The following is a 112,241-nucleotide window of genomic DNA, read 5'->3' on the forward strand; positions in this document are numbered from 1 at the left end:
GGCTCGCGGGGTACTCGGCTCCCTTGAGCGCCTTCTGCAGGTCGATCGGGCTGATGTCCGCCACAGTGCTCTCCTTGCTGGTCCGTGTGGTGTGGTGTGGTGATCCGTCCGGGCGGCCGGGAAACGGACACCTCTCGGGCGTCGGCTCTCTCCCCGGCCCGCGAGCGGGACCGGAAGGCCGGCCCGCGGTTCCGCAGGCGCCCTCGTGCTCACGCCCTCGGGCCCGGCGTTTCGGTACGGACGCCGGTCCGCCGCCGTCAGCGAGGGGCACGGTACGTCCGTTGTACGGGCCGCGGCGCTCGTACCCCCGCCCGCTGCGTACGTGCGGATATCGGAGCGCCCTCTCCAGTCTGCGCATCGCTCCGCCCCGCCGCCACCGGGTCCGGCCCGGAGTCCCGCGCGGAGCCACGCCCCTGCGGACGACGGTGCGTCAGGGCGTCAGGTCGCCCTGGTCGGGGTCGCCCCACTCGGCCAGCAGTACCGTGGCGTCGTCGTCGAGCCGTCCCCCGTGATGGGTCAGGATCGCGTGCGTGAGGCGGCGCAAGGTCTCATGGAGCGTGAGTCGGCCGGCGTGATGACGCATGACGAAGTCGACGAAGCGTTCGAGTCCGAATTGTTCGCCCTTCCCGTTGCGGGCCTCGACCACCCCGTCGGTGTAGAACAGCACCCGGTCACCGGGCTGGAGCTGCTCCTGGCAAACGGTCACCGGCAGTCGCAGTCCGACGCCCATGGGGCCGGCCGGCGGGCACCGGAGCTCGCTCGACCACCGTCCGTCGCGGATGAGCACCGGCAGGTGGTGGCCGCGGTTGATCCACCGCAGCCGGCCGGTTCCCATGTCGAGGTGGGCGAGGATGCCGGTCACGTAGCGGCTGACGCCGAACTGTTCGATGAGAACGTCTTCCACCGCCTGACCGGTCTCCACCAGGTCGGCACCCTGGCGGCGGGCGTTGCGGCAGGCGGCCACCGCGATGTTGGCGGTCAGACCGGCGGTGGCGTCGTGCCCCATGGCGTCGAACACGGACAGGTGCAGGGTGTCGCCGGAGACGGCGTAGTCGTAAGCGTCCCCGCCGACCTCGTACGCCGGTTCCGACACGGCTCCCACGGTGCAGTTGCGGCCGGCGAACGCGGAGGGCGGGGTGAGGTGCCACTGCATCTCCGCGGCCACGTTCATCGGTGCGGTACGGATCAAGCGGGCGTAGGAGTCGCTGTGGGACCGTTTGCTGAGCAACAGCAGGGCCACCAGCGAGGCGAGATTCCGCAGCGCGTCGTGAACCGCCTCGTCGTCGTCCGCCGTGTCCACACGCAGCACGCCGAGCCGCTCCACACCGTCCACGATCGGTACCCACCACCGGAGGAGACCCCAATCGGCCGTCCGTCGTGGCTCCAGGACGAGGTCCACCCGCTGGAAGGCCAGACCCGCGACGGTTCCGTCGGCCGCCAGCCGCAACCCGCCTTCACCGGCATCGGGCCCTCGGCCGGTCACCTGGCGCAGGACCTTGCCCTGCAGGTCCACCAGGAAGAACGTCGCCCCGTGCAGGCCCACCGCGTCGGCGTGCGAAGCCACCATCTCCGGCAAGTCCCCCAGGACCGCGATGTGACTGGCCGCCAGGAGATCGGTGAGTGCGCCCGCCACCTTCGCGGTGTCCGTCATGAGGGCGTACCTCCTTCTGATCGGGTAGCTTCGCCGTCCGTCGCCCCGGGGGCCACCGGCGCCGCAGCCGTCGCCTCGCCCGAGGCGACGGCTTCCGCCTACCCCCGTTTGAGGCCGTAGCCGCGTCCACCGGGATGCTGGGGTGCCCGCGGTCCCCCTTCACCCGCCCGGACGGGAAGCCTCGTGCCGGTGCCCTCCCGCTCGTGGGGGCGGCTTTCCCCACCTGGCCGACCGGTGGGTGAACCACGCGGTGGGGTGGGCGTCGGACAGCAGGAGTGCCTGGGCGTCGTCCACCGTGACCGGCAGGGGGACGCGACCGGCATGGGGAGGGGCACCCGGACGCACTCGGCCCGCAGTACGTCCAGTCCCCCGGCGGCTTCCGGACCACCGAAGAACACGGTGCCCGCCCCGGCAGCCCCGTGAGGTGGCGTCGTCGCACTGCGCGTAGGGGCGTGCGAGGCAGTAGCCGCAGGTTCCGCCCCCACCGTGGACCGCATCACTACTCGCCGTCGGGGTCGCCGAGTAAGTCGGCTCCGGATCACGTCGTGCGGGTCCCTGATCTTCGGTCGCGGGACATCACCCAGGGGTCCGTCCCCCCACGCGTGCCACACCACGGCCTTCACGGTCTTCTCCCTCCTCTCCGCTCCGTCCACCGGAAGCGGGAGAACCGGACAGCGGGCGGGGTGACGCCGACCGGGTCGGCAGGTGACCGGGCGGCCAGCATGGCCGCCCACTCGGCACGGGTGGGACTCGGCACCGTTGCCTCGGGGGCCACGGGGAGGGAACGAAAGGCACCCCGACGGCGGCGACCGGCCGGGACAGCGAGCGGGCAACTCGATTCCAGCCTGCGCGCTGATCGACAGGCGTACAAGCCGACCCGTCCACGCCGCCGGGCAGTGGCCACGACTGTCACGGACGTCGGCCCCGGACGGCAGGGTCGTGCGGGCCGGATCACCGGACGGGGCTCTTGCCCTCGTCCGCTTCGGAGGGGCAACGGCTCGTCCGGTCGCTTCCACGACGGCCCCACCCGGGCGTGCCCGAACCTGCCCGGGCGAGCAGGGAGGGAGAGGAGCAGCGGGCACGGAGCCGCCGGCCCGTCGGTGGATGCGACGGGGCGAACGCCACACCGGCGTGCCGCCTTCGTGCGACTCCTGCCCGGATGAATCCGAAGGCCTCTCGCCGCGTCGCGTCAGCGTCCCGACGGACCTGACCGCCGCACGGACCTGACAAGCTGCACGGACCTGACAAGCTGCACGGGCCTGACGAGCTGCACGGGCCTGACCGGCTGCCCCGGGTGGCCCGCGTCCTCTTCCGTACGCCGGCTCGGAGGACGCCGTCCCTGAGCGCCGAATCCCGCCGGGGCTCCCACCGGCACTCTCGTCCAGCGTCCGGGCGGTCTTTCGATCCTGGGCGTCGCGCGCCCTCGGTTCCGACTGCCTCGCGTACCAGAAGCACGTGCGCGGGCCCCGTCGGCCGTGATCGGTCAGGGAGCCTGCATCCCCGGGTTCTCGTCCACCCGGCACCTGACCGTGTACCGGCCCCGGGAAGAGCGGCCCGCCGACGGGCAAATAGAATCTGTCCCATGTCGAAGCCTGACGCCCTGCTTGTCGATGTTGTCGCCCTGGTGGAGTCCGGGCACAGCAACCAGTTGCCTCTGACCGTGGTCGCCGGTGGTGCGGTCATCACGGGCCGGCTGGCTCCCGAAGCCGTCTGGAGGCAACGGGTGTCGGAGGTCCTGGCGGACTCGGCCCACTTGACCGACTTCGCCGCCATGTTCACCACTGCGGCGCACGAGGACGGACCGCCCACGCATCTCCACTTCCACGTGGCACGGATCCTCCAGGGCACGGTGGGCATCCCGGAGACCGGCGGAATGTACCGGGTCGCGATCGAAGACGTCAGCTCATGGACGATGGGCGACTTCAGCTACTCCGACCACTGACCCACCCACTACCGGCCCCCTGGCCACGAGCTTCACATCACGGAGGGTCCGACCGGCTGCGCCGGTCGGACCCTCCGTGATGCCGGTGACCGACGGCTCGCGCTCGGCCGTCGGTCAGGCGGCCTCGGTGGCGCCGAGCATCGCGGACGCGTGCTCCACCGGGTCGAGAACGCGGGTGGGCGCGGGGGCCTGGGGAAGGCCGCGGCAGGTGAAGCCGAGCTGGGTCATGGCCCGGACGACTTCGCCGGCGCTGAAATCGCGGCGGTCCTGGCGCGTGACGACCTGGCCGACCTGCTTGACGGGGTAGGTGCGTCGGCCGATGATCACGGACTCGCCCGTCACCGGCTCGGGCGCGATGCCCTTCATCGACTCCAGGACTCCGCTCTTGGTGAGGTCGAACGGGAAGCGGGCGATGACGAAGCGCATGGTGCCTCACAGGGAGAGGAACGGAAAAAGGAAGTAGTGCTGCGGCGGTGGAACGGCTCCGGAAAGACCCGGGCGAGGACACCCGGGGCACTGCCGTGTACGTCGACCACCGGCAAGACGTCGAGGTGGCCGTGGCGCCTCATGTGCCCGACCTCGGCCATGGTGGTCACCGGCGAGGCGAACTGCCCTCGTCCATCGAGGATATCGCGCAACCGGAGACTGTCCGAGTACGCGGAGCCGTCTCGCTCCGCCGCGGGCCGAGCCCGGGCGGCAGGTACGCCAGGAAGGCCGCTGTCGTCGCGAACGGGCAGATGCTCACTGCGGGCGCTCAACACCGGAATCCGACCGCGACCGCTCGGCCGACAGCACCCTCCGGGCGGTCCTGGGCGGCCGGACCACCCCATGAGCCGTGCCGCACACCGACTGCGTCGGAGCCCGCTGCGGGACCGTCGGTCACGTTGCGGTGGACGATGGGCCTCCTGGCACCAGCGGCATCCTTCGATACCCCTTTTCCGCATTTTCCGCACACCGCATCCGGCACGGAATTTCGGTAAGGGAATAGCAGTGCCGGGTACCAAGATCGAATGGCGCACACGGCCCGACCGGAATCTTGAGGCGAATGCGGCGCGAAATGTTCGACCGCGACATGTTCGACCGCGACACGTTCGACCGCGACACGGAGACGACGGAACGAATGATCTCGCACGACGTGACATACCGGACGTCGGTCCGTAGCACAAATTTCGAAAAAGGTTCCGACGCGAAGAAGTGCCGGGCCGCGTGCTGTGTGCTGGGTGCTGTGTGCGGTCGATAGCACTGCGGGAAGACGATTGCGGCCGGGGCCGCGCCCGTGGGGTGACGAGCCCCGACCACGACGTGGCACCAAAATGATCAGGCGGGGGCGATGTTCTCGGCCAAGGGGCCCTTGTGGCTCGGCACGATGTCGAAGATGACCTTCTGACCTTCGAGCAGCTCACGGAAGCCCTGGGCGGCGATGTTCGAGAAGTGGGCGAACACGTCCTCGCCGCCACCGTCCTGCTCGATGAACCCGAAACCCTTGGCCGCGTTGAACCACTTCACGGTGCCTGATGCCATGTCATGTCTCCTTTGGGGCAGTACGCCGAGATCCGTGATGTCACGTATCCGGGTCGCCACGATGGGTCGCCCTGACCGGGAAATAACCGGAAATCCACAGCTCTTCCCGTGTCCGATGATTCCGGCGCAGGCGCGTGAAGCGTCGGGAACCACGAATGCAACTGATACCGACAGTAGCATGCGGCAACAGTGCGGGTACGCCAGATGATTTCGCTCTGCTGCCCGTGGTAAACACACTCCGCGCAAGGCACACCAAACCCTGACCTCACGGCCACAGATATTGCCCCACCAGGAACATACGGTTCCTGGCGTAAAGCCTTCGCCGTACCTGCGCCGCAGGGAGAAGACATTCTCGACGATGCTGCTTTCCCCGCGCGGTGCCGCCGACCGGGTCAGCCGCACAGGATGGCGCGAGAACCGTCCCCGCGAGGACCGCCACGCGCGAACGCCCGCTGCCCCGGTCGCCTCGGCAGGGCGCCGGCCCTCCCTTACCCGGCTCGTACGCACACAGGCCGGTGGCACCGGGAGAGCCCGGCGCCCTCCCGGCGCAAGCCTCAGTTCTCGGGGGTACCGGACGAGCCGGCGGCGCGGTGGTGTTCGGCGTTGATGCGCCGGGCCTCTTCGAGCTGGTCCTCGAGGATGACGATGCGGCAGGCGGCTTCGACGGGTGTTCCCTGATCGACGAGTTCGCGGGCGCGAGCGGCGATGCGCAGCTGGTAACGCGAGTAGCGGCGGTGGCCGCCCGCGGAGCGCAGCGGGGTGATCAGGCGGGCCTCGCCGATGGCGCGCAGGAAGCCCTGGGTGGTACCGAGCATCTCGGCGGCCCGGCCCATGGTGTAGGCGGGGTAGTCGTCGTCGTCGAGACGTCCGAAGGATTCGCCTGCTGTCACTTGCACCTCTCTGGAGAACGCGTGGAGGGGCCCTGGTGCTTTCACACCAGGGCCCCGAAGGAACTGCTACACCATCTGCCGACCTCGTTACCGCGTCGGCCTTCTGTGTCCGCAAGCCCGACCGGAGTACTGCCGGGGGTGCGGGGATCGCGATTGCTTGACCGGAGACCACCTCACTATCGATGTCCTGCGGTACCCGGGTTCCAGATTTCCACCCGGGCGATCCTGATGGCGCTCAACTCCTCCGTTCTTTCCCTCTGGTTGAACCACTGATCAATGAACTGCCGATCGAGCGGGAACTGCGTTGTTGCTGGTACTGCGAATGGCTGGTGTTGCCGATCCTGCGAACTGCTGGTGGCCTTCGTCAGCGCCACTCTTCGGCAGCCAGCCCCGTCGCCCGTCCTGCACATGCTCCGGCTTGGAACCCCACTGCCGAACTTCCCGGTACGCGCGCCCGCAGCCGACGCCTTTACCGGGGGACCTCTGAACCTGCACTGCTGGTACTGCGCACTGCACTTCTGTACTGCTGACGGCGGCCCCTGATCACTGCGAGCCACCCGGTCCGGTCGCCAGCTCCGTCGCCCTCATGCAACTGCTCCGGCTTCGGAACTCCACCACCGCACCGTCCTGCGAACCGCTCTCGCGGGTACTGCGGCCCAGCAGTTCATCTCTGCGGGGCTTGCTCGATCTCGACTACAAGAGAAACCCTAGCGACAGCACCACCCAATGTCTACTCCGGCCGCTATAGATTTTCGCGCGCCGAACCCGCAGAGAGTCGACACCGGCAGGTGGGGAGGGGCAGGCCGACGCTCCGCCTCCTGACCGATCCGACGGAACGGGAGACCGGCCCGTTCGCCTACTCCACCCCGGCACGCATGTCCCAGCCCGACCGGCGCCGCTCGGAGTGGACGGCCAACGAGTCATCCCGGCGTCGACGACGGCGAGCCGGTCGCATGGATCCACCTGGCCGAGGTGGTGGAGCGCGCCGAGCGAGATGACGCGCCCACCGTGATCACCCGACGGGGCAAGCAGGTCGCGGCCGTCGTCTCCGTCGAGGTGCTGCGCGAGTACCAGAATGGGAAGAGCGCGAGATCAACCGGATCGTCGACGACCGCATGGCCAAGGCGGCACCCGGCATACCGATCGAGGACATCATCACGAGGGAGACGCCGGCACGCGGTGAGTGAGTACCGAACCGTCTTCTGGTCAGAGGCACAGGCCGAGCTCCGGAAGATCCCTTGCGACATGACCCTGCGCACCCTGGCCAAACCGACCGAGCTGGAGAGCGACCCCCTCGGCCGTGCCACCACGGCGCTCGCGTCAGAGCCAGAACGCCGTCGACCGCGGGTCGGCGACTACCGGATCGTCGGCACGATCGACCAGGGAGAGCCAGTGGTGTGGATCGTCCACGTCGGGCATCACTCCACCGTTGACGACACCTGATCCCGACCGATCCAGCGTCTGAACATCCGGCGCAGGTCCAGCAGGGCCAGACCTTCGGCCGTCACAGCGCCTCCCTCATCAGGGCCGAGCAGAGGTGACTGATCGCCAGAAGGACCAGCACCGAACCAGCACGGTACGGGCGAAGAGGCCGGGCCCTTAAGAGCCCGGCCCTTTCTGCTCCGCTTGTTCGCCACGTCAGCGACGTGCTGTTGTTCCATCCGCTCACACGTTGCAGCGGAACGTCTGCGGACTGATCCTGACCTGCGGCGGAGCCCCATCCAGGGCTCTGAACTGGGGTTTCTTCGTTGACATGCGTTGGCTCCCGACGGCCGTTTACGGGTGTCCTGCGGACTGGCCGGGCACCCCGGGCAGAGAAATGCATGGCACACCGGCGGGACCTCCAAGGAGACTGCGCAGGTGAGCGATTCCTACCCCTGCCCATGCTGCGGGCACCGCGTGCTTGGCGAGATGCCCGGCTCGTACGAGATCTGCCCCGTCTGCTTCTGGGAGGACGACGGGGTCCAGTTCCGCTGGCCGACCATGGGCGGCGGCGCGAACAAGGTCTCCTTGATCGCGGCCCAGCGGAACTACCAGGACTTGGGCGCCTGCGACGAGCACGGCCGCCGGTTCGTCCGCCCACCGGCCGAGGACGAGCTGCTCGACCCCGCCTGGCGCCCCATCGATCTGACCCGGGACTCCTTCGAGGACTGGGCAGCCGAGGACTGCGCCCCGTGGCCCGAGGACCTCTCGGTGCTCTGCTGGTGGCTCCCCACATTCTGGCGCCGGGACCATTCCGCGTCATGACCTCCCACATCGAGACACTCGTCCAGCAGCTCCACGGCGAGGCCGCCGCGTCCTACGACGCCCGCGCGGAGCTGATCTGGATCGGCGCCGACGCCATACCCGCCGTCATCGACGGCCTGCCTTCCCTCGGCGGCTTCGGTCAGCTGACCGCCATCGAGGTCTTCGAGCTGGACAGCGACAACCCGACCGTCCGCGATGGACGGCCATGGCCCTGGCGAGCCTGGAGATCGACGGCGCCATCAAGCCCCTGCGCCACGCCTATCGCGCCTGCCTGGAACGGGCGACCCCTCCGGACTGGACCGAGTCTGTCGGCATCCGCTGGGCCCTGACCGAACTCGGCGCACGCACCCCGTCATCCCGCCGCGCGCCCACGAGCCACCGCTGCGGACAACGCCCCCGGCTGGCCTTCAGCCCACTTCACCGAGCTCCTCAACGACCTGGCCGACCACGCCCAGGTGATCCTCTACTCACAGTTCTGGCGAGCGGACGCCGGCCGCCCGTACGGCGTCCCCGGCCCCGGCCCCGGCCCCGGCCCGGGAACTCGACTGGACCGCGCCCTGGGAGCACCTGACCGAGGAAGCCCGCGCCTGGTCCCTCCTGGAAACCACCGAAGCCCCCGTCGGCGACAACATCTTCGTCGCACCCACCTGGATCGACCGCAACGACCTGTTCCCCGGAGAGGTGACCAACGCCGTCCCAGCGACCCGAGGCGACCAACCGCGCACGCGCCGGTCTGCGCAGGCACCACCATTTCCCCGCGACGCAGTACGACCATTGGTAGCATCGACACCATGAGCGGTAGCAAGAAATACTCCATCAGCCTGCCCGAGAATCTCGCCGAGGCTGCACGCGCCCACGTCGGACCCGGCGGTTTCTCTGCCTACGTCGCCGAAGCTCTCGAGCAGCGGATCGCCATGGACAAGCTCCGGGAGATCGTCGCCGACTTCGAGACCGACAACGAAGCCCTCACCCGCGAGGAGGTCGAGGCCGCCCGCGCGATGCTGCGCCACGACCACCGGCGGCTCGGCGGGGCCGCCGCCTGATGCCCGGCACCCTCCTGCTCGACAGCGAAGGCCTCTCGAAGCTCTACCGCAAGGACCGCACTGTTGCGGCTCTGGTCCAAGCAGCGTCGGAGGAGGGCGTCCGTGTCGCCACCAGCGCCATGACCACTCTCGAGGCCGACTACGAGCGCATCCACCCTGCACGCATCAGGTGGGTCCTTTCCCGCGTCGACGTCCATGACATCACCAAGGAGATCACCGACCAAGCCGCCGCCCTCCTGCGCACCCACCGTCTCCACGGCCACAAGTACGCCATCGACGCCGCCTTCGCCGCCATCGCCCGCACCTCGCCCCGGCCGGTCACCGTCCTGACCTCCGACCCCGAGGACCTGACGCTCCTGTGCGGGCCTGCCGTAGAGGTCGTCAAGGTCTGAACACCGGCGCCACGTCCTGCACCGCACGGACCCGCCCCCAACGACTCACAGGCATGGACCCCACACAACAGAGGCCGACCCGGACCGCCAACAGGCGCACCGGGCGAGTCTCTTGACGAATCGTCAGACGTTGAAGCGGAACTCCACCACGTCCCCGTCCTGCATGACGTACTCCTTGCCCTCCATGCGGGCCTTGCCCTTGGCGCGGGCTTCGGCGACGGAGCCAGTCTCGACGAGGTCGGCGAAGGAGATGATCTCGGCCTTGATGAAGCCCTTCTGGAAGTCGGTGTGGATCACACCGGCCGCCTCGGGGGCCGTGGCGCCCTTCTTGATGGTCCAGGCGCGGGTCTCCTTGGGGCCTGCCGTGAGGTAGGTCTGGAGGCCGAGGGTGTCGAAGCCGACGCGGCCGAGGGTGGCGAGGCCGGGCTCTTCCTGACCCATGGACTGCAGGAGCTCCAGGGCTTCGTCGTCGTCCAGCTCGATCAGCTCGGACTCGATCTTGGCGTTGAGGAAGATGGCCTCGGCCGGGGCCACCAGGGCGCGCTGCTCGTCCTTGAACTCCTCGTCGACCAGCTCGTCCTCGTCGACGTTGAAGACGTAGAGGAACGGCTTGGTGGTGAGGAGGTGCAGCTCGTGGAGGAGGCGGCCCTTCTCCGTGGCGGCGGTGATACCGGCAGCGAAGAGCGTCTCGCCGGACTCCAGGATCTTCTGGGCCTCCTCGACGGCGGCCAGGACCGCGACCTTCTCCTTCTGGAGGCGGGACTCCTTGGTGAGGCGCGGGACGGCCTTCTCGACGGACTGGAGGTCGGCGAGGATCAGCTCGGTGTTGATCGTCTCGATGTCGTCCTTGGGCGAGACCTTGCCGTCGACGTGGACGACGTTCTCGTCCTTGAAGGCGCGGATGACCTGGCAGATCGCGTCGGACTCACGGATGTTCGCGAGGAACTTGTTGCCCAGGCCCTCGCCCTCGCTCGCGCCGCGCACGATGCCGGCGATGTCCACGAAGTCGACCGTGGCGGGGAGGATCTTCTGCGAGTGGAAGATCCCCGCGAGCACGTTCAGCCGGGGGTCGGGCACGCCGACGACGCCGACGTTCGGCTCGATGGTGGCGAACGGGTAGTTGGCCGCCAGTACGTCGTTCTTGGTCAGGGCGTTGAACAGGGTCGACTTGCCGACATTCGGCAGACCGACGATTCCGATCGTGAGCGACACGTTGGCGACTTCCTGGAGTGCGGACGGGGCGGGAGGGGCGGAGCGTGCCGGGCCGGGCCCGGCAGTGGACCGATTCTCCAGTTTACGGGCGGGCCCGGCCGTGCCGTCACGGGTCCGGCGGAGCGTACGGAGCACGGGCGGGGGAACCGGGCGAGCCTGCCCGACCCACGCAGACGGAGGGCCCGACCCACGCAGACGCCGGGCAGGCGCCGCGAGCGCACCACGGAGGCACCGAACAGGGTCACCATTCGGCCGTGCGACGTCGAACGCAGCGCCAAGCTCCCCCAAAGCGCGTGTCCAACCCCTGATTCACCCTGTTCCGCGACCTACGTTGTCCGGGTGGAGCAGCCCAGGACTCGACCCCCGCAGCGCAGGCAGTCTCAGGAGGCCTCGCCGGCCCCCCTGACCCCGCAGGACGCGGGTGCCCCCCTCGCGGAGAGTTCGGCCGTCTACCGGGTGGTCGGTACACCCGCCGCGCGGCGGAGCGTGCCTCCCGTGGTGCTCGCGCTGCGCCGCTTCCCCGATCCCCGGCTGACCGGTATCGGCGCGGGGCTCTTCGCCGCCGCGGTGATGTTCCTGCTGGCCTGCGTGGACCGGTTGTTCTTCGACGCCTCGGCCCTCGTCTACGGGGTGCTCTTCGTGCCGGTCAGCGCGCTGACCGCGCTCTGGGTGCGCCCCGCCGACCTGGTGACCGCGCCCATCAGCGTGCCGATCGCCTTCGCCGTGGGCGTGGTGCCGGTCGCCGGGGGCGAGGGGGGCCTGGGTGGGCGGCTGATGGCGGTCGTCACCGCGCTCGCCGTACACGCCGGCTGGCTGTACGGGGGCACGCTCGTCGCGGGGGTCGTCGCGACCGTACGGAAGGTCCGGCAGATGCGGGAGCGGCAGCTCCTCCTCGCCGCGAAGGCGCTCCGTCCGGCCCCCGGTCCGCCCGGGGACCGCGATCCGGACGACGACGAGCCCCGCCCGGAGTACCGGCCGCGCCCGGAGGGGCAGTCCCGGCCGGGCAGGCGCGCACGGCCGGCGAAGGCACGTCCCGTCTCCGGGGCGCGCGGCGGACCCGTCGGCCGGGGCACCGCCCCCCGCACCCCCCAGGCGTGACACGGCGTTCGCCGGGCCGCGCTGGGAGAAGCGGACGCCGGGCCCGGCGAACGGGGAACGAATGCCGGGCCCGGCGGAAGAGAAGCAGAGGTCGGTAGAGGTGAGGGGGCGGTAAGGGGGCATCGGGCCCGGCAGACCGGGCACCCGTGCGGGCCGTTACTTCGTGGCCGCCCGGGCCGCCATCGCCGCGCCGACGATGCCGGCGTTGTTCTGCAGCTGGGCCGGGACCATCTCCGCGCGGACGTGCTTGATGAGCGGCAGGAACTTGTCCGCCTTGCGGCTCACCCCGCCGCCGATGATGAAGAGCTCGGGCGAGAACAGCATCTCCACGTGGGCGAGGTACTTCTGTACCCGGTGCGCCCAGTGCTCCCAGCTCAGGTCGTGGTCCTCCTTGGCCTTGGTCGACGCGTGCTTCTCCGCGTCGTGGCCGTTGAGCTCCAGGTGACCCAGTTCGGTGTTGGGGACGAGCTGCCCGTCGGTGAAGACGGCGGAGCCGATCCCGGTGCCGAAGGTGAGCAGGATGACCGTCCCCTTGCGGTCCTTGCCCGCGCCGAAGGTCATCTCGGCGACGCCCGCCGCGTCGGCGTCGTTGAGGATCGTCACGGGACAGCCGAGCCGCTCGGAGAGCAGTGTGCGGGCGTCCAGATCGACCCAGCCCTTGTCGACGTTGGCGGCGGTGCGCGTGACGCCGTCGGTGACCACTCCGGGGAAGGTGATGCCGACCGGTCCGGACCAGTCGAAGTGGCCGATGACCTCGGCCACGCAGTCGGCCACGTCCTTGGGTACCGCGGGCTGGGGTGTCAGCACCTTGTGGCGCTCACGCGCCAAGTCCCCGCGATCCAGGTCCACGGGAGCGCCCTTGATCCCTGAACCGCCGATGTCCACTCCGAAGATCTCCATGGGCACCACCGTAAGGGCACCGCGCGCCTCGCACGCCCCGACCGGACGGGACGTGCGAAAACGCTCGGGCGGGTGCGCCGGAGTGCTACTGCCGGGCCAGGGCGGCGGCCTCGGCGCGCAGGTCGCGGCGGAGCTCCTTGGGCAGTGAGAAGGTGATGGACTCCTCGGCCGTCCTGACCGTCTCCACGTCGGCGTAACCGCGCTCGGCGAGCCACTCCAGCACGCCGTCGACGAGGACGTCCGGGACGGAGGCACCGGAGGTCAGGCCGACCGTGCCGACACCTTCCAGCCAGCTCTCGTCGATCTCGGAGGCGAAGTCCACCAGGTGGGCGGCGGGGGCTCCGGCGTCGAGGGCGACCTCGACCATGCGGATCGAGTTGGAGGAGTTCTTGGAGCCGACGACGATGACCAGATCGGCGTCCTCGGCCAGCTTCTTCACGGCGACCTGGCGGTTCTGCGTGGCGTAGCAGATGTCGTCGCTCGGCGGGGAGAGCAGGTTGGGGAACTTGCTCTTCAGGGCGTCGACCGTCTCCATGGTCTCGTCGACCGAGAGGGTGGTCTGGGAGAGCCAGACGACCTTCGACTCGTCGCGGACGGAGACGTTGGCGACGTCCTCGGGGCCGTCGACCAGGGTGATGTGGTCGGGGGCCTCGCCGCTGGTGCCGATGACCTCCTCGTGGCCCTCGTGGCCGATCAGGAGGATGTCGTAGTCCTCCTTGGCGAAGCGGACGGCTTCCTTGTGGACCTTGGTGACGAGCGGGCAGGTGGCGTCGATCGTGGCGAGCCGGCGTTCGGCGGCCTCCGCGTGCACGGTCGGGGCGACGCCGTGCGCGGAGAACATCACGATGGAGCCCTCGGGGACCTCCGCGGTGGTCTCCACGAAGATCGCCCCCTTCCTCTCCAGGGTCTGCACGACGTACTTGTTGTGCACGATCTCGTGGCGTACGTACACCGGGGCGCCGTACTGCTCCAGGGCCTTCTCGACGGCGATCACGGCGCGGTCCACGCCCGCGCAGTAGCCACGGGGCGCGGCGAGCAGGACACGGCGGGCAGGGGTAGCGGTCATGCGTCCCATCGTAAGGCCGCGCCGAAGAGGCGCGGGAGCGGCCGGGTCGGGAGACTGGGCCGTGATCACCGGGGCCGTGGTCCCGGGGCAGCAGCGGACACCTTGGAGGGCCGATGCCGGGAAGCAGTACGGAACACGGGTTGCGCCGCACGCTCGGGTTCAGGGACCTGGTGGTCTACGGGCTGCTCTTCATCGCCCCGATGGCCCCGGTCGGGGTGTTCGGCACGCTGGACGCGAAGTCCGGCGGCGCGGTCGCACTCGTGTACGTCGTGGCGACGGTGGTGATGGCGTTCACGGCGTTCAGCTACGCGCAGATGGTGCGGGTGGCCCCGAAGGCCGGCTCGGTGTTCACGTACGCGCGCAAGGGGCTCGGTGAGGTGCCCGGGTTCATCGCGGGGTGGATGGCGATGCTCGACTACCTGCTGATCCCGGCCGTCGCGTACCTCTTCTCCGGCATCGCGATGAACGCGCTGGTCCCGGAGGTGTCGCGGTGGGTGTGGACGGCGATCGCGGTGGTGGTGACCACGGCGCTCAACCTGTGGGGGGTGCGGGCGGCGGCCCGGGTCGGCTTCGCGGTGCTGGCGCTGGAGATCGCGGTGCTGCTGGTGTTCGTGGTGTCGGCGGTGGTGGTGCTGGTCCGCGACGGCGCGCAGCGCGGCTGGCTGACACCGCTGACCGGGGACTCCGGCTTCTCGACGACCGCGGTGATCGGGGCGGTGTCGGTGGCGGTCCTCTCCTATCTGGGCTTCGACGCCATCGCCTCGTTCGCGGAGGAGGTGACGGGCGGGTCGGCGAAGGTCGCCCGGGCGGTGCTCTTCTGCCTGGTGATGGCGGGGGCGCTCTTCGTGGTGCAGTCCTACCTGGCGGCGCTGCTGGAGCCGGTCTCCTCGGCGGAGCTGGCGGCCGACCCGGCGGCGCAGGGGTCGGCGTTCTACGACGCGGTGGACGCGTCGGTCGGCACCTGGCTGCACGACCTGGTCGCGGCGAGCAAGGCGGTCGGGGCGGCGTTCGCGGCGCTGGCGGGCCAGGCGGCGGCGGGCCGGCTGGTCTTCGCGATGGCGCGGGAGCGGCGGCTGCCCTCTTTCCTGGCACGGATCGACGCGAAGTCGGGGGTGCCGAGGGCGGCCCTGCTGTGCGCGGCGGTCATCACGCTGGTGGCGGCGGTGTGGGCGGCGCGGCGCGACGACGGGCTCGACCATCTGGTGTCCGTGGTGAACATCGGCGCGCTGACCGCGTTCGTGCTGCTGCACGCGTCGGTGGTGGGCTGGTTCGTGGTCCGTCGGATGGAGGGCGCGCCGAGCTGGTGGCGCCATCTGGTGGTCCCGGTGCTGGGTACGGCGGCGCTGGTCGCGGTGATCGTGGAGGCGACGGCGAGCGCGCAGGTGGTGGGTGTCTGCTGGCTCGCCGTGGGACTCCTGGTGGTGGCGGTGCAGGGCGGCCGGCGTGGCGGGAGCGGTGGGGCCGACGACGACGGGGCCGGTACGGGGCCCGGGCCGGTCCGGTCCGGTGCGTGACGGGCCCGCTGTCCGCGGCGGCCGTTACGCTCGCCCGTATGGCTCTGAACACGTCCGCGGAAGCCCCGCTGCCCGTCGGTGAGGTGTCCCGGCTCATCGGCGGCTGGATCGACCGGCTCGGCGCGATCTGGGTCGAGGGGCAGATCACCCAGCTCTCCCGGCGTCCGGGTGCGGGCGTCGTCTTCCTCACGCTGCGCGACCCGGCGCACGACGTCTCGGTGAGCGTGACCTGCTTCCGGCAGGTCTTCGACCGGATCGCGGACGTGGTGACCGAGGGCGCGCGGGTCGTGGTCCTGGCGAAGCCGGAGTGGTACGCGCCGCGCGGGCAGCTCTCGCTCCGGGCGACGGAGATACGCCCGGTCGGCATCGGGGAGCTGCTGGTGCGGCTGGAGCAGCTGAAGAAGTCGCTCGCCCGGGAAGGCCTGTTCGCGCTGGACCGGAAGAAGCCGCTGCCCTTCCTGCCGCAGCTCGTCGGGCTGGTGTCGGGGCGGGCGTCGGCGGCCGAGCGCGATGTCCTGGAGAACGCCCGCCGCCGCTGGCCGGCCGTGCGGTTCGAGGTGCGCAACACCGCCGTGCAGGGTGTCCACGCGGTCAGCCAGGTGGTCCGGGCGGTCGAGGAGCTGGACGCGATGCCCGAGGTCGACGTGATCGTCGTCGCGCGGGGCGGCGGCAGCGTGGAGGATCTGCTGCCGTTCTCGGACGAGGCGCTGATCCGTGCCGTCGCCGCGTGCCGCACGCCGGTGGTCTCCGCGATCGGGCACGAGCCGGACTCCCCGCTGCTGGACCTGGTCGCGGACGTGCGCGCGTCCACGCCCACGGACGCGGCGAAGAAGGTCGTGCCCGACGTGGGCGAGGAGCTGGACCGGGTCCAGCAGTTGCGGGACCGGGCGCTGCGGACCGTGAGCGGCCTGCTGGAGCGGGAGGAGCGGGGGCTCGCGCACGCGCTCGGGCGGCCGTCGATGGAACGTCCGCACCGGCTGGTGGACGAGCGGGCCGCCGAGGTGGAGGCGCTGACGGGGCGGAGCCGCCGGGTGCTGGGGCATCTGCTGGACCGGGCCGATTCGGAGATCGCGCACACTCTGGCCCGGGTGGTCTCGCTCTCTCCGGCGGCCACCCTGGAGCGGGGTTACGCGGTGCTCCAGCGGGCGGACGGCCAGGTGGTGCGCTCCCCCGAGGAGGCCGGCGCCCCGGGCGAGCTGTTGCGGGCCCGCGTGTCGGAGGGCGACTTCTCGGTCCGGGTGGAGGGGTGACCCGCCGGGCGACCCGTCAGCCGACCCGGCCGTTCCTGCTCCCGGCCCCGCTCCGGCGACCGGCGACACTCCGGCGACCGGGGACGGGACCGACCGGGGAGGACCGGCCGGGGACAGGACCGGCCGGGGACGGGTCCGGAGCCGCTGTCGGTGCGCGCACATAGAGTGGACGGCATGACGGACGACGGGACGACCACCGCCGGTGCGACCGGCACGCTCGGTTACGAGCAGGCGCGCGACGAGCTGATCGAGGTCGTGCGCCGGCTGGAGGCGGGCGGCACCACGCTCGAGGAGTCGCTGGCGCTCTGGGAGCGCGGCGAGGAGCTGGCGAAGGTGTGCCGCCGCTGGCTGGAGGGCGCCCGCGCCCGTCTCGACGCGGCGCTGGCCCGGCCGGAGGACGGCGACGGGGCCCCGACCCCGTAGCGCTCCGCCCGGTGCGGGCCCGGTCCCGCACCCCCGGACGTCCTCCGGGGCGGTCGTACAAGATCGTTGTGGTGTCCGTCACGCCGCCCCGAGTTTAGTTGAAACTTAATATATCTCTCGGTTACGGTGATCGCATCGCCCGATCCCGTACGCCCCGAAGGTGGTCCGACCCCATGTCCCTCGCCCTTGACCCCGCCGCCCAGGCCCTCCTCTTCACCGAGGCCCGCACCGCCAACACCTTCACCGACGAGCCGGTGACGGAGGAGCAGGTCCAGGCGATCTACGACCTGGTCAAGTACGGCCCCACCGCCTTCAACCAGTCGCCGCTGCGTGTCGTCCTGGTCCGCTCGGAGGAGGGCCGCGCCCGCCTCGTCCCGCACATGGCCGAGGGCAACCGTCCGAAGACCTCCACCGCGCCGCTGGTCGCGCTGCTCGTCGCCGACAACGAGTTCCACGAGGAGCTCCCGGCGCTCATGCCGCACTTCCCGCAGGCCAAGGACGCGCTCTTCTCCGAGCGCCCGGTCCGCGAGCGGTCCGCCGCGCTGAACGCCTCGCTCCAGGCCGCCTACTTCATCATCGGCGTCCGCGCCGCCGGCCTGGCCGCGGGCCCGATGACGGGTTACGACGCCGCCGGCATCGAGAAGGAGTTCCTGGACGGCGACCACAGCCTGCTCATGGTCGTCAACATCGGCAAGCCGGGCGAGGACGCCTGGTTCCCGCGCCTGCCGCGCCTGGCGTACGACGAGGTCGTCACCACCGTCTGACCGGAACGGCCACGCGCCACCGGCAGGGGCACGCCCTCCGGACGTGGAGAAGCCCGGAACACCTGAGGTGTTCCGGGCTTCTCCACGTCCGGAGGGGATCGGCCGGAGCGGCTGCGCTCAGGACGTGGTCAGCGCGGCGGCCATCTCGGCCAGTCGCTTCGCGGGAGCGGAGCCGGTGACCACGGTGGTGGAACCCTCGGCCCGCAGCACCAGAGCGCCGTACTTGCCGCCCTTCCAGTACTGCCACTCCCGGCCGGCGACGGTCTCGGTGCGGCCGGTGTCCTCGGCGCTCTGGCTCACCTCGGGCACGTAGCTCTTGGCGGGTGCGGTGGACTGCTCCACCGCGACGTAATGGCCGTCCGGGTCGAGGAAGCCCAGGTGCCAACTGCTGCCTTCGGCGCCGTCGTACGAGACGGAGGTCGGCTTCCAGCCCGCCGGGAGGCCGGCCGGGGCCGCCACCGGGTAGGGGGCCGCGCGGCGCGCGGTCGCGAGTTCGACGCGGTAGTCGACGGTCTGGACCGGGTCGGCCTTGTCGTCGTGCGGGATGAAGAGGTAGATGACGCCGGCCGCGGCGACGATCAACACCATCGACAGGAACATGTCCCGGATTGTCTGCTTGCCTCGTTCGCTTGCCACGGATACATGGTGGCATGCGCTCCCCCGGCACCCGCCCGGGACCCCGGCGTCCACCGCGCGGATCACCGCCGCCTCCCGCCGGACCCCCGGGCCGGCCGCCCGCGCCCGCGAAGTCGCCCGCCCCCGGCATCCCGGTCCGGCGGGCGCGCTCATCCGTGGGGCGCCCTGCTCATTTTATCGGCCTACCGATAGAGTCGAACCACGCTCATTTCCGGTCGTCGCCGTACAGAAAGGTGTGCTCCGATGCCCGAGCACCATCTGCCGTCCCAGCTGGAAGTCTCTCCGGAGGCCCCCGACCGCAACCTCGCCCTCGAACTGGTCCGGGTGACCGAGGCCGCCGCCATGGCCGCCGGCCGGTGGGTGGGGCGCGGAGACAAGATCGGCGCCGACGGGGCCGCGGTGAAGGCCATGCGCACCCTCGTCTCCACCGTCTCCATGAACGGCGTGGTCGTCATCGGCGAGGGGGAGAAGGACGAAGCCCCCATGCTCTTCAACGGCGAACGGGTCGGCGACGGCACCGGTGCCGAGGTCGACATCGCCGTCGACCCGATCGACGGCACCACACTCAACGCCAAGGGCATGCCGAACGCCATCGCGGTGCTGGCCGCCGCCGACCGGGGCACGATGTTCGACCCGTCGGCCGTCTTCTACATGGACAAGCTGGTGACCGGCCCCGAGGCCGCCGACTTCGTCGACATCAACGCGCCCGTCGCCGTCAACATCCGGCGCGTCGCCAAGGCGAAGCACTCCTCGCCCGAGGACGTCACCGTCGTCGTGCTCGACCGCCCGCGCCACGAGGGCATCGTGAAGGAGATCCGGGACACCGGGGCCCGGATCAAGTTCATCTCGGACGGCGACGTGGCCGGCTCGATCATGGCGGCCCGCGAGGGCACCGGCATCGACCTGCTCATGGGCATCGGCGGCACGCCCGAGGGCATCATCACGGCCTGCGCCATAAAGTGCCTGGGCGGGGTCATCCAGGGCAAGCTCTGGCCCAAGGACGAGGCCGAACGGCAGAAGGCCCTGGACGCCGGGCACGACCTGGACCGGGTCCTCTCCACCGACGACCTGGTCAGCGGCGACAACGTCTTCTTCGTCGCGACCGGGATCACCGACGGCGAGCTGATGCGCGGGGTGCGCTACCGCGGGGAGACCGCCACCACCGAGTCGATCGTGATGCGGTCCAAGTCGGGCACCATCCGCACGATCTCCTCCACGCACCGGCTGTCGAAGCTGCGCGCCTACAGCGCGATCGACTTCGACCGGGCGCAGTAGGAGTCGTCGGCAGCAGGAGACGTCCCGGTCGCACCGGAGGTGCGCGAAGGGGGCCACCCGACCGGGTGGCCCCCTCGTGCGCGTGGGTCAGCCGGCTGCGGCGATCGGGCCCTGGGCGGCCGCGGCCGCCTTGAGCTCGACGTCGCGCCGACGGCGGCGGGCGAGCACCACGCGCCGCTCGGCGGCGGTGAGGCCGCCCCAGACCCCGTACGGCTCCGGCTGCTTCAGGGCATGCTCCTGACATTCCACCATGACGGGGCAGCGGGCGCAGACCCGCTTCGCGGCATCCTCACGGGACAGCCGGGCGGCTGTCGGCTCCTTCGACGGTGCGAAGAAGAGGCCGGCTTCGTCCCGGCGACACACCGCCTCCGAATGCCAGGGGCCCGCCTGGTCTTCCCGAGCGGGAGTGCGCTGAGAGGGCACAGCGGCGACCTGCAGGGGCTGATGAGGCAGTTGCAGCACGGTCTACTCCTGACGACGGCTTCGGGAGCGAGAGACGACGCAGGTTTCTTTACCCGCTGTACGCACGGCTATGCGCTGAGTGGCACCGCCGAACGGGGCGTGCAAGAGGGCTCGACCCCGGCCGTGGCCGAACAACGCCCCTTGCGAGGGTGGCGCGTTGCCCGTTCGGCTCCCCCGCGAGCCGCCCGCGTACGGCGACGGCCCGGCCGCCGGACGCGCGCCGGCGCACGCGCGGCGCGGAAGGGTCAGTGGCCGAGGTGCTTGCGCAACCGGCGCTGGAGGTTCTCGATCAGCTTGCCCCTCTTGGGCTTGGCCTCGACGTTCCCGAAGACGGAGTAGCCGTTGACGACGACGACCGGCGCCTCCGGATCGGCCGACTCGGTGTTCACCACCTCGAAGTTGGCGAAGATCCCGGTGCCGCTGCCGCGCAGGGTGACGTTCTCCGGGACCTTGACCTCAACATTGCCGAAAATCGACGTCGCGTCGATGACGGTGAGCCGCTGGGCGAAGAGGGCCTCGGTCAGGTCGATCTCCACCGAGCCGAAGAGCGCGAAGGCGTGGGTACGCCCGCCGACGCGCCAACGGCCCTTGCGGGTCGCGCTGCTGAACACCGCGACGAGCTTCTCGGCGTCGCCGTCCGCCGCGCCCGCGTCGTAGGCGTAGGAGCTCGTCGCCGCCCCGCCCGGAGCGGGCCGCCCGGTCGAGGGCAGGTCGTCCACCAAGGGCTCCAGCTCGCCGACGGTCTTGGCGCGGTAGACGAGCTCGACCCGCTCGGCGTGCTCCTCGGCGGTCAGCCGGCCTTCGGCCACGGCCTCCCGCAGGATGTCCGCGATCCGGTCGCGGTCGGCGTCGGACGCGCGGAAGCCGGAGGGCCCGGGAGACGGGGCGGCGGCCGTGGCCGTCGGCCGGGGGGACTGCTGAGGCTGCTTTTCGAGGTCCACCGGCCCAGCGTACCCAAACGCGATAGATCGCGACTAGGCCGTGTCCGGCAATTCCCGCCGACCGGGGGTGGCCCCGCCGGTCACCCCTCGCCCGGGCAGTCCTCCCGCCGCGGCCCCCTCCCGGCCCGGGAACGGTGAGCCCTACCTCACAGGTCCGGCCGCTGCGGCGAGCCCTACCCTGGTGGGTGCGCTGTCCAAGGGAGGCCAGCCGCCGTCACCGAGTGAGGAATGGCCGAAATGCCAGAGTTTGCGTACTCCGATCTGCTCCCCGTGGGAGAGGACACCACGCCGTACCGGCTGGTGACCTCCGAAGGTGTCTCGACCTTCGAGGCCGACGGCCGTACGTTCCTCAAGGTGGCTCCCGAGGCGCTGCGCACGCTGGCCGCCGAGGCGATGCACGACATCTCCCACTACCTGCGCCCCACCCACCTCGCGCAGCTGCGCCGGATCATCGACGACCCGGAGGCGTCCTCGAACGACAAGTTCGTGGCGCTCGACCTGCTCAAGAACGCGAACATCGCCGCCGCCGGCGTCCTGCCCATGTGCCAGGACACCGGTACGGCCATCGTGATGGGCAAGCGCGGGCAGAACGTGCTGACCTCGGGCGGTGACGAGGAGGCGCTGTCCCACGGCATCTTCGACGCGTACACCAAGCTCAATCTGCGCTACTCGCAGATGGCCCCGCTGACCATGTGGGAGGAGAAGAACACCGGCTCCAACCTGCCGGCGCAGATCGAGCTGTACGCCACCGACGGCGGCGCCTACAAGTTCCTCTTCATGGCCAAGGGCGGCGGCTCGGCGAACAAGTCGTTCCTCTTCCAGGAGACGAAGGCCGTCCTGAACGAGGCCTCCATGATGAAGTTCCTGGAGGAGAAGATCCGTTCGCTGGGTACCGCGGCCTGCCCGCCGTACCACCTGGCGATCGTGGTCGGCGGCACGTCGGCGGAGTTCGCGCTGAAGACCGCCAAGTACGCCTCCGCCCACTACCTCGACGAGCTGCCCGGCGAGGGCTCCCCCACCGGGCACGGGTTCCGGGACAAGGAGCTGGAGGAGAAGGTCTTCGAGCTGACGCAGAGGATCGGGATCGGCGCGCAGTTCGGCGGCAAGTACTTCTGCCACGACGTGCGCGTGGTCCGCCTCCCCCGGCACGGTGCCTCGCTGCCGGTGGCGATCGCCGTCTCCTGCTCGGCCGACCGCCAGGCGACCGCGAAGATCACCGCCGAGGGCGTCTTCCTGGAGCAGCTGGAGACGGACCCGGCGCGCTTCCTGCCGGACACCACCGACGAGCACCTGAACGAGAGCGCCGACTCCGGCGACGTGGTGCGGATCGACCTCAACCGGCCGATGGACGAGATCCTCGGCGAGCTGACGAAGTACCCGGTGAAGACGCGTCTCTCGCTGACCGGTCCGCTGGTCGTGGCGCGCGACATCGCGCACGCCAAGATCAAGGAACGACTGGACGCGGGCGAGGAGATGCCGCAGTACCTCAAGGACCACCCGGTCTACTACGCGGGCCCGGCGAAGACCCCCGAGGGGTACGCCTCCGGTTCGTTCGGCCCGACGACGGCCGGCCGGATGGACAGCTACGTCGAGCAGTTCCAGGCGGCGGGCGGCTCCAAGGTGATGCTGGCCAAGGGCAACCGGAGCAAGCAGGTCACCGACGCGTGCGGCGCGCACGGCGGCTTCTACCTGGGGTCGATCGGTGGCCCCGCGGCCCGTCTCGCGCAGGACTGCATCAAGAAGGTCGAGGTCGTCGAGTACGAGGAGCTCGGCATGGAGGCGGTCTGGCGGATCGAGGTCGAGGACTTCCCCGCGTTCGTCGTCGTGGACGACAAGGGCAACGACTTCTTCACCGAGCCCGCCCCCGCCCCGACGTTCACCAGCATCCCGGTGCGCGGCCCCGGCCTCGCCTGACCGGTCCTCAGGACCCCGCCCGACGCCGACCCGGCATCCCGCCCGTCCGCGACCGAGGGTTCACACCGTCCGGCCGGTCCGTGGAGTCCGGTCCGCGGGCCCGCCCGGGGGCGCCCCCAGCCGGATGGCTCCGGCCGGGGGCGCCCCCGTCCGCGCCCCCGGAGCCCTTCGGGAGCCACCGGCGAATTCAAGCCAATCTCCTGTCGTGACGACGGGCGACGGCCGCTCTCCCGGGCCGCCGGAGGGGCGGCGCGGGGCGGATCCACGGGCCCGGCGGCGTGCGCCCCACGTCGGCGCGTCCGGCGCGCGCGGACAGCGATTTCAGCCCGGTGACGAGGGCGGGCGGCCCTGGCGCCCCGCCGCCCCGCGGGACCGCGTGGCCCCGGGGAGGGGTCCGGCCCGGCGGCCGTACCACCGCCCCTTTCCCGCAGGGGGACCCCCACCGGGCTTGCGCGGCGCCCGCGGTCTGGGATGGGTTGGGCCCGTCCGGCCCCGGCCCGCCGGGCGCCCCACCGCTCGTCCGGTCCGTGCACGCCGGAGGTACCCGGGAGCGGCGGGGGAATCGCCGACATCCCCGTGCCCCACCCTCGCGGTCGCACTCCACCGGAAAGGCGGACGACGCATGACGCCGGCCCCCCACCGAAGCCACTCCGACGACCTGCTGGCGTTCATCGCCGCCAGCCCTTCCCCCTACCACGCGGTGGCGAGCGCCGCCGCGCGCTTGGAGAAGGCGGGATTCCGTGAGCTGCGCGGCACCGACGACTGGAGCGGGACCACCGGCGGCTGCTACGTCGCCCGGGCCGGCGCGCTGATCGCCTGGTACGTCCCCGAGGACGCGCCCGCGCACACCCCCTTGCGGATCGTCGGCTGCCACACCGACTCGCCGAACCTGCGGGTGAAGCCCAACCCCGACACCGGGGCGGCGGGCTGGCGGCAGATCGGCGTGGAGATCTACGGCGGAGTGCCGCTGAACACCTGGCTCGACCGCGACCTGGGCGTCAGCGGCCGCCTCACCCTGCGGGGCGGCACCCCCGCCGCCCCGCGCGATCTGCTGGTACGGATCGACGAACCGTTGCTGCGGGTGCCGCAGCTCGCCATCCACCTCGACCGCAGGGTCAACGAGGGCGCGCTGCTGGACCCGCAGCGCCACCTCGCCCCGGTGTGGGCGCTCGGCACTCCCGAGGAGGGCGCGCTGCTGCGCCGGGTCGCGGCGGAGGCCGGCGCCGACCCGGCCGACGTGCTGGGGTGGGACCTGATGCTGCACGACGTGCAGCCGCCCGGGTACCTGGGCGCCGACCGTGAGTTCGTGGTCGCTCCCCGCCTCGACAACCTGGTCTCCGTGCACGCGGGCGTCACCGCGCTGGCGGAGACCGCGGTGGCCGTCGAGCAGCCCCGGTACGTCCCCGTACTGGCCGCCTTCGACCACGAGGAGGTCGGCAGCGCCTCGCAGACCGGGGCGCAGAGTCCGCTGCTGGAGCGGGTGCTCTCCCGTGCGGTGGCGGCGCGCGGCGGCGGTGCGGAGGACTGGGCGCGGACGCTGTCGGGCTCCTTCTGCGTCTCGGCGGACATGACGCACGCCGTGCACCCCAACTACCAGGAGCGGCACGACCCCGGTCACCTGCCGCTGCCGAACGGCGGCCCGACGGTGAAGGTCAACACCAACCAGCGGTACGCCTCCGACAGCACCGGGGTCGCCCTGTTCCGTGAGGCGTGCGAGCGGGCCGGGGTCCCGTGGCAGTCGTTCGCCGCCAACAACGCGATGCCCTGCGGCACGTCGATCGGCCCGCTCACCGCCGCCCGGCTCGGCGTGACGACGCTGGACGTGGGGGTGCCGGGGCTCTCGATGCACTCGGCGCGCGAGCTGTGCGGGGCGCGGGACCCGGCGTACCTGGCGGCGGCCCTGCGTGCCGTGGTGAGCGCCGCCTGAGCCCCGCGCGGCGCGTGCGCGCGGGGCGGCGGCGCGGGAGAGGCTGGCTCCGGGGCAGGTGAGGGGAATAGGCCCACGGCGGCGCGCGCTCCACGGCACAGGAGGTTCGAAGAACATGACCGATGCACAGGACCCGGCGGAATTCCGCGTCGAACACGACTCGATGGGTGAGGTGAGGGTCCCCGCGCACGCCAAGTGGCGCGCGCAGACCCAGCGGGCGGTGGAGAACTTCCCCGTCTCCGGCCAGCGCCTGGAGCGCGCCCACATCGAGGCGCTGGCCCGGATCAAGGCCGCGGCGGCCGAGGTCAACGCAGGTCTGGGGGTCCTCGATCCGGAGGTCGCCGAGGCGATCCGGGGGGCCGCCGCCGAGGTGGCGGAGGGCCGGTGGGACGAGCACTTCCCGGTCGACGTGTTCCAGACCGGCTCGGGTACCTCGTCGAACATGAACACCAACGAGGTGATCGCCACGCTCGCCTCCGAGCGGCTCGGCCGCGACGTGCACCCCAACGACCACGTCAACGCCTCGCAGTCCTCGAACGACGTCTTCCCGTCCTCGATCCACATCGCCGCCACCGCCGCCGTCACCGCCGACCTGATCCCGGCCCTGCAGCACCTGGCGACGTCCCTGGAGCGCAAGGCCCGGGAGTTCGCGCAGGTCGTGAAGGCGGGGCGCACCCACCTCATGGACGCGACCCCGGTCACCCTCGGGCAGGAGTTCGGCGGCTACGCGGCGCAGATCTCCTACGGGGTCGAGCGCCTGCGCGCCTCGCTCCCCCGCCTCGCCGAACTGCCCCTCGGCGGTACGGCGGTCGGCACCGGGATCAACACCCCGCCCGGCTTCTCCGCCGCGGTGATCGCCGAGGTCGCCCGTACGACGGGGCTGCCGCTGACGGAGGCCCGCAACCACTTCGAGGCGCAGGGGGCGCGGGACGGCCTCGTGGAGATGTCGGGCCAGCTGCGTACGGTCGCCGTCTCGCTGACCAAGATCTGCAACGACCTGCGGTGGATGGCCTCCGGACCGCGCACCGGGCTCGCCGAGATCGCGCTGCCCGACCTCCAGCCGGGGTCGTCGATCATGCCCGGCAAGGTGAACCCGGTGATCCCCGAGGCGGTGCTGATGGTCGCCGCGCAGGTCACGGGGAACGACGCCACGGTCGCGGCGGCGGGCGCGGCCGGTAACTTCGAGCTGAACGTCATGATGCCGGTCATCGCGAAGAACCTGCTGGAGTCCGTACGGCTGCTCGCCAACGCCTCCCGGCTGCTGGCCGACCGGACGGTGGACGGGATCACCGCCGACACCGCCCGCACCCGCGCCTACGCCGAGTCCTCCCCCTCGGTGGTGACCCCGCTGAACAAGTACCTCGGGTACGAGGAGGCGGCCAAGGTGGCGAAGAAGTCGCTGGCCGACGGCGCCACCGTCCGTGAGACCGTGCTGGCCGGCGGGTACGTCGAGCGGGGCGTCCTGACGGTGGAGCAGCTGGACGAGGCGCTGGACGTGCTGCGCATGACCAGGCCGTGAGCCCGCCCTCCCCTTTCGTGCGACGGCCCGGCGGCCCCTCCTGACGGTCCGTCGCACGAAAGGGGGCGGGGTGATCCGTATCGCAGCGCCCGCGCGGCGTCGTCCGTAAGATCTCTTCATGGCAGGTACGGGAGAGCACACACGCTGGGTGCCCGGGGACCAGATCCTCTGGCGCTACCGGGACCAGGGCAGCCGTCGCGGATCCGCCCCGCCGCCGCTGCGCATCTGCCGTCCGGTCACGGTCGTGCAGGACACCGAGGACCTCCTCGCCGTGTGGATGGCCCCGGGCACGGAGTGTGTGCGGCCGGTGCTGGAGAACGGCACGCAGGTGCACGCGGAGCCCCTCGCCACCCGCTACACGGTGCCGCGCACCACGGACCGGTACACCTGGTGGGGGATGGGTGTGCTGAAGCTGGCGCGGCCCGGGGAGCCCTGGTCGGTCTGGCTCTTCTGGGACCGCGGCTGGGTCTTCCGCAACTTCTACGTCAACTTCGAAGAGCCACTCACTCGTTGGAGTTCCGGCGTCGATTCGGAGGACCACTTCCTGGACATCTCGGTGAGCCCCGACCGGAGCTGGAAGTGGCTCGACGAGGACGAGTTCGCGCAGGCCCAGCGGGTCGGCCTGCTGGACCGCTCCACGGCCGCCCGGGTGCGCCGGGCCGGGCTGGCGGCGGTCTCGGTGATCGAGGCGTGGGGGGCGCCGTTCCGGGACGGCTGGGAGCACTGGCGGCCCGATCCGGCCTGGCCCGTACCGGCACTGCCGGATGACTGGGACCGCACCCCCGCGCGGATGCCGTCGTGAGACCCTTGATGAACCCTTGGGGGGCGACCGTAGGATCAGCCTCCTGAGGGACCGTGCGCGACAACCCGCGTACCGGTCACCGGATCTGATCGCATGTCACAGGCGACTCCGCACACGCCGTCCCACCCGCCCGGGCCACCGCCCGGGCGGACCGCACGGTCGCGGAAGCCACGACGAGGGGGTGGAGGCGTGGTGCTCGCACCAGCGGGTGGACGGACCGTCACGGCCCTCGCGGCCGGCATCCGCGTCGTCGGCGCACCCGACGTCGAAAACGTTGTCAGCACCCGGCCAGGCGTGCGCACGGTTTCGGCCCCGCGCGCGACGGCCGCGGGTGAGCGCCGTTGTTCCCACCGCTCTCACCGGGGCAGAGTGTCGCCCCACGAGGTGACTGCCTCATACAACCGGCCCGGACGGACGGAACCCCACGCGTGACGGAGCATCCCACCTCCCACGAAGGCCGCCGGCCCCTCGCCGCCCGGCCGCAGGAACGCACCCGGCCCCGGCAGCAGGACGCCGCGCCGGCCACCGCCGCGCCCGCGGCCATCCCCGGTCCGGCCGGAGCACCCAGAGCTCCCGGCGCCGCCCCCGCCGTCGCGGTCACGCCCGATCCCCAGGCGGCGGCGCGGCGGGAGGGCGACCGGCTGCGGTTCGTCGGCGCGGCCACCCGCCGGATCGCCCGGGGCATCGACCTCGACGAGATCGTGCTCGGCCTCTGCCGCGCCAGCGTGCCGACCTTCTGCGACGAGATCCTCATCTACCTGCGCGATCCGCTGCCGGTGGGCGACGAGCGCCCGGTGGAGCCGTTCGTGCTGCGACTGCGCCGCAGCGACCGGCTGCGCCTCGGCGAGGGGGACGCCGACGCCCTGCACGATCCCGAACGGCTCAGGCCGCCGGTGATCGACCCGCAGGCCGACCTCCTGCCCGTCGCGGAGCTCTGCGAGGTCCTCACCGGCGGCGCGCTCGGCGAGGTGCTGCGCGGCGTACGTCCGGTCTTCGGCGACAACGCGGCGGCCCGGGCGGCACTGCCCGAACTGCTCGGCCCCGGACGGCCCGCGCCCACCGGTCACCGGGTGATCCTGGCTCCGCTGCGCGGGCGGCGGCGGGTCATCGGCTCGGCCGTCTTCGTGCGCACCTCCGGACGCGTCCCCTTCGAGGCGAACGACCTGCTGGTCGCGGCGCAACTCGCGACCCACACCGCGCTCGGCATCGACAAGGCCGTCCTCTACGGGCGCGAGGCGTACATCGCGGACGAGCTCCAGCGCACCATGCTGCCGGACTCCCTGCCGCAGCCCACCGGGGTGCGGCTCGCCTCCCGCTACCTCCCGGCCGCCGAGACGGCCCGGGTCGGCGGCGACTGGTACGACGCGATCCCCCTGCCCGGCAGCCGGGTCGCGCTGGTCGTCGGCGACGTGATGGGCCACTCGATGACCTCGGCCGCGATCATGGGACAGCTGCGCACCACCGCGCAGACGCTCGCCAGTCTCGACCTGCCGCCCCAGGAGGTCCTGCACCACCTCGACGAGCAGGCCCAGCGGCTCGGCGAGAACCGCATGGCGACCTGCATGTACGCGGTGTACGACCCGGTCGCGCACCGGATCACCGTGGCCAACGCCGGCCATCCGCCGCCCGTGCTGCTGCACCTGGGCGGCCGTGCCGAGGTGCTCGACGTGCCGCCCAACGCGCCGATCGGCGTCGGCGGGGTCGACTTCGAGGCGGTCGAGCTGGACGCGCCCGCCGGCGGCACGCTGCTCCTCTACACCGACGGCCTGGTGGAGTCGCGGCTGCGGGACGTGTGGACCGGGATCGAGCAGCTGCGGGAGCGGCTCGCCGCGACCGCCCGGATCACCGGCCCGGACCACGCGCCCCCGCTGGAGGCGCTCTGCGACGACGTGCTCGACATGCTCGGCCCGGGCGACCGGGACGACGACATCGCGCTGCTCGCGGCCCGCTTCGACGGGATCGCGCCGAACGACGTCGCGTACTGGTCCCTGGAGCCGGAGGACTCGGCTCCGGGCAGGGCCCGCAAGTTGGCCCGCGGGGCGATGGCGCGCTGGGAGATGGAGCACCTCTCGGACGAGGTGGAGCTGCTGGTCAGCGAGGTGGTCACCAACGCCGTCCGGTACGCCGAACGGCCGGTGACACTGCGGCTGCTGCGGACCGACATCCTGCGCTGCGAGGTCGGCGACGACTCGCCGCAGCTGCCGCGACAGCGCCGCGCCAGGGACACCGACGAGAACGGCCGCGGCCTGTTCCTGGTGAACCGGCTGACCCGGCGGTGGGGGGCGACCCGGCTCTCCTCGGGCAAGGTGGTCTGGTTCGAGATGGAGACCCGGGGACAGTAGGACGCGGCCCGCGCACCGGGCGGCTCCACGGCCGAAGGGCGGTACCGGATCGTCTCCGGTACCGCCCTTCGGCCGTGGTCGGCGGTCCCGGCCGTCGTCCTGCGGCTCAGCCGCCGAGGAGGCCGTCGCTGCCCGGCCGTTCGCCCGGCTGCTCGTCGTCGCCGCCGCCGTCGTCCTCCCCGGGGTCGTACTCCTCGGAGGGCGACTCGCTGGGCTCGGCCGAGGTCGACTGGCTCGGGTCGGGCGTCGGGGTCTCGGTCTCGGTCGGTTCCTCGGAGGGCGTCGGCGAAGGGGAGGCGGTGGTGGCGCTCGGCGACGGCGTGGGCGACGGCGAGGCGGACGGGGTGGGCGGCGGGGTGTACGGCACCTCGCCGGCCTCCACGTCCTCCAGGTCGAACTGGGCGTCGGAGCCGCCGTTGAGCGCCCCCAGCGTGTAGTCGGCCCAGATCCTGGCGGGGAAGCCACCACCGTTGGCGCGGCCCGAGTTGGCGGTGCCGGTCAGGCTGACCTGGCCGCCGCCCTCCTTGGGGTCCTCGCCGTAGAGCGCCACGACGGTGGTCAGCTCGGGCGTGTAGGCCGCGAACCAGGCCGCCTTGTTGTTCTCGGAGGTGCCGGTCTTGCCCGCCGCCTCGTACGCGGAGGTGTTGGCGGCCTGGCCGGATCCGGTGTCGACGACCCCGGTCATCGCCTTGGTCACGGTGTCGGCCGACTTGCGGCTGATCACCTGCTTGCCGACGCCGTTCACGGCCTCGACCGTGCGGTCGCGGTGCTTCGCCGACTTCACGATGAACGGGGTGACCTTCTTGCCGTGGTGGTCGAGGGTGGCGTACGCGCCGGCCATGTCCCACGTCGAGGCGTTCATGGTGCCCAGCGTGATCGCGGGGCGCTCGGGGAAGTTCTTGTCCGGCAGACCGAGGCCGAGCGCCGTCTTCTTCACGGCTCCCGGGCCGACGTCGACGACCATCTGGGCGAAGACGGAGTTGACCGAGCTGTTCAGCGCCTTCTGCACGCTGATGTCGCCGTAGTCCTGGTCGTCCTCGTTCTCGGGGCTGAACGGGGTGTCGCTGCCGACGACGGGACGCTTGCTGGTGCCGTCGTAGGTGGTGTTCAGGCCGATCAGGTCGCCGTCCTGGGTGGTGGACTCGTTCTCCAGGGCGGAGGCGAGCACCAGCGGCTTGAAGGTGGAGGCGGGCTGGTAGTCGCTGCGGGTGGCGTTGGAGATGTAGTGGTCGGGGAGGCCGACCCCGCCGTAGAGGGCGACGACCGCGCCGGTCTTCGGGTCGACCGAGGTGGCGCCCGCCTGGACGGTCGCGTCGACCTTGTTGTTCTTCCGGTCGAGCTTCGACTCCAGCTGGTCGTCGACCGACTTCTCCAGCTGCTTCTGGCGCTTCTTGTCGATGTTGAGCGTGATGGTCCAGCCGCCCGCGTCGAGCTGCTCGTCGGTGACGCCCTGCTTGTTGAGCTCGTCCTTGGCCGCTTCGACGAGGTAGTAGGTCTGGCCCTCCATACCGGGAGCCGGCTTGGGTGCCTTCGGGACGGGGAACTCCAGCCCCTGGCGGTCGGCGCTGCTGAGCCAGCCCTTCTCGACCATGTTGTCCAGGGTGTAGGCCCAGCGGTCCTTGACCAGGCGCTTGCCGGTCGGGGTCGCGGTGGCCCAGTCGTACTGGCTGGGGGCCTGGAGGGTCGCGGCGAGGTAGGCGCCCTGGGAGACGTCGAGCTTGGAGGCGTCCACGCCGTAGTACGCCTGGGCGGCTGCCTGGATGCCGCTGGCACCGCGACCGTAGTAGGCGGTGTTGATGTATCCGGCGAGGATGTCGTCCTTGCTCATCTTCTGGTCGACCTTGAGCGAGATCACCAGCTCCTTGAGCTTGCGGGTGACCGTCGCGTCCTGCGTGAGGTAGTAGTTCTTCACGTACTGCTGGGTGATGGTCGAGCCACCCTGCTTGCCCTTGCCGGAGACGGTGCTGAGCAGGGCCCGGGTGGTGCCCTTCAGGTCGACGCCCTTGTCCTGGTAGAAGGACTTGTTCTCGGCGGCGACGAAGGTGTGCTGGACCGCCTTCGGGACCTCCGCGAGGTCCACGATCTCCCGGTTGACCTCGCCGGTGCGGGCGAGCACGGTGCCGTCGCTGTACGTGAAGACGTTGCTCTGCTTCTGGGCCTGGGCGTTCGCCTCGGGCACCGGGACGTACAGGTAGAGCACTGCGAAGGCGCCCATCACCAGCAGGCAGAGACCGAAGAAGGTGCCCAGGAGCCGCTTCCAGGTGAAGAGCCCGCGTATGCCACCCCTCTTGCCGACCCGCGCCTCCCGGCCGCGGGCACGTCGCTCATCCGCTCGCCCCATCGCTGTGTCGCTCCTGTTTCTCGGTCGGTCGGTCCCCCGCGACTGCGCCGGTGCCGTCGGCTCCCGCCGTGAGCCCTGCCGTCACTTCTGCGGTCAGCTCTGTCCAGCCAAGACAGCTAACACCGTAGGGCCGGACAAAAGACAAGCGATCCGGCCTTTTCCGGACGTGAGAATCAGCACTGGCCTCACAAGGAACCGACTCCCCGGACGCCTCCACGGTTGCGAAAACAATAAATGTGATATCACCATGAGAGCACACGGCGCACCTGTGTCCGCAGGGCGCCCCACGACATCGGGGGACCCCATGCCTGAACTGCCCGGCGAACGCCACGACGACCGGAACCGCGACCCGCGGACGGCCCCCCTCACGCCCGGACCCACCACCGACCTGCCCGTCGACACCCCGCGGATGCCGGCCCCGGAGGTCCGGGAGACGCCCGCGCACTCCATCCCGGGCGGCCTCGGCCTGCTGCTCACCGTGGTCGGCGTCCTCATCGGCGTCGGTGTGATCGTCGTCGGCGGCGTCCTCGGTTCGGGCGGCAACGACGGCGCCGGCGCGGCGCTGGTGATCGTCGGCATCCTGCTCGTCATCACGTCCTTCTTCTGCATGAGCGGGGTGAAGATGGTCGCCCCCGGCGAGGCCCGGGTCATCCAGCTCTTCGGCCGGTACGTCGGCACCATCCGCGACGACGGGCTGCGCTGGGTCAACCCGCTCACCAGCAGCCGGAAGATCTCCACCCGGGTCCGCAACCACGAGACCGCGGTGCTCAAGGTCAACGACGCCTACGGCAACCCGATCGAGCTGGCCGCGATCGTCGTCTGGAAGGTCGAGGACACCGCGCAGGCTCTCTTCGAGGTCGACGACTTCCTGGAGTTCGTCGCCACCCAGACCGAGGCCGCCGTCCGGCACATCGCGATCGAGTACCCGTACGACGCCCACGAGGAGGAGGGCCTCTCGCTGCGCGGCAACGCCGAGGAGATCACCGAGAAGCTCGCCGTCGAACTCACGGCCCGGGTGCGGGCGGCGGGCGTGCGGATCATCGAGTCGCGCTTCAGCCACCTCGCGTACGCCCCCGAGATCGCCTCGGCGATGCTCCAGCGCCAGCAGGCGGGGGCGGTCGTCGCGGCCCGCCAGCAGATCGTGGAGGGCGCGGTCGGCATGGTGGAGATGGCGCTCACCCGCATCGCCGAACAGGGCATCGTGGAGCTCGACTCCGAGCGGAAGGCCGCCATGGTCAGCAACCTGATGGTGGTGCTCTGCGGCGACCGTGCGGCGCAGCCGGTCCTGAACACGGGCACGCTCTACCAGTGACCGAGGAGACCTCCGGGCGCGGGCCGCGGCAGCGCAAGCAGATGCTGCTGCGGCTCGATCCCGCCGTGCACGACGCGTTGGCGCGCTGGGCCTCCGACGAGCTGCGCAGCGCCAACGCGCAGATCGAGTTCCTGCTGCGGCGGGCACTGGCGGAGGCGGGCCGGCTGCCGGGTGCGGCCGGGCCCGCCGCCCGCCGGGGGCGCCCTCCGAAGCGTCCGGAGCCGGGGCCGGAGCAGCCGGGGCCGGAGCAGCCAGGGCCGGAGGCGGGTGCGGCGGAGTGAGCACGGCGGGGTACCTGCTCCGGCGGCCGGAGGCAGGCGTCCCGCCGCCGCTTCCCGGCCAGCTATACACCGCAGGTATACACGGCGTGTACAGTGCTCCGCATGTCTATCGGCCACACCCTGCTCGGGCTCCTCGAGTCCGGCCCCCGCCACGGTTACGACCTGAAGCGCACCTTCGACGAGAAGTTCGGCCACGACCGCCCGCTGCACTACGGGCAGGTCTACTCGACCATGTCCCGGCTGCTGCGGAACGGGCTCGTCGAAGTGGACGGCGTGGAGAGCGACGGAGGTCCCGAACGCAAGCGCTACGCCATCACGGACGCCGGGATCACGGACGTCTCCGACTGGCTCGCCCAGCCGGAGAAGCCGGAGCCCTACCTCCAGTCGACGCTGTACACCAAGGTGGTGCTGGCGATCCTGACCGGCCGGGGCGCCGCGGAGGTCCTGGACACCCAGCGCTCCGAACACCTGCGGATGATGCGGGCGCTGACGGAGCGGAAGCGCGGCGGCGACCTCGCCGACCAGCTGATCTGCGACCACGCGCTCTTCCACCTGGAGGCCGACCTGCGGTGGCTGGAACTGACCGCCGCCCGGCTCGACAAGCTCACCGAGGTGGTCGCCCCATGAGTTCCATGGGCACCACAACTCCCCTGGACCCCTCCGGTCCTCTGCTCGTTGCCCGCGACCTGCACAAGACGTACGGCGCGACGCCCGCGCTCGACGGCGCGTCGTTCTCCGTCCACCGCGGCGAGGTCGTCGCCGTGATGGGCCCCTCCGGCTCCGGCAAGTCCACCCTGCTGCACTGCCTCGCCGGGATCGTCACGCCCGACGCCGGCTCGGTCGTCTTCGCGGGCCGCGAACTCTCCGCGATGTCCGACGCGGAGCGCAGCGCCCTGCGCCGGACCGAGTTCGGCTTCGTCTTCCAGTTCGGCCAGCTGGTGCCCGAGCTGACCTGCGTGGAGAACGTGGCGCTCCCGCTGCGGCTGGGCGGGGTCCGCCGCAAGGCCGCCGAACGGACCGCGCTGCACTGGATGGAGCGGCTGGAGGTCGACGGGGTGGCCGCCAAGCGTCCCGGTGAGGTCTCGGGCGGTCAGGGCCAGCGGGTCGCCGTGGCCCGGGCCCTCGCCTCCTCCCCGAAGGTGATCTTCGCGGACGAGCCGACCGGCGCACTGGACTCCCTCAACGGCGAGCGGGTCATGGAACTGCTCACCGAGGCCGCCCGGTCCACCGGCACCGCCGTGGTACTGGTGACCCACGAGGCGCGGGTCGCCGCGTACTCGGACCGGGACGTCACCGTCCGCGACGGCCGGGCCACCGATCTGGAGTACGCCCGGTGACCCGGTCCGACGACCCGGGCGTGCCCGGTCCCCTCTCCCGCACCCGCACCCCGGCCCTGCTGCGGGATCTCGGACTCGGTGTCCGCTTCGCCGCGGCGGGCGGCCGCGAGGGGTGGACACGCACCCTGCTCACCTCCGTCGGGGTGGGCATCGGGGTGGCTCTGCTGCTCGTCGCCTCCGCCGTCCCGCACCTGCTGGAGGCTCGGGGCCACCGCAGCGACGCCCGGTCCGAGAGCAGCGTGTCCTTCGCCCCCGAGCGGAACGAGAAGACGGACCGCACGGTCCTCACCAAGCAGATCGACACCGAATTCCACAACCGTGCCGTGCAGGGCGTGATGATGCGCGCGGACGGGGCGCACCCGGTGCTGCCGCCGGGTCTGCCGCGGATGCCGGCCGCGGGCCGGATGTACGTCTCGCCCGCCCTGGCCGAGATGCTGGCGTCGCCGGGGGCGCGCCTGCTCAGGCAACGCCTGCCCTACGTCACCGAGGGCACGATCACCGACGCGGGACTGGTCTCCCCCGGCGAACTGCTGTTCTACCTGGGCAGTGACACCCTCACCGCGGACAACGGCGGCCACCGCCTGACCGGTTACGGGCACGGGCTGCCCGTCCCGCCGCTCGCCCCGCTGCTCGTCGTGCTCAGCGCGATGGTCGGTGTGGTGCTGCTGATGCCGGTGGCCATCTTCATCGCCACCGCCGTGCGGTTCGGCGGGGACCGACGGGACCGCCGGCTCGCCGCGCTGCGCCTGGTGGGCGCGGACGTCGGTTCGGTCCGCTGGATCGCCGCCGGGGAGGCACTCTTCGGTGCGCTCCTCGGACTCTCCGCGGGAGCCGCTCTCTTCCTCGCGGGGCGTCCGTTCGTCGGTTCGCTCTCGGTCTGGGAGCAGAGCGTCTTCCCCGCCGACCTGGCGCCGTCGACGCCTCTGGTCGCTGTGATCCTGTGCGCGGTACCCGTCTGCGCGGTGCTGGTGACCCTCGTCGCCATGCGGTCCGTGGTGGTGGAGCCGCTGGGCGTCGTCCGCGAGGGGCGCGGACGGAAGCGGCGGATCTGGTGGCGGCTGCCGGTGCCGCTGGCCGGACTGGCGATCCTGGCCGTGTACGGCCGGACGGGCGACGACCGGACGGCGGAGCCGTCTCCCATCGTCGCCGGTGCCGTGCTCGTGCTGCTGGGGCTGGCGCTGTTGCTGCCGTGGGCGGTGGAGGCGTGCGTGAGCCGGCTGCACGGGGGCCCGGTGCCCTGGCAGCTCGCCGGCCGCCGTCTCCAGCTGAGCGCCGGGACGGCCGCGCGGACGGTCAGCGGGATCACCGTGGCGGTGGCGGGCGCGGTGGCGCTCCAGATGCTGTTCGCCTCGATGAACGCCGAATTCACCAGGATGACCGGCCAGGACCCGAGCCGGGCCCAGTTCTTCATGGTGTCGGAGAACGTCCTGGGCGACGGCGCCGCCCGCACCATCGAGGCGCTCGGCGCGACCGAGGGGGTGGAGCAGGTGATCGGCACGGTGGAGGTGTACGCCACGAAACCGGGCACCTACTCCGAGGACGAGCTCGCGCCCACCACCACGATCACGGTCGGCGACTGCGCGACGCTGCGGGAGCTGGCCAGGACAGGCTCCTGCGCGGACGGTGACACCTTCGTCGCCCATCCCGCCCACGACCAGGAGATGTCCGACTGGATCGACGAGTCGGCGCGCAAGGGGGAGCAGGTAAGGATCAGTACCGACAGCGCGGGGGCGGAGGTCGTCGAAACGGTCTACTGGACCCTGCCGGTCGGGGCGCGGACCGTCACCAGCCGCTTCGACCCGCACGGCGTGGAGACCACGGGCATCCTCGCAACCCCCGGGGCGATCGATCCGGCCTCGCTGCCGGGCGCGACCGTGGTCGCCCAGGTGAGGGTCGACGAGAGCGTGCCGGACGTCTCGGAGTACGTACGGAACACGGCGGCCCGGCTGGACCCTGCCATGCGGGTCGTCGCCCTCAACTCCACCGAGCGGGACGGGCGGTACGCGAGCATCCAGACGGCCGTCAAGGTCGGCGGGACCGCCACCATGCTGCTGATCGCCGCCTCGATGCTGGTGCAGCAGCTGGAGCAACTGCGTGAGCGACGACGCCTGCTGGCGGCTCTGGTGGCCTTCGGGACCCGGCGCTCGACGCTCGGCTGGTCGGTGCTGTGGCAGACGACGATACCGGTCGCCGTGGGGCTGGCGGTCGCGGTCGCCGGCGGACTCGTACTGGGCTGGACGCTGGCCCGGATGACGGGCAACCAGGTCTCCGACTGGTGGCTCTTCCTGCCGATGGCGGGAGCGGGTGCCGGCGTGGTCCTGCTGGTGACGCTGCTCTCGCTGCCCGCCCTCTGGCGCCTGATGCGGCCGGCCGGGCTGCGCACCGAGTAGCCGGCCGGCGGTACCACGGGGCGGCGGCCGCCGGGGTTCACTCCCCGGCGGCCGTCACGCGTACCGGCAGCGCGGCCATCGCCTCGCGCAGCGCGGCGGCGAACTGGCCGAACTCCTCGTGGCGGGCCGTCCCGGTCCGCATCGCGAGCGCGACCCGGCGCGAGGGGGCGGGTGCGCTGAAGCGGGCGGTGGCCAGGGCCGGGTTGCGGCCGGTCTCCACGATCACGGCGGTGCGCGGCAGGAGGGTGACACCGAGGCCCCCGGCGACGAGCTGCACCAGGGTGGAGAGGCCTGCGGCGGTCGTCGTCACCGGCGCCCCGTCCGTACGCCCGGCCTCCCGGCAGATGTCCAGCGCCTGGTCGCGCAGGCAGTGGCCCTCGTCGAGCAGCAGCAGCGGCAGGTCGCGCAGCTCGTCGCGGGGGAGGTCCGTCCGGCCGCCGAGGGGGTGCGACTCCTCGGTCACCAGGACGAAGTCCTCGTCGAAGAGCGGCAGCTCGGTCACGCCGGGATGGCCGAGCGGCACGGCGAGCAGCAGCAGGTCGAGCCGTCCGGCCGAGAGCCCCTCCAGCAGCGAGGAGGTCTGTTCCTCGTGGACCTGGAGGTCGAGCGCGGGGTAGCGGTCGTGGACCAGGCGCAGCACGGTCGGCAGCAGGTAGGGGGCGACGGTCGGGATCACCCCGAGCCGCAGGGTCCCGGTGAAGGGCGCCCGGACCGCCTCGGCCTCCTCGACGAGCGCGCCGACCGCGTCCAGGACGGTTCTCGCGCGGACCGCGAGGCGTTCGCCCGCCGTCGAGAGCAGCACCTTGCGCGTCGTACGCTCGATGAGCTGGACCCCGAGCGACTCCTCCAGCGCGGACACCGCCCCGGAGAGTGCGGGCTGGCTCATGCCGATGGACGCCGCCGCGTCCCGGAAGTGCAGGTGTTCCGCGACCGCCACGAAGGCGCGCAGCTGCGAGAGGCTGGGCTGTTTGGTCCTGTTGGCCTGGGTTGTCTGCGCCACTGATAGGTACCTCCGATCATCGGAACCGAGTGTAGCTATTTCCGCGATCAATGCACTCTGTGCCAAGGTGGATCTCGTCCAACCCTCCAGGAAGGCCCTCAAAAGGGGAGTTCCTGACCTGCAAGGAGATCGCGTGCTCACTGTCGGTGACAAGTTCCCCGAGTTCGACCTGACCGCCTGCGTGTCGCTGGAAAGCGGCAAGGAGTTCGAGCAGATCAACCACAAGACCTACGAGGGTCAGTGGAAGATCGTCTTCGCGTGGCCCAAGGACTTCACCTTCGTGTGCCCGACCGAGATCGCCGCCTTCGGCAAGCTGAACGACGAGTTCGCCGACCGCGACGCCCAGATCCTCGGCTTCTCCGGCGACTCCGAGTTCGTGCACCACGCCTGGCGCAAGGACCACCCGGACCTGACCGACCTGCCCTTCCCGATGATGGCCGACTCGAAGCACGAGCTCATGCGCGCGCTCGGCATCGAGGGCGAGGACGGCTTCGCGCAGCGCGCCGTCTTCATCGTCGACCAGAACAACGAGATCCAGTTCACGATGGTGACCGCCGGTTCCGTGGGCCGTAACCCCAAGGAGGTCCTGCGGGTCCTCGACGCCCTGCAGACCGACGAGCTCTGCCCGTGCAACTGGACCAAGGGCGAGACCACCCTCGACCCGGTCGCCCTCCTCTCGGGCGAGTGAACGGACCCACCATGGCACTCGACGAACTCAAGTCCGCCGTACCGGACTTCGCCAAGGACCTGAAGCTGAACCTCGGCTCGGTCATCGGCAACAGCGACCTGCCGCAGCAGCAGCTCTGGGGCACCGTGCTCGCCTGTGCGATCGCCTCGCGTTCGCCCCGGGTCCTGCGCGAGCTGGAGCCGGAGGCGAAGGCCAACCTCTCCGCGGAGGCGTACACCGCCGCGAAGTCGGCCGCCGCCATCATGGCGATGAACAACGTCTTCTACCGGACCCGGCACCTGCTGTCGGACCCGGAGTACGGCAACCTCCGCGCGGGTCTGCGGATGAACGTCATCGGCAAGCCGGGCGTGGAGAAGGTCGACTTCGAGCTGTGGTCGCTCGCCGTCTCCGCGATCAACGGCTGCGGCCAGTGCCTCGACTCCCACGAGCAGGTGCTCCGCAAGGCCGGCGTGGACCGTGAGACCATTCAGGAAGCCGTGAAGATCGCCTCGGTGATCCAGGCCGTCGGCGTCACCCTCGAAGCCGAGGCCGTGCTCGCCGAATAGGACAGCGGTACCTTGTACGAGAAGGGCCCTGCGGACGACCGACCGTCCGCAGGGCCCTTCTTCTCGTCCGCGCCGGGGGCCGGCCGACCCCTCAGGGGCGGTCCGGGCCGTCCTCGGGACCGCGTAGGGGTGCCGGATGTGCGGCCTCGTCGCTTCCCCCGGCCGGCACGTCGGGCTTCTCCGGGACGGACGGCTCCGTGAGGGTCTTCTCCGCGCCGGACGGCTCCGCGAGGGACGGCTCCGTCGCGGCCGGGTCCTCCTCGCGCCCGTCTCCCGGACAGGACTCGTCGTACCGGTCCTCGGGCGGGGTGCCCGGAGCGGGGGTCGGGGCCACGTGGAGCGCGGAGGCGCCGTGCGGCTGCGGGGAGTGCCGCTGGACCTCCTGCCTGCTGTAGGCCCGTAGGTAGCCGACCACCGTGTTCGTCACGGCCACCAGCGGGACGGCGACGACCGCGCCGCCGATGCCCGCGACCATCCCGCCGGCGGCCACGGAGAGCACCACGGCGAGCGGATGGACCCGCACCGCCCGGCCGAGGATGAACGGCTGGAGGATGTGCCCCTCGATCTGCTGCACGGCCAGCACCACGATCAGCACCATGAGGGCGGTGAACACACCCTCGGTGACGAGCGCGACGACGACCGCCAGCGCCCCGGACACCACGGCGCCGACCAGCGGGATGAAGGCGAAGAGGAAGATGAAGACGGCGAGCGGCACCGCCATCGGCACGTCGAGGAACCAGATCCCGAGCCCGATGAAGATGGCGTCGATCATCGCGACGATCACGGTGCCCCGCACGTAGGCGGTGAGCGTGCGCCAGGCGCGCGGCCCGGCACCGGCGACCCCCGGACGGGCCTGGGCGGGGACCAGCTTGAGGGACCACTCCCAGATCCGCTTGCCGTCGTAGAGCAGGAAGAGCGTCGAGAACATCGCGAGGAGCATCCCGGTGAGGAACTCGACCATCACCGTGACGCCCTGGAGGCCGGCGGAGGTGATCTCCTCGGTGTTGGTGCCGATCGTGTCGCTGAGGTTCTTCGCGATGTCGTTGATCTGCGACTCGGTGACGTGGAAGGGGCTGTCGAGCAGCCAGCGCTTCAACTCGTCGATGCCGTCGCGGACCTTGTCGGAGAGGGTGTCGAGGTTGTCCATCACCTGCCAGACGACGAACCAGCCGACCAGCCCCATGATGACGAAGCCCAGTACGGCGGTGACGGCGGTGGCCAGGCCGCGCGGCAGCCCGTACCGGCGCAGGCGCACCACGGTCGGCTGGAGCAGCGCGGTGACGAGCAGGGCGGCCACGAAGGCGAGCACGACGAGCTGGACGGCGCTGATGACGCGCATCAGGATCCAGAGCGTGCCCGCGAGCACCAGCAGCCGCCACCCGGCCTCGGCGGCGACCCGCATCCCCCAGGGGATCGAGGCCACCGGATCGGGCCGGGGCGCGACGGCGGGGGCGTACGCGGGCGGCGCGGGAACCTGCGCCACCTCGGCGTCGCCGCTCGTCGCGGTGGGGCGACGGCGTGTCCCGGCATACCCGGGCTCCGCCTCCTCGCCGTCGGCTCGCTCCCGACGTTCGTCCAGGCGGACGGCGAGGTCCGTCAGTTCGGCCCCGACGCGACCGAGCCAACCGGGCAGTTTCGACATGCGTGGTCCCTCTCCCCCATGGGTGACACCGACCATCTACCCCCGAACGGCCGGAATGCGACCGTACATGGGCGACTCGTCGCGCCACGCACGATGCCCCGCACCGTCGGGACGGTGCGGGGCATCGGAAGGACCGTGCGCAGGGACCGGGCGGTCCGGAGGTGGTGCGCCGGATGCCGCCTGGTACCGGGGGCCAAGGCCGTTTGCGACCATGCGCGTCGGATCGGCGGGCGGTGTCCGGTGCGGTGCACCGCACGGCGGAGGATTGCCCGTGTACGGGATGTACAGGGGCAGTCCGACCATGCCGTGAGGTGCCGTGCCGGGCGCCGCCCGTCCGGCGGCAAGGGTTCGAAAGACGGCCTAGTACCAGTGGTTGGACTGCCAGAAGGACCAGGCGCCGCAAGGGCTGCCGTAGCTGGCGTTCATGTAGCTGAGGCCCCACTTGATCTGGGTGGCCGGGTTGGTCTGCCAGTCGGCGCCCGCGGAGGACATCTTGGAGCCGGGGAGCGCCTGGACCAGACCGTACGCGCCGGAGGAGGCGTTGACCGCGCGGTAGTTCCAGGTCGACTCGTGGTTCACGATGTTGCTGAAGCACTGGAACTGGTCGGCGGGGATCATCTGCCGCGCCATCGCCTGGACCTCGGCGACGGAGTAGGAACCCTGGGCTGCGAACGACGTGGCGTCGCGCACGGCCGACCGGCTGGCGCGCTGCTCGGCGTCCTTGGCCTCCTGCGCTTCCTTGGCTTCCTTCGCTTCCCTCTCGCGCTCCGCCTGGTTCTCGGCCGCCTGCTTCTTGACCTTGGCGTCCTTGGCGGCCTGCAGGCGGGCCGACTCCTCGGCCGACTTCTTCGCGGCGGCGTTGGCGGCGGATGCCTGGGCATCGGCCTGCTGCGTCAGCGAAGCGGTCTGGACCTGGGCCTGGTGGCCCACGGGGATGTCTGCGAGCAGCGTGGTGTCGGCTGCGGTCGCCTCGAAGTTGTTGTCGTCGACAGCGGGAGTGCTGCCCGAAGCAACGCCTACGACGGCGCCAACGGTGGTGACCGCGGTGGCTGATGCCACTGCGAACCCCCGGACCGAGATCCGGCTCACACGGTGTCCTTCCAGCATCGCCCGCTTAGGTGACCTCGCGGGCGCGATCGTGCCCCTCTGACACTGGCCTCCCTACTGCTTGGGTCACGGGAGGCACGGGCCCGGTGGGCAGCTTCCTTCACGGAAGTGCCACGTGGTGCTCGCGGGCGGCATACGGAGATCGGTTGTTGAGTTGTGTGGTGCTGAGCGCCTCGGAAGGCACCTGGTTTCCGTATGCGGGGCCTGACGGAAGCAAGACTCTGCCGGAGAGGGACGCCGAGAAGCAATTCCCTGTTGCGTGGGAAAGCTCACACGCTGCTTATGCCACCCGTTTGACGGAAATGACGGCGCGGCATGAAGCCGCCCGGCTAAGCTGCTTCGCTCGCCGGGCGGCTTCAGGGACATGCGGGACAGATTGCTGAATCCGTCGCGTTCTTATCCTTCTTCGAGCATTTCGGTCACCAGTGCGGCGATCTGTGATCGTTCGGAGCGGGTGAGGGTCACATGGGCGAAGAGCGGATGGCCCTTCAACTTCTCGACCACGGCGACCACTCCGTCGTACCGGCCGACCCGGAGGTTGTCCCGCTGGGCCACGTCATGCGTGAGCACTACACGTGAGTTCGCCCCGATACGGGACAGAACGGTCAGCAGGACGTTGCGTTCGAGAGACTGCGCCTCGTCGACGATCACGAACGCGTCGTGCAGCGAGCGGCCCCGGATGTGGGTGAGCGGCAGGACCTCCAGCATCCCGCGCCCCAACACCTCCTCGATCACCTCCCGCCCGGCCACCGCCGAGAGCGTGTCGAAGACGGCCTGCGCCCAGGGGCTCATCTTCTCGGCCTCGCTGCCCGGGAGGTAGCCCAGCTCCTGGCCGCCGACCGCGTACAACGGCCGGAAGACCATCACCTTCTGGTGCTGGCGGCGCTCCAGGACGGCTTCCAGGCCGGCGCAGAGCGCCAGCGCGGACTTGCCGGTGCCGGCCCGGCCGCCGAGCGACACGATGCCGACCTCCGGGTCGAGCAGCAGATCGAGCGCGATCCGCTGCTCGGCGCTGCGGCCGTGGATGCCGAACGCCTCCCGGTCCCCGCGCACCAGGCGGACGTTGCCCTGGGCCGTGACCCGGCCGAGCGCCTTGCCCCGCTCGGACTGGAGCACCAGGCCGGTGTGGACCGGGAGTTCGGCGGCCTCGGGGACGTACAGCGTCTCCTCCGCGAAGAGCAGGTCCACCTGTTCGCCGGAGAGCGGCAGTTCGGCCATGCCGGTGTGCCCGGAGTCGGTGATCGCGAGCTCGGCGCGGTACTCCTCGGCGAGCAGTCCGACCGACGACGCCTTGATGCGCAGCGGAAGGTCCTTGGAGACGACCGTGACGTCGTACCCCTCCGCCTGGAGGTTGCGGGCCACCGCGAGGATCCGTGAGTCGTTGTCCCCCAGCCGGTAACCGGCGGGCAGAACGCCGGGGTCGGAGTGGTTGAGTTCGACACGGAGGGTGCCGCCCAGGTCCCCGAGGGGGATCGGCGCGTCGAGCCTGCCGTACCGGACACGGAAGTCGTCGAGCAGGCGCAGGGCCTGCCGGGCGAAGTAACCGAGCTCCGGATGGTGCCGTTTGGCCTCCAGTTCCGTGACGACGACGATCGGCAGCACGACTTCGTGCTCGTCGAAACGCGCCATGGCGTTGGGGTCGGCCAGCAGGACGCTGGTGTCGAGAACATACGTGCGCCTGTCGGGCATGCGGCGCTTTGAGCTGGTCACCACGGAAGGACGTACCCCCTCGGACGAGGTCGGGGAGTGCGACGGGCGTCGCGGAACTTCCCGGAGGAAGAGGACGGACCGGGTTCGGACCCGCATACGAGGGCCGAACGCCGGCCCTCCGCGTCGGACGTACGGTGCGTACGGTCCTTCGTGTGCAAAGGGCCTCCCGGGTGGACGGTCCGAAGGGCCGTCCACGTGACGCGACGTCCGCCTGGTTACCGACCGGACGTCGACCTGTCAGGGGTATGCCCTCGAACGCCCGAAGCCATGCCACGGGTTGCGCCACGGTACGGAGGCGTCCAGGTGGACACGTGGCAACCGCCGGCAGACCTCCGGTGAGCCGGCCGGGAGGGTGCCCCCGGCCGGCGGGGACACCCCCGTGGGCGTATGCGCATAAGAGGGGAGTACGTGACGTGCGTGCGCGGGGCGGGAGCGGTGGCCCCGTGCGACGGGGCGGTGGTCCTCGACGGGGCGGTGGTCCTCGACGGGCGCCGAGGACTCCGGCGCGGTGGCTCAGGCGCCGTAGCGACGGTGGCGGGCGGCGTAGTCGCGCAGGGCCCTCAGGAAGTCGACCTTGCGGAAGGCCGGCCAGAAGACCTCGCAGAAGTAGTACTCGGAGTGCGCGCTCTGCCACAGCATGAAACCGGAGAGCCGCTGCTCGCCGCTGGTACGGATCACGAGGTCGGGGTCGGGCTGGCCCCGGGTGTAGAGGTGCTCGGAGATGAGGTCGGTGGAGACGACGTCCGCCAGTTCCTCGAAGGTGGTGCCCTTGTCGGCGTGGTCCAGCAGCAGCGACCGGACGGCGTCGGCGATCTCCTGTCGGCCGCCGTAGCCGACCGCGACGTTCACGATTATCCCGTCGACGTCGGCGGTGGCCTGCTCCGCCTCCTTGAGGACGGTCTGGGTGCGGGCGGGGAGCAGGTCCATGGTGCCGACGTGGTGGACCCGCCACCGGCCGTCCGCGGCCAGGTTCTTCACGGTGTTCTCGATGATGCCGAGGAGCGGCTTCAGCTCGCCCTCGGGGCGGTCGAAGTTGTCCGTCGACAGCAGCCAGAGAGTGACGACCTCGACATCGGTCTCGTTGCACCAGCCGAGCAGCTCGGAGATCTTGTCCGCGCCGGCCTGGTGCCCCTGCACGGCGGAGCCGCCCGAGGCCTTCGCCCAGCGGCGGTTGCCGTCGAGGATGACTCCGATGTGCTTCGGCACCTGGGAGTGGTCGAGCCGGCCTTCCACCCGGCGTGCGTAGAGCCCGTACACCAGGTCGCGCAAGTTCACTGAGTTCACCCTCTCGGTTCCGCACGGGTCATCAGGCCCGACGCCCCTGTCGCGGGGACACGGGGGCCGCCCGTGAGGGGAGGGCCGTCATGTCCGCACGGCCCGCGCGGACATGCGCCGCGCCGCGCGCCGGCATTCCCCCGAGCCGTCACATTACTGCGGGAAGGCGGCACCGGCCCAACCCGGTCCGTCACAACTGCTCGAAAATCGGAGAATCGCGAGCGCTCTCCCCCTCCTGGTGCCACCGCGTCGCACGGCGACTGCGGGGAGTGCCGGGCGGGGGACGGGGCCGGAGTCGAGGGCCGCGAAGAGCGCGGGGGCCGGGCGGGTGCGGGGGGCCGGGCGGGGGCCGGGGCGGGCCGGGCGGAGCGGGGCATAAAAATTCGGGCCGGTCCGTGGGGGGATACGGACCGGCCCGAGGGGGGAGCCCCACCCTAACCCTTCGTGAGCGTTTTCGTCCGCCACGCCACTCCACCCTCACTCTCCGGATGCGCGGCGCTCCGCTCCGGGCACGGAACAGGACATTCCGGCCCGGTGGAGACGGTGCGTCGGGGCGGCGCGGCGTGGCCGGAGGGGCGGCGCGGCGTGGCCGGAGGGGCGGCGCGCTCAGCGCGGGTGGAAGCGGATCTCCAGTGCGTCGCCGGCGACGACCACGAAGTCACCGTTCTCGCAGTGGATGACGGACTCCCGCACCTCGTCCTTGGCGTCCCGGCTCTCGCGCGCCCCGGTGACCGTCCAGCCTCCCCCGTACGGCGCGGGCGGCAGGCTGTGCAGCGGCCCGTGTGCCCACAGTCCGGCGGGTACGCACCATTCGGGCAGATGGGGCCAGGTGCCCGCGGTCACCCGGAGCGTCCGGTCGGAGGCGCAGGTCATCAGCACGGACCGGTCGTCGGCGAGGACGAACTCGACCGCTTCGGGGCCGCCGGCCCGGCCGTCGGGGCGGTAGAAGACGCCGTGGACGCCGATGATCCGCGCGCCCCGGAGCCAGTCGGACCTGCCCGAGCGGTGTCGGCCGGCCGTCCCTCCGGGCTGCTCGCTCCCCACGACACGCTCCCTCTCTCCGTACGACCCCGTCCAGGATCGCACTCTCCGGCACAAGACGGCGCGAGGGGAGGGAGGTTACCTTCCCGCTCCCCGAAGCCCGTTCTGGGGGGCGTCCGTCGGCTTGCGCGCCTCCACCAGGAAGCGCGTCGTACGGGCGGTGAACGGGCCCTCCGCCTCGATCCTGCGGTGCAGCGACTCCAGTTGCGGCCGGTAGGCGTCCACGGTGAACCCCGGCACCATCCAGACGACCTTGCGGAGGAAGTGGACGACGGCCCCGATGTCGAAGAACGCGGTTTCCAGCGACTCCGACCGCAGGTCGGTGACCACGAGCCCCGCCGCCTCGGCCTCGGCGCGGGCGCGCTCGGGGTCGCGGGCCGCGTACGCGGAGGGCGGCAGCGGGCCGCGGAAGTGCTCGACCAGGGCGAAGACGCTCGCGGGACCCACCTGCTGGGAGAAGTAGGTACCGCCGGGGGCGAGCACCCGGGCGATCTCCTCCCACCATGTGGTGACGGGGTGCCGGCTGACCACCAGGTCGAAGGCCCCGTCCCCGAACGGCAGCGGCGGCTCGTCCCCGTCCACGACCACGGCCACCCCGCGCGGGTGGAGCAGGGCGGTGGCCCGGGCCACGTTGGGCGGCCAGGACTCGGTGGCGACCATGAGCGGCGGGAGCGTGGGCGCCGAGGCCAGTACCTCTCCCCCGCCGGTCTGGATGTCGAGCGCGGCCCTGGCGCGGCCGAGCCGCTCGGCCATCGCGCGGGCGTACCCCCAGGACGGGCGCTGCTCGGTGGCCCGCCCTTCCAGCCAGGAGAAGTCCCAGCCGTCCACCGGCACGGCCTCGGCCTCGGCCACCAGCGCGGCGAAGCGTTCGGCGCAGGCGCCGGTGAGGGGCGGCGAGGGGGTGTGCCCGGAGGCCGGGGGGAGGGCGCGGTCCGGGGAGGCGGGCGGCTGCGGCGGCTGCTTCGGCATGCCCGCAGGGTCGCAGGGCCGCGCGGCGTCCGCGAGCCGTTTTCGCGGCGGTCATCGCAGGGCGCCGAGCACGACCCCGGTGAGCGCGCCCGCGATCATGAAGGGGCCGAACGGGATGCCCGTACGGCGGTGGGCGCGCCGCAGCACCAGCAGTCCGAAGCCGTACACCGCGCCGTAGAGGAAGCCGGCGAAGCCGCCCGCGACGAGGACGGGCCAGCCGTACCAGCCGAGCACCACGCCGAGGGAGAGGGCGAGCTTCACGTCGCCCCGGCCCATGCCGTTCGGGTTGATCAGGTAGAGGACCAGGTAGAAGCAGCCCAGCGCCGCCCCGCCGAGGAGCGCCCCGGTCCAGGAACCGCCCGGCCCCGGCAGCAGGGACGCCGCACCGAGGAGGAGGACGGCGGCTCCGGCCAGGGGCAGTGTCAGTGCGTCGGGGAGCCGGTGGACCCGGTGGTCGACTGCGGCAAGGAGGACGGCGACGGGGGTGAGGAGCAGCCAGACGAGGAGTTCGGGCCGCGCACCGGTGGCGGCTGCCAGCACGGCACAGGCCACGGCGCTCACCACGGCGACGAGCACCTGCGGTGCGTACGGGGCGGCCGCGGGGGCGTCCCGTGCACACACCGCGTCCTGTGCAGACGCCGCGTCCTGTGCGCACGCCGCACAGCGGGCGCTGCCCAGCCAGCCGCGACCGCGGCGGGGGCGGGCACGGGCGACCGGGCCGGGGGCGGCGGTGGGGGTGGGGGCGGCAGTGGGGCCGGGACCCGAGTGGGCGTGGTGGGCGGGGTCGGGGTGCGGAAGGGGTCGGGCGAGCGGGTGTCCGGCGGGGCACGCGTCGCGCCACTCCTCCTCCGGCTGCACGGAGAAGCGGTACGCGGCCCGGGGGATCAGCGATCCGGCGGCGGCGCCCCAGGCGGCGGCGAGGGGCACGGCGGCGATCCAGAGGGCGTCCACGTGCCGACCCTAATCGCCCCGCGCCTCCGGGGTCTTGGGCCCAGGGGCCCACAGACGGTGGGCCGGCACGCCCGGCTCACCGTCCCCGCCCTTCCCGTCTCGTCGCTCCTGCTCCCGCTCCCTCGCCATTCCCGCTCCCCGCTCCCTCGCCGTTCCTGCTCCCCGTTCCCCGCTCCCTCGCCGTTCCTGCTCCCCGCTCCCTCGCCGTTCGTGCTCCCCGCTCCCTCGCCACCCCTTCGCTCCTCCTTCGCCGTCCACGCCTCGGAGAGCCGTGGTGAGCGCTACGGTCGGTGCCCATGGGCAGATGGCGCGATGGCGACGGAACACTGACCGTGGGCACGGGCGGCGAGGCGCGGGAGATCCCGCTGCGCGTGGCGGCCTCGTACCGGGCTCGTACCCGGGGGCTGCTCGGAGAGGACGGGATCGAAGGGGCGCTGCTGCTCACGCCCTGTTCGAGCGTTCACACCTTCCGGATGCGGTTCGCCATCGACGTGGCGTACCTGGACCGGAAGTTCAACGTCCTCGCCGTGCGCACGATGGAACGGGGCCGACTCGGCCTGCCCCGGCTGCGCGCCCGCCACGCGGTGGAGTCCCGGGCCGGTGCGATGGACGCGTGGGGGCTGCGACCGGGCGTCCGGCTCGCGGTGCGGACGGGGGACGGGGAGAACCCGGCGGGTGGCTGAACTCCGCCGTGGTCCGTGGCGTTGCCGGGCTCGTGATCAGGTGGGGGCGGACGGAAGTTTCGCGGCCTGGGCGGCGACGAGCGCGGTGGGGATGACCGGGACCTGGTTGTCCAGGTAGTTGGCCGCGGCGAAGACGACGACGGTGGCCCCGCCGCGTACGACGGTGAAGACCAGCGGGCTCGACACACCGCCGGCGGCGAACATCAGCCGGTAGGCGAGACCCTCTTGACCCGCGCGCGGGGCCGGGAGCGCGGTGACGGAGGAGTACACGGACGGCCCCTCCTCGCCCCGGGTCCGGAAACCGTCCGCGCAGGCAGAGACCGCCTGCCGCACCCGGTGGAGGAGCGACGCGGCGCCGTCGTGGCTGGAGTACGTGGCCAGCAGCAGCGTCACCACCGTCGTGGCGTCCTGGCCGGTACGGGACGCGTCGAGCGCGGTACGCAACACGGTGGCGGCAGGCGGCGGTTCGGGGGACAGGTTCACCAGTTCGACGAGCGGCGCGCAGGCGGGGTTCTCGGACCGCTCGGTGCCCCGCACCTCCTCGTACCGCAGGGACGCGATGTCGTACCCCGGCAACTCGCCGCCGTGCAGCGCGATGCCGGGCAACGCGGCGGCTTCGGAGGGTGGGGTGGCGGCCGCGGCCGGGTCGGGGTCTGCGCGGGAGTCGGTAGCCACCGCATGGGGAGTGGTTGTTGCCGTGGCAGTCGCGGTCCCGGCCGTGGCGCCCGGATGGGGGCTCATTCCTTCGGCCGCCCGGCCGGGCGGCCCGCAGGCGGCCGCCACGAGACAGAACGCCACGGCGGTGACGCCCACTGCCGTGCGCTCGTACCGTCTCCTCATCGCCCCACCGTCCTTCTCCTGCTCCGGGTGCCCGCTGATCTGCTGTCCGCTGTCCGCTATCTGCTATCTGCTATCTGCTATCTGCTAGCCACTGTTCCGGTATCCGCCGCTCCGGGTATCCGCTTCCCTCGCGTACGGTCCGGAACCGCTGCGCACCGCACCTCGTCGGCCGGGCGGTCGAGCCCTCCGTTCGCGCCCGCGTCGACGGCGACAGCGACCGGCAGCGACGAGACCATCCGCGACGGCGGCGACACCGGCGGCGATGTGGGTACGCCGGCGCCCGTCGTCGCTCCTCCCGTGAACGTACCGCCCTGCTCGAACTCCCTTGCACACAGGTCTGTTTCCGGGCCGTTTCCCGAACGCCCGCGGCCCTCCCGAATGGGCCTCGGACGAGGGCCCGGGACCCGTGCCGGCGCGCCGCTCCCCGCCTACCCCGGAGGGGCGAGCGCGCGTCGGGAGGGGGTGGACCGTGAGCGGTAGCGGCCGGGAGGACGACCGGGGCCCGAACCACGGGGAGCCCGGAACGGGCGGGGTGGAGCGGGCGGCAGCCCGCTCCCCGCCCCGATGCGCAGCCGGACGGCGGGAGCGCTCGTCCACCTGGCCCGGGACCTCATGGTCCACCGGGCGCGGGACGGGACGCTCGGCACCGCTGAGCTGCGGGAGCGCTTCGGTGGGCGGCTGGGCCTGTTGCGTCTGCCCGGTCTCGCCGTCACCGCCCTCGCCGTACTGGTCGCGGCCCGGCTCCTCTCCGACGACCACCGGGCATTCCGCGTGCTGTATCCCCTCACACCTGCCTGGCCGGCCCCGCTCGTCGGCGTCGGCTACGGCTACGCCGTCTCCGGGGAGCTGATGGCGGTCGAGGGCATGCGCCCTGATGCCGGCCGTCTCGTTCGTCGCTGGTGCGGCCGTGGGCGTCGCGGCGGACCGGCTGCTGGAGGACCGCGCCGACATTCTGCCGCTGCCGCGCTCGCACCCGTACGGCCGGCACGGCAGCGGAGGACGGACGGGCGGCCACGACTGGCGGGCGCGGGGCCACCGGTAGGGGCGATGGGGTGAGGGGGCCACGGGGCCACGGGGCCACGGGGCCACGGGGATGGTGCCCGGCTCACGTACGCGTCGTGAGCCGGGTATCGCCGCAACCCGTTACCGGGAACTCAGGAAGTGGTGCCCCGCGGGAAGGAGACCTCCACGCGCCGGTTCTTCTTCCGGCCTTCCTCGGTGCCGTTGTCCGCGATCGGGTACTCCTCGCCGTACCCACGGATCTCGAAGGTGACCTCGGCGCCGAGCTCCCTGGAGAGCACCGCGTGCACGGCCTCCGCGCGCTGCTTGGAGAGCACGTCGCCGTGGGCCGAGGAGCCGAGGTTGTCGGTGAAGCCGAAGACCCTGATCTGGGTGGCGTTCTGCGCCTTGATCTCGGCCGCGATCGCCTGGATCCGGGAGTTCGCCTGCGGACTGAGCGTCGCACTGTCCTTGCCGAAGAGCACCTCGGCCTGGAGCGCGAACTTGATCGACTGGTTCGAGTCCTCCCGCCGCTCCTCGCCCCCCATGTCCTCGACGACCTGGACGATGTCGAGCACCTTGCCGGGGGCGAGCGTGCCACCCTCGGGCATCCGGAGGTCGGGATCGTTGTCGTCGAGGGGCACCGGGGCCTCGGAGGTGGCCTCGGTGCCGGGGGGCACGGAGGGCCCGTCGTCGGCCAGTGCGGGCGCGCCGCCGAACAGGGTCACTCCGGCGAACAGCATCACCGTGGCGACGGGGATGGCGAAGTGCCTGCGCCGTGCTGGGGTCAACCGCATGTCAGCCATCCGCGCACTCACCCGGAGATCTTGAGGGACGTGGTGGCGAAGGTGGGCAGGGTGAAGTCGACCTCGGTGGTCGTGGCGGGCGGGGCGGGGAACTGCATGAAGACAGGAACGGAAGCGCCCTCTACCAGCGGAGCGATACCGGTGGTGCATAGGCAGCGACTCTCCGTGTCCCGCAGAACGTAATAGCGCTTCTTCCCCGACTTGTCCACCAACGTGGCGCCGGCGACTGAGTTCGGGTTGCTTCCGCTGACCGAAGGCTCCGTTCCGGCCCACCCGCTGGAGTTCTGGACCCTGTCGCTCACATTCTTGATCTCTCCCTGAACCGTCATGAACCCGCCGGAGTCGCGGACTACCTGATTGATCACCAGAGTCAGTCCGCGTCCCCGAGCCTCGGCGAGCTTCACATTCGGGTCCACATCCTCACCAGCAGCAGTGTCCTGCTGCTGCTCCCCTTTGTCCTCCGAGGACGGGGTGGCGGATGCTGTTACCGGGGGAGCGCCCTCCTCAGCGGCCCCGTCGCCGTCATCACCGCCGCATCCGGAGAGTGTGAGGACGAGAGCCGCCGCAGCCGAAACAACAGCCACCGCCCTTCGGGATGTGATCGCGCGCCGAATGCTCATGGGTCGAATCCTCTACTCGTCGTTCGCTGTCATCTGTCGACCAAGTGCACGTCGAAGAGAATTTTGCTCACGCTGGACCACAGCGGAGGGCTGCTTGGCCGAATCTCGGCCATCTTTCCGTTGTCGCAGGTGAAGAAGTAGACGTCCTGAACGCCGTCCTCGTTGAGGTCCACCGACGTCCATTCGCACCGGAACTCAACGATGGCGGTTGCCTCCCTCGTCGCGTGGGTGTCACCGGACCCCGGCAGAACAGACGACGCGACCGCATCTGTGCCTTCCACCCTGGTGGTGATGGAGTCACGGAACCCACCCTCGGAGGGTTCACAGCTCGTAAGTGTCGCGTCGTTGTCGGACGCCAGACTCTGAGCTGCCGCGCACCCGCCGATGAGGGGGGATCTTCCGAGGAACACCCCGAGTGAGTCGGTCCAGAGAGCCTCTATGAACGGAGCTTCGAACTGTTCTCGAGCGGACTGCCCGGCCGCAAGCGCCGAGGCGTCTGCCGCTCCCTGCGCCTCATTGCGAAGAGCAGACGCCTTGCCGACAGCGAAGAAGGCCAACGCGAGGAAGAGCAGGCCCGCCACCATCATGATGTAGATGGGGAAGGCCTGCCCTGCATCGGGGCGAGTATCGCGACGCATCACTGGGTAACAATCGAGTCCACCAGGTTCCGGATCTTCGTGCTGATCGCCGAGCCGATACCGGTCGCCACGATCGCGCCGATGATCGCCACGACCACCAGGATGATGCCCAGGTACTCGAACGCCGTCTGCCCCCGGTCCTTCGCCGTGTACCGCTTCTGGATCGCGGAGACCGTCGTGTTGGCCCAGCCATTGACGCGGACGGCGGTCTTCAGGGTGATGTTCGACATGGTGGTGGTCCCCTCCTGGTCCGGCCGGCCGTTTACCGGCCAACTCGCACGACTCTGTGATGCCGCTTCGAGCACCGGCTTCCTCCTGGCCGGTGCGGTCCGCGACGTGAGAAACATACGACTGGGAGATCCGACTGCCAGAGGGCCCCAGGACCCACTTTCGGGCCCAATGACCGCCCTGGAGAGACTCGTTGCGCATTGCGACGCGCCGAGCCCAGTCGCTCGCCGACATTCTGCCGATGCCGAGACCCATACCTACCGTCCTCCGGCCAGGTCGGTACCGGCCTCCGGCGCCGTGCCGAGCCATCGGGCTATGGCCTCACTGCGGGTGCGGCTGGACAGTTTGGTGAAGATCCGGTTGATGTGATTCTTCACCGTCTTCTCGCTGATGAAGCAGGTGGCAGCGATTTGCTGATTGCTCATCCCAGAAGCAATGAGCTGCATGATTTCCACCTCCCGCGAACTCAGCTTCTGCTGAACCAGGTTGATCGGATGCTGGACACTCCTCACCGACCACGACTGTCCCACATCTGGTTGCACTTGCGAAAGCCCTTCCCCCGTTTCGAAGGAGCGTGCCCCTGAGCCGGGCCGCTCGACGTGGGTTGCCGCCTGCGCACCGACGTCGTACGCCCTCATGCGGGCGCCCAGACCGTCCGGGAGTGGATTGTGGCGCATCGGTGCGTCCTGGCGCATGTGGGCAAGCAGCGCGTCCGCGGCGGTGGTGGTGAAGTGGGCGCGGCCGTCCTTCGTGTCGCGAACCGCACGTACGAGCTCGTCGGCGGTGAACTCCCCGTGCACCAAGTAGCCGCTAGCACCCAGCCGGAGTGCTGCACGGACGATCTCGCTCTCGCGGCTGTACGTCAGCATCAGCACTGGTGCGATTCGCACCAGATGGGGCAGTGCGGAGAGACCGTCGACTCCGGGCATGCGAACGTCCAGCAGCACGACGTCCGGCCGATGCAGATGCGCCATGTCCCACGCTTGCCGACCGTCCGACGCCTCAGCCACCACGTCGATGTCCGCCCGCCCGGACAGAAGTGCTCCGAGCCCTGCGCGGACCACAGGGTTGTCGTCGGCAACGACCACCCTCAGTGGGACGGTCGCGGGGGCGTGTGCAAACGGGGGCAGCGGAGACTGCGGCGCTTCTGGTGTCGCCCTCCCTCCCGCGGCGGTGCCCTCAAGGGCATACGGGTCAGTCACGCGCTCTCTGGCGTCCGCTGTGGGCCCTGACCAATGCGGCCTCATCGATCGTGTGTCGTCGTCCGGCATGCTGCGGCCTCCTTTCTCGCTCTGCGTGTGACGGTGTGGACGGCAGTCTCCACCGCGGCCGCCGACGCCGTGGCGTCGACGCCTGATGCAGCGAGCGGAAGATCGAGGCGTACCTCGGTGCCTCGTTCCGCCCTGCCCCTACCGATCCGTATCCGCGCACCGATCGACGCCGCACGCTCGACCATGCCGACCAGACCGAAATGACCACCTCGGCGGAGTCCGTCGAGCGTGGTGCCGGCCGGCAGACCCTGGCCGTCGTCATAGACGCTGATGCGCAGGACATCGCCCTTCAACCCGACCAGGACGACGACATGGCTGGCGCTCGCATGTCGGTGCGCGTTCTCCATGGCTTCCGAGACGACGGTCAGCAGTTGGCGTGCGACCACATGCGGCACAGGGGGCACATGGACCGCTCCGTAGGACCGAAAAACCGTGGAGACGCCATGCCTGGTCTCGAATTCGCATGCTCGCTGGCGCAATTCGGTAAGAACATCCACTCCACCGTCCAGGCCTGACTCCCTGCGCAGATCGGTGAGAAGTTCGCGCGACTCCGCAGCTGCCCTGCGGGCGGATCGCGCGACGAGCTCGGCCTGACGCCGAACGGTGAGGGGGTCCGCCCGACCGGCCGAACCGGCAAGGCCCTCGGCAGCCAGCGCGAGCCCGTGCAGAGTTTTCGCCACGGAGTCGTGCATCTCTCTCGCAAGTCGGCTGCGCTCCCCCATTACCGCTTCATTGATGGCGAGGCGACCTCTGGCCTCCGCGAGCGCTTGGCTGGCCATCCCGAAGCGGAGGAGAAGATTGCGAAGGGTGACGCCGACGGCGCCTGCGATCACGCAGAAGCCCGGAAGGAGCAGAACCGTGGCGTCGCCGCCGCCAAGGCCGGGGACGGTGTTGTACACACCGAGGACGATCACGATTTGTACCGCCGCAAACACTGCGGCACCTCTCCAGCCGTAGACGAGGCCCGCCAGCAGGGGCGTACACACGGTCACGTAGGCGAGGGTCGAATCGGGGGTGGCGGTGATCAGGAGCAGGGCTCCGAGACAGACGTCGATACCGAGAATCCAGCGGTGTCGCAGCAGTTGCGGGCCAAAGCGTTCCCAGTCGCGGAAGAGTGCGTACGACCCCATGAAGGTGACGAGGATCGCAGCGCCGATGAGCCATGTGGCCGCGCCAGGTGCTGTGTTGCCGATGGCGAAGGGGGTGGCGACGGTGATCATCGCCAGCCGAAATCCGAAGACCTGGCGGCACATGGCTTGAAGAGCGTTGACTTGAATGGCCAGCGCCGGTTTCGACTGCACCTCGTCCGCACCGGGGGTCGTCTCACGGACCCAGAACCGCCACCGTGCCACCCGTTCACGGAACACCGCTCCACCTCCCTTCCCACTCGTCCCCGTCACCCGCACTCATCTCATCCGCCGGTCACAAAGCCGAAGTCGACATCGGCACCGTAGATGAACCCGACCGTCAGCAGTACGAGCGTCCCCGGCAGGAGGAACGTCGTCACCGCGAAGGTCGCCTTGGGGACTGCTCGGGCGGCTTTTCGGCGGGCGTTCTGCGCGTCGGTGCGCCGCATGTCATTGGCGATCTGGATCAGCGTGTCGACGATCGGAGCGCCTAGCTCCTCCCCCTGCTGGAGGGCGGTGACGAACATGGCCACCTGCTCGGAGTCGTTGCGCTTGCGCAGTTCGTCGAACGCCTGGCGTCGGCTGACACCCATGTCCATCTGACGCAGTGTGATGCGGAGTTCGTCGGCCCAGGGCCCCTCGTACTTCTCTGCTACCCGGCCCAGCGCCTGCCGGAAGCCGAGACCGGCGGAAACGACCACGGCAAGCACGTCGAGAAAGTCCGGGAGCGTGCGTTCGATGTGTTCGCGGCGGGCCCGCACCGCCGACCAGATGCCTGCCTCCACCCAGAAGAGACCGAAGCCGATCATCAGCAGGGCGAAGAAGAGCTGCCCGCGCATCAGCATGGCGAGGGCACCGAGAAGGCCGAGCGCGCCGTAGACCGCGCGACGGGCTGCGTAGCGGTCGATGGTGAGGCCGCCGGGGTTGCCGGCCATGTCGATCTGCCGGCGCTTCTTGTTGACCGCCTTGGTACCCATCATGCGCAGGACAGCGGGAGCCCAGCGCATGCCGAGCCGGTCGATGCCCGAGCCGACCGCGCTGGTGCGCGTCGCACCGACTTCGAGGGCGAGGGCGAGATCGGTGGGGAGCTTGGCGTCGGCGCGGTACATCCGGTAGCCGTAGAGAATGCCGTAGACGGCGATTCCCATGCCCACGGCGAGCAGCAGGTCCATGTTCGTTCCTCCCTCAGACGTCGATGCGGGACATACGACGGATCACGACGAATCCGATCGTGTACAGGGCGATGGAGACCACCACGGCGGCCTGGCCGAGAAAGGCTCCGGTCATGCGGTCCAGGGCTCCCGGCATCACCGCGTTCATCAGCAGCATCGACCCGAGCCCGAAGACGGGAACCGCGTAGGCGGTGACGGTGACCTGGGAGAGCTGCGTCTTGACCTCACGCCTCGTCTCCTTGCGTTCCTCCAGCGTCTCGGTGAGGTTGCGCAGGGAACTGACGACGGTACCGCCGGCTCGGTTGGAGAGGACCAACGTACTGATCAGCACGGCAAGTTCCCGGGAGGGCAAGCGGTCGGTCAGTTCGCTGAGTGCGTCGTCCAGGGACTCTCCGACGGCGAGACGGCGCGCGACTCTCGCGAGCTCCTCCCCCGCGGGGTTCTCCAGCTCCTCCGCCGCCATCGCGAGCGAGGTCCGCAGGGCCAGTCCCGCCTGGGTCGCGTTGGCGAGAATGCGGCTCAGCTCCGGGAGTTGGTTGATGAAGCGCTCGGTGCGCTTGGTCCGCTGCCAGTTGAGGAACGCGTTGGTCGCCCACAGTCCGATCAGCGCGGCAACGGGGCCGAAGAAGGCGGCCAGCATCGACGACGCGACGGCCCAGAGGATGGCCATCGCCGCGATCGCGTAGACGAAGAACTCGCCCGGGGTGATCTCCAGGCCCGTGGCACCGAGTTTGCGTTCGAGGCTCCGGCCGAGCTTGGTCGTGCGCAGCCTTCGGTCCAGCCCGGCGAAGCGGCGGGTCTGGGGCGGCAGGTGACCGGTGTACGAGAGCCGGTCGACGAGGGCGTCGCGGTCCGCCTTGCCACCGGTGTAGGCGTACAGGCCCCAGACGCCGAGTACGCCGCAGAGCAGCGTCACGCCGACCGTGATCAGAGGGAGATAGTTCATGGCGGGGGTACCTACATGGCCTCTCGGATGGCGAGCTGGTCGGAGTGCGCGGCGACGCCGAAGGCCTGCGGGATGGGCTGACTGGCCATGTAGAGGCGGTCGGCGATGCGGCGGGGCAGCGGGAAGTACTGGAACTGGCCGTAGATCCTGCCGTCCGCGGCCATCGGTTGTGCGTGGAAGCGTGCGACGCTCACGATGCGGTACGGGTCGCGGCCGTGCGAGTCCAGCGCGGCGATCTCCGTGATCTTGCGGGTGCCGTCGGCGTGCCGGGTCAGCTGGACGATGATGTCGACGGCGCTGTTGATCTGGTCGTGCAGCGCCTCGAACGGGATCTTGATCTCGGACATCGAGGCGAGGGTCTGGAGGCGCATCAGCGCGTCCTCGGCGTTGTTGGCGTGGACGGTGGCGAGCGAGCCGTCGTGGCCGGTGGACATCGCCTGGAGCATGTCGAGGGATTCGCCACCGCGGACCTCACCGACGACGATGCGGTCGGGCCGCATGCGCAGGGAGTTGCGCACCAGGTCGCGGATGGTGATCTGCCCCTTGCCCTCCACGTTGGCGGGGCGGGATTCCAGCCGGATCACGTGGTTCTGCTGGAGCTGGAGTTCCGCCGAGTCCTCGATGGTGACGATGCGCTCGTTGTTCGGGATCAGCCCGGAGAGCGCGTTGAGCAGGGTCGTCTTCCCGGTGCCGGTGGCGCCGGAGACGATGATGTTGAGCTTGGCCTGGACGAAACCGGCGAGCAGCACCAGCATCTGCTCGTCGAGCGAGCCGAAGCCGATCATCTCGTGGAGGGTGAACGAGCGGGGGAAGCGGCGGATGGTGAGCGTCGCGCCGGTGAGCGAGAGCGGCGGGATGATCACGTTGACGCGCTCGCCGCTGGGGAGGCGGGCGTCGACCATGGGGTTGGACTCGTCCACCCGGCGGTTGACGGTGGAGACGATGCGCTCGATGGTCTGCATCAGTTGCTCGTGCGATCCGAACCGCATCGGCAGTTGCTCGACCTTGCCGCTGCGCTCGACGAAGACCTGGTCGGGGCCGTTGACCATGATCTCGGTGATGGAGGCGTCCTCGAGCAGCGGTTCCAGGATGCCGAGGCCGAGGGCTTCGTCGACGACGCGGCGGATGAGCTGGGAGCGCTCCTGCGTCGAGAGGACGGGGCCCTCCCGGCTGATGATGTGGCCGAGTACCCGCTCCAGCCGGACGCGCCGGTCGGCGGCGGCCAGCGAGGACATCTCCGCGAGGTCGATCTCCTCCAGGAGCTTGGCCCGGTAGAGGGCGACCATGTGGCCGTCCTCGCGTGCACCGCCGTTCTCCTCGGGAGTGGTGATGCGTGCCCGCAGACTCATGTGCGTGACTCTCTCTCTGGCTTTCCGGGCGGTGCTGCGGGCAGGGACGGCGGTGGAGGTGGAGGAGGCTCAGCCCCGGGGGAAGGTGGCGCTCCGTTCGGCCCAGGACCAGTCGATCCCGGGCACCACGCTCGGAACCTTGATCCGTACGGTGGCGGTGACCTCTCGCTCCCCGCCGGAGAGGTTGATGTCGAACTCGTCGCCGTCCGTGAGCCAGTCGCTGATGGCGTCGCGGCCGTCCTGGGCGGGGTCCCCCCGGGGGAAGTCCTGACCGGCGCTGCGGGCCGCGACCCGTGCGGCGGTTCCCGCCTGGTTGGCGGCGTACGCGGCGAGGCCGAGCTGGACGGCGAGCATGCCGACCAGGAGCAGCAGCGGGAGGAAGCCGAGGTACTCGATGGCGACCTGGCCGCGGTCACGCCGGGCGGGCGTTCGGGCACACGGCCGGCCCGGGGTCGGCACCGGCCTCGGGGCCGGGCCCGGAGTCGGCAACAGGCCGGGGACCGGGGCAGGCGTCACGTCCGGGGCCGCCACCGTCATCACGGCCGGGGTCAAGGTCGGGACAGGCATCCGGCGAGGGACGGACATGCGGGTCGGGACAGGCATCCGGCGAGGGACGGACATCCGGGTCGGGACAGAGATCCGGCCGGGGACAGGCATCCGGGTCGTCATCGCTCAGCCCTCCTGCGGCGAGGCGGCGTCCCCGGCGATGGAGACGTCGAGGTCGAAGAGGCCGGGGACCAGTACGGGGACCTTGAGGGTGACCGTCGTCCTGTAGAGGGACGAGCCACCGCGGCAGCTGTAGCTCGCGTTCTCCTCCCAGGCGTCGGGCATGTCCTCCCGCGCTGCCCGACGGCACGCCGCGCTCTGGCCGAATTCCGCCCCCGCGCCGGCCCGCGCTCCCTCGTCGGCGGCGTTCCCGGCGAGGACGAAGGTGTAACCGACGAGGGCGAGTTCCCACAGCACGAGCATGATCAGGATGATGAACGGGGTCATGCCCAGGAACTCGATCGCGGTCTGCCCGCTGTCGCGGCCGCTCCGGCGCACCCGCCCCCGGCAGCCGGCACCCGGGGCCCTCGCTGCCGCACCAGCTGCCCCGGCGGCACACGACCCGGCAGCGCAGGCCCTCCCAGCACAGGCCCCCGCAGCGCAGGCCCTCCCAGCACAGGCCCCCGCAGCACAGCCCCCCGCAGCACTCGGCCCGGACACGGTCGGCTCAGAGGCGGGTGGTCCGCCCGGCCCCGCCCGGAAGGAGGCGTCGGGGCGCCTCCCCCGTATGTCGTACGTCAGCGTCGTGGTCATCGGTCAACGTGTCCCCTCGGTCCGTCCTCGGCCCGTGCCGTCGCCGCGCCGTCCGCGCGTGCCCGGGATCGGGCCCTGGTCGTTGCGCACCTTGCCGTTCTTCTTCTCCCCTGCCCGGGGTTTGACGATCCCGATTTCGCCGGCCAGACCCCACAGCGCCTGCTTGACCGTGCTCTTGGCGTCGAGCTCGTGGAGCCGGCCGGCGTCGACGACTCCCTGGAGTTCCTTGAAGTTGGCGGGGACGGCCGTGTTGGCGATGCGGGTTCCGGTGATCTTCTGGATCAGCGGCGGCTGGATCTCCGTGCTCCGGGTGTAGCGGTTGACGACGGTGAGGGTCTCCTCCGCCTTGCGGATCTGCAGGCGGTCCCACATCCGTACGACGCGTTTGGCGCCGCGCACCGCGACGACGTCGGGGGTCGTCACCAGGACGGCCACGTCGGCCATCTCGACCGCCGCCGCGTTGGCGCCGTTCATCTGGCTGCCGCCGTCGACGACGACCACCTCGTACCGGGAGCGCAGGGCGCTGACGATCTGGCGGGCCGACCGGTCGCTGACTTCCTCGCCGCGCTCCCCCTCACCGGGGGCGAGGAGCAGGGAGAGGCCCGAGGAGTGGGAGAAGACGGCGTCGGTGAGGACGCGGGGCGATATCTCGGAGACCAGTGCGAGGTCGACGATCGACCGGCGGAACTGCACGTCGAGGTAGGAGGCGATGTCGCCGGTCTGCAGGTCCATGTCGACGAGGGCGACGGTGTTGCCGGACGCCTGTGCCGCCAGGGCGAGCTGGACGGCGGCGGTGGTGCAGCCGACGCCGCCCTTGGCGCCGGTGAGGGTGACGACCATGCCGCCGGGTCCGGTGAAGACCTCGTTGCCCGCGGTGAGGTGGCGCCGTACGCCGGACGCCCACTGGGCCGCCGCCTGGATCCGGTTGACCAGTTCCTCGTAGCCGAGCGGGAGCGTGACGATGCCGCGGGCGCCGGAGTCCATGGCGGCCGCGAAGAGCGCGGGGCTGGCGTCCGCGGTGATCAGGACGACACCCACGGCCGGGAAGCGCAGGGAGACCTCCCTGATCAGTTCCAGGGCGGGCACCGGGCCGATCCGCTCGTGGACGAGCACGACCTCGGGCAGTTCGTCGAAGGCCTCGCCCGCCAGCCGGGCAAGGGTGTCGATGAGCTGGGTGGAGTCGCCGACGGGGGTGGCCGGTTCGGCGTCGGGCAGTTGGCTGAGCAGGGTGGTGACGGACCGGGCCGCGTCGATGTCCCCGACGGCCGGGAGGATCCTGATGGTCATCCGCCCTCACTTGTCCTTGTCGAGCTGGTAGGTGCGGTCGCCCGGACGGATCGTTCCGTCGCTGCCGGGGGCGACGAGCGCCAGCCGTACGTGCTCCGCGAAGGACTCGGCGTACGCGATGCGCTGGGTGTCCAGCGTGTTGAGGGCGAAGGTGATGGGCACCGCCTGGGTCATCTGGAAGGAGTTGTTGCTGCGGTCCGGCTCCAGCGCGGTGAGCTTGCCGACTTCGAGCACCTTGGCGTTGGCGACGATGACCTTCGACTGCGCCGGGTCTCCCTCGCGTTCTCCGGCGAAGGTCGCGTAGACGTTCACCGTGGCGCCCGGGGTGATCTTCCCGGCGACGCCGGTCGCCGCGTCGATCATGATCGCGATCTCCTGCTCGCCCGCGCGGAGTTCGGGCTTTGCCACCATCATGTCGCTCTGCAGCAGGGAGCCTTGGCGGAGCTTGGTGACCGCGATCTTGCCCTGCACCTCGCGCAGGTCGGTCACGGCGTTGGCGGACAGCCACCGCTCGGGCATCGAGACCTTTTCGAACTGGCGGTTCTCCAGCGCCGTGTAGGGCGCGACGTTGACCTTGAGCTGGTACGCGGTGACCTCGGGTCCGACCTTCGAGTTGACGTCACTGATCACGGACAGCACCCCGGCGAAGGCACCGAAGGCGCACAGGACCGACAGGAGCAGGAGTATGACGCCACGGCGCTGGCGGGAGTTCATGGGCCGGACAACCTCGTTCGGATCGGATGCGTGGTGCTGCGGACAGGGGCGGGGGTGCGCGGTGCGGTGTGCCCGGCGTGGGGCGGGCGTCCCCGGCAGCGGTCGTTACCGCTCACGGGCGAGGACCACCGAGGTGTGCGCGCGGTTCTCGGGCGGTACGAGCGGGGACGAGCAGAACCCGCAACGGTCTCCGATGAGTTCCATGCCGCACCAGTGGCAATTCTCCCGCCGCACCGACGCCACCAGTTGGTAGAGCACGGAGATGTCGGGGAGGTAGGAGGCGAATTCCACCAGCTTCGAGGTGCCCCACCAGCGGACCGACTCGGCGGGGAGGGCGGCCTCGTGAATGGCCTGGACCTTCCAGTCCGGGGCCAGCCGTTCGGTGACCCATTCCTGGGGCGCCTGGCCCTTGGCGATCAGCAGGTGGGTCCCGAAATCCGGTCCGGGCAGCGGCTCCATCGTCGGGCGCACTTTGACCAGACGCGCACGGGGGCCGGTCAGCGCGGCGAACTGTGCGCCCGGGACCCAGGACTTGGCGTGCTCCTTGAGGCTGACCGGGAAGCGGTCCAGCTTGGCGACGGAGTTCAGCAGCGCTCCGGCGTGGATGTAGTGGGCGAGCAGCCGGACGGCGGAGGCGACCACGCCGGGGCTGAAGTCGCAGATGGAGAGCTGGCGCAACTGCCGTACGAGGACGGCGAGACCGAGCGGCGGGAGGTCGACCCGGACGAGGGCGATCCGGTCGCTCTCCAGGACGGAACGGATGGCGTACAGCCTGCGCTCGTGGGCGGCCGGCAGGGAGGACGGGTACACGGCGATCACGTATCCGTGCTGCTCCAGCAGGAGGTGGATGTCGCCGACGGCGAGTTCCAGCGCCTGCTCCTGCGGTGCGTGCAGCAGGGCGGCGGTCGGTGTCTGCTGGTCGGTCGGTGGTAGCACCAGGTCAGCGCTGGTTACTGCAATGGCGATCGGCACGCTGTTCCCCGTTCGGCTCCGGTCGGCGTCGCGCCGCCGACCGCAATCGCTCCTGTCCGTGGTTCTCCGACAGCACTGTAGTCACGTCCCACCAGGCGGGAAACCGTCTTCAGGAATCAATACGGAGACGGAAGGAGGTAACGCGGCGTTGCTGCCCGGCCCATATCCGCGCCGCCCGGCCGCCGTTGAATTCAGGGCGTCCAGGAGGTTTATCCGGCCCCTTCCCAGCCATTCGGCAATCGGCCGATCTTGTGGGGACGCCGGTGTTTCGCGATTCGCCGCCCGTCCTCGCGTCCCGCATTTGTCGAGTACGAGAACTCATCGACGCCACCCGCTCCCCCGTGCGTCCGCATGATGCCCGTCGGCGTGCCCGTCAACCCCTGCGCGTACAGGCCATTTTATCCGGGTGACCGACCCGCTCGACCGGCACGCCCGACGCTGCGGGACCCCGAGGACGGGACCCGTCCGCACGGCAGCCGCCCCCAGCAGGTTCGAGGGGGCGACGGCGGGCGCCGTCCGGCCGGGCGGTGGCATCGGACCGACCGTCCGGCAACAGGACGATGATCAGGGACTTTTGGCGCCTCACCGGGTCGGCACACGCGCGCACGGCCTCTCCTCGGTCCCGCGCGTGCAGCCGACGGAGCTGCCCCGCGCCCCGCATCCGGACGCCATCGAACCGGACAAACGAGGCACCGTCACCAGGGCATCAAAAACGCCAGGACGAGTGAATCGGCATCAGAGGTCTTGACAACTTGATTGGTCTGGACCAGTTTATCGGCCAGCGGTGGCCACCGCCTCTCGCCGTTCCCCCCGCGGCGACCTCTCGCGCAGCACCGTTCGGATCCCCGGCGCACCCCCGCCACCACCCCGACTCCCCCCGGAGGATGCAGTGGAACCCACCGCAGGCAGAAGGCACCGAAAGCCGTACACCCGTCCCGTGCTCGGCGCCGCCATGGCCGTCGTCGCGGCGGGCGCGCTGACCCTCACCGGTCTGGTGAGCAACGCGGAGGCCGCCGACATCAACGTGGCCAAGAACGCGGGCTTCGAGTCGGGCCTCGCCAACTGGACCTGTTCGACCGGCAGCGGGGCCACCGTCTCCTCACCGGTGCACGGCGGAACCTCCGCGCTCAAGGCGACACCCGCGGGCCTGGACAACGCGCAGTGCAGCCAGACCGTCGCCGTCAAGCCCAACTCGACGTACGCGCTCTCCTCCTGGGTGCAGGGCAGTTACGTCTACCTGGGCGTGAGCGGCACCGGCACCACGGACGTCTCCACCTGGACCCCGGGCGCCTCCGCCTGGACGCAGCTCGCCACGAGCTTCAAGACGGGCGCCTCCACCACCTCCGTCACCGTCTACACCCACGGCTGGTACGGCCAGTCGGCCTACTACGCGGACGACCTCTCGGTCACCGGTCCGGACGGCGGGGGTGGCGGCCAGGAGCCCGCCCCGCAGGTGCCGGCCGCCCCCGCCGGCCTGACCGCGGGGACGAAGACCTCGTCCTCCGTCTCGCTCACCTGGAACTCCGTCTCCGGGGCCACCGGCTACACGGTGTACCGGGACGGCGTGAAGGCCACCACCTCGACCGGCACCTCGGCGACGGTCTCCGGACTCTCCGCCGACACTGCCTACACCTTCGCGGTGAGCGCCACCAACGCGGCGGGTGAGTCGGTCAAGTCGTCGACCGTCAGCGCCCGTACGTCGACCTCGGGGACGACCAACCCCAACCCGTCGACCTCGGTGCCGAAGCACGCGGTCACCGGCTACTGGCAGAACTTCAACAACGGTGCGACCGTCCAGAAGCTCAGCGACGTACCCGCCGCCTACGACATCATCGCGGTCTCCTTCGCGGACGCCACGTCCACGCCGGGTGCCGTCTCCTTCACCCTGGACTCGGCCGGACTGAACGGCTACACCGTCGACCAGTTCAAGGCCGACATCAAGGCGAAGCAGGCCGCCGGGAAGAACGTCATCATCTCGGTCGGCGGTGAGAAGGGCGCGGTCGCGGTCAACAGCGACGCCTCCGCCACCGCGTTCGCCGACTCGGTCTACTCACTGATGCAGACCTACGGCTTCAACGGGGTCGACATCGACCTGGAGAACGGCCTCAACTCCACCTACATGACGAAGGCGTTGCGCTCGCTGTCGGCCAAGGCGGGCAGCGGCCTGGTCCTCACGATGGCGCCGCAGACCATCGACATGCAGTCGACGTCCGGCGAGTACTTCAAGACGGCGCTCAACGTCAAGGACATCCTGACCGTCGTCAACATGCAGTACTACAACAGCGGTTCGATGCTCGGCTGCGACGGCAAGGTCTACTCGCAGGGCACGGTGGACTTCCTCACCGCCCTCGCCTGCATCCAGCTGGAGGGCGGCCTCGACGCCTCGCAGGTCGGTCTCGGAGTCCCGGCCTCGACCCGGGGCGCGGGCAGCGGTTACGTCGCCCCGTCGGTCGTGAACGCCGCCCTGGACTGCCTCACGAAGGGCACCGGCTGCGGAACGTTCAAGCCTGCCAAGACCTACCCGGCGCTGCGCGGCGCGATGACCTGGTCCACCAACTGGGACGCCACCGCGGGCAACGCGTGGTCCAGCGCGGTGGGCGCGCACGTCCACGCCCTGCCGTAACAAGGGTGCGTTAGCCGCCGCGAAACGCCCGGCCGCACGCACGTGAGGCGCCACCGCTCCCCCGGTGGCGCCTCACGCGTGTCCAGGACGGGGAAGCGGGAGGGCGCGAGGCTCAGCCGAGTACGGCGAGCGCGTCGATCTCGATGAGCAGGCCCCTGGGCAGGCCGACGTAGACCGTGGTCCGCGCGGCGGCCGGGGCCGTGAGGCCCTGCTCCTCGAAGTACGCGTTGTAGATTTCGTTCATCTCGGCGAAGTGGTCCACGTCCGTGAGGTAGACGCGCATCATCATCACGTCGTCCCAGCCGGCACCGCCCTCCTCCAGGATCGCCTTGACGTTGGCGAACGTCTGGAGGGTCTGCTCGCGCAGGGTGGGGCCCGCCGGGGTCGGTGCCTGGCCCGCCACCGCCGGGAGGAAGCCGACCTGGCCGGCGACCTGGAGGATGTTCCCCTTCTTCACGCCGTGCGAGAACTTCGCGGGCGGGGTGGTGTGGGTGCTGGGGGTGAGGGCGGTCTTCTCGGTCATGGAGTGTCCTTCGACGGTGCGGGATGCGGGGTTTCGTGGTTCGACGGGGAGGTGCCGGGCGTGCGGGGGGCGGCGGATCGCGGGGGCAGGGCGGGCACGGCGGTGCCCGAGTACTCCCGGCTGATGGCGTCGGCGGTGCGGAGCAGGGGTGGCAGCAGGGCGAGCAGTTCCTCGGCCGCCACCACGACGTTGGGCGCGGAGACCGACATCGCGGCGACCACCCGGCCGTCCGCGCCGTGGATCGGGGCTCCGACGCAGTTGATGGACTCCTCGTGGCCGCCGAGGTCGGTGGCCCAGCCCTGCTCGCGGACGGTGGCGAGTTCCCGGAGGAAGGCTGCGGCGTTCGGGGTCGAACGGGGCGTGTACGCCGGGTAGTCGAGCCGTTCGGCGACGGCCCGGCGCTCCGGCTCCGGGAGGTCGGCGAGGAGCAGCTTGGCGACGGCGGCGACGGACATGGCGACGGTCTTGCCGATGCGCGAGTACATCCGGACCGGGTAGCGGCTGTCGACCTTGTCGATGTAGAGGACCTCGCCCTCCTCGTACACCGCGAGGTGGACGGTGTGGCCGCACCGCTCGTTGAACTCCACGAGGTGCGGGTGGGCGATCTCGCGCACGTCGAGGTTCTCGACGGCCTCCTGGGCGAGGGCGAAGAGGCGGGCGCCGAGCCGGTAGCGCTGGTCCTCCTGGCGGTAGACGAGCCCGTGCTCGCGCAGGGTGCGCAACAGGCGCAGCGCGGTGGACTTGTGGACGCCGAGGCGGTCGGCGACGCCGCCCAGGTCGGCGGGGCCCTCGGCGAGCAGCGGCAGGATGCTGAGCGCGCGGTCGACGGTCTGGCTCATCCGGAGACTCCTTCCGCCGGGGGGGCGACGGGTCCGCTCGTGGGTGACGTCCATCCGGGCCCGAGTCGGACGCCGCGCCAGGCGTCGTCGTCGAGCGCGGCGAGCCGGTCGGCGTGGGCGCGGGCCGGGGGGCGGGTGAGGTCGCCGGGGACGGTGAGGACGGCGGCGGCCATCAGGTGGCCGTGCCGGATCCGGTCGCGTACGGGCAGGGCGCGCAGGGTCGCGGAGAGGAAGCCCGCCGCGAAGGCGTCACCCGCTCCGACGGCGGCGACGACGTCCACGCGGAGGGCCGGGGCCGTGGTGGCCCGGTCCGTGCCGGGGCCGGGCGGGGTGCCCTCGGGGCGGGCGAGGACGGTCGCCCCGTGCGCGCCTCGTTTGACCACGAGGACGGAGGGCTCCGGCAGGGCGGCGCGGATCGCCTCGGGTCCGTGCACGCCCCAGGCCTCCGCCGCCTCGTCCTCGCCGACGAAGACCACGTCGGCGCCGCGTGCGAGGTCGCGCAGGACCCCCGGCCCGGCGGGGTGGCCGCGCCAGAGGCGGGGGCGGTGGTTGACGTCGAAGGAGATCAGCGGCCGTCGGGGGCGCTCGGCGGTGAGGGTGCGCAGCAGGGCGAGGCAGTCGTCGGAGAGGGCTGCGGTGATGCCGGAGAGGTGGAGGACCCGGCCGGCGAAGAGGGCGTCGTACGGGGCGTTCCGGGGGGACATCGCGGAGGCGGCGGAACCGGCCCGGTAGTAGGCGACCTCGTGGGCGCCCTCCGCGCGGTCGGCGGCGGTGCGGAAGTAGACGCCGGTGGGCCGGTCGGGGTCCCGGTGCACGGCGGAGGTGTCGACCCCGTGTCCGGAGATGGTGTCGACGAGGTGGTCGCCGAAGCCGTCGGCCCCGACCCGGCTGACCCAGGCCGCCCGGTGTCCGGCTCCGGCCAGCGCGCAGGCGACGTTGGACTCGGCGCCGCCGATGCCCCGCAGGAAGGCGGGTACGTCGGCGAGGCGGCCGGGCCGGGTGGGCAGGAAGGTCACCATCGACTCGCCAAGGCAGACGACCTCGGGGGCGCCCGCACTCCCGCCCGGCGGCTCCGCTCCGGTTCCGCGCACCTGGGCTCCTCGCTCGTCGCTCGTCACCCCTCGGCGGGGCGTCGCTCCTCGCCGGCTCGTCGTTGACCCGGCATCGGCTCGGATGTTAGACAGCCTGGAGCGACATACGCAATGAGCGTTGCACAGGATGCAACGCCACAGGGAGGGAGTGCGCATGGCAGCCGAAGGGACAGCCGGGAGCGGGAACACGAGGTCCGCGGGTCCGGCCGGGGACGCGGTGGCGGTCGCGGAGCGGTGTGCGGCCGTGCTCGCCGACGAGCGGATCGACTCCCGCTTCAAGGGCCTGCCGCCGGACGCCGAAGGGCTCACGGTGGGCGCGCTGGCCGCCGAGGCCCGGCCGCTCTTCTCCGGCGGGTTCACGACGCCGCTGCTGACGCTCTCCGCCGAGTCCCTCGACGCCAACCTCGCGCTGCTGGAGACGTACACCGTGCGGCACGGCCTGGCGTTCGCGCCGCACGGCAAGACGTCCATGTCGCCGCAGCTCTTCGCCCGCCAACTGCGCCACGGCGCCTGGGGGATCACCGCCGCCGTCCCGCACCAGGCCCGCGTCTACCGCGACCACGGCATCCGGCGGATCTTCCTCGCCAACGAGGTGGTGGACCCCGTCGCGCTCGCCTGGATCTCCGGCGAGCTGGACGCGGACCCGGAGTTCACCTGCGTCTGCTACGTCGACTCGGTGCGTGGCGTCGAGTTGATGGACGAGGCGCTGCGCGCGGCGGGGGCCCGTCGGGCGCTCGACGTGGTGGTGGAGCTGGGTGCGGGCGAGGGCGCCCGCACCGGTCTCCGTACGGAGGCGGAGTGCGCGGTGGTCGCGGACGCGGTCGCCGCCGTGTCCACGCTGCGACTGGTCGGGGTCGCCGGCTACGAGGGCGAGGTGCCGGGGGCGACTCCCGAGCGGGTGGGCGCCTGGCTGCGCCGACTCGTCGCGCTGGCCGTGGAGTTCGACCGGGCGGGCCGGTTCGCTGGGCTCTCCGGGGGCGAGGAGATCCTGGTGAGCGCGGGCGGCAGCGCCTGGTTCGACGCGGTTGCGGAGGCGTTCGCACAGATCCCTGAACTGAGCCTGCCGGTCTGCAGGTTGTTGCGATCGGGGGCGTACGTCTCGCACGACGACGGTCACTACCGCACGCTGACGCCCTTCAACCGGGTGCCGGAGGAGGGTGAGTTGCGGGCCGCGTTTCGGCTGTGGACGCAGGTCGTCTCGCGTCCCGCCGAGGGCCAGGCGTTCGTCAACGCGGGCAAGCGGGACGCGGCGTACGACCTCCATCTCCCCGAGGCGCAGGTGGTCCGTTCGGCCCGGGACGGTGCGCTGCGGCCCGCGACCGGGATCACCGTCACCGGCCTCTCCGACCAGCACGGCTGGCTGGCCACCGAGCCGGGGACCGCGCTGGAGGTCGGCGACTGGGTCGGCCTGGGGCTCTCGCACCCCTGCACATCCTTCGACAAGTGGCAGCTCATCCCGGTCGTCCGGGAGGACGGCGCGGTGGTGGAGTACCTGCGCACCTTCTTCTGAGCCGGCCCGCCCCCACCCGAACCGCACTCTCCCCAGGCCCCGGAGGCCCCCATGGACCTCGTCATCCGTGACGCGCGCGTCGTCGACGGCAGTGGCGCCCCGTCCTACCGGGCGGACGTCGCCGTCGACGGCGGCCGGATCTCCGCGATCCACCCGGAGGGTGCCCCGGGACGGCGCCCGACGGCCCGCCGCACCCTGGAGGCGGACGGCCTCGCGCTCTCCCCCGGTTTCATCGACATGCACGCCCACAGCGACCTGGCGCTCCTCCGCGACCCCGACCACAGCGCCAAGGCGGCGCAGGGTGTCACCCTCGAAGTGCTGGGCCAGGACGGACTCTCGTACGCCCCCGTCGACGACCGCACGCTGGCCGAGGTGCGGCGCACCATCGCCGGCTGGAACGGCGACGGCGGTGACCTCGACCTGGACTGGCGGACGGTCGGCGAGTACCTCGACCGCCTCGACGGGAACTTCGGTGGCCGGGGCATCGCCGTCAACGCCGCCTACCTCGTCCCGCAGGGCACGGTCCGCATGTACGCGGTGGGCTGGGAGGACCGTCCCGCCACCGGAGCCGAGCTGGACCGGATGCGCCTGCTGGTCGCGCAGGGCATGCGGGAGGGCGCGGTGGGCATGTCGTCGGGCCTGACGTACACCCCGGGGATGTACGCGGACGACGCCGAACTCACCGAGCTCTGCCGGGTGGTGGCCGAGCACGGCGGCTACTACTGCCCGCACCACCGCTCGTACGGAGCCGGTGCGCTGGAGGCGTACGGGGAGATGGTGCGGCTGACCCGGAAGGCGGGGTGCGCGCTCCATCTCGCCCACGCCACCATGAACTTCGGCGTGAACGAGGGCCGCGCCCCGGAGCTGCTCGACCTGCTCGACCGGGCGCTGGACGAGGGCGCCGACATCTCCCTGGACTCGTACCCGTACACCCCCGGCTGCACCACCCTGGTGGCGATGGTGCCGAGCTGGGCGGGCGAGGGCGGCCCGGCGGCGGTCCTGGCGCGGCTCGCGGACCCCGGCGCCGCCGGGCGGATACGCCACGACCTGGAGGTCACCGGCTCGGACGGCTGCCACGGGGTGCCGATCGACTGGGACACCATCGAGATATCCGGGGTCACCGTGGGGGCGCTGGCCGGGTACGTGGGCCATACGGTCGCCGCCTCGGCGCGGGAGCGGGGCGAGGAGCCGTGGACGGTCGCGCGGCGGCTGCTCACCGAGGACCGTCTCGGCACCACGATCCTCCAGCACGTGGGGCACGAGGAGAACGTCCGGCGGATCATGCGCCACCGCTCGCACACCGGCGGCAGCGACGGCATCCTGCGGGGCGACAAGCCGCACCCGCGCGCCTACGGCACCTTCCCGCACTACCTCGGCCGGTACGCCCGGGAGTTGGGGGTCCTCCCGCTGGAGGAGTGCGTGGCCCACCTCACCTCCCGCCCGGCCGCCCGGCTGCGGCTGACCGACCGGGGGCTGGTCCGCGCCGGGTACCGGGCCGATCTCGTCCTCTTCGACCCGGCGACGGTGGCGGCGGGGGCGACCTTCGAGGCGCCCCGCACCCTGCCGGTGGGCATCCCGCACGTGCTGATCGACGGCCGGTTCGTCATCGAGGACGGCCGCAGGACCCAGGTGCTGGCGGGCCGTTCGGTCCGCTCGACCGCGCGCTGACCCGGGCGCCCGAAGGCCCCCGGGTCGGCTCCGTCCGTGCCGCGGGCGTTACGGCTTGGGCAGGGCGCAGCCGCTGCGGTTCAGGTCGATCACGCTGCCGGGACCGACGCAGGGCACGATGCCGTACGTCTGCTGGGCGTAGTTGATGCCCTTGCGCACGGTGACCGTGCCGTTGGCGTCGACCTCGCACGGGTTGTTGTCCGTGCACCGCTGCCCGTCCTCGTTACCGGTGTTGTTGACGGCGATCACCTTGCCGGTCGCGTTGTCGATCACCGGGGAGCCGGACGTGCCGCCGATGGTCTGGCAGGCGGAGGTGTAGCGGACCGAGTCCTTCCAGGTCCACGCGCCCTCCTTGAGGCGGTAGACGAAGCCGTCGACGGCGCAGGTGTAGGTCCGCTTCCAGTACCCCGACGCGACGGTGATCGCGGTGCCCGCCACCGGGTGGGTGGCGGAGAGCTCCAGGGCCTTGATGCCGTAGCTGCTCTCTATCTGGGCGTAGGTGCGGGTGAGTTGGTAGAGCGAGATGTCGGTGTCGGTCATCGTGCCGTACGCGATCTTGCTGGCGCGCAGGGTGCCGACGCCGGTCCCGGCCGCGTTGAGCAGGGTGAAGGAACGGGTGGAGGCGCGGTTCACCAGCACCTGTCCGGCGGCCGGGAAGCCCGTCTCCAGGCAGTGGCCGTTGGAGAGGACCAGCGCGGGGTCGGTGGGCAGCGCGGTGGGGGTACGGACGACGGAGCCGGAGCAGTTGCTCAGCGCCACGGTGCCGGCGAAGCCGACCGCCCGCACTCCGGCGGGGGCGGGAGCGGGAGCGGGAGCGACGGACCGTCCGGCGGACGCCGCGGACTTGCCGGCCGACGCCGGAGCAGCCGTGGACGAGGCGGTGTGCGCCCCGGAGCCGGAGGCGGCTACGGCGGGCACCGTACCGGCTCCGAGGAGCAGGGCGCTCAGAAGCGCGGCGACGAGAGGCTTTCTCATGGGGGGTCCCCTCCGATGACCTGGTGCGCGGGCGCACCGGGGTCGGTGGGCACGCACACGCGTGGCCGGAGATCTTCCGGCCTTGGCATGAGCATGCTCACGTACGGGGTCGAGCCCCCACAAGGGGCGAAAACCAGCCGCGCGCGGGGAGCGGCGCGGGGCCGGCACCGGCTGCGGGCCGACGGCTGCGGCCGGGCCCCGGGCGAGCGTGGCCCACTCGGGGCCCGGCCGTGGGCGAGCATGGCCCACCCGGGAGCCCGCGAACCCCCGGGGCGGCCCTCGGCGCAGCCGTGGGGGAGGCCGCCGCCCGAGGCCGCTCGGCCCGGCCGTTTCAGGCCTCGGCCGCCGCCGCCTCCCGGGCGTAGGTGACGGCCTGGAGGAGCGAGAGGGCCGGCTCGGCCCGGCGCAGCACCCCGATCGCCTCGGTGGAGTCGGCCGCTCCCTCGTACCCGACCGCCGTGAGCCGCTCACGGACCCACCGGGCCCGGAGCTCGTGCTCGGGCCGGTCGGCGTAGCGACCGACGAGAGCGAGGGCCCGCTCCAGGCCCGGCCGGTCGGCCGCCGGTGCCGCCGCCAGTTCCGCGCGCAGTGCGTCGCCGATGGCGGGGGCGTCCCGCAGGACGAGGACGGCGAGGTGTTTCTCGCTGAAGAGGCTCATGTCCGTACTCTTCTCCCCGGCCGACGCTCGCGGGCGGGAATTGAGCGACTTCTGAGGTACCCCGGAACGTGCGGGGAGGCACCCCGACTGACCGTATGCGCGTTCGGCGGACGGGCCTCGCGTGGCACATCTCACCCGCTGCGTCGGTGTATGCCCGTATTCCAAGCCGCACCAGGGGGCCGACCAGAGGTTCCCACGGCTCACCCGCCCGGCGGCATGGCGATGGAAGCCGCACCCGCCGGTCGGCGCAGCCCGGAGGAGACCGTCGGGCGGGAACTCCGGGCACGCCGGGAAACACGGCCGTAAGCTCGCGGACATGCAGGTCATCCAGTCCACGAAGCTCGCGAACGTCTGCTACGAGATCAGAGGCCCCGTGCTGGAGGAGGCGATGCGGCTGGAAACGGCCGGTCACCGCATCCTCAAGCTCAACACGGGCAACCCGGCGGCGTTCGGTTTCGAGTGCCCGCCCGAGATCCTCGAAGACATCCTGCGCAACCTCGCCGGGGCGCACGGGTACGGCGACGCGAAGGGCCTGCTGTCCGCGCGCCGGGGCGTGATGCAGCACTACCAGACCAAGGGCATCCCCCTGGAGGTCGAGGACGTCTACCTCGGCAACGGCGTCTCCGAGCTGATCCAGATGTCGATGCAGGCGCTGCTCGACGACGGCGACGAGGTCCTCGTACCGGCCCCCGACTACCCGCTCTGGACCGCTTCGGTCTCGCTGGCGGGAGGGACGGCGGTGCACTACCGCTGCGACGAGCAGGCCGACTGGATGCCGGACCTCGCCGACATCGAGCGGAAGATCACGGACCGCACCAAGGCCATCGTGATCATCAACCCGAACAACCCGACGGGCGCCGTCTACGACGACGAGATGCTGCGCGGACTGACGGAGATCGCACGGCGCCACAGCCTGGTGGTCTGTTCGGACGAGATCTACGACCGCATCCTCTACGACGGCGCCACCCACACGCCGACCGCCGCGATCGCCCCCGACCTGCTGGTCCTGACCTTCAACGGCCTGTCCAAGAACTACCGGGTGGCCGGATACCGCTCCGGGTGGCTGGCGGTCTGCGGGCCGAAGGAGCACGCCTCCTCGTACATCGAAGGGCTCACCGTCCTCGCCAACATGCGGCTCTGCGCCAACATGCCCGCGCAGCACGCGGTGGCGGCGGCGCTCGGCGGCCGGCAGTCGATCGACGATCTGGTGCTGCCGGGCGGCCGGATCCTGGAGCAGCGCGACGTGGCGTACGACCTGCTGACGCAGATCCCCGGGGTGAGCTGCGTGAAGCCGAAGGGCGCCCTCTATCTCTTCCCCCGGCTCGATCCGAAGGTCTACAAGATCAAGGACGATCGGCAGATGGTGCTGGACCTCCTGCGGGCCGAGAAGATCATGGTGGTGCAGGGCACCGGGTTCAACTGGCCGGACCCCGACCACTTCCGGGTGGTCACGCTGCCCCCGGTGGAGGAGCTGCGCGACGCCGTGACCCGGATCGCGCACTTCCTGGACGGCTACAGCCAGCCGTGAGCGGAGCCCGCCGGCGGACGCGTCCCCGGCGGGTGCGCCCCCCATGGCGCCCTCACGCCCAGCTTCAGCCACGCCGGCCGCAACCGCGCTCGTCGCATCAGGCGGTCGTCGCATGAGGCGGTCGTCGTGTCAGACGGTCGTCATGTCAGGCGGTCGGGACGTCAGACGGTCGGGACCAGGTGTTGCGCTGCGGCGTCCGCCAGCGCGGCGGCGTGCGCGTCCATCCGCTCCGCCGCGAGGATCGCCACGGCGGTGTCGGCGCGCGACGCCGCCACCACGAGCACCCGGCCCGCGAGGGCGTGGGCGCGGCGGTGCAGGGCGTCGGCCGGGGCGTCGATCAGCCCGGCATGACGGGCCGGGGGCGCGCCTCGCAGCCGTGACACCTGCTCGGCGATGCGCTCAGCTGCGGCGTCGAGCCCGAGTTCGTCGGTGACGGAGAGGAGCGCGGCGAGGTGACCGGCGAGCTGGATGTCCAGCTCCTCCTCGCGGCTGCGGTGCGGGAAGCCGGCGGTGTCGGTCGGCGTGTGGACCGACGGGGTGCGGATCGGCTCGTACATGGGTGGCCTCCAGGTTCTGCGAGAAGACCATCTTATCTTGGAATCAGTCTAAAGTTGTGCGGGATCCTGGAGAGGTTGCCGGGTCCGCCCCGACGAGGGCGGACCCGGGCGGAGGGCACCCGGCCGGTTCGCCGCGCACCCTCCCCCGTCACGCGTCCCCCGTCCCCCGTCCCCGTGTTCCGGGCAGCAGGACCTGCGGCTCAGACCGGCTTGCGCACGCGGATCGTGGCGGTGGCGGTACTGGCACCGTGGACGTCGTCGCCCGCGTAGCCGACCTCGTACACCACCTCTCCGTTGGTGCCGGGGACGTCGTCGACCGTGAAGGTGCCGTCCGCCGCGACGGACGCCGAGGTGAGGGCGTTGGTACCCCTCTTGTCGGTGCGCACCACGGAGAGCGTGAGGGAGGCGGGCAGGGCGCGCCCCTGCGCGGTGAGGGTCCCGGTGATCCGGAGGCCCACCCCCTTGGTGCCCTCCGCCGGAGCGCTCAGCGCGATCGAGGTCGGCGCTTTCGCCACCTCGGTCCGCAGGGAGACGTTCTCCGTGGGGCGGTGGGTCAGGTCGCCGGTGAACGAGACGGTGTAGGTGGCCGTGCCGACGACGGACGGCACGTCCAGCACGGTGAAGGTCCCGTCGGTGTCCACTTCGGCCGCGGCCAGCGTGCGGTCGCCGCCCGCGTCGTGGCGTACCGCCGTCACCTTGACGGGCCGGGCGGGCGCGGGCCCGTCGATCTCCAGCCGGCCCCGGATGCCGAGGGGCTCGCCGACGACGGGCTGCGCCGCGCTCGTGGAGAGCGCACCGGCGAAGCGGGTGTCGTACTGGGCGGCGGGCGGCTGGATGACGTGCAGCCAGTACTCCGCCCCGCTGCCGCCGTTGGTGACGGCGAAGAGGCGGGAGCCGTCCTCGGACCAGGCGAGACCGCGCGGGACGACCTTGTTCCCGTCGAGTTCGCCTTCGAAGGCGAACTCCAGCGGGGGCGTGGCGTCCGCGGGGTCGGCGGCCTGGACCACCAGGTCGGCGGTGGGACCGGTGGCGGCGGCTCCCCGCGCCACGTACTTCCCGTCGCGGCTGAAGGCCACCGCGCTGGCCACGGCGCCCGTGGGCAGCGGCTGGTAGCCGGTGGCCGCGTCCGCGAGGTCGTCCGCGCGCAGCAGCCGGGTGCCGGTACGGGCGTCCGCCACCGCGATCAGGCTGCCGTCGGCCGACTGGGCCACGTCCCTCACGTCGAGTCCGCCCTGGCCGGTGCTGTCGGCGAACCGGCGTTCGGCGTTGCGGACCAGGGTGGCGCCGCTCGCGTCGAAGACGGTGAGGAAGGGGTCGGTCACGGTGGTCGAGCGGGGCTGGGCCATGATCAGCCGGTCCGGGGTCTGCGGGGCACCGAAGAGCCGCAGTCTGCCGGGGGCGTTCCAGCCGGTGGTGACGGCGCGCCCGTCCGAGGTCCCGTAGAGGTGGTAGGGGCGGTTGTCGCAGTCGCTGGTGGTCGTCGCCTCGGTGTACCAGACCCGCCCGCCCGCGAAGGCGGCGTCCCTCGGGCAGTACACGTCGTACCCCCCGTAGATCCGGCCGGTCCGCGCGTAGGTGGCGGTGTCGAAGGAGATGAGGCCCGAGGTCTGGCCGACCTCCAGCGTCGAGCCGTCCGAGCTGAGCGCCAGCGTGGACGGCACGTTGTCCGTCGCCAGGGTGGTGACCTTCTCCCCCGCGAAGTCGTACACCTGGACCGCCCCCGTACCGGCGGTCCTGCGGTCGTCGCTGAGGTAGACGCGCTGGTGCGCCGAGTCGACGACCAGCGCCCCGAACGAGGTGATCGGCAACTTCGCCACCAACGCCCCCGCCGTGTCGGCCGCTTGGGCGGCGGGTGCGGCCGCCACGGCGAGCCCGGCGGTGCCGAGCGAGAGTGCGGTGACCGTGGCGGCGACCCGCAGACGGAGCCATGAGTTCTTCAACGTACTTCCCCCACAAGCGTGTTGATCCCCCGGGTGGCTCCCGGAGGCGTGCAGGAGGAGCGTAACCCCCGTGAACGGCTAAGGCGCAAGGGTTGACTGAAAACCGGCGTGTCACGCTAATGCGGCCGGCGGGCCCGAAAACGACGGCGGCCCCCGGAACCGCTCGGGGACGCTGTCGCGTCCCGCTCGGGTTCCGGGGGCCGTCCGGCGAGGGTGGGTCGTCACCCCAGGCGCTCGACCAACGCCCGGTACTCGTCCCACAGTTCCTTCGGTGTGTGGTCGCCGAAGGTGTTGAGGTGGTCGGGGACCAGCGCCGCCTCCTCGCGCCAGATCTCCTTGTCGACGGTGAGCAGGAGCTCCCACTCCGCCTCGGTGAGGTCCAGTCCGTCGGTGTCGATCGAGCCCTTCGCCGGCAGGATGCCGATCGGCGACCGGACGCCCTCGGCCCTGCCCTCCAGCCGCTCGACGATCCACTTCAGCACCCGGCTGTTCTCACCGAATCCGGGCCACACGAACCGGCCCGCGTCGTCCTTGCGGAACCAGTTCACGTAGTAGATCTTCGGCAGCTTCGACTGGTCCGGCTTGTCCGCGCCGACCTTGATCCAGTGGTTCATGTAGTCGCCCATGTTGTAGCCGCAGAACGGCAGCATGGCGAACGGGTCGCGGCGCAGCTCGCCGACCTTGCCCTCGGCGGCGGCCGTCTTCTCGGAGGCGACGTTGGCCCCGAGGAAGACACCGTGCTGCCAGGTGAAGGACTCGGTGACCAGCGGTACGGCGGTGGCGCGGCGGCCGCCGAAGAGGATGGCCGAGATCGGCACGCCCTTCGGGTCCTCCCACTCGGGGGCGATGATCGGGCACTGGCCGGCCGGGACGGTGAAGCGGGCGTTGGGGTGGGCGGCCGGGACACCGGACTCGGGCGTCCAGTCGTTGCCCTTCCAGTCGATGAGGTGCGCGGGCGGCTCCTCGGTCATGCCCTCCCACCAGACGTCGCCGTCGTCGGTGAGCGCGACGTTGGTGAAGACGGAGTTGCCCCACATGGTCTTCATGGCGTTGGCGTTGGTGTGCTCGCCGGTTCCGGGCGCGACGCCGAAGAACCCCGCCTCGGGGTTGATCGCGTACAGGCGGCCGTCCTCGCCGAACCGCATCCAGGCGATGTCGTCGCCGATGGTCTCGACGCCCCAGCCGGAGATGGTGGGTTCCAGCATCGCGAGGTTGGTCTTGCCGCAGGCGCTCGGGAACGCGGCGGCGATGTACCTGGGGGCCTCCGACTCCCCTGCCGGCGGGGTGAGTTTGAGGATCAGCATGTGCTCGGCGAGCCAGCCCTCGTCACGTGCCATGACCGAGGCGATGCGCAGCGCGTAGCACTTCTTGCCCAGCAGTGCGTTGCCGCCGTAGCCGGAGCCGTACGACCAGATCTCGCGGTCCTCGGGGAAGTGCGAGATGTACTTGGTGGAGTTGCACGGCCACGGCACGTCCTGCTCCCCCTCCGCGAGCGGGGCGCCGAGGGTGTGCACGGCCTTGACGAAGAAGCCGTCGGTGCCGAGTTCGTCCAGGACCTCCTGCCCCATCCGCGTCATGGTGCGCATGGAGACGGCGACGTACGCGGAGTCGGTGAGCTCCACGCCGATCGCGGAGAGCGGGGAGCCGACCGGGCCCATGCAGAAGGGCACGACGTAGAGGGTGCGCCCCCGCATCGAGCCGCGGAAGACGCCCTTCTCGCCGGAGAAGATCTCCCGCATCTCGGCGGGCGCCTTCCAGTGGTTGGTCGGGCCCGCGTCCTCCTCCTTCTCGGAGCAGATGAAGGTGCGGTCCTCCACGCGGGCGACGTCGCTCGGGTCGGAGGCGGCGTAGTAGGAGTTCGGGCGCAGCGTCGCGTCCAGCTTCGTGAAGGTGCCCTTGTCGACGAGCTCCTGGCACAGCCGCTCGTACTCGGCTTCGGAGCCGTCGCACCAGACCACACGGTCCGGCTGGGTGAGAGCCGCGATCTCGTCGACCCAGGAGACGAGCTCCTGGTGCCGGGTGGGAAGGGGGGAGGGAGCCGCGATGTCGCGCGCCACGATCGCTCCTTGTCGAGGGTGGGATTCCGTTGATGCCCCGTGGGGGCTTCGACCCGGACGCTTCGACTGCGTCATCCCTGGCGCTCATCCGGTGCCGACCGCACTCATTTGATCATCCGACGCTACCGCCCATCTGTCCAGAGGGCCTCACATGTGAGCATGGCCACTCGGAGAGTGAGCACGGGTCGTGCGGAGAACGGGTAACGACAGCCCTTACGGAGGCGTAGGTAGCATGCGTCCATGACTGCTGCCGGTGCGTCCGCACCCGAAACCGCCGCCCCGGCCGCCGCGCCGCTCAAGCCGCGGATGCGCGGCTGGCTGCACGCGGGCATGTTCCCCCCGGTGGTCATCGCCGGCCTGGCACTCGTCCTGCTCGCGGACGGCACCCGGGCGCGGGCCGCCTGCGCGGTGTACGCCCTCAGCGCCTGTCTGCTCTTCGGAGTGAGCGGGATCTACCACCGGGGTACGTGGGGCCCGCGGGGCGAGGCGGTACTCCGGCGGCTCGACCACGCGAACATCTTCCTGATCATCGCGGGCACCTACACGCCGCTGATGCTCCTCCTGCTGCCGGACTCCACCGGGCGGCCGATGCTCTGGGCGGTCTGGGCGGCGGCGCTGGCAGGCGTCGCGTTCCGGGTGTTCTGGGTCGGCGCCCCCCGCTGGCTCTACACGCCCTGCTACATCGCGATGGGCTGGGCCGCGGTCTTCTTTCTGCCGGACTTCATGCGGGCCGGCGGCGTCGCCGTGCTGGTCCTGGTCGTCGTCGGCGGTCTGCTCTACAGCGCGGGCGGCGTGATCTACGGTCTCAAGCGCCCCAACCCGTCACCGAGGTTCTTCGGCTTCCACGAGGTCTTCCACTCGCTGACCCTCGCCGCCTTCACCGCGCACTACGTGGCCATCTCGCTCGTCGCCTACCAGCACGACTGAGCGGTCGGACCCCTCGCTTTCCGCGCCCTCCCCGGTGGCCGCTGCCGGCAAGCAGCGGCCACCGGGGGGACAGGACCTCAGCCGCCCAGCCTCCGGCCCAGCTCCCGGGCGTCCGTCGTCGGGGTCTCGCAGACGAAGTGGCGGCAGACGTACGCGGTCGGCTCGCCGCCCACCAGCGCCCGGTCCACCAGCAGCGGGAATTCCCCGCCCCCCGGCTCCCCCGCCGCGACCACCGCCCCGGGCGCCCGTCCCAGCAGCGCCGTACGGTGCAGCTCGCCGCCGACCGGACCGGCGACCGCCACCTCACGGGGCCCGTCGAGCAGCGCCTCGGCGGCGGCCAGCCCCCAGCCCACGAACCGGGGGGCGCGCGGACCGAGCGCCTTCACCACCCCGAGCGCGCCTTCGGCCGCCGTGCGGTGCGCCTCCGAGCCGGTGTGCGCCGCGTACGACAGCAGGGCGCCGGCCGCCGCCGTCCAGCCGGACGGGGTGGCGTTGTCGGTGGGGTCCTGCGGACGGCGGATCAGTTTCTCGGCGTCGTCCGCCGTGTCGTACAGCTGCCCGCCCTCCCCCGCGAACCGGGTCAGCACCACGTCGAGCAGCAAGCCGGCGAACTCCAGCCACACCCCCTCGCCGGTCACCGATGCCAGCGCGAGGAACCCCTCGGCGACGTCCGCGTAGTCCTCCAGCACCCCGCTGTTCTCCCCGGCCCGCCCCTCCATGGAGGTACGGGCGAGGCGGCCGTTCTCGCCGAGGTGGACCCGTACCAGCAGATCGGCGGCCTCGGTGGCCCGCTCGACCAGGTCCGGGCGGTCGAAGTAGGCGCCGGTCTCGGCCAGCGCCGCGACGGCCAGGCCGTTCCAGGCGGCGACCACCTTGTCGTCCCGCCCCGGACGGGGCCGCAGCTCGCGGGCGGCCAGCAGCCGGGCCCGTACGGAGGCGATCCGCTCGGCGTCCTCGCCAGCGGCCCCGTCGCCGGTATCGCCGGACCCGCTGTCGGTCCCCTCGCCGGCGTCGAGCCGGAGCACCGAGGAACCTTCCTCGAAGGTGCCCGCCTCGGTCACCCCGAAGCGGGCCGCCGCGAAGGCGCCGTCCTCCTCGCCGAGCACCTCGCGCAGCTGCGCGGGCGTCCAGACGTAGAAGGCGCCCTCCACGTGACGGCCCTCGGCGTCCTCGCTGTCGGCGTCGAGCGCGGAGGCGAAGCCACCCTCCGCCGTCCGCAGCTCCCGGACCAGGAAGTCGGCCGTCTCCAGCGCCACCCGCCGGGCCAGGTCCGACCCGGTCGACCGCCACAGATGCGCGTACACGCGACAGAGCAGCGCGTTGTCGTAGAGCATCTTCTCGAAGTGCGGAACGGTCCATTCCGCATCGACCGCGTACCGGGCGAACCCGCCGCCGAGCTGGTCGTAGATGCCGCCCCTGGCCATCGCCGCACAACTGCTCACCGCCATCCGCAGGGCCTCTTCCGAGCCGGTACGGGCGTGGTGCCGCAGCAGGAACTCGATCACCATCGACGGCGGGAACTTCGGCGCACCGCCGAACCCGCCGCGGGCGTCGTCGTGGTCCCGGGTCAGCCCGGCCAGTGCCCTGGCGAGGTCCGACTCGTCCGGGACCCCCTGCCCGCCGTGCGCCAGCGACCGCCCGGCGAGGTCCGCCACGATGTGCCCCGCCACCTCGGCGACCTCCTCGCGCCGGTCCGTCCACGCGGCCGACACCCCGTCCAGCACCTGCCGGAACGACGGCATCCCGTGCCGGGCCTCGGGCGGGAAGTACGTGCCGAAGTAGAACGGCTCGCCGTCCGCCGTCAGGAACACGGTCATCGGCCAGCCGCCCTGCCCGGTCGCCGCCTGCACCGCCTCCATGTACACGGCGTCCACGTCCGGCCGCTCCTCCCGGTCCACCTTCACCGGGACGAAGTGCTCGTTGAGACGGGCGGCGAGCGTCTCGTCATCGAAGGACTCGTGAGCCATCACGTGGCACCAGTGGCAACTGGCGTACCCGACGCTCAGCAGGACGGGTACGTCCCGGCGCCTGGCCTCTTCGAACGCCTCGGGCGACCAGGGCCACCAGTCGACCGGGTTGTCCGCGTGCTGGAGGAGGTACGGGGAGGTGGTGTGCGCGAGTCGGTTGGCCATGCCCCAATCCTCGCGCACCGGAAGTGACGGACGGGGGACGGGCTCACCGGGGGCGGAGGTTCGAAGCGCCACCGGGGATCCGGACCGACCCCGCGCTCCGCACCCCGGCCCGGAGAATTCCATGATCGGCTGAGCCGTGTCCGCGCTGCTGTCCACGCTTGCGGCACCTGCTGGCGGACGCCCCACTCATCCGTCGGCCCTGGTGTGCGGCCGGGGGGCGGCGTGGGCCGGGGTGCGGTGTGCTCGGTCTGCGAGAAAGGCACCTTCGCCGCGAACACGGCAGACGACGAGGTAGCCCAGCCGGCCACCGAGAGTCATCGCGGTCCGCGTGGAGATCCCTTCCTCCGGATCGGCCGCGCATCGACCAGGGCCACCGGTCGACCGGGCCTCCGCGCGACTGCGCGCCCCGCGCCGGAGTGCCGTGGCGCGGGGCGGGTCGGGGCGCCGGCCGGAGGAGGGACGGCGCCCGGGGTGCTACTTGCCGCGGGCCGCGGCGGAGGTGCCGACGTCGGCGCCGGGGGTTTCGGTGTCCTCCGGGGACTCCTGGAAGTTCACCCTGCCCATGTGGCGGTTCATCGACTTCATCAGCAGCCACACGCCGACCGCGAGCGCGGCGAAGACGAGGAAGCCGAGGACGCCGGGGGTCACCTTGTTCTTGTCGAGCTCGTCGGCGGCCAGCGGGACGAGGTGCGTCAGTGCCTGGGTCGAGTACATATCAGGCATTGTCGCGGATGCCCGCGAAGAGGTCGCTCTCGGGGAGGGAGGTATCGACTCCGGACTTCACGAGCTCGTACTCCTCGGTCGGCCAGACCTCCTTCTGGAGGTCCATCGGCACGCGGAACCAGCCGCCCTCGGGGTCGATCTGCGTGGCGTGCGCGATGAGCGCCCGGTCCCGCACCTCGAAGAAGTCCGCGCACGGGATGTGCGTGGTCAGGGTGCGCTCGGCGTGGTCCCGCTCGTCCCAGCGCTTCAGCCAGTCGCCGTACGGGGACTCCAGGCCACGGGCGAGGAGCGCCTCGTGCAGGGCGACGGTGCGGGGCTTGTTGAAGCCCTGGTTGTAGTAGAGCTTCTGCGGCCTGTACACGGGACCGAACCGGTCCTCGGGGAAGCGCTCCTTGTCGTCCGCACCGTCGAACGCGATCATCGTGATCGTGTGCGTCATGATGTGGTCGGGGTGCGGGTAGCCGCCGTTCTCGTCGTACGTGGTGATGACCTGCGGGCGGAACGCGCGGATCTTGGCGACGAGGCGTCCGGCGGCGGTCTCCGGGTCCTCCAGGGCGAAGCAGCCCTCGGGGAGCGGGGGCAGCGGGTCGCCCTCGGGGAGGCCGGAGTCGACGAAGCCGAGCCACTCCTGCTCGACGCCGAGGATCGCGCGGGCCTCGTCCATCTCCTTCCTGCGCACCTCGTGGATGTTCTCCTCGATGTACGCGTCACCCTGGAGCCGGGGATTGAGGATGGAGCCACGTTCGCCGCCGGTGCAGGTGACGACCATGACGTCCACCCCCTCGGACACGTACTTGGCCATGGTGGCCGCGCCCTTGCTCGACTCGTCGTCGGGGTGGGCGTGGACGGCCATCAGGCGCAGCTGTTCGGTCAAGACTCGATCCTCAGTTATTCGTCGCGATGGGCAACTCCTATAGTGACCGAACGGGAAGGTGGAAAATTCCTCGGTTCCCGGCTCAGGAGGAACGATCATGACCACGGTGCGCGAGGCCACACCCGAGGGCCGGTACGGCCGGAACCGGGATGAGCGCGCCGACCGCAAGCTCAAGGTGATCGGCGGCGTCCTGGGCGCGGCCCTGGTCGGTGTGATCGTCTGGATCGGTGTGGACTACGTCGGTGGCACGGACATCAGCGCCGAACTGATCAAGTCGAAGATCGTCTCCGACGAGCGGGCCGAGGCCCACCTCGAAGTGCGCAAGGAGAAGGACGCCGGCGGTTTCTGCACGGTGCGCGCGCTGGACGCGGAGGGTGGCGAGGTCGCCCGCAAGGACTTCCGGTTCGACCAGCCCGAGGACCGCGTCGACGAGGTCGTGGTGCTGCGCACGACGTCCCGCGCGAGCGCGGTGGAGCTGCTGGGCTGCACGGGCGGCGGCTCGGCCGGCTGAGCCCGGTGGGGCGCGGGGCCGGTCGGCCCCCGCGGGTCCGGAGGGACCGTACGGTCCGCCACGCTTCCATCGGCGACGAGTAACCTTCTCCCCCTTTGCCCGGGAAATTGTTAGGCTCGTGGTTTCGCCCACCCGTTGGGGAACAAGCTCCCGGGTAGGGCGATGCTTTGTATTCCCAGTACCGACGAGGAGCACCCTGTGACCCAGACCAGCGAAAACGTCACCTGGCTCACGCAGGAGGCGTACAACCAGCTCAAGGCCGAGCTGGATTACCTGTCTGGTCCCGCGCGCACGGAGATCTCCGTCAAGATCGCGGCGGCCCGTGAGGAGGGCGACCTCCGCGAGAACGGCGGGTACCACGCGGCCAAGGAGGAGCAGGGCAAGATGGAGCTCCGGGTGCGCCAGCTCACCCAGCTCCTGGAGCACGCGAAGGTCGGCGAGGCGCCCGCCGACGACGGCGTGGTCGAGCCCGGCATGGTCGTGACGATCGCCTTCGACGGCGACGAAGACGACACGCTGACGTTCCTGCTCGCCTCCCGCGAGTACGCCAGCTCGGAGATCGAGACGTACTCGCCGCAGTCGCCGCTCGGCCGCGGTGTCGACGGCAAGCGCACCGGCGACGACGCGGAGTACGAGCTGCCCAACGGCAAGAAGGCCTCGGTGAAGATCCTCTCGGCCAAGCCGTACACCGGCTGAGCCACCGGCCACCGCGCACACGGCACGCGAGAGCCCCGGCCGCCCGGATCCCCCCACGGGGACGATCCGGGCGGCCGGGGCCTTTTCGCGTGCCGCACGGGCCTTGTGTGCCGCACGTGCGTGCCCCGATCCGGAGGCAAGCCCGCGCGCCCCGGCTGGGGCGCGGCTCAGCCGGAGGCGGAGCGGTACTTCCGGACGGCGAGGGTGCGGAAGACCAGCAGGATGAGGACGGACCAGATCACCGACGCCCAGACGGGGTGCTGCATCGGCCAGGCGTCCGGGGTGACGAAGCCGGGCGGGAGGTTGCCGAAGAGTTCGCGGCAGGCCTGCACGGTCGCGCTGAAGGGGTTCCACTCGGCGATGTACCGCAGGAAGGTCGGCATCTGGTTGGCGTCCACGAAGGCGTTCGAGATGAACGTGAGCGGGAAGAGCCAGATCAGCCCGCCGGAGGTGGCCGCCTCGGGGGTGCGCACGGTCAGCCCGATGAGGGCGCCGATCCAGGAGAAGGCGTAACCGAGCAGCAGGAGCAGGACGAAGCCGAAGAGGACCTTGCCGATGTTCTCGTGGGTGCGCCAGCCGACGATCAGCGCCACGATCGCGAGCACCACCAGGGTGAGGGCGGTCTGCACGAGGTCGGCGATGGTCCGCCCGGTGAGGACCGCGCCCCGTGCCATCGGCAGGGAGCGGAACCGGTCGATCAGCCCTTTGTGCATGTCGTCCGCGATGCCCGCGCCGGCGCCCGCCGTGGCGAAGGTGACCGTCTGGGCGAAGATGCCGGCCATGAGGTACTCGCGGTAGGCCTGTTCGGAGATGGTGCTACCGACCTGGATCGATCCGCCGAAGACGTACGTGAAGAGGACCACGAACATGATCGGCTGGACCAGTCCGAAGATGACCATCTCGGGGATGCGGGTCATCCGGATCAGGTTGCGCTTGGCGATGACGAGGGAGTCGCCGACGGACTGGACGATGCCGCCGGCGGGGCGGGGCGCCAGGGTCCGGACCTCTTCCGTGCCGGTGGTCACCGCGGGTCCTCCTTCGTCGTGTTCACGGCGGGCCCCGTGCCGGACGCCCCGGCCGTCGAACCGCCTTCTCGGTGGGGCGCACGGTCCTCGCCGTGCGCGCCGTTGCCCTCGGCCGCGCTCTCGGCGACGTGGCCGGTGAGCGAGATGAAGACGTCGTCCAGGGTGGGACGGCGCAACCCGATGTCGTCGATCTCCACGCCCCGGCCGTCGAGGTCGCGGATGACCTCGGCCAGGAGTTTGGCCCCGCCGGTGACCGGGACGGTCAGTTTGCGGGTGTGCCGGGCGACGGTGACCTCGCCCTTGCCGAAGCGGGTGAGCACCTCGCGGGCCGGTTCGATCTCGTCGGGGCGGTGGACGACGACCTCGACGCGCTCGCCGCCGGTACGTGCCTTGAGCTGGTCCGACGTACCGCGGGCGATGACCTTGCCGTGGTCGATGACGCAGATGTCGTGGGCGAGGTGGTCGGCCTCTTCGAGGTACTGCGTGGTGAGCAGCAGTGTCGTTCCGCCACCGACCAGCTCCTCGATGACCTCCCAGAGCTGCTGGCGGTTGCGGGGGTCGAGCCCGGTGGTCGGTTCGTCCATGAACATGACCGGGGGCTGCACGACGAGCGCCGCCGCGAGGTCGAGCCGGCGCCGCATGCCGCCGGAGTACGTCTTGGCGGGCCGGTCGGCCGCGTCGGCGAGGTGGAACCGCTCCAGCAGCTCCGTCGCCCGCCGCTTCGCGTCGCGGGCCCGCATCTGGTAGAGCCGGGCGACCATCTGGAGGTTCTCCCGGCCGGTCAGGTACTCGTCGACCGCCGCGAACTGGCCGGAGAGCCCGATGGACCGGCGTACCTCGTTGGGCTTGGCGAGCACGTCGATGCCTGCCACGACGGCCCGTCCGCTGTCGGGCCGCAACAGGGTGGTGAGGACCCGCACCGCGGTCGTCTTGCCGGCGCCATTGGGTCCGAGGAGGCCGAGAACGGTCCCTTCTGGGACGTCGAGATCGACGCCGTCCAGCGCTCGTACGTCGCCGAAGGTCTTCACCAGACCCTCGGCATGGATCGCACCTGGCACAGGGCATACCCCCGGTTCGCTGTCGGACGGAACTGTTGCCCGTTCGGGTGACTCCTGTGCGAATCCTAGGGAAGCGAGGGGCCGAAGGGGTGCCGGAACACGATTCCCGGTCTCCGTTTTCGGGCTGCCTCCACCGGGCCGGCGGTCCTCAGTCGACGATGAGGTGGCCCGCACCGCGCAGGACGGCGGCGACCTCCTCGCAGTGCTCCGGGCCCTTGGTCTCCAGGTGCAGTTCGACCTCCGCCTCGGAGAGGCCGAGACGGGGCTCGGTCCGTACGTGGCTGATGTCGAGCACGTTCGCGTCGGACTCCGACAGGGTGGCGAGCAGCGCGGCCAGGGCCCCGGGCCGGTCGACGATCCGCACCCGGAGGCTGAGGTAGCGGCCGGCGGCGGCCAGGCCGTGGCGGAGGATGCGCTGCATGAGCAGCGGGTCGACGTTGCCGCCGGAGAGCACGGCGACGACGGGCCCCCGGAAGGACTCCGGGTCGCTGAGCAGGGCGGCGACCGGGCTGGCACCCGCCGGTTCGACGACCAGTTTGGCCCGCTCCAGGCAGAGCAGCAGGGCGCTGGAGAGTTCGTCCTCGGTGACCGTGCGGACCTCGTCGACCAGCTCCTCGATCAGGCGGAACGGTACGTCGCCGGGGCGGCCGACCTTGATGCCGTCGGCCATCGTGTGCGGCGCCGTCTCCAGGGCGACCGGGTACCCGGCGGCCAGCGAGGGCGGGTACGCGGCGGCGCCCGCCGCCTGCACGCCGATGATCCTCACGTCGGGGCGCAGCGCCTTGACCGCGACGGCGATGCCCGCCGCGAGCCCGCCCCCGCCGATGCCGACGACGATGGTGCGTACCTCGGGGCACTGTTCGAGGATCTCCAGGCCGACGGTGCCCTGGCCCGCGATGATGTCCGGGTGGTCGAAGGGGTGGATGAAGACCGCCCCGGCCCGTTCCGCGTACTCCTGGGCGGCGGCGAGCGTCTCGTCGACGACCTGGCCGTGCAGCCGGACCTCGGCCCCGTACTCGCGGGTCGCCGCGATCTTGGGGAGGGGTGCGCCGACCGGCATGAAGACCGTGGAGCGTACGCCGAGCAGCGAAGAGGCGAGTGCCACACCCTGCGCATGGTTTCCGGCGCTGGCGGCCACGACGCCGCCGGCCCGTTCCTCCGGCGTGAGGCCGGCGATGCGCACGTAGGCGCCGCGCAGTTTGAAGGAGCCGGTGCGCTGGAGGTTCTCGCACTTGAACTGGACCGGCGCGCCGACGAGCTCCGAAAGGTGGCGGCTGCCCTCCATCGCGGTCGTTCTGGCCACGCCCGACAGTATTTTCTGGGCGCCCCGGACGTCGTCGAGGATCAGGGGCGAGGGGGGGACCGACGTACCGAAGCTCATGGACGCCAGTCTCGCAGCTCGTCGGAGCGGCGTCCGCCCGGTGGTCGCGCCGGCCTCGCGGCCGCGCGGGCACGGTGCCCGGGTTTGCCCACCCGGGACACACCCGGTCGCGTCGCCGCGTACTCTGTCCCCCACCCATCCGCACCGCACGAAGAGAGCTATTGGCCATGCCCCCTCAGGACATGACGAATGCTGCGTCTCCCTCGGGGGAGGACGTCGCCCCGCCGCGGGGATCCGAGCCCGTCGTTCTCGACGCTCTCCAGCACCAGGTGGCGGTCTTCGCCCGGCGTGCCGAGCAGACCCGTCTCGGTGGTCTCGGCAAGGTGCGCAACTCGATGGACCGGGCCGCCTACCTGCTGCTGAACCGGCTGGACCGGGAGGGCCCGATGGGCGTGAAGGCGCTGGCCGCGGGCATGGGGATCGACTCCTCGACGGTGACCCGTCAGGTGGCCCCGCTGGTGGACACCGGCCTGGTCAAGCGGACCTCGCACCCGGAGGACGGCAGGGCCGTCGTGCTCCAGCTCTCGCCCCGGGGCCAGTCCCGACTCGACGAGGTGCGCGCCTCCCGCCGCGATCTGATGTCGCAGGTCACGGAGGAGTGGAGCGAGGAGGAACGGGACGTCTTCTGCACCCTGCTGACCCGCTTCAACGACGCTCTCGCGGTGCGCCAGGCCGCTTACCAGCAGCAGGGCGACTGAGCGAGAACTACCCTGGAAGGGCTGGCCCACGTGGACGACGAGGAGGCCGTCATGACCAGGAAAGTCGCCGACTGCCGGAAGTATCCGAGTGTGTCGGGCTGCACGCTGACCATCTCCGGCGAGGAGGAAGAGGTCGTCCGCGCGGCGGCCGAGCACGCCGTCTCGGTGCACGAGCACACGGACGGCCCCGACCTGCGTGAGCAGGTCAGGGCGTCGCTGGAGGACGAGAAGGCGGCCGTCTGAGACGTCCGGGGCGCCCCACGCCCCGGACCCGCGCGCCTGACCCTCGCTTCGGCGCGTGACCCGCGCTTCGGCGCGTGACCCGCACCCGCCGGTTCCCTGACCACGACCCCGCCGCCCGCGGAAGACCGGCGGCGGGGCGCCGCGTCAGCCGAGCGCCTGGGTGAGGTCGGCCAGCAGGTCGTCGCCGTTCTCGATGCCGACGGAGAGCCGCACCAGGTCGCCCGGCACCTCCAGCGGGGAGCCGGCGGCGGAGGCGTGCGTCATCCGCCCCGGGTGCTCCAGCAGCGACTCGACCCCGCCGAGCGACTCGCCGAGCGTGAACAGCCGGGCCCGGTCGCAGACTTCGACGGCCGCCTCCTCGCCGCCGCGCACCCGGAAGGAGACCATGCCGCCGAACGCCCGCATCTGCTTGGCCGCGACCTCGTGGCCCGGGTGGTCCGGCAGCCCCGGGTAGAGGACGTGCGTCACAGCGGGGTGTCGGGTGAGGAGTTCGGCGATCCGGCCGGCGTTCTCCGTGTGCCGGTCCATGCGGACGGCGAGGGTCTTGATGCCCCGCAGCACCAGCCAGGCGTCGAACGGTCCGGCCACCGCGCCCATCGCGTTCTGGTGGAACGCCAACTCCTCGGCGAGACCGGGGTCGTCGACGATCAGCGCACCGCCGACCACGTCGGAGTGGCCGCCCATGTACTTGGTGGTGGAGTGCACCACGACGTCCGCGCCGAGCGCCAACGGCTGCTGGAGGTAAGGACTGGCGAAGGTGTTGTCGACGACCAGCCGGGCGCCGGCCTGGCGGGCCACGCCCGCGACGGCCGCGATGTCGGTGATGCCGAGCAGCGGGTTGGACGGCGTCTCGACCCAGACCACCTTGGTGCGCGGGGTGAGCGCGGCGCGTACCGCGGCGACGTCCGAGGTGTCGGCCACAGAGAACTCCACGCCCCAGCGGGAGGCCACCTTGGCGAACAGCCGGAAGGTGCCGCCGTAGGCGTCGTCGGGGATCACCACATGGTCGCCGGGGGTGAGCAGCGTACGGAGCAGGCAGTCCTCGGCGGCGAGTCCGGAGGCGAAGGCCAGTCCCCGGCGCCCGCCCTCCAGCGCCGCGAGGTTCTCCTCGAGGGCGGTGCGCGTCGGGTTGGCGCTGCGGCTGTACTCGTAGCCACCCCGCAGTCCGCCCACGCCGTCCTGCTTGTACGTGGACACCTGGTAGATGGGCGGGACGACGGCGCCGGTGAGCGGATCGGCGGTGTTTCCCGCGTGGATCGCGAGGGTCTCGAAGCTGTGCTGGTCGGTCATGAGGCCCGAGCGTAGTTCGTCCCGAGGGCCCGCACCGGACGCTGGGCCGTACGGGGACAATGGGTCCATGGAGATTCTGTGGTTCCTGCTCGTGCTCTGCATGATCACGGCGGTACTCGTACCGTTCCTGCGAGGCCGCCGGGGCGGTGGTGTCCGGCTCGCGATGCCCGGTTCGCCCGACGCCGCCGACCCGGAGACGTACGGCTTCGTGCGCCAGGAGTTGCTGGACGTACGGCTACCGGGCCCGGACCAGGACCTGGTGGACGTGCTGCACGTCGTGCAGGCCACCCAGGAGTGGCGCGCGGCGGCCCAACTGCTCGCCGGTACGCCCCAGGAGGGCGAGCTGCGGTGGCAGCGGGTACAGGCGTTCGCCGGGGCGGCCTCGCTCGAACTCGCCGCCCGGCCGGGCGTCGGCGGTGGGTGGCTGCGCGCCTGGCGCGCGGATGCGCCGGGGGACGCCGGCGCGGCGGCGGCGCACGCGGAGTTCCTGGTGCAGCAGGCGTGGCGCTCCTCCGCCGTGGGGAGTGAGGACTTCCGGATCCTGCTGGACGAGGCGCGCACGGTGGCGGGCGAGGCGGCGGCGCTCGCTCCCCACGACCCCGCTCCCTACGTCACGCAGCTGGCCGTGGCGCGCGGACTGGGGTACGCCCCCGAGGAGTTCGACCGGCTCTGGGCGGAGATCATCGACCGCGCCCCGGCCCACTTCGGGGCGCACCTGGCGGCGCTGCACTACTGGTCCTCGAAGTGGCACGGTTCGCGCGAACTCGCCGACCGGTTCGCCACCTCCGCCGCGGCCCGCGCCCCGCACGGCTCGCTCCTCGCCGCACTGCCGCTCTTCTCGCTCTACGACAACCTGCCCGAGGTGAACCTGACGCCGGACTTCTACCGGAGCGCGGCGGTCACCAAGGCCGTCGAGGGCGCGATGTTCGCCGTCCACGCGGCCCGGCAGGACGACCCGATGCTCGCCCACGTCCGGCATCTGCTGGTGCTCTTCCTGGTCCGGATGGAGCGCTGGGCCGAGGCGATGCACCAGTTCGTCCACATCGACGGGTACGTCGGGGCGCTGCCCTGGACCGAGGACTCCGACCCCGCCGCCGAGTACGCGATCTACCGGGCGCTCGCGGTGGCCGGGTACGAGGCGAACGGCGGCAGCCCGGCGCGACTGCTCGGGTAGGCGGTACCGGGGGGAACGGCATCCGGCCCCTCGCGGAATGCGGGGCGGTGCGGAGATGTTGTCCCGGTACCGCCCCGTAGAAGGAGGACCGATCATGCTGTTCGGCCGTACACCCGTGCTCCCCTCCCCCGAGCAGGCCCTCAAGGGCAGCCCGACCCCGACGTTCACGGTGCCCGACCGTCACATCGTGCTCGGCAACCCGCTGCTGGGGCCGTACCCGGAGGGCCTGGAGGTCGCCGACTTCGCGCTGGGCTGTTTCTGGGGTGCCGAGCGCAAGTTCTGGCAGACGGAGGGCGTCTGGACGACGCTCGTCGGCTACCAGGGCGGCTACACCGAGAACCCCACGTACGAGGAGACCTGCTCCGGCCGGACCGGTCACACGGAGGCCGTCCGGGTCGTCTTCGACCCCGAGGTCGTGGCGTACTCGGAGCTGCTGAAGCTGTTCTGGGAGTCGCACAACCCGACCCAGGGCTTCCGCCAGGGCAATGACGTCGGTACGCAGTACCGCTCGGCGCTCTACACGCACTCCGCCGAGCAGGCCGAGGCCGCCGCCGCGTCCCGCGAGGCGTACCAGAAGGTCCTGACCGGTTCGGGGTACGGCGAGATCACCACGGAGATCCTGCCCGCCGAGGGCCGCACCTTCTGGCCGGCCGAGGCGTACCACCAGCAGTACCTGGAGAAGAACCCGGGCGGTTACTGCGGCATCGGCGGTACGGGCGTCTCCTGCCCGATCGGCGTGGCACCCGCCCAGAGCTGATCCGGGAGCCCGGCCGGGACCGGGACCGGGTGTCCCGGGCCGCCGGCCCGGACGCGGCCGTACGTCCCGACGGGGGGCGCCCACCACGGGCGCCCCCCGTCGGCGTCCCGGCTCGGGCGTCCCGGGTCAGGCGTCGGTGAGCACCGCGAGGCCCGCGACCAGCCCGGCGAGGGCCAGGCCCGCCAGCAGGCAGACGAGCAGCACCAGCCAGCCGGTCAGGAGGGAGACCAGCGCGACTCCTCGACCACTGCCGCCGAGTCGCTTGCCCCGGTAGCGGCCGATGTGCCCGGCGGTGATGGCGATCAGCGCGCACAGCGTCGCGAGGGTGACGAAGACGGCCGGGTTGATCAGGGCGATGCCGGTGGCGAAGTTCCCCAGGGCGCCGACGGCGCCCAGCGCGAAGAAGCCGCTGACCTGGGCCGCCCGGTTCCTCGGCGCGGGGGCCCGCGCCGGGTCCGGCGGCCGCGCCGGCCCGTCGGCCGCGCCCGGGGCGTGCCCGCCGGCCGTCGTCGGTGTGCCGTCCGTACCGCTCATGCGCGCGTCCCCCGTCTGGCTGTCTGCCGTCTCGGCAGGGGATCCTACGGTGGTGTGCGCGGCAGGTGCGCCGTCAGGCGGCCAGCCTCACCTGGGCGCGGGGCGCGTCACCGCCCGGGGAACGCGTGACCGGGTGGAAGCCGGCGGGACGGGCCAGCTCCGCGGCCGCCCGGCCGAGTACGTCCGCGAGGCGGAGCCCCAGGGCGTGGGAGGCGGCGGCGAGGACTTCCGAGGACGCCTCCTTGCGGCCCCGCTCCAGCTCGGAGAGGTACCCGAACGAGATTCGGGCGGCGTCCGCGACGTCCTTCAACGTCCGCCTCTGGGCGAGGCGTTCGCGGTGCAGGATCGCGCCGACGAGGTCCCGCAGCAGGGGCTCCCGGGACGGCTGCGGCACGGGACCCGGCGTCGCGGGGAACGGCCGCAGGGGTATCACCCGGGCGCCGCCCGCCGGACCGGAGGCCGCCGGTCCGGGGGCCGCCGGACCGGGGGCGGACAGCCGGGGGGCCGACGGACCGGCGGTCCGGTGGCCGGTGGCGTACGGGCTGGTGTCCCTCGCTCGGATCGTCATGACCGCAAGCCTAGGAGCGACGCCGTACCCGTGGGGCGTACGGCGCTGTGCCCTCGGCGGATCCGCTGAGGGAGAAACCGCGCAACCCCGCGGGGCCGGCGCCGCCCGCGCCCGGTGCGGTCGCGGCGCCACCCCCTCCCCGGGCCGGTTCCGGCCCGGGGAGGGCCCGGGGACGGCCCCGGCTCGGGGAGGGCCCGGGGACGGCCCCGGCTCGGGGAGGCCCTCCGTCAGATGAGGCCCTGGGCCAGCATCGCCTCGGCGACCAGTTCGAAGCCGGCGATGTTGGCGCCGACCACGTAGTTGCCGGGGCTGCCGTAGCGCTCGGCGGTGGTGTGGCAGGAGTCGTGGATGTGCCGCATGATCTCCTCCAACCGCGCCTCGGTGTGGGCGAAGCTCCACGAGTCGCGGGAAGCGTTCTGCTGCATCTCCAGCGCGCTGGTGGCCACGCCGCCGGCGTTCGCCGCCTTGCCGGGGGCGAACGCGACGCCCGCCTCCTGGAAGACGCGGACGGCCCCGGGGGAAGTCGGCATGTTGGCGCCCTCGGCGACCGCCTTGACGCCGTTGCGCACCAGCGCGAGGGCGTCCTCCTCGTCCAGTTCGTTCTGGGTGGCGCAGGGCAGTGCCACGTCCACCGGTACGGTCCACGGCCCCTTGCCCGGCACGAACGTGGCGGAACCCCCGCGCCGTTCGGCGTAGTCGGAGACCCGGCCCCGGTCCCGCTCCTTGATCTCCTTGAGCAGGCCGAGGTCGATGCCCTTCTCGTCGACGACGTGGCCGCCGGAGTCGGAGCAGGTGACGACGGTGGCGCCGAGCTGCTGGGCCTTCTCGATGGCGTAGACGGCGACGTTGCCGGAGCCGGAGACGGCGATGCGCCGGCCCTCCAGCGACTCGCCCCGCACGCGCAGCATCTCGGAGGTGAACATGACGCAGCCGTAGCCGGTGGCCTCGGTGCGCGCCTGCGCGCCGCCCCAGCCGAGGCCCTTGCCGGTGAGGACGCCCGACTCGTAGCGGTTGGTGATCCGCTTGTACTGGCCGAAGAGGTAGCCGATCTCGCGGCCGCCGACGCCGATGTCACCGGCGGGGACGTCGGTGTACTCCCCCAGGTGGCGGTGGAGCTCGGTCATGAAGGACTGGCAGAAGCGCATGATCTCGGCGTCCGACCGGCCCTTGGGGTCGAAGTCGGCGCCGCCCTTGCCGCCGCCGATCGGCATGCCGGTGAGGGCGTTCTTGAAGATCTGCTCGAAGCCGAGGAACTTGACGATGCCGAGGTTGACCGAGGGGTGGAAGCGCAGCCCGCCCTTGTACGGGCCGAGCGAGCTGGAGAACTCGACGCGGAAGCCGCGGTTCACGTGGATGTCGCCGTTGTCGTCCGACCACGGCACGCGGAAGATGAGCTGGCGCTCCGGCTCGCACAGCCGCTCGACGATCCGGGCGTCGACGAACTCGGGACGCGCGGCGAGCACCGGGCCGAGGGTCTCCAGGACCTCACGGACGGCCTGGTGGAACTCCGTCTCGCCCTGGTTGCGCCGGAGGACCTCGGCGTAGAGCGGCTCGATGACGCGGCTCTCGGCCGTCGACGCGTTCGCGGATGCAGCGGATCCGGTGGATACCGACATCTGATCAAGACCTTCCGTGGAGCAGTGGCGGACACGGGCGCGCCCGTCCCGGGAGCGCGGCCGGCCCCCGCCGCCCCGCACGGGCGCGGTCGCGGTGCGCGGGACGGCGGGAACCGGTGTACGGACCAAGTGTCGTCCCGGCGGACGCGCCTCCTCCGGATCATCCACAGAGTGGACGCCGCAGGGCGGTCACGCCGTCCGGACCGGGCCGCCGAACGGCCGTACGACCGCGGAGGACCGCGGGCTTCCGGGCCGCCGCACCCCACCCCGGCGTGCCCGGAACCACCGCGGGCCCCCTCCCGCACGCGGCAGCAACCCGCCTGCGCGAACGCGCCGGCCACCCGGGGGCGGTCGGCGCGTTCGTGCTGCGGGACGTGGGGAGCGGGAATTGTCGTGTTGCGGGGAGCGGGAATCAGGGAGCGGGGAGCGGATCGGTGGCCGGGGGTTCAGGCGGAGGCGTTCTCCGTGACGGTGACCTTGCCCTTGCGGATGGTGGCGAGGCGCGGGGCCTTGCGGGCGAGGGCGCTGTCGTGGGTGACCATGACGAAGGTCAGCCCCAGCTCCTTCCAGAGCCCTTCGAGCAGCGTCATGATCTCGTCGCGCATCGACTCGTCGAGGTTGCCGGTGGGCTCGTCGGCGAGGAGCACCTTGGGCTTCTTGACCAGCGCGCGGGCGATGGCGACGCGCTGCTGCTGCCCACCGGACATCTCGCTCGGCAGGTGGGAGGGGCGGTCGCCGAGGCCGACCGATTCCAGCGCCTCGACGGCCCGCTCGCGGCGGAGCTTGGCGCCGATGCCGAGCGGGACCAGGGCCGTCTCGACGTTCTCCGCTGCGGTGAGCGTCGGGATCAGGTTGAAGCTCTGGAAGACGAAGCCGATGGACTCGGCCCGGACCTTGGTGAGCTTGGCTTCGGAGAGTCTGGCGAGGTCGACGCCGTCGAGCTCGACGGTGCCCTCGGTCGGCCGGTCGAGACCGCCGAGCATCTGGAGGAGGGTGGACTTGCCCCCGCCGGTGGGGCCCTGGATGACGAGGCGACCGCCGTCCTCGATGGTCAGGTCGACCCCGGCGAGGGCGTCGACCTTGGTCTTTCCCCGCAGGTAGCGCTTGGTGACGCCACTGAGCTGATACACGTGTGGACTCCTGCTGTACGTACGGAAGAGGGGGACGTGGAGCCGGTGCCGAGGGCTACTCGACGCGGCGCAGGGCGTCGGCCGGACGCAGCCGGGAGGCGCGCCAGCCGCCGAACGCGCCGGCGATGAGCCCGCCCGCCACGGCCAGTACGACAGCGATCACGATGGTGGAGACGGAGACCGGTGCGGTCAGCGCGATGTCCAGGGTCTTCGCGGCGGTCTGACGGCCGGGGCCGCCCATCCCGCCGCCCGCCATGCCGCCACCGCCGCCGGAGCCGAGCTCCGCGGTGAGGGTGGGGCTGATCGCGGTGACGACGTAGGCGCCGGCCAGGCCGACGGCGATACCGAGGACACCGCCCATGAGGCCGTTGACCAGCGCCTCGCCGACGACCTGGCGGGTGACCCGGCCGCTCTTCCAGCCGAGGGCCTTCAGGGTGCCGAACTCGCGGACGCGGCGGCTGACCGCCGAGGAGGTGAGCAGGCCCGCCACCACGAAGGCGGCGATCAGGACGACGATGGAGAGCCACTTGCCGACGCTGGAGGCCAGGTCGGAGGCGGTGGAGAGGGAGCCGGAGACCGTGTCGGCCAGGTCGGCGGAGGTGGTGACGGTGGTGCCGGAGATGTTCTTCTGGATGGTCGACTTGACGCTGTCGATGGCGGTCGAGTCCTTGGCCTTCACGTAGACCGTGGTGACCTTGGACTTCGAGTCCGCGAGCGTCTGCGCCTGCTGGAGCGGGATGTAGAGGTTCGCGGCGGCGTCACCGCTGCTGGCGGTGGAGACCCCGACGATCGTGAACGTGGTGCCGGAGACGGTGACCGTCTTGCCGACCGCGAGCGACTTCTCCTTGGCGTAGGAGGCGTCGACGACGGCGACCTCGGCGTTCGTCTCGGTGGTCGTGAAGGTGCGGCCCGCGGTGATCTCGGAGGAGGTCAGCGGACCGAGGTCCTGGTGGGTGACGTCGGTGCCGTACACGGTGTAGGAGTTGACGTCGAAGGAGGCGCCGCCGCCCTCGACGCGTCCCTCTCCGGTGCCGCCGCCCTGGCCGCCGCCCGGACCGCCCTGGCCGCCGGCGCTGCCCGACGACGGGTCCTGCTGGAACTCGCCGCGCTTGAACTGGCCGTCGACCTTCATCACGTTCAGGCTCAGGCCGCCGACCGCGCTCGCCACGCCGGTCTGCTGACCGACCTTGGTGACGGTGGAGTCGGCGAGGGTCTGGAAGCCCTGGACCATGACCCGGTCCGTGCTCTGCGTCGCGTCGTCGTCGCTGTCCTTGGCGTCGAAGTTGAACTTCGGGCGCTCCCGGGCGCCCGTGGAGCCCTGCGCCGCAGCGGCCTTGGTCACGGTCATGTCCGTGCCGAGGCCGTACAGCGATTGAAGGACCTTGTCCTGGGCCTTGCCCATCCCGGCGGTGACCGAGCTGACGACGATGACCAGCGCAATGCCGAGGGCGAGCCCCGAGGCGACGACCAGCGCCGCCTTTCTGCGACGGCGCAGCTCGCGCCGGAGGTAGGTGAAGAACATGCCGCGAACCTATGGACCGGGCGTGATGGTGGGTTAAGGCCGCGATGAGAGACGGATGAGAACCTGCCCGGCGGGAGACTCCCCGGCCGGTACGCCACCTTCGCGAACCGTCCGCAACCCCGGTGAACGCCCGAGGGCGGTGGCGCCGGCGGTCCGTCGGGACCGGGGTGCCACCGCCCTCGTACGGAGAACGGGGTGGACGTGCGGGGGGGATCAGGCCGCAGAGCCGGCGGTCCACTCCGACCAGTCCATGTTCCAGCCGTTGAGGCCGTTGTCCGGGGAGATGGTCTTGTCCGGGGAGTTCTTCACGATGACGACGTCGCCGACGAGCGAGTGGTCGTAGAACCACGCGGCGGGCTGGTCGGCGTCGCCCGCGCCCTTGACGTCCTTGAGGCCGACGCAGCCGTGGCTGGTGTTGGCCGAGCCGAAGATGCTGGAGCTGCCCCAGTAGTTGCCGTGCACGAAGGTGCCGGAGCTGGAGAGACGCATGGCGTGCGGGACGTCCTTGATGTCGTACTCGCCCTTGCCGTCGTCGTCGGTGAAGCCGACCGTGGCGCCGTCCATCCGGGTCTCCTTGTACTTCTCGGAGATCACCATCTGGCCGTTGTACGTCGGGTTGTCGGGCGACCCGGCGGAGATCGGGATCGTCTTGATCGTCTTGCCGTCCTGGGTGACGGTCATGGTGTGCGCGGCCGCGTCCACGGTGGAGACCTGGTTGCGGCCCACCTTGAAGGTGACGGTCTTCTGCTGGACGCCGAAGACGCCGTCCGCGCCCTCCACGCCGTCCAGCGCGAGCTTCAGTGTGACGGTGGAGCCGCCCGTCCAGTAGTCCTCGGGGCGCAGGTCGAGGCGCTGCGAGTTGAACCAGTGGCCGACGACTTCCTGGCCGCTGCTCGACGTGACGGTGATGCCGGCCTGGACGGCCGCCTTGTCGGTGATCGCCTTGTTGAAGTTGATCGAGACCGGCATGCCGACGCCGACGGTGGACCCGTTCTCGGGGGTGAAGTTACCGATGAAGCTGTTGTCGGGGGAGACGGTGGTGAAGGAGCCGTTCTCGTGCGCCTCGCGGCCCTTGGAGTCCTTCGCCGACGCGCTGATCTTGTAGGTGGTCGAGCGCTCCAGCTGCGCGGCGGGCTTCCAGCTCTTCCCGTCCGCGGCGAGCGTGCCCTCCACGGCGTCCCCGGCGGCGGTCGTCATGGTGACGGTGGTCAGCGTCCCCTTGGCGACGGTGACCTTGGCCGCGTTGTTGATGCTGGCGTTGGTCGAGCCGTTCTTCGGCGCGATCGATATCTGGGCCTCGGACACGTCCTGGGCCGCCGCCTCGTCGACCGCGGTCTGGGACTTCTGCGAACTGCCGGCGCTCGTGGGAGTCGAATCGGCACCGTCGTCGCTGCACGCCGAGAGCACCAGCACGCCGCCGAGCAGTGCGGACGCGGCCATCAGGCTCCTACGCCGCTTCTTGTCCGTGGTCACACGCTTCTCCATCGTTGCCCAATCCCAAAATCCCCGTCCGGCGCCGCCAGGTCAGGGTCCCCGTCAATGTTCCAGAACCCCGGTCGGTGGCGATCCGTTCCACATCCGTACCGGATGTGGGGAACACCACTCATCGACGCGTCTCCGACGGCCTTGGTTCCCGCCTCCCCGGGCGGGTCCGGCGCGGTTCCCGTCCGGCCCGGCGCGCGGCCCGCGAACGGGCGTCCTCACACGTCGGACCGGTCGCCGCGCACGGCTGTCCGCTTGTCGTCTCCCTCCATTCTCCTCGGTCCGCCGGCTCTCCCCGCCGCCGTCGGCGGTGCCGGGGAGACCCCGGGGCCGGCCTAGGCGTCCTCGGGGCCCTTCCCGGCGTACTCGCTGTGGTCGGTGTAGTCGGTGTAGTCGGTGGGGTCGTCTCCGTCACGCCTCCGCTCGTCCGCGGCGTCGTCCGGCTCCACGGCCTCGCTGCTCCAGGAAGCTTCGGCGAGCTCGATGCCCGGTAGGGCGCCGACGAGGTCGAGCGGGTCGATCAGCGAGGCGAGCGCCTCTGCGGCGTCTGCCCGGACGAGGGACTCGGCATGCCTGCGTTCGTGGTCCGTCCCGTCGTCGTCGGGGTCGGGGGTGGCGTCCTCGTACTCCGCGGCGACCGCTTCGAGGGCGGCACCGGTCAGCGCCCCGGGGTCGGTGATCTCCACCACCAGCTCGACCTGGAGACGGACGAACGCGGGCTGCCCCACGGCGGCCTCGGGGGTGCCCTGCGGGGTGCTCGGTGACGTGTTCGGTGAAGTGCTCATGTGCGGGAGCGTAGGGCTCCGGATCGCACGCGCTCCCCCGACCCGCTGCGGCGGCCGCGCGTCCCGGGCCGGGGCCGGACGCGCCGGGGCGCTCGGCGCTCCTGGATGAAGGTCGTACCATCGGCCCACGGGGGTCAACTCAAGGTCGTCGTCAGGGGATCGAATCTGTGACCATCACTCGTCGCACACTGCTGACCGTCTCCGTCGCGGGCGTCGTACTCGGCGCGCTCTGCTTCGTACCGTCGGCGAAGAACACGGACGACACGTCCTCGCGGACCGGGCCGGCGAGATCCGCCGGCCATGCCCCGGTGCAGCGGGAGGACGAGTCGTACGGCTCGTCGAGCCGGTCGTTCGCGCAGGCGGGCGCCGGTTCCGGCACGGGCACCACGCCGTATCTGATCGGCGGCACGGTCCTGCTGGGCCTGGGCGCGGGCTACGTGGCCCGTTCGGACCGCAGGTCCTCCTCGCCCGCCTGACGGTGCGCGTCCGGCCGCCCGCCGCTCCGGCGGGCGGCCGGACGTGTCAGTCCAGCGGTCCGGTGACCCGCTCCACGGCCCGGATCAGCCCTCCGCCGCGGACGAACGCGTCCGCGGCGGCCAGGTCGGGGGCGAGGAAGCGGTCCGGCCCCGGGCCCTCGGCGCCCGCCGCGCGCAGCGCCTCCACGGCGGCGCGGGAGGCCGCGGCGGGGAACAGCCCGCCGGCGGCGCGCAGTTCCACACCGCGCGCCGCCGCGTACAGCTCGATCGCGACGATCCTCGTGAGGTCGTCCACGGCGGTACGGAGTTTGCGCGCGGCCGACCACCCCATCGAGACGTGGTCCTCCTGCATCGCGGAGGACGGGATCGAGTCGGCCGAGGCGGGCACGGCCAGCCGCTTCATCTCGCTGACCAGGGCCGCCTGCGTGTACTGAGCGATCATCAGGCCGGAGTCCACACCGGCGTCGTCGGCGAGGAACGGCGGCAGTCCGTGCGAGCGGTTCTTGTCGAGCAGCCGGTCGGTGCGGCGCTCGCAGATGGAGCCGAGGTCGGCGGCGACGATCGCCAGGAAGTCGAGGACGTACGCGACCGGCGCGCCGTGGAAGTTGCCGTTGGACTCCACCCGGCCGTCGGGCAGCACCACCGGGTTGTCGACGGCGGCGGCGAGCTCCCGGTCGGCGACGGTGGCGGCGTACGCCAGGGTGTCCCGGCCCGCGCCGTTGACCTGGGGCGCGCAGCGCACGGAGTAGGCGTCCTGGACCCGGGGCGCGTCGTCCTGGTGGTGCCCGGTGAGGCCGGAACCCTCCAGGACCCGCAGCATGTTGGCGGCGCTGACGCCCTGCCCGGGGTGCGGGCGGATGGCGTGCAGTTCGGGGGCGAGGACCTTCTCGGTGCCGAGCAGTGCCTCCAGCGAGAGCGCGGCGGTGATGTCGGCGCCGGTGTAGAGCGCGCGCAGATCGGCGAGGGCCATCACCAGCATGCCGAGCATGCCGTCGGTGCCGTTGAGGAGGGCGAGCCCTTCCTTCTCCCGCAGCTCGACGGGGGTGATGCCGTGTGCGGCGAGGAGTTCGGCGGCGGGGCGCACGGTGCCGTCCGGCCCTTCGGCCTCCCCCTCGCCCATCAGCGCGAGGGCGCAGTGCGCGAGCGGGGCGAGGTCGCCGGAGCAGCCGAGGGAGCCGAACTCGTGGACGACCGGGGTGATGCCCGCGTTGAGCAGGTCGGCCATGGTCTGCGCGACCTCGGGGCGTACGCCGGTGTGGCCGGAGGCGACCGTCTTGAGCCGGAGGAACATCAGCGCGCGCACCACCTCGCGCTCCACGCGCGGACCCATGCCCGCGGCGTGCGAGCGGACGATGTTGCGCTGGAGCCGTCCGCGCAGCTCGGGGCTGATGTGGCGGGTCGCGAGGGCGCCGAAACCGGTGGAGACGCCGTAGACGGGTTCGGGCCGGGCGGCGAGGGCGTCGACGGTCCCGCGGGCTGCCGCGAGCGCGTCGAGCGCCTCGGCGGACAGAACGACGCGCGCGCCGGCGCGGGCCACGGCCAGGACGTCCTCGGCGGTGGTGCCGGAGGTCCCCAGCACGACTGTGTGCATATCCATATTCAGAACCCTACGTACTGAAACTGGCCATGTCATCAGTCCCGGGTCATCGGCGCTTGCCCGTTTGGACCCTTACCGTCCGGTGGGTGGCCCCGCCGATCCGTCCGGCCTCTCACGGCCGGTTGCCCCGGAGCCTGCGGCGGTCGTGGGCGGGGGTCGGGGGCGAGTCGGCCAGCCGGAGCACCTCGCCGTCCCGGCCGGCCACCACCGGGCCCACCGCGCGATCGGCCTTGGCGCGGTACTGCGCCGCGTCGGCGAGGCGGAAGAGCCGCCGGGCCGAGTGCACCGGCCCGATCGGGTCGCCGGTCGAGGCGACCCCGCAGGCCACTCCCTCGCCCAGCTCCAGAGCGGCGGCGCGCTCGCACAGCTCGGTGGCGACCCGGATCACCTCGTCCGTCCCGGGGCCCACCGCGATCAGGCAGAACTCGTCGCCGCCGAGCCGGGCGGCGAGGGCGTCCGGCAGTATCGCGCCGCAGCGCGAGAGCACCGAGCCGAAACGTTCCAGCAGACGGTCTCCCACGGCGTGGCCATGGGTGTCGTTGACCGCCTTGAGCCCGTTGAGGTCGCACACCACGAGGCTGACCACGGCGCCCTCCACCCGGTGCCGTTCCACCGCCTCGTCCAGCCGGATGTCCACGGCCCTGCGGTTGGCGAGACCGGTCAGGGGGTCGGTGAAGGCGAGTTTGCGGACCTCCTCCAGCCGCTCGGTCTGCGCGATGCCGGCCGCGACCACGGCCGCCAGCACCGTCGCGAAGTCGGCGTCGTCCCGGTCGAAGACGGGCATCCCCGCCGGGCGGGCCACGTAGAGCTCGCCCCACGCCCGGCCGTGCAGCACGATCGGCGCGACGACGCAGCAGCCGCGGCCGCGCCGCCGGAGCGCGGCGACCCGCTGGTGGCAGAACGGGCGCGCGCCCCGGGCCGGCGCGCCCTCGACGGGACGGCCGTCCACGGTCTCCACCCAGGCGTCGGGCTCGCCGCCGCCCGCCCATCGCTCGTGCAGGAACTCGGTGATCTCCGGGAAACGGTCGACGGAGTAGGCCTCCTCGTCGGGGAACTCCTCCTCCCCCTCGGCCCGCTCCCCGGCGTTCACCAGGACCCGGAGCCTGCCCCGGTCGCGCTCCCACACCGAGAGCGCGGCGAAGGAGCCGCCCAGCGCGTCGCGGGCGCCCAGCGCGGCGGCCCGCCACGACTCCTTCGCGGTGTAGGCCGCCGCCATGGTCTGCGCCAGCGAAACGACCGCCCGCAGTCGCACATCGTCACCACCCATCCCACCAGCTTATGTACGTATGCGCTGGTGTGATCGTCGGACGATCGGGACGCGGTGCGGTTACCCCGGGCTCACCCCACCCGGGAGTCACCCTGCGTCATCCGAGCCCCGGCCACCGCGGCTTCCGCTTCTCGTTGAACGCCGCCACGCCCTCCGCGCGGTCGCCGGAGAAGGCCACCGACCGCCAGGCCGCGTCCTCCACCTCCAGGCCCGTCCGCAGGTCGAGCCCGTGGCCGAGCCGCAGCGCGCGCTTGGCGGCCCGCAGACCGACCGGGGAGTTGGCCGCGATCCGGCCGGCCAGTGCCAGCGCCGCGTCCCGGTCCTCACCGGCCTCCACCAGCTCGTCCACCAGCCCCAGGGCGTGGGCCTGGGCGGCCTCCACCCGGCGGGCGGTGAAGATCAGCTCGGCCGCCCGGGCCGCACCGACCCGCCGGGGCAGCAGCTGGGTACCGCCGCCGCCCGGGATGACGCCGACCGACACCTCGGGCAGCCCCACCACGGCGGTGCGGTCGGCCACGATCACGTCGCAGGAGAGGGCCAGCTCGAAGCCGCCGCCGAGGGCGAACCCGTGTACCGCGGCGACCGCCGGCATCGGCAGCTCCAGCACCCCGGTGTACGCGGCGCGCGTCACGGGCCGCTGCCGCCCCAGTTCGGCGTCGCCGAGCGAGTTGCGCTCCTTGAGGTCGGCGCCGACGCAGAAGGCGCGCGGGCTGCTGGAGGAGACGACGGTGACGCGCACCTCCGGGTCCGCGCCGAGCGCCTCGCAGGCGGCGGCGACCGACCGGGCCATCTCCGAGGAGACCGCGTTCATCGCCTCCGGGCGGTCGAGCACCAGCTCCGCGACGTGCGCGGGCTCCGTGTGACGCCGTACGACGACGAACTCCCCGAACCGCTGCTCGGACGTGACACTCATGTTCCATCCCTCCGGTGGTGGTGTTCCGGGGGATCCTAGGGTCTTCGCGGGGAAGGCAGGGCCGCTCTCAGCGACCGCCGCCGCGCCGGGTCAGCATCCACGGTTCGACCACACCGAGGCCGCGCACCGGCCGCTGCCACATCGGCTGGAGCTGGAAGCGGTAGGCGGGCAGCGGGGGCTCGTCGGTGAGCGTCCGCCCCTCCTTCTCGGCGAGCCGGGCCCGCTCGGCCGCCGCGGCGATCTCCTCGGCCGCCCGGGCCTCGGACGCGGGGGAGTCGCCCGTACGGATCAGCTCCTCGGCGAACGCCCCGTCCACCAGGACGGCGTCCTTCGCCGCTATCGAGGTGAGCCGGCTGGCCAGGTTCACGGTGGTCCCGAAGACATCGCCCATCCGGGTGGTGACGGTGCCGAAGGCGATGCCCACGCGCAGCGCCGGCATCGTCGCGTCGGCGGACATCGCCTCGATGAGCCGCAGCGCGATCTCGGCGGCCGTACCGGCGTCGTCGGCGGCGAAGAGCACCTCGTCACCGAGGGTCTTCACCAGGCGGCCGCCGTACGCGGCCACCAGGTCGGCGGCGGTCGTCTCGAAGGCCTCGACCAGCTCGCCGAGTTCCTCCTCCTCCAGCCGCCGGGTGAGACGGGTGAACCCGACCAGGTCGGCGAAGCCCACCGCGAGCCGCCGGTCGACCATCTCCTCGTCGTCCTGCGCCTGGACGACCCGCCCCGTGGAGGCCGCCAGCTGCCGCCGCCAGACGTACACCAGGAACTCCTGGAGCTCCGGCAGCAGCAGCTCGATCAGGGGGTACGTGACCTCGGTGCGGGTCATGCCGGCCTCGGGCGGTTCGGTCAGCCCCTCCAGGAACGAGTCGATCTGCCATTCGGCCAGCCGGGCGGTGGTCTGTCCGGTGGAGCGGGCCACCTGGATGGCCATCGGCTCGCTCAGCAGGCCCGCCTCGACGAGGCCGGCGAGGCGGCGCAGGGCCAGCACGTCCGCCTCGGTGAGCGCCTTGGCCTGGCCGATGTCGGCGAAGCCCATCGCCCGCCAGAAGCGCGAGGCCAGGTCCATCGAGACACCGGCGGTGCGGGCCGCCTGGAAGGGGGTGTACTGGCGCTCGGCACCGAGGATCAGCTGTTCCAGCCGGATCGCCAGCGGATCGTCGGTCGGTTCCACCGTGTGGTCGACCTCGTGATGGGGCGCGGCATGGACCGAGGGGTCCGACGGGGGCCGTGCGCCCGCGTCCGAACCCGTGTCGCCGACGGTCACCAGCCGCCTCCTGCCCGTTCCCTGCGCACTGCCCTGCCGATCTGTCGCTGGATCGCCTCAACGATACGGCAGGTGTGCCCTGGCTCACGTCCTCGTCACCCCGGCGCGGGTGCGTCGGACGCGGCGGCTCACGCGTTCGCGCTCCGGCGCGCGCCCCGTTCATCCTCCGGGGTGGCGGGCGTTCGCCTCCCGTACGCCCTGGTGCGGGGCGTACGACGTCAGACCAGTCCGCCCGCCGCGCCGCGCAGGTGCACGATGTCGCCCGCCGAGACCGGCTGCCGGCGCCCGTCGCCGGTGGAGAGGATCAGCCTTCCGTCGCCGTCGACCGCGACGGCCTGTCCGACCACGGAGCGGTCGCCCGGCAGTTCGGCCCGCACGGTCCGGTCGAGCGTGGCGCAGCCCGCCGCGTACGCGGCCTGGAGCCCGCTGCCGGCCGCGTCGCCTCCGGCCGCGCGCCACTGCCCGTACCACTGCTCCAGCGAGCGCAGGACGGCCCGCAGCAGGGTCTCGCGGTCGAGCGAGACAGCTCCGGCGAGGGCCAGGGAGCCGGCGGTGGGGGCGGGGAGTTCGTCGGCGCGCAGCGAGACGTTGAGTCCGAGGCCGACGACGACGCCGTCCCCGGCGCGCTCGGCGAGGATGCCGCCGGTCTTCCGCTCGGCGCCGTCCACGGTCACCAGCAGGTCGTTGGGCCACTTCAGCGCCATGTCCACCCCGGCGGCGCGGGCCAGACCGGTGGCGGCGGCGACCCCGGTGAGCAGCGGCAGCCATCCCCAGCGCTCCGCCGGCACCTCGGTGGGCGCGAGGTACACGGAGAGGAAGAGCCCGGAGCGCGGCGGCGCGCTCCAGACCCGGTCGAGCCGTCCGCGTCCGGCGTTCTGCACCTCGGCGACGAGCACGGCGCCCTCGGCGGGCGGGTTCCCGGAGGCCGCCCGGGCGGCGAGGTCGGTGTTGGTGGAGCCGGTCTCCTCCACCACGTCGAGCGAGGTCCACAGCGCGCCCGGCCGCAGCAGTCCGCGGCGGAGCGCGGGGGTGTTCAGGGGCGGCCGGTCCAGGTCCGACCAGCGGTTCGATGGCGCATCCGGGGGTGTCATGCAAGCCACCCTAGGTGTGGCAAAGGACGCACGAGGACGCACTGCCGATCCGCGGGGCCGCCGATACGCTACGGAGCAGTAGCCGTTCAGGAACGAGGGCTTCCCGTGGTGCTCACCGGGCCCGTCCCCCGGGACCAAGCCCCCGTCATCTTCCGTGACCAGGCAGGGAGCCGCCACCCGATGTCCGAGCCGCAGAGCGACATCCACACCACCGCCGGCAAGATCGCGGACCTGCAGCGCCGTATCGGCGAGGCGACGCACGCCGGTTCCGAGCGCGCGGTCGAGAAGCAGCACGCGAAGGGCAAACTCACGGCGCGGGAGCGGGTGGACCTGCTCCTGGACGAGGGTTCCTTCACGGAACTCGACGAGTTCGCCCGTCACCGCTCGACCAACTTCGGGATCGAGAAGAACCGCCCCTACGGGGACGGGGTGGTGACCGGCTACGGCACGGTCGACGGCCGGCCGGTCTGCGTGTACTCGCAGGACTTCACGATCTTCGGCGGCTCGCTGGGCGAGGTCTACGGCGAGAAGATCGTCAAGGTCATGGACTTCGCGCTGAAGACCGGCTGCCCGGTCATCGGCATCAACGACGGCGGCGGCGCCCGCATCCAGGAAGGGGTGGCGGCGCTCGGGCTGTTCGCGGAGATCTTCCGGCGCAACGTGCACGCCTCCGGTGTCGTCCCGCAGATCTCGCTGATCGTCGGCCCCTGCGCGGGCGGTGCGGTCTACTCCCCCGCGATCACCGACTTCACGGTCATGGTCGACCGGACCTCGCACATGTTCATCACCGGCCCCGACGTCATCAAGACGGTCACCGGCGAGGACGTGGGCTTCGAGGAACTGGGCGGAGCCCGTACCCACAACACCACCTCCGGTGTGGCGCACCACCTCGCGGGCGACGAGAAGGACGCCATCGAGTACGTCAAGTCCCTCCTGTCGTACCTCCCGTCGAACAACCTCTCCGAGCCGCCCGCCTTCCCGGAGGAGGCGGACCTGGGGACGACCGACGAGGACCGCGAGCTCGACACGCTGATCCCGGACTCCGCGAACCAGCCGTACGACATGCACACCGCCATCGAGCACGTGCTGGACGACGCCGAATTCCTGGAGACCCAGGCCCTGTTCGCGCCGAACATCATCACCGGCTTCGGCCGCGTGGAGGGCCGGCCCGTCGGTGTCGTCGCCAACCAGCCGATGCAGTTCGCCGGTTGTCTGGACATCGACGCCAGTGAGAAGGCCGCGCGCTTCGTCCGCACCTGTGACGCGTTCAACGTGCCGGTGCTCACCTTCGTCGACGTGCCGGGCTTCCTGCCGGGCGTGGACCAGGAGTACGGCGGCATCATCCGCCGGGGCGCCAAGCTGATCTACGCCTACGCGGAGGCGACCGTCCCGCTGATCACGGTCATCACCCGCAAGGCGTTCGGCGGGGCGTACGACGTGATGGGCTCCAAGCACCTCGGCGCCGACGTCAACCTCGCCTGGCCGACCGCGCAGATCGCCGTCATGGGCGCGCAGGGTGCGGTGAACATCCTGCACCGGCGCACCATCGCCGCCGCCGAGGACCCCGAGGCGACCCGCGCGCAGCTGATGACGGAGTACGAGGACGCGCTGCTCAACCCGTACGTGGCGGCCGAACGCGGCTACGTCGATGCGGTGATCCTGCCCTCGGACACCCGCAAGCAGGTCGTGAAGGCGCTCCGGCAGCTGCGCACCAAGCGGGAGTCGCTGCCGCCGAAGAAGCACGGCAACATCCCGCTCTAGAAGAGGTGCGGGAGCCACGAGCACGGACGGGAGTCCACATGATCAAGGTCGTACGGGGCAATCCGACCCCCGAGGAGCTCGCCGCCGCCCTGGCGGTGGTCCGGGTGCGCGCCGCTGCGGCGGCGGCTCCGCAGACGCGGAGCACGCCCCGCGCCCAGTGGTCGGACCCGGCGCGGATCGCCCGCGCCGCCCGGCCGCTGCCCGGGCCGGGCGCGTGGGCGCGCACCTACTGGCCCGCGTGAGCGGCACCCCGCGCCTCCGCCACCGGGGGTGACCGCGCCCCCTTTGCCCGGGTGGCCTGAGTACCCGTACTCAGGCCGCGCGGCGGCGGGCGGAGCAGGATCGGACGCATGCTGTGGTCCGACCCGGAGAACCGCCCGCCGAAGGAACTGCGCGACGCCCAGGAGATGATGCGGCGCGCGGGGTTCCTGCTGGCGGTGGCCATGGTGGTCGCGATGTTCGTGGTCGGCCTGGGCTGAGGACGTGGGGGCCGGCCACGCGGCCCCGTCGTCCGCGTCCCGGAGCCGTGCCCGCGCACGGCCCGCCCGCCTCACGGCGCCGTACGCGCGCTCGGTCCGCCCGCGCGGCGGGTCCTACGATGGCCCCCATGACTGCTCAGCGCCGGCTCGTGCTCGCCTCCGCCTCCCCCGCCCGCCTCGGCCTGCTGCGGCAGGCGGGCTTCGCTCCCGAGAAGATCGTCAGCGGGGTGGACGAGGACGCGCTCTCCGCCCCCACCCCCGGTGAGCTGGCGCTCGTACTCGCGCGGGCCAAGGCCGACGCCGTGGCGGCGCTCCCGGAGACGGCCGGCGCCCTGGTCGTGGGGTGCGATTCGGTGCTCGACCTGGACGGGGAGGCGCTGGGCAAGCCCGCCGACGCCGAGGAGGCCACCGCCCGCTGGAAGGCGATGCGCGGCCGCGCCGGCGTGCTGCGGACCGGCCACAGCGTGGTCGACACCGCGAGCGGCCGCACGGCGTCCGCGACCGCGTCGACGGTCGTCCGCTTCGGCGAGCCGACCGACGCCGAGATCGCCGCCTACGTGGCGACGGGCGAACCGCTGCACGTGGCGGGCGCGTTCACCCTGGACGGCCTCTCGGCCCCGTTCGTCGACTCCATCGAGGGCGACCACTCCAACGTGATCGGGCTCTCGTTGCCGCTGCTGCGCCGGCTCCTCGGCGAACTGGGCGTGTCGGTCACGGAGTTGTGGGCCTGATCACCACGGGCGCCGGGGTCCCTCCGGCGTCGGGCGCCCCTCCCGCCCCCGCGGCCACTGCCGCTCCGGGCTCGTGGCGGGCGGGGTCGTAGCCGATCAGGGTGCCGACGAGCAGGGCGAGCGTGACCATCATGGAGGCGAACGCGAACCAGCCGATCAGACCCACCGCCAGGGCACCGAGGAGCCCGTGCACGACGGCGGTGGCGATCAGCGCGAAGCGGCCCGCCCTGCCCGGGGAGCGGTCGCGCACCCCGGCGGTCAGCGCGACCAGCGCGACGCTCACCAGCAGGGCCGCCGACACCCCGCCCATCACCCAGGCGCCGGTGCTCATCGCCCCGGGCTCCAGGCCCGCCAGCGACATGTTCTGATTCTCCGCCACCGTGGCGAGGACCGTGTTGACGATCCCCACCCCCACCGCCTCGGCGAGGAGGACCAGCGCGGTCACGACGGCCACCGGTCTGCGCACCACGGCGCCACCCCCTGTTACTCCTGGTTACGTGCGACACCGCGGACCCTACTAACGGGTAAACATCTGGACAAGGGTGCGCGCACCTCCGGCCCCGCCAGGGGACGCGGCAAAGAATTACGTCATCCGTTCGTGGGGTTGTGACAAAGAAAAGCCACCGGTCGTTGCGCCTACGGACAGAGACCTGGACCACACCTCGTGGTTACTGTGCCGTTGAGGGTGGCGGCGTACCCTGTTCCGACAAGGGATTTTGCGACTCCGGAAGCACCGAATTCACTCTCCGCGTGGGCAAGCCCACTCATGGGGACGGGTCGTACGGCCGTGTTGGTTGTCCCTAAACTCAGCTTGTTCCTAGGAGGGAGTCATCGTGCGCAAGGTGCTCATCGCCAACCGTGGCGAAATCGCTGTCCGTGTCGCTCGGGCTTGCCGGGATGCCGGGATCGCCAGCGTCGCCGTATACGCCGATCCGGACCGGGACGCTCTGCACGTCCGCGCGGCCGACGAGGCGTTCGCACTGGGCGGTGACACCCCGGCAGCCAGCTATCTGGACATGGCCAAGGTGCTGCGCGCCGCCGCCGACTCCGGCGCGGACGCCATTCACCCGGGGTACGGATTCCTGTCGGAGAACGCGGAGTTCGCGCAGGCGGTGCTGGACGCCGGGCTGACCTGGATCGGCCCCCCGCCGCAGGCGATCCGCGATCTCGGTGACAAGGTCGCCGCCCGGCACATCGCGCAGCGCGCCGGTGCCCCGCTCGTCGCCGGCACCCCGGACCCGGTCTCCGGTTCCGACGAGGTGGTGGCGTTCGCGCGGGAGCACGGTCTGCCCATCGCCATCAAGGCCGCCTTCGGCGGCGGCGGCCGCGGTCTGAAGGTCGCCCGCACCCTCGAAGAGATCCCCGAGCTGTACGACTCCGCCGTCCGCGAGGCCGTCGCGGCGTTCGGCCGGGGCGAGTGCTTCGTCGAGCGCTACCTCGACAAGCCGCGCCACGTCGAGACCCAGTGCCTGGCCGACTCGCACGGCAACGTCGTCGTCGTCTCCACCCGGGACTGCTCGCTCCAGCGCCGCCACCAGAAGCTGGTCGAGGAGGCCCCGGCCCCCTTCCTCTCCGAGGCGCAGAACGCCCAGCTGTACTCCGCGTCGAAGGCGATCCTGAAGGAGGCCGGCTACGTCGGCGCCGGCACGGTCGAGTTCCTCGTCGGCATGGACGGCACGATCTCCTTCCTGGAGGTCAACACCCGTCTGCAGGTGGAGCACCCGGTGACCGAGGAGGTCACCGGCCTCGACCTGGTCCGCGAGATGTTCCGGATCGCCGACGGCGAGAAGCTGGGGTACGACGACCCGGCCGTGCGCGGTCACTCCTTCGAGTTCCGCATCAACGGCGAGGACCCGGGCCGGGGCTTCCTGCCCGCCCCGGGCACCGTCACCAAGTTCGACGCCCCGACCGGTCCCGGTGTCCGGCTCGACGCGGGTGTCGAGTCCGGCAGCGTCATCGGCCCCGCCTGGGACTCCCTCCTGGCGAAGCTGGTCGTCACCGGTGCCACCCGTGAACAGGCGCTCCAGCGCGCCGCCCGCGCGCTCGGCGAGTTCACCGTGGAGGGCATGGCGACCGCCATCCCGTTCCACCGCGCGGTCGTCGCCGACCCGGCGTTCACCTCGAACCCGTTCCGTATCCACACCCGGTGGATCGAGACCGAGTTCGTCAACGAGATCAAGCCCTTCACCTCCCCCGCCGAGGCGGACGAGGACGAGGGCAACCGGGAGATCGTCGTCGTCGAGGTCGGCGGCCGGCGCCTGGAGGTCTCGCTCCCCTCGTCGCTGGGCATGAGCCT

The 112,241-nt window shown here is 71.7% G+C and carries 105 protein-coding genes and 2 pseudogenes (2 of these 107 cut by a window edge); 44 read left to right on the forward strand and 63 right to left on the reverse strand.

The window, feature by feature from the left end; all coding sequences use genetic code 11:
- Together PZB77_RS10370 and PZB77_RS10375 are read right to left on the reverse strand one after the other, a co-directional pair.
- On the reverse strand, positions 1-64 hold the 5' portion of the coding sequence (locus PZB77_RS10370; RefSeq protein WP_275492286.1) for a DUF2795 domain-containing protein. 128 nt of this gene lie to the left of the window's left edge; the window shows 64 of its 192 coding nt (coding positions 1-64); it begins with the start codon at positions 62-64; its stop codon lies off the left edge, out of view.
- A gap of 366 nt (positions 65-430) precedes the next feature.
- Positions 431-1,651 carry a PP2C family protein-serine/threonine phosphatase gene (locus tag PZB77_RS10375; protein ID WP_275492287.1) on the reverse strand — a complete coding sequence of 407 codons (1,221 nt, stop codon included), beginning with the start codon at positions 1,649-1,651 and terminating at the stop codon, positions 431-433.
- Positions 1,652-3,233: 1,582 nt separating this feature from the next.
- Here PZB77_RS10375 and PZB77_RS10380 point away from each other — a divergent pair.
- Positions 3,234-3,593 carry a hypothetical protein gene (locus tag PZB77_RS10380; protein WP_275492288.1) on the forward strand — a complete coding sequence of 120 codons (360 nt, stop codon included), beginning with the start codon at positions 3,234-3,236 and terminating at the stop codon, positions 3,591-3,593.
- Between the two features lie 114 nt (positions 3,594-3,707).
- Here the strand turns inward: PZB77_RS10380 and PZB77_RS10385 are convergent, their stop codons facing one another.
- From PZB77_RS10385 to PZB77_RS10395, 3 genes are all read right to left on the reverse strand, one after another.
- Positions 3,708-4,019 (reverse strand): SCO5918 family protein, encoded by a 312-nt coding sequence (locus tag PZB77_RS10385; RefSeq protein WP_275492289.1) that lies wholly within the window; start codon positions 4,017-4,019, stop codon positions 3,708-3,710.
- A gap of 891 nt (positions 4,020-4,910) precedes the next feature.
- Positions 4,911-5,114, reverse strand: coding sequence for a cold-shock protein (locus PZB77_RS10390; RefSeq protein WP_275492290.1), 204 nt, complete (start codon positions 5,112-5,114; stop codon positions 4,911-4,913).
- 554 nt (positions 5,115-5,668) lie between these two features.
- Entirely contained in the window at positions 5,669-6,004 is a 336-nt protein-coding gene (locus PZB77_RS10395; protein WP_275492291.1) for a MerR family transcriptional regulator, read from the reverse strand.
- 957 nt (positions 6,005-6,961) lie between these two features.
- Here PZB77_RS10395 and PZB77_RS10400 point away from each other — a divergent pair.
- From PZB77_RS10400 to PZB77_RS10425, 6 genes and pseudogenes are all read left to right on the forward strand, one after another.
- A pseudogene (locus PZB77_RS10400) lies at positions 6,962-7,191 on the forward strand (type II toxin-antitoxin system prevent-host-death family antitoxin).
- Positions 7,184-7,447, forward strand: coding sequence for a type II toxin-antitoxin system RelE/ParE family toxin (locus PZB77_RS10405; protein WP_275492292.1), 264 nt, complete (start codon positions 7,184-7,186; stop codon positions 7,445-7,447). The pseudogene PZB77_RS10400 and the gene PZB77_RS10405 overlap by 8 nt, the downstream one beginning before the upstream one ends.
- 417 nt (positions 7,448-7,864) lie before the next feature.
- Positions 7,865-8,251, forward strand: a complete 387-nt coding sequence (locus PZB77_RS10410; RefSeq protein WP_275492293.1) for a CPCC family cysteine-rich protein — start codon at positions 7,865-7,867, stop codon at positions 8,249-8,251.
- On the forward strand, positions 8,248-8,580 hold the full coding sequence (locus tag PZB77_RS10415; protein ID WP_275492294.1) for a hypothetical protein: 333 nt from the start codon (positions 8,248-8,250) through the stop codon (positions 8,578-8,580). The genes PZB77_RS10410 and PZB77_RS10415 overlap by 4 nt, the downstream gene beginning before the upstream one ends.
- Before the next feature lie 462 nt (positions 8,581-9,042).
- Positions 9,043-9,294 carry a hypothetical protein gene (locus PZB77_RS10420; RefSeq protein ID WP_275492295.1) on the forward strand — a complete coding sequence of 84 codons (252 nt, stop codon included), beginning with the start codon at positions 9,043-9,045 and terminating at the stop codon, positions 9,292-9,294.
- Complete coding sequence (locus tag PZB77_RS10425; RefSeq protein ID WP_275492296.1) at positions 9,294-9,686, forward strand: DNA-binding protein; 393 nt, start codon at positions 9,294-9,296, stop codon at positions 9,684-9,686. The genes PZB77_RS10420 and PZB77_RS10425 overlap by 1 nt, the downstream gene beginning before the upstream one ends.
- A gap of 123 nt (positions 9,687-9,809) precedes the next feature.
- On the opposite strand, the gene ychF is transcribed toward PZB77_RS10425, so the two are convergent.
- Positions 9,810-10,898 (reverse strand): redox-regulated ATPase YchF, encoded by a 1,089-nt coding sequence (gene ychF, locus PZB77_RS10430; protein ID WP_275492297.1) that lies wholly within the window; start codon positions 10,896-10,898, stop codon positions 9,810-9,812.
- Positions 10,899-11,354: 456 nt separating this feature from the next.
- Here ychF and PZB77_RS10435 point away from each other — a divergent pair, with 456 nt between their 5' ends.
- Positions 11,355-11,996 carry a DUF6542 domain-containing protein gene (locus PZB77_RS10435; protein ID WP_275495994.1) on the forward strand — a complete coding sequence of 214 codons (642 nt, stop codon included), beginning with the start codon at positions 11,355-11,357 and terminating at the stop codon, positions 11,994-11,996.
- Between the two features lie 156 nt (positions 11,997-12,152).
- Here PZB77_RS10435 and PZB77_RS10440 read toward each other — a convergent pair whose 3' ends face one another.
- Positions 12,153-12,896: an ROK family protein gene (locus PZB77_RS10440; RefSeq protein WP_275492298.1), complete on the reverse strand. Its 744-nt coding sequence runs from the start codon at positions 12,894-12,896 to the stop codon at positions 12,153-12,155.
- 85 nt (positions 12,897-12,981) lie between these two features.
- Positions 12,982-13,971, reverse strand: a complete 990-nt coding sequence (locus PZB77_RS10445; RefSeq protein WP_275492299.1) for a 4-hydroxy-3-methylbut-2-enyl diphosphate reductase — start codon at positions 13,969-13,971, stop codon at positions 12,982-12,984.
- A 104-nt stretch (positions 13,972-14,075) separates the two neighbouring features.
- Between PZB77_RS10445 and PZB77_RS10450 the strand changes: the two genes are divergently transcribed.
- The 4 genes from PZB77_RS10450 to PZB77_RS10465 all read left to right on the forward strand — a co-directional run bounded on the left by PZB77_RS10450 (position 14,076) and on the right by PZB77_RS10465 (position 17,913).
- A complete protein-coding gene (locus PZB77_RS10450; RefSeq protein ID WP_275492300.1) occupies positions 14,076-15,476 on the forward strand; it encodes an APC family permease in 1,401 nt (466 codons plus the stop codon).
- A gap of 38 nt (positions 15,477-15,514) precedes the next feature.
- On the forward strand, positions 15,515-16,726 hold the full coding sequence (xseA, locus tag PZB77_RS10455) for an exodeoxyribonuclease VII large subunit (RefSeq protein WP_275492301.1): 1,212 nt from the start codon (positions 15,515-15,517) through the stop codon (positions 16,724-16,726).
- Positions 16,727-16,900: 174 nt separating this feature from the next.
- Positions 16,901-17,149 carry an exodeoxyribonuclease VII small subunit gene (locus PZB77_RS10460; RefSeq protein ID WP_275492302.1) on the forward strand — a complete coding sequence of 83 codons (249 nt, stop codon included), beginning with the start codon at positions 16,901-16,903 and terminating at the stop codon, positions 17,147-17,149.
- Between the two features lie 173 nt (positions 17,150-17,322).
- A complete protein-coding gene (locus PZB77_RS10465) occupies positions 17,323-17,913 on the forward strand; it encodes a malonic semialdehyde reductase (RefSeq protein WP_275492303.1) in 591 nt (196 codons plus the stop codon).
- 117 nt (positions 17,914-18,030) lie between these two features.
- Here PZB77_RS10465 and PZB77_RS10470 read toward each other — a convergent pair whose 3' ends face one another.
- On the reverse strand, positions 18,031-18,549 hold the full coding sequence (locus PZB77_RS10470; protein ID WP_275492304.1) for a DUF4245 domain-containing protein: 519 nt from the start codon (positions 18,547-18,549) through the stop codon (positions 18,031-18,033).
- Positions 18,550-18,792: 243 nt separating this feature from the next.
- Here PZB77_RS10470 and glpX point away from each other — a divergent pair, with 243 nt between their 5' ends.
- Positions 18,793-19,824, forward strand: a complete 1,032-nt coding sequence (glpX, locus tag PZB77_RS10475; RefSeq protein ID WP_275492305.1) for a class II fructose-bisphosphatase — start codon at positions 18,793-18,795, stop codon at positions 19,822-19,824.
- 87 nt (positions 19,825-19,911) lie between these two features.
- Here the strand turns inward: glpX and PZB77_RS10480 are convergent, their stop codons facing one another.
- Complete coding sequence (locus tag PZB77_RS10480; RefSeq protein WP_275492306.1) at positions 19,912-20,286, reverse strand: WhiB family transcriptional regulator; 375 nt, start codon at positions 20,284-20,286, stop codon at positions 19,912-19,914.
- Positions 20,287-20,531: 245 nt separating this feature from the next.
- A complete protein-coding gene (locus PZB77_RS10485; RefSeq protein ID WP_275492307.1) occupies positions 20,532-21,227 on the reverse strand; it encodes a DUF1707 domain-containing protein in 696 nt (231 codons plus the stop codon).
- Positions 21,228-21,464: 237 nt separating this feature from the next.
- Here PZB77_RS10485 and PZB77_RS10490 point away from each other — a divergent pair, with 237 nt between their 5' ends.
- From PZB77_RS10490 to PZB77_RS10510, 5 genes are all read left to right on the forward strand, one after another.
- The gene (locus tag PZB77_RS10490) at positions 21,465-23,141 is read left to right on the forward strand and encodes a fumarate hydratase (RefSeq protein ID WP_275492308.1); all 1,677 of its coding nucleotides are present in this window, start codon (positions 21,465-21,467) and stop codon (positions 23,139-23,141) included.
- A 622-nt stretch (positions 23,142-23,763) separates the two neighbouring features.
- The gene (locus tag PZB77_RS10495; RefSeq protein WP_275492309.1) at positions 23,764-25,068 is read left to right on the forward strand and encodes a M18 family aminopeptidase; all 1,305 of its coding nucleotides are present in this window, start codon (positions 23,764-23,766) and stop codon (positions 25,066-25,068) included.
- A gap of 115 nt (positions 25,069-25,183) precedes the next feature.
- On the forward strand, positions 25,184-26,587 hold the full coding sequence (locus PZB77_RS10500; protein WP_275492310.1) for a class II fumarate hydratase: 1,404 nt from the start codon (positions 25,184-25,186) through the stop codon (positions 26,585-26,587).
- Between the two features lie 118 nt (positions 26,588-26,705).
- Positions 26,706-27,389 carry a DUF402 domain-containing protein gene (locus tag PZB77_RS10505; protein ID WP_275492311.1) on the forward strand — a complete coding sequence of 228 codons (684 nt, stop codon included), beginning with the start codon at positions 26,706-26,708 and terminating at the stop codon, positions 27,387-27,389.
- Between the two features lie 428 nt (positions 27,390-27,817).
- Positions 27,818-29,731, forward strand: a complete 1,914-nt coding sequence (locus PZB77_RS10510; protein WP_275492312.1) for a SpoIIE family protein phosphatase — start codon at positions 27,818-27,820, stop codon at positions 29,729-29,731.
- A 106-nt stretch (positions 29,732-29,837) separates the two neighbouring features.
- Here PZB77_RS10510 and PZB77_RS10515 read toward each other — a convergent pair whose 3' ends face one another.
- Positions 29,838-32,072 (reverse strand): transglycosylase domain-containing protein, encoded by a 2,235-nt coding sequence (locus tag PZB77_RS10515; protein WP_275492313.1) that lies wholly within the window; start codon positions 32,070-32,072, stop codon positions 29,838-29,840.
- A 409-nt stretch (positions 32,073-32,481) separates the two neighbouring features.
- On the opposite strand from PZB77_RS10515, the gene PZB77_RS10520 reads away from it, so the two are divergent.
- From PZB77_RS10520 to PZB77_RS10540, 5 genes are all read left to right on the forward strand, one after another.
- Positions 32,482-33,384, forward strand: a complete 903-nt coding sequence (locus PZB77_RS10520; RefSeq protein WP_275495995.1) for an SPFH domain-containing protein — start codon at positions 32,482-32,484, stop codon at positions 33,382-33,384.
- Positions 33,381-33,665 carry a hypothetical protein gene (locus PZB77_RS10525; protein ID WP_343299857.1) on the forward strand — a complete coding sequence of 95 codons (285 nt, stop codon included), beginning with the start codon at positions 33,381-33,383 and terminating at the stop codon, positions 33,663-33,665. Before PZB77_RS10520 ends, PZB77_RS10525 begins: the two co-directional genes overlap by 4 nt.
- A gap of 102 nt (positions 33,666-33,767) precedes the next feature.
- Positions 33,768-34,292: a PadR family transcriptional regulator gene (locus tag PZB77_RS10530; protein ID WP_275492314.1), complete on the forward strand. Its 525-nt coding sequence runs from the start codon at positions 33,768-33,770 to the stop codon at positions 34,290-34,292.
- A gap of 23 nt (positions 34,293-34,315) precedes the next feature.
- A complete protein-coding gene (locus PZB77_RS10535) occupies positions 34,316-35,002 on the forward strand; it encodes an ABC transporter ATP-binding protein (RefSeq protein WP_275495997.1) in 687 nt (228 codons plus the stop codon).
- 20 nt (positions 35,003-35,022) lie between these two features.
- Positions 35,023-37,392, forward strand: coding sequence for an FtsX-like permease family protein (locus PZB77_RS10540; protein ID WP_275495998.1), 2,370 nt, complete (start codon positions 35,023-35,025; stop codon positions 37,390-37,392).
- Between the two features lie 37 nt (positions 37,393-37,429).
- Here PZB77_RS10540 and PZB77_RS10545 read toward each other — a convergent pair whose 3' ends face one another.
- Positions 37,430-38,392 (reverse strand): hydrogen peroxide-inducible genes activator, encoded by a 963-nt coding sequence (locus PZB77_RS10545; RefSeq protein ID WP_275492315.1) that lies wholly within the window; start codon positions 38,390-38,392, stop codon positions 37,430-37,432.
- 133 nt (positions 38,393-38,525) lie between these two features.
- On the opposite strand from PZB77_RS10545, the gene PZB77_RS10550 reads away from it, so the two are divergent.
- Positions 38,526-39,080 carry a peroxiredoxin gene (locus PZB77_RS10550; protein WP_275492316.1) on the forward strand — a complete coding sequence of 185 codons (555 nt, stop codon included), beginning with the start codon at positions 38,526-38,528 and terminating at the stop codon, positions 39,078-39,080.
- A gap of 11 nt (positions 39,081-39,091) precedes the next feature.
- A complete protein-coding gene (locus tag PZB77_RS10555) occupies positions 39,092-39,625 on the forward strand; it encodes an alkyl hydroperoxide reductase (RefSeq protein ID WP_275492317.1) in 534 nt (177 codons plus the stop codon).
- 316 nt (positions 39,626-39,941) lie between these two features.
- Here the strand turns inward: PZB77_RS10555 and PZB77_RS10560 are convergent.
- The 7 genes and pseudogenes from PZB77_RS10560 to PZB77_RS10590 all read right to left on the reverse strand — a co-directional run.
- A pseudogene (locus PZB77_RS10560) lies at positions 39,942-41,267 on the reverse strand (AI-2E family transporter); the annotation flags it as partial.
- Positions 41,268-41,627: 360 nt separating this feature from the next.
- A complete protein-coding gene (locus PZB77_RS10565; protein ID WP_275492319.1) occupies positions 41,628-42,356 on the reverse strand; it encodes a lytic transglycosylase domain-containing protein in 729 nt (242 codons plus the stop codon).
- A gap of 414 nt (positions 42,357-42,770) precedes the next feature.
- The gene (locus PZB77_RS10570) at positions 42,771-44,087 is read right to left on the reverse strand and encodes a PhoH family protein (protein ID WP_275492320.1); all 1,317 of its coding nucleotides are present in this window, start codon (positions 44,085-44,087) and stop codon (positions 42,771-42,773) included.
- 510 nt (positions 44,088-44,597) lie between these two features.
- A complete protein-coding gene (locus PZB77_RS10575) occupies positions 44,598-45,359 on the reverse strand; it encodes an isoprenyl transferase (protein ID WP_275495999.1) in 762 nt (253 codons plus the stop codon).
- Positions 45,360-45,965: 606 nt separating this feature from the next.
- Positions 45,966-46,403 (reverse strand): hypothetical protein, encoded by a 438-nt coding sequence (locus PZB77_RS10580; protein ID WP_275492321.1) that lies wholly within the window; start codon positions 46,401-46,403, stop codon positions 45,966-45,968.
- Between the two features lie 75 nt (positions 46,404-46,478).
- Positions 46,479-47,369, reverse strand: a complete 891-nt coding sequence (locus PZB77_RS10585) for a class I SAM-dependent methyltransferase (protein ID WP_275492322.1) — start codon at positions 47,367-47,369, stop codon at positions 46,479-46,481.
- Between the two features lie 51 nt (positions 47,370-47,420).
- Positions 47,421-48,320, reverse strand: coding sequence for an A24 family peptidase (locus PZB77_RS10590; RefSeq protein ID WP_275492323.1), 900 nt, complete (start codon positions 48,318-48,320; stop codon positions 47,421-47,423).
- Between the two features lie 296 nt (positions 48,321-48,616).
- Between PZB77_RS10590 and PZB77_RS10595 the strand changes: the two genes are divergently transcribed.
- Positions 48,617-49,003, forward strand: coding sequence for a DUF192 domain-containing protein (locus tag PZB77_RS10595; RefSeq protein ID WP_275492324.1), 387 nt, complete (start codon positions 48,617-48,619; stop codon positions 49,001-49,003).
- Between the two features lie 36 nt (positions 49,004-49,039).
- On the opposite strand, the gene PZB77_RS10600 is transcribed toward PZB77_RS10595, so the two are convergent.
- On the reverse strand, positions 49,040-49,678 hold the full coding sequence (locus PZB77_RS10600; protein ID WP_275492325.1) for a hypothetical protein: 639 nt from the start codon (positions 49,676-49,678) through the stop codon (positions 49,040-49,042).
- Positions 49,679-50,407: 729 nt separating this feature from the next.
- On the opposite strand from PZB77_RS10600, the gene PZB77_RS10605 reads away from it, so the two are divergent.
- Positions 50,408-50,899 (forward strand): hypothetical protein, encoded by a 492-nt coding sequence (locus PZB77_RS10605; protein WP_275492326.1) that lies wholly within the window; start codon positions 50,408-50,410, stop codon positions 50,897-50,899.
- Between the two features lie 98 nt (positions 50,900-50,997).
- Here PZB77_RS10605 and PZB77_RS10610 read toward each other — a convergent pair whose 3' ends face one another.
- From PZB77_RS10610 to PZB77_RS10675, 14 genes are all read right to left on the reverse strand, one after another.
- Positions 50,998-51,585, reverse strand: a complete 588-nt coding sequence (locus PZB77_RS10610) for an OmpA family protein (protein ID WP_275496000.1) — start codon at positions 51,583-51,585, stop codon at positions 50,998-51,000.
- 71 nt (positions 51,586-51,656) lie between these two features.
- A complete protein-coding gene (locus PZB77_RS10615; protein ID WP_275492327.1) occupies positions 51,657-52,268 on the reverse strand; it encodes a hypothetical protein in 612 nt (203 codons plus the stop codon).
- Between the two features lie 29 nt (positions 52,269-52,297).
- Entirely contained in the window at positions 52,298-52,906 is a 609-nt protein-coding gene (locus PZB77_RS10620) for a pilus assembly protein TadG-related protein (RefSeq protein ID WP_275496001.1), read from the reverse strand.
- Positions 52,906-53,136: a hypothetical protein gene (locus PZB77_RS10625; protein WP_275492328.1), complete on the reverse strand. Its 231-nt coding sequence runs from the start codon at positions 53,134-53,136 to the stop codon at positions 52,906-52,908. The genes PZB77_RS10620 and PZB77_RS10625 overlap by 1 nt, the downstream gene beginning before the upstream one ends.
- 255 nt (positions 53,137-53,391) lie before the next feature.
- A complete protein-coding gene (locus tag PZB77_RS10630; protein WP_275492329.1) occupies positions 53,392-54,405 on the reverse strand; it encodes a response regulator in 1,014 nt (337 codons plus the stop codon).
- Positions 54,378-55,706: a histidine kinase gene (locus PZB77_RS10635; RefSeq protein ID WP_275496002.1), complete on the reverse strand. Its 1,329-nt coding sequence runs from the start codon at positions 55,704-55,706 to the stop codon at positions 54,378-54,380. Before PZB77_RS10635 ends, PZB77_RS10630 begins: the two co-directional genes overlap by 28 nt.
- Before the next feature lie 110 nt (positions 55,707-55,816).
- On the reverse strand, positions 55,817-56,704 hold the full coding sequence (locus tag PZB77_RS10640) for a DUF5936 domain-containing protein (protein ID WP_275492330.1): 888 nt from the start codon (positions 56,702-56,704) through the stop codon (positions 55,817-55,819).
- Positions 56,705-56,717: 13 nt separating this feature from the next.
- A complete protein-coding gene (locus tag PZB77_RS10645; RefSeq protein ID WP_275492331.1) occupies positions 56,718-57,650 on the reverse strand; it encodes a type II secretion system F family protein in 933 nt (310 codons plus the stop codon).
- Positions 57,651-57,661: 11 nt separating this feature from the next.
- Positions 57,662-58,999, reverse strand: a complete 1,338-nt coding sequence (locus PZB77_RS10650) for a CpaF family protein (protein WP_275492332.1) — start codon at positions 58,997-58,999, stop codon at positions 57,662-57,664.
- A 69-nt stretch (positions 59,000-59,068) separates the two neighbouring features.
- Positions 59,069-59,566: a TadE/TadG family type IV pilus assembly protein gene (locus PZB77_RS10655; RefSeq protein WP_343299858.1), complete on the reverse strand. Its 498-nt coding sequence runs from the start codon at positions 59,564-59,566 to the stop codon at positions 59,069-59,071.
- Positions 59,567-59,671: 105 nt separating this feature from the next.
- On the reverse strand, positions 59,672-60,043 hold the full coding sequence (locus PZB77_RS10660) for a TadE family protein (protein ID WP_275492333.1): 372 nt from the start codon (positions 60,041-60,043) through the stop codon (positions 59,672-59,674).
- Between the two features lie 258 nt (positions 60,044-60,301).
- Complete coding sequence (locus PZB77_RS10665) at positions 60,302-61,585, reverse strand: AAA family ATPase (RefSeq protein WP_275492334.1); 1,284 nt, start codon at positions 61,583-61,585, stop codon at positions 60,302-60,304.
- 6 nt (positions 61,586-61,591) lie between these two features.
- A complete protein-coding gene (gene cpaB / locus PZB77_RS10670; protein WP_275492335.1) occupies positions 61,592-62,299 on the reverse strand; it encodes a Flp pilus assembly protein CpaB in 708 nt (235 codons plus the stop codon).
- Between the two features lie 105 nt (positions 62,300-62,404).
- Positions 62,405-63,271, reverse strand: coding sequence for a hypothetical protein (locus PZB77_RS10675; RefSeq protein WP_275492336.1), 867 nt, complete (start codon positions 63,269-63,271; stop codon positions 62,405-62,407).
- Between the two features lie 889 nt (positions 63,272-64,160).
- Here PZB77_RS10675 and PZB77_RS10680 point away from each other — a divergent pair.
- On the forward strand, positions 64,161-65,894 hold the full coding sequence (locus PZB77_RS10680; RefSeq protein WP_343299859.1) for a glycoside hydrolase family 18 protein: 1,734 nt from the start codon (positions 64,161-64,163) through the stop codon (positions 65,892-65,894).
- 112 nt (positions 65,895-66,006) lie between these two features.
- Here the strand turns inward: PZB77_RS10680 and PZB77_RS10685 are convergent, their stop codons facing one another.
- Genes PZB77_RS10685 through PZB77_RS10695 form a run of 3 tightly spaced genes read right to left on the reverse strand, consistent with a single transcriptional unit; the run spans position 66,007 to position 68,347 of the window.
- Positions 66,007-66,417, reverse strand: coding sequence for a RidA family protein (locus tag PZB77_RS10685; RefSeq protein ID WP_275492337.1), 411 nt, complete (start codon positions 66,415-66,417; stop codon positions 66,007-66,009).
- Positions 66,414-67,256 carry an IclR family transcriptional regulator gene (locus PZB77_RS10690; protein ID WP_275492338.1) on the reverse strand — a complete coding sequence of 281 codons (843 nt, stop codon included), beginning with the start codon at positions 67,254-67,256 and terminating at the stop codon, positions 66,414-66,416. Before PZB77_RS10690 ends, PZB77_RS10685 begins: the two co-directional genes overlap by 4 nt.
- The gene (locus PZB77_RS10695) at positions 67,253-68,347 is read right to left on the reverse strand and encodes a sugar kinase (RefSeq protein ID WP_275492339.1); all 1,095 of its coding nucleotides are present in this window, start codon (positions 68,345-68,347) and stop codon (positions 67,253-67,255) included. Before PZB77_RS10695 ends, PZB77_RS10690 begins: the two co-directional genes overlap by 4 nt.
- A gap of 154 nt (positions 68,348-68,501) precedes the next feature.
- Between PZB77_RS10695 and PZB77_RS10700 the strand changes: the two genes are divergently transcribed.
- Positions 68,502-69,857 carry an amino acid deaminase gene (locus PZB77_RS10700; protein ID WP_275492340.1) on the forward strand — a complete coding sequence of 452 codons (1,356 nt, stop codon included), beginning with the start codon at positions 68,502-68,504 and terminating at the stop codon, positions 69,855-69,857.
- A gap of 51 nt (positions 69,858-69,908) precedes the next feature.
- Positions 69,909-71,525, forward strand: coding sequence for a D-aminoacylase (locus tag PZB77_RS10705; RefSeq protein WP_275492341.1), 1,617 nt, complete (start codon positions 69,909-69,911; stop codon positions 71,523-71,525).
- A gap of 48 nt (positions 71,526-71,573) precedes the next feature.
- On the opposite strand, the gene PZB77_RS10710 is transcribed toward PZB77_RS10705, so the two are convergent.
- Positions 71,574-72,500, reverse strand: a complete 927-nt coding sequence (locus tag PZB77_RS10710; RefSeq protein WP_275492342.1) for a serine protease — start codon at positions 72,498-72,500, stop codon at positions 71,574-71,576.
- 331 nt (positions 72,501-72,831) lie between these two features.
- Positions 72,832-73,158 carry a hypothetical protein gene (locus tag PZB77_RS10715; RefSeq protein WP_275492343.1) on the reverse strand — a complete coding sequence of 109 codons (327 nt, stop codon included), beginning with the start codon at positions 73,156-73,158 and terminating at the stop codon, positions 72,832-72,834.
- A 316-nt stretch (positions 73,159-73,474) separates the two neighbouring features.
- On the opposite strand from PZB77_RS10715, the gene PZB77_RS10720 reads away from it, so the two are divergent.
- The gene (locus PZB77_RS10720; protein WP_275492344.1) at positions 73,475-74,686 is read left to right on the forward strand and encodes a pyridoxal phosphate-dependent aminotransferase; all 1,212 of its coding nucleotides are present in this window, start codon (positions 73,475-73,477) and stop codon (positions 74,684-74,686) included.
- A 161-nt stretch (positions 74,687-74,847) separates the two neighbouring features.
- Here the strand turns inward: PZB77_RS10720 and PZB77_RS10725 are convergent, their stop codons facing one another.
- The 3 genes from PZB77_RS10725 to PZB77_RS10735 all read right to left on the reverse strand — a co-directional run bounded on the left by PZB77_RS10725 (position 74,848) and on the right by PZB77_RS10735 (position 79,240).
- Positions 74,848-75,243, reverse strand: a complete 396-nt coding sequence (locus PZB77_RS10725; RefSeq protein WP_275492345.1) for a hypothetical protein — start codon at positions 75,241-75,243, stop codon at positions 74,848-74,850.
- A 200-nt stretch (positions 75,244-75,443) separates the two neighbouring features.
- Complete coding sequence (locus tag PZB77_RS10730; protein WP_275492346.1) at positions 75,444-77,183, reverse strand: Ig-like domain repeat protein; 1,740 nt, start codon at positions 77,181-77,183, stop codon at positions 75,444-75,446.
- A gap of 221 nt (positions 77,184-77,404) precedes the next feature.
- Positions 77,405-79,240, reverse strand: a complete 1,836-nt coding sequence (locus tag PZB77_RS10735; RefSeq protein WP_275492347.1) for a phosphoenolpyruvate carboxykinase (GTP) — start codon at positions 79,238-79,240, stop codon at positions 77,405-77,407.
- 240 nt (positions 79,241-79,480) lie between these two features.
- Here PZB77_RS10735 and PZB77_RS10740 point away from each other — a divergent pair, with 240 nt between their 5' ends.
- Positions 79,481-80,167 (forward strand): hemolysin III family protein, encoded by a 687-nt coding sequence (locus PZB77_RS10740; RefSeq protein ID WP_275492348.1) that lies wholly within the window; start codon positions 79,481-79,483, stop codon positions 80,165-80,167.
- A gap of 77 nt (positions 80,168-80,244) precedes the next feature.
- On the opposite strand, the gene PZB77_RS10745 is transcribed toward PZB77_RS10740, so the two are convergent.
- The 3 genes from PZB77_RS10745 to mca form a co-directional block, all read right to left on the reverse strand.
- Positions 80,245-82,299: a thioredoxin domain-containing protein gene (locus PZB77_RS10745; RefSeq protein ID WP_275492349.1), complete on the reverse strand. Its 2,055-nt coding sequence runs from the start codon at positions 82,297-82,299 to the stop codon at positions 80,245-80,247.
- A gap of 474 nt (positions 82,300-82,773) precedes the next feature.
- Positions 82,774-83,013: a hypothetical protein gene (locus PZB77_RS10750; protein ID WP_275492350.1), complete on the reverse strand. Its 240-nt coding sequence runs from the start codon at positions 83,011-83,013 to the stop codon at positions 82,774-82,776.
- Position 83,014: 1 nt separating this feature from the next.
- Positions 83,015-83,896 carry a mycothiol conjugate amidase Mca gene (mca, locus tag PZB77_RS10755; protein WP_275492351.1) on the reverse strand — a complete coding sequence of 294 codons (882 nt, stop codon included), beginning with the start codon at positions 83,894-83,896 and terminating at the stop codon, positions 83,015-83,017.
- A gap of 97 nt (positions 83,897-83,993) precedes the next feature.
- Between mca and PZB77_RS10760 the strand changes: the two genes are divergently transcribed.
- Complete coding sequence (locus tag PZB77_RS10760; protein WP_275492352.1) at positions 83,994-84,407, forward strand: DUF4307 domain-containing protein; 414 nt, start codon at positions 83,994-83,996, stop codon at positions 84,405-84,407.
- Between the two features lie 198 nt (positions 84,408-84,605).
- Positions 84,606-85,103: a transcription elongation factor GreA gene (gene greA / locus PZB77_RS10765; protein ID WP_275492353.1), complete on the forward strand. Its 498-nt coding sequence runs from the start codon at positions 84,606-84,608 to the stop codon at positions 85,101-85,103.
- A gap of 167 nt (positions 85,104-85,270) precedes the next feature.
- On the opposite strand, the gene PZB77_RS10770 is transcribed toward greA, so the two are convergent.
- From PZB77_RS10770 to ilvA, 3 genes are all read right to left on the reverse strand, one after another.
- Entirely contained in the window at positions 85,271-86,128 is an 858-nt protein-coding gene (locus PZB77_RS10770) for an ABC transporter permease (RefSeq protein ID WP_275492354.1), read from the reverse strand.
- Positions 86,125-87,186: an ATP-binding cassette domain-containing protein gene (locus tag PZB77_RS10775; RefSeq protein WP_275492355.1), complete on the reverse strand. Its 1,062-nt coding sequence runs from the start codon at positions 87,184-87,186 to the stop codon at positions 86,125-86,127. The genes PZB77_RS10770 and PZB77_RS10775 overlap by 4 nt, the downstream gene beginning before the upstream one ends.
- A gap of 148 nt (positions 87,187-87,334) precedes the next feature.
- A complete protein-coding gene (ilvA, locus tag PZB77_RS10780) occupies positions 87,335-88,567 on the reverse strand; it encodes a threonine ammonia-lyase (RefSeq protein WP_275492356.1) in 1,233 nt (410 codons plus the stop codon).
- 167 nt (positions 88,568-88,734) lie between these two features.
- Here ilvA and PZB77_RS10785 point away from each other — a divergent pair, with 167 nt between their 5' ends.
- Both PZB77_RS10785 and PZB77_RS10790 read left to right on the forward strand, forming a co-directional pair.
- Positions 88,735-89,265, forward strand: a complete 531-nt coding sequence (locus PZB77_RS10785) for a MarR family transcriptional regulator (protein ID WP_275492357.1) — start codon at positions 88,735-88,737, stop codon at positions 89,263-89,265.
- 51 nt (positions 89,266-89,316) lie between these two features.
- The gene (locus PZB77_RS10790) at positions 89,317-89,508 is read left to right on the forward strand and encodes a DUF1059 domain-containing protein (protein ID WP_275492358.1); all 192 of its coding nucleotides are present in this window, start codon (positions 89,317-89,319) and stop codon (positions 89,506-89,508) included.
- A 144-nt stretch (positions 89,509-89,652) separates the two neighbouring features.
- Here the strand turns inward: PZB77_RS10790 and PZB77_RS10795 are convergent, their stop codons facing one another.
- Entirely contained in the window at positions 89,653-90,798 is a 1,146-nt protein-coding gene (locus PZB77_RS10795) for a cystathionine gamma-synthase (protein ID WP_275492359.1), read from the reverse strand.
- A gap of 67 nt (positions 90,799-90,865) precedes the next feature.
- Here PZB77_RS10795 and PZB77_RS10800 point away from each other — a divergent pair, with 67 nt between their 5' ends.
- Both PZB77_RS10800 and msrA read left to right on the forward strand, forming a co-directional pair.
- Positions 90,866-91,972, forward strand: a complete 1,107-nt coding sequence (locus PZB77_RS10800; protein ID WP_275492360.1) for a hypothetical protein — start codon at positions 90,866-90,868, stop codon at positions 91,970-91,972.
- A 91-nt stretch (positions 91,973-92,063) separates the two neighbouring features.
- A complete protein-coding gene (gene msrA, locus PZB77_RS10805; protein WP_275496005.1) occupies positions 92,064-92,729 on the forward strand; it encodes a peptide-methionine (S)-S-oxide reductase MsrA in 666 nt (221 codons plus the stop codon).
- Positions 92,730-92,855: 126 nt separating this feature from the next.
- Here the strand turns inward: msrA and PZB77_RS10810 are convergent, their stop codons facing one another.
- The 7 genes from PZB77_RS10810 to PZB77_RS10840 all read right to left on the reverse strand — a co-directional run bounded on the left by PZB77_RS10810 (position 92,856) and on the right by PZB77_RS10840 (position 100,366).
- Complete coding sequence (locus tag PZB77_RS10810; protein ID WP_275492361.1) at positions 92,856-93,263, reverse strand: DUF4190 domain-containing protein; 408 nt, start codon at positions 93,261-93,263, stop codon at positions 92,856-92,858.
- A 73-nt stretch (positions 93,264-93,336) separates the two neighbouring features.
- Positions 93,337-93,831 (reverse strand): helix-turn-helix transcriptional regulator, encoded by a 495-nt coding sequence (locus PZB77_RS10815; protein WP_275492362.1) that lies wholly within the window; start codon positions 93,829-93,831, stop codon positions 93,337-93,339.
- A gap of 227 nt (positions 93,832-94,058) precedes the next feature.
- Positions 94,059-95,447 carry an NADP-specific glutamate dehydrogenase gene (gdhA, locus tag PZB77_RS10820; protein WP_275492363.1) on the reverse strand — a complete coding sequence of 463 codons (1,389 nt, stop codon included), beginning with the start codon at positions 95,445-95,447 and terminating at the stop codon, positions 94,059-94,061.
- 446 nt (positions 95,448-95,893) lie between these two features.
- Positions 95,894-96,577 carry an ABC transporter ATP-binding protein gene (locus PZB77_RS10825; protein ID WP_275492364.1) on the reverse strand — a complete coding sequence of 228 codons (684 nt, stop codon included), beginning with the start codon at positions 96,575-96,577 and terminating at the stop codon, positions 95,894-95,896.
- A 55-nt stretch (positions 96,578-96,632) separates the two neighbouring features.
- Positions 96,633-98,099, reverse strand: a complete 1,467-nt coding sequence (locus PZB77_RS10830) for an ABC transporter permease (protein WP_275492365.1) — start codon at positions 98,097-98,099, stop codon at positions 96,633-96,635.
- A 213-nt stretch (positions 98,100-98,312) separates the two neighbouring features.
- Positions 98,313-99,584, reverse strand: a complete 1,272-nt coding sequence (locus PZB77_RS10835; protein ID WP_275492366.1) for an Ig-like domain-containing protein — start codon at positions 99,582-99,584, stop codon at positions 98,313-98,315.
- Between the two features lie 332 nt (positions 99,585-99,916).
- Positions 99,917-100,366 carry a hypothetical protein gene (locus tag PZB77_RS10840; protein ID WP_275492367.1) on the reverse strand — a complete coding sequence of 150 codons (450 nt, stop codon included), beginning with the start codon at positions 100,364-100,366 and terminating at the stop codon, positions 99,917-99,919.
- Positions 100,367-100,533: 167 nt separating this feature from the next.
- On the opposite strand from PZB77_RS10840, the gene PZB77_RS10845 reads away from it, so the two are divergent.
- Complete coding sequence (locus PZB77_RS10845) at positions 100,534-100,842, forward strand: hypothetical protein (protein WP_275492368.1); 309 nt, start codon at positions 100,534-100,536, stop codon at positions 100,840-100,842.
- Positions 100,843-100,888: 46 nt separating this feature from the next.
- Here the strand turns inward: PZB77_RS10845 and hutH are convergent, their stop codons facing one another.
- The 5 genes from hutH to PZB77_RS10870 form a co-directional block, all read right to left on the reverse strand.
- Positions 100,889-102,433, reverse strand: a complete 1,545-nt coding sequence (hutH, locus tag PZB77_RS10850; RefSeq protein ID WP_275496006.1) for a histidine ammonia-lyase — start codon at positions 102,431-102,433, stop codon at positions 100,889-100,891.
- A 118-nt stretch (positions 102,434-102,551) separates the two neighbouring features.
- On the reverse strand, positions 102,552-103,706 hold the full coding sequence (locus PZB77_RS10855) for a GGDEF domain-containing protein (RefSeq protein ID WP_275492369.1): 1,155 nt from the start codon (positions 103,704-103,706) through the stop codon (positions 102,552-102,554).
- Between the two features lie 97 nt (positions 103,707-103,803).
- Complete coding sequence (locus tag PZB77_RS10860; RefSeq protein ID WP_275492370.1) at positions 103,804-104,619, reverse strand: enoyl-CoA hydratase-related protein; 816 nt, start codon at positions 104,617-104,619, stop codon at positions 103,804-103,806.
- Positions 104,620-104,686: 67 nt separating this feature from the next.
- Positions 104,687-105,883, reverse strand: a complete 1,197-nt coding sequence (locus tag PZB77_RS10865) for an adenylate/guanylate cyclase domain-containing protein (RefSeq protein WP_275492371.1) — start codon at positions 105,881-105,883, stop codon at positions 104,687-104,689.
- A 218-nt stretch (positions 105,884-106,101) separates the two neighbouring features.
- Positions 106,102-106,974: a biotin--[acetyl-CoA-carboxylase] ligase gene (locus PZB77_RS10870; protein WP_275492372.1), complete on the reverse strand. Its 873-nt coding sequence runs from the start codon at positions 106,972-106,974 to the stop codon at positions 106,102-106,104.
- A 180-nt stretch (positions 106,975-107,154) separates the two neighbouring features.
- Between PZB77_RS10870 and PZB77_RS10875 the strand changes: the two genes are divergently transcribed.
- The 4 genes from PZB77_RS10875 (at position 107,155) to PZB77_RS10890 (ending at position 109,945) form a co-directional block, all read left to right on the forward strand.
- Complete coding sequence (locus PZB77_RS10875) at positions 107,155-108,735, forward strand: acyl-CoA carboxylase subunit beta (protein ID WP_275492373.1); 1,581 nt, start codon at positions 107,155-107,157, stop codon at positions 108,733-108,735.
- A 38-nt stretch (positions 108,736-108,773) separates the two neighbouring features.
- Positions 108,774-108,977 carry an acyl-CoA carboxylase subunit epsilon gene (locus PZB77_RS10880; RefSeq protein WP_275492374.1) on the forward strand — a complete coding sequence of 68 codons (204 nt, stop codon included), beginning with the start codon at positions 108,774-108,776 and terminating at the stop codon, positions 108,975-108,977.
- A 108-nt stretch (positions 108,978-109,085) separates the two neighbouring features.
- Positions 109,086-109,214 (forward strand): hypothetical protein, encoded by a 129-nt coding sequence (locus PZB77_RS10885; RefSeq protein ID WP_275492375.1) that lies wholly within the window; start codon positions 109,086-109,088, stop codon positions 109,212-109,214.
- A gap of 119 nt (positions 109,215-109,333) precedes the next feature.
- Positions 109,334-109,945 (forward strand): nucleoside triphosphate pyrophosphatase, encoded by a 612-nt coding sequence (locus tag PZB77_RS10890; RefSeq protein WP_275492376.1) that lies wholly within the window; start codon positions 109,334-109,336, stop codon positions 109,943-109,945.
- Here the strand turns inward: PZB77_RS10890 and PZB77_RS10895 are convergent.
- Positions 109,926-110,414: a hypothetical protein gene (locus PZB77_RS10895; RefSeq protein WP_275492377.1), complete on the reverse strand. Its 489-nt coding sequence runs from the start codon at positions 110,412-110,414 to the stop codon at positions 109,926-109,928. The two genes, PZB77_RS10890 and PZB77_RS10895, sit on opposite strands and share 20 nt — an antisense overlap.
- Before the next feature lie 364 nt (positions 110,415-110,778).
- On the opposite strand from PZB77_RS10895, the gene PZB77_RS10900 reads away from it, so the two are divergent.
- A protein-coding gene (locus PZB77_RS10900) for a biotin carboxylase N-terminal domain-containing protein (RefSeq protein WP_275492378.1) crosses the window boundary here: on the forward strand, positions 110,779-112,241 show its 5' portion. It continues 289 nt past the right edge of the window; only the first 1,463 of its 1,752 coding nucleotides appear in the window; it begins with the start codon at positions 110,779-110,781; its stop codon lies beyond the right edge, outside the window.

Source organism: Streptomyces sp. AM 2-1-1 (assembly GCF_029167645.1).
Taxonomy (GTDB): domain Bacteria; phylum Actinomycetota; class Actinomycetes; order Streptomycetales; family Streptomycetaceae; genus Streptomyces.

Excerpts from the sequence above, each read along its gene's own strand:
- PZB77_RS10375 (WP_275492287.1), bottom strand. The coding sequence starts at position 1,651 with ATGACGGACACCGCGAAGGTGGCGGGCGCACTCACCGATCTCCTGGCG.
- PZB77_RS10380 (WP_275492288.1), top strand. The coding sequence starts at position 3,234 with ATGTCGAAGCCTGACGCCCTGCTTGTCGATGTTGTCGCCCTGGTGGAG.
- PZB77_RS10385 (WP_275492289.1), bottom strand. The coding sequence starts at position 4,019 with ATGCGCTTCGTCATCGCCCGCTTCCCGTTCGACCTCACCAAGAGCGGA.
- PZB77_RS10390 (WP_275492290.1), bottom strand. The coding sequence starts at position 5,114 with ATGGCATCAGGCACCGTGAAGTGGTTCAACGCGGCCAAGGGTTTCGGG.
- PZB77_RS10415 (WP_275492294.1), top strand. The coding sequence starts at position 8,248 with ATGACCTCCCACATCGAGACACTCGTCCAGCAGCTCCACGGCGAGGCC.
- PZB77_RS10420 (WP_275492295.1), top strand. The coding sequence starts at position 9,043 with ATGAGCGGTAGCAAGAAATACTCCATCAGCCTGCCCGAGAATCTCGCC.
- PZB77_RS10425 (WP_275492296.1), top strand. The coding sequence starts at position 9,294 with ATGCCCGGCACCCTCCTGCTCGACAGCGAAGGCCTCTCGAAGCTCTAC.
- PZB77_RS10440 (WP_275492298.1), bottom strand. The coding sequence starts at position 12,896 with ATGGAGATCTTCGGAGTGGACATCGGCGGTTCAGGGATCAAGGGCGCT.
- PZB77_RS10445 (WP_275492299.1), bottom strand. The coding sequence starts at position 13,971 with ATGGGACGCATGACCGCTACCCCTGCCCGCCGTGTCCTGCTCGCCGCG.
- PZB77_RS10450 (WP_275492300.1), top strand. The coding sequence starts at position 14,076 with ATGCCGGGAAGCAGTACGGAACACGGGTTGCGCCGCACGCTCGGGTTC.
- xseA (WP_275492301.1), top strand. The coding sequence starts at position 15,515 with ATGGCTCTGAACACGTCCGCGGAAGCCCCGCTGCCCGTCGGTGAGGTG.
- PZB77_RS10460 (WP_275492302.1), top strand. The coding sequence starts at position 16,901 with ATGACGGACGACGGGACGACCACCGCCGGTGCGACCGGCACGCTCGGT.
- PZB77_RS10465 (WP_275492303.1), top strand. The coding sequence starts at position 17,323 with ATGTCCCTCGCCCTTGACCCCGCCGCCCAGGCCCTCCTCTTCACCGAG.
- glpX (WP_275492305.1), top strand. The coding sequence starts at position 18,793 with ATGCCCGAGCACCATCTGCCGTCCCAGCTGGAAGTCTCTCCGGAGGCC.
- PZB77_RS10490 (WP_275492308.1), top strand. The coding sequence starts at position 21,465 with ATGCCAGAGTTTGCGTACTCCGATCTGCTCCCCGTGGGAGAGGACACC.
- PZB77_RS10495 (WP_275492309.1), top strand. The coding sequence starts at position 23,764 with ATGACGCCGGCCCCCCACCGAAGCCACTCCGACGACCTGCTGGCGTTC.
- PZB77_RS10500 (WP_275492310.1), top strand. The coding sequence starts at position 25,184 with ATGACCGATGCACAGGACCCGGCGGAATTCCGCGTCGAACACGACTCG.
- PZB77_RS10505 (WP_275492311.1), top strand. The coding sequence starts at position 26,706 with ATGGCAGGTACGGGAGAGCACACACGCTGGGTGCCCGGGGACCAGATC.
- PZB77_RS10515 (WP_275492313.1), bottom strand. The coding sequence starts at position 32,072 with ATGGGGCGAGCGGATGAGCGACGTGCCCGCGGCCGGGAGGCGCGGGTC.
- PZB77_RS10520 (WP_275495995.1), top strand. The coding sequence starts at position 32,482 with ATGCCGGCCCCGGAGGTCCGGGAGACGCCCGCGCACTCCATCCCGGGC.
- PZB77_RS10530 (WP_275492314.1), top strand. The coding sequence starts at position 33,768 with ATGTCTATCGGCCACACCCTGCTCGGGCTCCTCGAGTCCGGCCCCCGC.
- PZB77_RS10555 (WP_275492317.1), top strand. The coding sequence starts at position 39,092 with ATGGCACTCGACGAACTCAAGTCCGCCGTACCGGACTTCGCCAAGGAC.
- PZB77_RS10585 (WP_275492322.1), bottom strand. The coding sequence starts at position 47,369 with ATGCCGAAGCAGCCGCCGCAGCCGCCCGCCTCCCCGGACCGCGCCCTC.
- PZB77_RS10595 (WP_275492324.1), top strand. The coding sequence starts at position 48,617 with ATGGGCAGATGGCGCGATGGCGACGGAACACTGACCGTGGGCACGGGC.
- PZB77_RS10605 (WP_275492326.1), top strand. The coding sequence starts at position 50,408 with ATGCGCAGCCGGACGGCGGGAGCGCTCGTCCACCTGGCCCGGGACCTC.
- PZB77_RS10610 (WP_275496000.1), bottom strand. The coding sequence starts at position 51,585 with ATGCTGTTCGCCGGAGTGACCCTGTTCGGCGGCGCGCCCGCACTGGCC.
- PZB77_RS10615 (WP_275492327.1), bottom strand. The coding sequence starts at position 52,268 with ATGAGCATTCGGCGCGCGATCACATCCCGAAGGGCGGTGGCTGTTGTT.
- PZB77_RS10620 (WP_275496001.1), bottom strand. The coding sequence starts at position 52,906 with ATGCGTCGCGATACTCGCCCCGATGCAGGGCAGGCCTTCCCCATCTAC.
- PZB77_RS10625 (WP_275492328.1), bottom strand. The coding sequence starts at position 53,136 with ATGTCGAACATCACCCTGAAGACCGCCGTCCGCGTCAATGGCTGGGCC.
- PZB77_RS10630 (WP_275492329.1), bottom strand. The coding sequence starts at position 54,405 with ATGCCGGACGACGACACACGATCGATGAGGCCGCATTGGTCAGGGCCC.
- PZB77_RS10640 (WP_275492330.1), bottom strand. The coding sequence starts at position 56,704 with ATGGACCTGCTGCTCGCCGTGGGCATGGGAATCGCCGTCTACGGCATT.
- PZB77_RS10645 (WP_275492331.1), bottom strand. The coding sequence starts at position 57,650 with ATGAACTATCTCCCTCTGATCACGGTCGGCGTGACGCTGCTCTGCGGC.
- PZB77_RS10650 (WP_275492332.1), bottom strand. The coding sequence starts at position 58,999 with ATGAGTCTGCGGGCACGCATCACCACTCCCGAGGAGAACGGCGGTGCA.
- PZB77_RS10655 (WP_343299858.1), bottom strand. The coding sequence starts at position 59,566 with ATGCCTGTCCCGACCTTGACCCCGGCCGTGATGACGGTGGCGGCCCCG.
- PZB77_RS10665 (WP_275492334.1), bottom strand. The coding sequence starts at position 61,585 with ATGACCATCAGGATCCTCCCGGCCGTCGGGGACATCGACGCGGCCCGG.
- cpaB (WP_275492335.1), bottom strand. The coding sequence starts at position 62,299 with ATGAACTCCCGCCAGCGCCGTGGCGTCATACTCCTGCTCCTGTCGGTC.
- PZB77_RS10685 (WP_275492337.1), bottom strand. The coding sequence starts at position 66,417 with ATGACCGAGAAGACCGCCCTCACCCCCAGCACCCACACCACCCCGCCC.
- PZB77_RS10690 (WP_275492338.1), bottom strand. The coding sequence starts at position 67,256 with ATGAGCCAGACCGTCGACCGCGCGCTCAGCATCCTGCCGCTGCTCGCC.
- PZB77_RS10700 (WP_275492340.1), top strand. The coding sequence starts at position 68,502 with ATGGCAGCCGAAGGGACAGCCGGGAGCGGGAACACGAGGTCCGCGGGT.
- PZB77_RS10705 (WP_275492341.1), top strand. The coding sequence starts at position 69,909 with ATGGACCTCGTCATCCGTGACGCGCGCGTCGTCGACGGCAGTGGCGCC.
- PZB77_RS10710 (WP_275492342.1), bottom strand. The coding sequence starts at position 72,500 with ATGAGAAAGCCTCTCGTCGCCGCGCTTCTGAGCGCCCTGCTCCTCGGA.
- PZB77_RS10715 (WP_275492343.1), bottom strand. The coding sequence starts at position 73,158 with ATGAGCCTCTTCAGCGAGAAACACCTCGCCGTCCTCGTCCTGCGGGAC.
- PZB77_RS10720 (WP_275492344.1), top strand. The coding sequence starts at position 73,475 with ATGCAGGTCATCCAGTCCACGAAGCTCGCGAACGTCTGCTACGAGATC.
- PZB77_RS10725 (WP_275492345.1), bottom strand. The coding sequence starts at position 75,243 with ATGTACGAGCCGATCCGCACCCCGTCGGTCCACACGCCGACCGACACC.
- PZB77_RS10740 (WP_275492348.1), top strand. The coding sequence starts at position 79,481 with ATGACTGCTGCCGGTGCGTCCGCACCCGAAACCGCCGCCCCGGCCGCC.
- PZB77_RS10745 (WP_275492349.1), bottom strand. The coding sequence starts at position 82,299 with ATGGCCAACCGACTCGCGCACACCACCTCCCCGTACCTCCTCCAGCAC.
- PZB77_RS10750 (WP_275492350.1), bottom strand. The coding sequence starts at position 83,013 with ATGTACTCGACCCAGGCACTGACGCACCTCGTCCCGCTGGCCGCCGAC.
- PZB77_RS10760 (WP_275492352.1), top strand. The coding sequence starts at position 83,994 with ATGACCACGGTGCGCGAGGCCACACCCGAGGGCCGGTACGGCCGGAAC.
- ilvA (WP_275492356.1), bottom strand. The coding sequence starts at position 88,567 with ATGAGCTTCGGTACGTCGGTCCCCCCCTCGCCCCTGATCCTCGACGAC.
- PZB77_RS10785 (WP_275492357.1), top strand. The coding sequence starts at position 88,735 with ATGCCCCCTCAGGACATGACGAATGCTGCGTCTCCCTCGGGGGAGGAC.
- PZB77_RS10790 (WP_275492358.1), top strand. The coding sequence starts at position 89,317 with ATGACCAGGAAAGTCGCCGACTGCCGGAAGTATCCGAGTGTGTCGGGC.
- PZB77_RS10795 (WP_275492359.1), bottom strand. The coding sequence starts at position 90,798 with ATGACCGACCAGCACAGCTTCGAGACCCTCGCGATCCACGCGGGAAAC.
- PZB77_RS10800 (WP_275492360.1), top strand. The coding sequence starts at position 90,866 with ATGGAGATTCTGTGGTTCCTGCTCGTGCTCTGCATGATCACGGCGGTA.
- PZB77_RS10810 (WP_275492361.1), bottom strand. The coding sequence starts at position 93,263 with ATGAGCGGTACGGACGGCACACCGACGACGGCCGGCGGGCACGCCCCG.
- PZB77_RS10815 (WP_275492362.1), bottom strand. The coding sequence starts at position 93,831 with ATGACGATCCGAGCGAGGGACACCAGCCCGTACGCCACCGGCCACCGG.
- gdhA (WP_275492363.1), bottom strand. The coding sequence starts at position 95,447 with ATGTCGGTATCCACCGGATCCGCTGCATCCGCGAACGCGTCGACGGCC.
- PZB77_RS10830 (WP_275492365.1), bottom strand. The coding sequence starts at position 98,099 with ATGTTCTTCACCTACCTCCGGCGCGAGCTGCGCCGTCGCAGAAAGGCG.
- PZB77_RS10835 (WP_275492366.1), bottom strand. The coding sequence starts at position 99,584 with ATGGAGAAGCGTGTGACCACGGACAAGAAGCGGCGTAGGAGCCTGATG.
- PZB77_RS10840 (WP_275492367.1), bottom strand. The coding sequence starts at position 100,366 with ATGAGCACTTCACCGAACACGTCACCGAGCACCCCGCAGGGCACCCCC.
- hutH (WP_275496006.1), bottom strand. The coding sequence starts at position 102,433 with ATGCACACAGTCGTGCTGGGGACCTCCGGCACCACCGCCGAGGACGTC.
- PZB77_RS10855 (WP_275492369.1), bottom strand. The coding sequence starts at position 103,706 with ATGGGTGGTGACGATGTGCGACTGCGGGCGGTCGTTTCGCTGGCGCAG.
- PZB77_RS10860 (WP_275492370.1), bottom strand. The coding sequence starts at position 104,619 with ATGAGTGTCACGTCCGAGCAGCGGTTCGGGGAGTTCGTCGTCGTACGG.
- PZB77_RS10870 (WP_275492372.1), bottom strand. The coding sequence starts at position 106,974 with ATGACACCCCCGGATGCGCCATCGAACCGCTGGTCGGACCTGGACCGG.
- PZB77_RS10875 (WP_275492373.1), top strand. The coding sequence starts at position 107,155 with ATGTCCGAGCCGCAGAGCGACATCCACACCACCGCCGGCAAGATCGCG.
- PZB77_RS10880 (WP_275492374.1), top strand. The coding sequence starts at position 108,774 with ATGATCAAGGTCGTACGGGGCAATCCGACCCCCGAGGAGCTCGCCGCC.
- PZB77_RS10885 (WP_275492375.1), top strand. The coding sequence starts at position 109,086 with ATGCTGTGGTCCGACCCGGAGAACCGCCCGCCGAAGGAACTGCGCGAC.
- PZB77_RS10890 (WP_275492376.1), top strand. The coding sequence starts at position 109,334 with ATGGCCCCCATGACTGCTCAGCGCCGGCTCGTGCTCGCCTCCGCCTCC.